Source organism: Pantoea sp. 1B4, assembly GCF_016925765.1.
Classification (GTDB): Bacteria; Pseudomonadota; Gammaproteobacteria; order Enterobacterales; family Enterobacteriaceae; genus Pantoea; species Pantoea agglomerans.
Map to the genome: position 1 here is coordinate 3,978,482 of NZ_JAEUWZ010000001.1, position 115,343 is coordinate 4,093,824.

At 56.2% G+C, this 115,343-nt stretch carries 87 protein-coding genes, 1 tRNA gene and 18 pseudogenes (2 of these 106 running past the window's edge); 34 read left to right on the plus strand and 72 right to left on the minus strand.

Translation table 11 applies throughout. The features are described 5' to 3' along the window. From bcsB to JNO11_RS19085, 13 genes and pseudogenes are all read right to left on the minus strand, one after another. Positions 1–1,238, minus strand: partial view of a cellulose biosynthesis cyclic di-GMP-binding regulatory protein BcsB gene (gene bcsB / locus JNO11_RS19025; protein WP_325177597.1) — the beginning only. 1,777 nt of this gene lie to the left of the window's left edge; the window shows 1,238 of its 3,015 coding nt (coding positions 1–1,238); its start codon is at positions 1,236–1,238; its stop codon lies beyond the left edge, outside the window. Then, a pseudogene (gene bcsA, locus JNO11_RS19030) lies at positions 1,235–3,347 on the minus strand (UDP-forming cellulose synthase catalytic subunit). Before bcsA ends, bcsB begins: the two are co-directional and overlap by 4 nt. A gap of 49 nt (positions 3,348–3,396) precedes the next feature. After that, a pseudogene (bcsQ, locus tag JNO11_RS19035) lies at positions 3,397–4,201 on the minus strand (cellulose biosynthesis protein BcsQ). Continuing rightward, positions 4,192–4,782: a cellulose biosynthesis protein BcsO gene (gene bcsO, locus JNO11_RS19040; protein WP_187494912.1), complete on the minus strand. Its 591-nt coding sequence runs from the start codon at positions 4,780–4,782 to the stop codon at positions 4,192–4,194. The pseudogene bcsQ and the gene bcsO overlap by 10 nt, the downstream one beginning before the upstream one ends. Positions 4,783–5,701: 919 nt before the next feature. Then, on the minus strand, positions 5,702–6,724 hold the full coding sequence (dppF, locus tag JNO11_RS19045) for a dipeptide ABC transporter ATP-binding subunit DppF (RefSeq protein ID WP_022624835.1): 1,023 nt from the start codon (positions 6,722–6,724) through the stop codon (positions 5,702–5,704). Next, positions 6,714–7,700, minus strand: a complete 987-nt coding sequence (gene dppD / locus JNO11_RS19050; protein ID WP_010257423.1) for a dipeptide ABC transporter ATP-binding protein — start codon at positions 7,698–7,700, stop codon at positions 6,714–6,716. The genes dppF and dppD overlap by 11 nt, the downstream gene beginning before the upstream one ends. A gap of 12 nt (positions 7,701–7,712) precedes the next feature. Beyond that, complete coding sequence (dppC, locus tag JNO11_RS19055; protein ID WP_010671643.1) at positions 7,713–8,615, minus strand: dipeptide ABC transporter permease DppC; 903 nt, start codon at positions 8,613–8,615, stop codon at positions 7,713–7,715. Positions 8,616–8,625: 10 nt separating this feature from the next. Beyond that, positions 8,626–9,647: pseudogene (dppB, locus tag JNO11_RS19060) on the minus strand (dipeptide ABC transporter permease DppB). Positions 9,648–9,818: 171 nt separating this feature from the next. Continuing rightward, complete coding sequence (gene dppA / locus JNO11_RS19065; RefSeq protein ID WP_010671642.1) at positions 9,819–11,429, minus strand: dipeptide ABC transporter periplasmic-binding protein DppA; 1,611 nt, start codon at positions 11,427–11,429, stop codon at positions 9,819–9,821. Positions 11,430–12,416: 987 nt separating this feature from the next. Next, positions 12,417–12,493 (minus strand) — tRNA-Pro (locus JNO11_RS19070). A gap of 125 nt (positions 12,494–12,618) precedes the next feature. Continuing rightward, positions 12,619–14,310 carry a kdo(2)-lipid A phosphoethanolamine 7''-transferase gene (gene eptB, locus JNO11_RS19075; RefSeq protein WP_010257429.1) on the minus strand — a complete coding sequence of 564 codons (1,692 nt, stop codon included), beginning with the start codon at positions 14,308–14,310 and terminating at the stop codon, positions 12,619–12,621. 321 nt (positions 14,311–14,631) lie between these two features. Then, a complete protein-coding gene (locus JNO11_RS19080; protein WP_010257431.1) occupies positions 14,632–15,060 on the minus strand; it encodes an organic hydroperoxide resistance protein in 429 nt (142 codons plus the stop codon). A 95-nt stretch (positions 15,061–15,155) separates the two neighbouring features. Continuing rightward, positions 15,156–15,620 carry a MarR family transcriptional regulator gene (locus JNO11_RS19085; RefSeq protein ID WP_010671641.1) on the minus strand — a complete coding sequence of 155 codons (465 nt, stop codon included), beginning with the start codon at positions 15,618–15,620 and terminating at the stop codon, positions 15,156–15,158. A 62-nt stretch (positions 15,621–15,682) separates the two neighbouring features. Here JNO11_RS19085 and JNO11_RS19090 point away from each other — a divergent pair, with 62 nt between their 5' ends. Then, on the plus strand, positions 15,683–16,276 hold the full coding sequence (locus JNO11_RS19090; protein ID WP_010257434.1) for an HD domain-containing protein: 594 nt from the start codon (positions 15,683–15,685) through the stop codon (positions 16,274–16,276). A gap of 41 nt (positions 16,277–16,317) precedes the next feature. Here JNO11_RS19090 and JNO11_RS19095 read toward each other — a convergent pair whose 3' ends face one another. Further along, entirely contained in the window at positions 16,318–16,614 is a 297-nt protein-coding gene (locus JNO11_RS19095; protein ID WP_010257438.1) for an HTH-type transcriptional regulator, read from the minus strand. A gap of 734 nt (positions 16,615–17,348) precedes the next feature. Here JNO11_RS19095 and JNO11_RS19100 point away from each other — a divergent pair. From JNO11_RS19100 to JNO11_RS19125, 6 genes and pseudogenes are all read left to right on the plus strand, one after another. After that, a pseudogene (locus JNO11_RS19100) lies at positions 17,349–18,948 on the plus strand (gamma-glutamyltransferase family protein). Positions 18,949–19,185: 237 nt separating this feature from the next. Continuing rightward, on the plus strand, positions 19,186–19,902 hold the full coding sequence (locus JNO11_RS19105; protein WP_010671639.1) for a DUF3053 domain-containing protein: 717 nt from the start codon (positions 19,186–19,188) through the stop codon (positions 19,900–19,902). Between the two features lie 432 nt (positions 19,903–20,334). Beyond that, positions 20,335–22,269: a PTS mannitol transporter subunit IICBA gene (locus tag JNO11_RS19110; protein WP_010257448.1), complete on the plus strand. Its 1,935-nt coding sequence runs from the start codon at positions 20,335–20,337 to the stop codon at positions 22,267–22,269. A 96-nt stretch (positions 22,270–22,365) separates the two neighbouring features. Continuing rightward, entirely contained in the window at positions 22,366–23,514 is a 1,149-nt protein-coding gene (mtlD, locus tag JNO11_RS19115; protein WP_010257450.1) for a mannitol-1-phosphate 5-dehydrogenase, read from the plus strand. Between the two features lie 64 nt (positions 23,515–23,578). Continuing rightward, positions 23,579–24,124, plus strand: coding sequence for a mannitol operon repressor MtlR (mtlR, locus tag JNO11_RS19120; protein WP_171820345.1), 546 nt, complete (start codon positions 23,579–23,581; stop codon positions 24,122–24,124). A 103-nt stretch (positions 24,125–24,227) separates the two neighbouring features. Then, complete coding sequence (locus JNO11_RS19125) at positions 24,228–24,590, plus strand: YibL family ribosome-associated protein (protein ID WP_325177598.1); 363 nt, start codon at positions 24,228–24,230, stop codon at positions 24,588–24,590. 8 nt (positions 24,591–24,598) lie between these two features. On the opposite strand, the pseudogene JNO11_RS24855 reads toward JNO11_RS19125, so the two are convergent. The 3 genes and pseudogenes from JNO11_RS24855 to JNO11_RS19145 all read right to left on the minus strand — a co-directional run bounded on the left by JNO11_RS24855 (position 24,599) and on the right by JNO11_RS19145 (position 28,021). Then, positions 24,599–25,567 (minus strand): annotated as a pseudogene (locus JNO11_RS24855) (VirK/YbjX family protein). 212 nt (positions 25,568–25,779) lie between these two features. Further along, complete coding sequence (sodA, locus tag JNO11_RS19140) at positions 25,780–26,397, minus strand: superoxide dismutase [Mn] (protein WP_008926407.1); 618 nt, start codon at positions 26,395–26,397, stop codon at positions 25,780–25,782. Between the two features lie 282 nt (positions 26,398–26,679). Next, positions 26,680–28,021, minus strand: a pseudogene (locus tag JNO11_RS19145) (aspartate aminotransferase family protein). A 207-nt stretch (positions 28,022–28,228) separates the two neighbouring features. Here JNO11_RS19145 and JNO11_RS19150 point away from each other — a divergent pair. Beyond that, a complete protein-coding gene (locus JNO11_RS19150; protein ID WP_137229742.1) occupies positions 28,229–29,005 on the plus strand; it encodes a DeoR/GlpR family DNA-binding transcription regulator in 777 nt (258 codons plus the stop codon). Here JNO11_RS19150 and fdhD read toward each other — a convergent pair. Beyond that, entirely contained in the window at positions 29,002–29,826 is an 825-nt protein-coding gene (fdhD, locus tag JNO11_RS19155) for a formate dehydrogenase accessory sulfurtransferase FdhD (protein WP_010257467.1), read from the minus strand. The two genes, JNO11_RS19150 and fdhD, sit on opposite strands and share 4 nt — an antisense overlap. 404 nt (positions 29,827–30,230) lie before the next feature. Between fdhD and fdnG the strand changes: the two genes are divergently transcribed. The 5 genes and pseudogenes from fdnG (at position 30,231) to JNO11_RS19180 (ending at position 36,391) form a co-directional block, all read left to right on the plus strand. After that, positions 30,231–33,281 carry a formate dehydrogenase-N subunit alpha gene (gene fdnG, locus JNO11_RS19160; RefSeq protein WP_325177601.1) on the plus strand — a complete coding sequence of 1,017 codons (3,051 nt, stop codon included), beginning with the start codon at positions 30,231–30,233 and terminating at the stop codon, positions 33,279–33,281. 12 nt (positions 33,282–33,293) lie between these two features. Continuing rightward, complete coding sequence (gene fdxH / locus JNO11_RS19165; protein WP_010257476.1) at positions 33,294–34,193, plus strand: formate dehydrogenase subunit beta; 900 nt, start codon at positions 33,294–33,296, stop codon at positions 34,191–34,193. Next, positions 34,193–34,834, plus strand: a complete 642-nt coding sequence (gene fdoI / locus JNO11_RS19170; protein WP_325177602.1) for a formate dehydrogenase cytochrome b556 subunit — start codon at positions 34,193–34,195, stop codon at positions 34,832–34,834. Before fdxH ends, fdoI begins: the two co-directional genes overlap by 1 nt. Next, positions 34,834–35,757 carry a formate dehydrogenase accessory protein FdhE gene (gene fdhE, locus JNO11_RS19175; RefSeq protein ID WP_052270951.1) on the plus strand — a complete coding sequence of 308 codons (924 nt, stop codon included), beginning with the start codon at positions 34,834–34,836 and terminating at the stop codon, positions 35,755–35,757. The genes fdoI and fdhE overlap by 1 nt, the downstream gene beginning before the upstream one ends. A gap of 21 nt (positions 35,758–35,778) precedes the next feature. Further along, positions 35,779–36,391: pseudogene (locus tag JNO11_RS19180) on the plus strand (glutathione S-transferase). Between the two features lie 102 nt (positions 36,392–36,493). On the opposite strand, the gene JNO11_RS19185 reads toward JNO11_RS19180, so the two are convergent. From JNO11_RS19185 to JNO11_RS19195, 3 genes are all read right to left on the minus strand, one after another. Continuing rightward, on the minus strand, positions 36,494–36,808 hold the full coding sequence (locus tag JNO11_RS19185; RefSeq protein ID WP_033773231.1) for a type II toxin-antitoxin system RelE/ParE family toxin: 315 nt from the start codon (positions 36,806–36,808) through the stop codon (positions 36,494–36,496). Next, positions 36,808–37,086 carry a type II toxin-antitoxin system ParD family antitoxin gene (locus JNO11_RS19190; protein WP_033773230.1) on the minus strand — a complete coding sequence of 93 codons (279 nt, stop codon included), beginning with the start codon at positions 37,084–37,086 and terminating at the stop codon, positions 36,808–36,810. The genes JNO11_RS19185 and JNO11_RS19190 overlap by 1 nt, the downstream gene beginning before the upstream one ends. A gap of 593 nt (positions 37,087–37,679) precedes the next feature. Then, positions 37,680–38,942 carry a glycosyltransferase family 9 protein gene (locus tag JNO11_RS19195; RefSeq protein ID WP_325177603.1) on the minus strand — a complete coding sequence of 421 codons (1,263 nt, stop codon included), beginning with the start codon at positions 38,940–38,942 and terminating at the stop codon, positions 37,680–37,682. Between the two features lie 621 nt (positions 38,943–39,563). On the opposite strand from JNO11_RS19195, the gene JNO11_RS19200 reads away from it, so the two are divergent. Beyond that, positions 39,564–39,788 (plus strand): SymE family type I addiction module toxin, encoded by a 225-nt coding sequence (locus JNO11_RS19200; RefSeq protein ID WP_033773229.1) that lies wholly within the window; start codon positions 39,564–39,566, stop codon positions 39,786–39,788. Continuing rightward, entirely contained in the window at positions 39,785–40,105 is a 321-nt protein-coding gene (locus JNO11_RS19205; RefSeq protein ID WP_325177604.1) for a hypothetical protein, read from the plus strand. Before JNO11_RS19200 ends, JNO11_RS19205 begins: the two co-directional genes overlap by 4 nt. A gap of 83 nt (positions 40,106–40,188) precedes the next feature. Here JNO11_RS19205 and imm40 read toward each other — a convergent pair whose 3' ends face one another. From imm40 to glyQ, 8 genes are all read right to left on the minus strand, one after another. Then, positions 40,189–40,458 carry an Imm40 family immunity protein gene (gene imm40, locus JNO11_RS19210; RefSeq protein ID WP_325177605.1) on the minus strand — a complete coding sequence of 90 codons (270 nt, stop codon included), beginning with the start codon at positions 40,456–40,458 and terminating at the stop codon, positions 40,189–40,191. Between the two features lie 64 nt (positions 40,459–40,522). Beyond that, positions 40,523–45,352: a hemagglutinin repeat-containing protein gene (locus JNO11_RS19215; RefSeq protein ID WP_325177606.1), complete on the minus strand. Its 4,830-nt coding sequence runs from the start codon at positions 45,350–45,352 to the stop codon at positions 40,523–40,525. 35 nt (positions 45,353–45,387) lie between these two features. Further along, a complete protein-coding gene (locus JNO11_RS19220) occupies positions 45,388–45,654 on the minus strand; it encodes a hypothetical protein (RefSeq protein WP_052270955.1) in 267 nt (88 codons plus the stop codon). Beyond that, complete coding sequence (locus tag JNO11_RS19225) at positions 45,651–45,809, minus strand: hypothetical protein (protein ID WP_325177607.1); 159 nt, start codon at positions 45,807–45,809, stop codon at positions 45,651–45,653. The genes JNO11_RS19220 and JNO11_RS19225 overlap by 4 nt, the downstream gene beginning before the upstream one ends. 274 nt (positions 45,810–46,083) lie before the next feature. Beyond that, the gene (locus JNO11_RS19230) at positions 46,084–46,602 is read right to left on the minus strand and encodes a hypothetical protein (RefSeq protein WP_325177608.1); all 519 of its coding nucleotides are present in this window, start codon (positions 46,600–46,602) and stop codon (positions 46,084–46,086) included. Continuing rightward, complete coding sequence (locus tag JNO11_RS19235) at positions 46,565–46,798, minus strand: hypothetical protein (protein WP_325177609.1); 234 nt, start codon at positions 46,796–46,798, stop codon at positions 46,565–46,567. Before JNO11_RS19235 ends, JNO11_RS19230 begins: the two co-directional genes overlap by 38 nt. 377 nt (positions 46,799–47,175) lie before the next feature. Then, entirely contained in the window at positions 47,176–49,245 is a 2,070-nt protein-coding gene (gene glyS, locus JNO11_RS19240; RefSeq protein ID WP_010258943.1) for a glycine--tRNA ligase subunit beta, read from the minus strand. 9 nt (positions 49,246–49,254) lie between these two features. Then, positions 49,255–50,166 carry a glycine--tRNA ligase subunit alpha gene (gene glyQ, locus JNO11_RS19245; RefSeq protein ID WP_010258942.1) on the minus strand — a complete coding sequence of 304 codons (912 nt, stop codon included), beginning with the start codon at positions 50,164–50,166 and terminating at the stop codon, positions 49,255–49,257. Between the two features lie 222 nt (positions 50,167–50,388). Here glyQ and JNO11_RS19250 point away from each other — a divergent pair, with 222 nt between their 5' ends. Further along, positions 50,389–51,384, plus strand: a complete 996-nt coding sequence (locus JNO11_RS19250) for an acyltransferase (protein ID WP_187494906.1) — start codon at positions 50,389–50,391, stop codon at positions 51,382–51,384. Here JNO11_RS19250 and JNO11_RS19255 read toward each other — a convergent pair. Beyond that, on the minus strand, positions 51,369–52,301 hold the full coding sequence (locus tag JNO11_RS19255; protein WP_325177610.1) for a helix-turn-helix domain-containing protein: 933 nt from the start codon (positions 52,299–52,301) through the stop codon (positions 51,369–51,371). The genes JNO11_RS19250 and JNO11_RS19255 overlap by 16 nt on opposite strands. Positions 52,302–52,312: 11 nt before the next feature. Next, positions 52,313–52,973 (minus strand): annotated as a pseudogene (gene yieH, locus JNO11_RS19260) (6-phosphogluconate phosphatase). Between the two features lie 152 nt (positions 52,974–53,125). Here yieH and JNO11_RS19265 point away from each other — a divergent pair. Continuing rightward, complete coding sequence (locus JNO11_RS19265) at positions 53,126–54,439, plus strand: NCS2 family permease (RefSeq protein ID WP_010258938.1); 1,314 nt, start codon at positions 53,126–53,128, stop codon at positions 54,437–54,439. A gap of 37 nt (positions 54,440–54,476) precedes the next feature. Here JNO11_RS19265 and JNO11_RS19270 read toward each other — a convergent pair whose 3' ends face one another. Beyond that, entirely contained in the window at positions 54,477–55,226 is a 750-nt protein-coding gene (locus JNO11_RS19270; RefSeq protein ID WP_010258937.1) for a 4'-phosphopantetheinyl transferase superfamily protein, read from the minus strand. A 220-nt stretch (positions 55,227–55,446) separates the two neighbouring features. Between JNO11_RS19270 and JNO11_RS19275 the strand changes: the two genes are divergently transcribed. After that, on the plus strand, positions 55,447–55,806 hold the full coding sequence (locus JNO11_RS19275) for a DUF4440 domain-containing protein (RefSeq protein WP_033773221.1): 360 nt from the start codon (positions 55,447–55,449) through the stop codon (positions 55,804–55,806). Positions 55,807–55,860: 54 nt separating this feature from the next. On the opposite strand, the gene JNO11_RS19280 is transcribed toward JNO11_RS19275, so the two are convergent. The 6 genes from JNO11_RS19280 to rpmH all read right to left on the minus strand — a co-directional run bounded on the left by JNO11_RS19280 (position 55,861) and on the right by rpmH (position 60,558). Next, positions 55,861–56,451 carry a malonic semialdehyde reductase gene (locus JNO11_RS19280; RefSeq protein WP_010258936.1) on the minus strand — a complete coding sequence of 197 codons (591 nt, stop codon included), beginning with the start codon at positions 56,449–56,451 and terminating at the stop codon, positions 55,861–55,863. Between the two features lie 265 nt (positions 56,452–56,716). Next, positions 56,717–58,081 carry a tRNA uridine-5-carboxymethylaminomethyl(34) synthesis GTPase MnmE gene (gene mnmE / locus JNO11_RS19285; RefSeq protein WP_301250135.1) on the minus strand — a complete coding sequence of 455 codons (1,365 nt, stop codon included), beginning with the start codon at positions 58,079–58,081 and terminating at the stop codon, positions 56,717–56,719. A gap of 92 nt (positions 58,082–58,173) precedes the next feature. Continuing rightward, positions 58,174–59,820 (minus strand): membrane protein insertase YidC, encoded by a 1,647-nt coding sequence (gene yidC, locus JNO11_RS19290; RefSeq protein WP_010258933.1) that lies wholly within the window; start codon positions 59,818–59,820, stop codon positions 58,174–58,176. Between the two features lie 2 nt (positions 59,821–59,822). Next, a complete protein-coding gene (gene yidD, locus JNO11_RS19295; protein WP_008926397.1) occupies positions 59,823–60,080 on the minus strand; it encodes a membrane protein insertion efficiency factor YidD in 258 nt (85 codons plus the stop codon). Then, the gene (rnpA, locus tag JNO11_RS19300; protein WP_325177611.1) at positions 60,044–60,403 is read right to left on the minus strand and encodes a ribonuclease P protein component; all 360 of its coding nucleotides are present in this window, start codon (positions 60,401–60,403) and stop codon (positions 60,044–60,046) included. Before rnpA ends, yidD begins: the two co-directional genes overlap by 37 nt. Before the next feature lie 14 nt (positions 60,404–60,417). Then, on the minus strand, positions 60,418–60,558 hold the full coding sequence (rpmH, locus tag JNO11_RS19305) for a 50S ribosomal protein L34 (protein ID WP_003849659.1): 141 nt from the start codon (positions 60,556–60,558) through the stop codon (positions 60,418–60,420). 597 nt (positions 60,559–61,155) lie between these two features. Here rpmH and dnaA point away from each other — a divergent pair. The 7 genes and pseudogenes from dnaA to JNO11_RS19340 all read left to right on the plus strand — a co-directional run bounded on the left by dnaA (position 61,156) and on the right by JNO11_RS19340 (position 70,460). Then, positions 61,156–62,571 carry a chromosomal replication initiator protein DnaA gene (gene dnaA / locus JNO11_RS19310; protein WP_010671615.1) on the plus strand — a complete coding sequence of 472 codons (1,416 nt, stop codon included), beginning with the start codon at positions 61,156–61,158 and terminating at the stop codon, positions 62,569–62,571. 4 nt (positions 62,572–62,575) lie between these two features. Beyond that, positions 62,576–63,676 (plus strand): DNA polymerase III subunit beta, encoded by a 1,101-nt coding sequence (gene dnaN, locus JNO11_RS19315; RefSeq protein ID WP_010258930.1) that lies wholly within the window; start codon positions 62,576–62,578, stop codon positions 63,674–63,676. Positions 63,677–63,990: 314 nt separating this feature from the next. Next, entirely contained in the window at positions 63,991–65,076 is a 1,086-nt protein-coding gene (recF, locus tag JNO11_RS19320) for a DNA replication/repair protein RecF (protein WP_010258927.1), read from the plus strand. An 18-nt stretch (positions 65,077–65,094) separates the two neighbouring features. Continuing rightward, a pseudogene (gyrB, locus tag JNO11_RS19325) lies at positions 65,095–67,504 on the plus strand (DNA topoisomerase (ATP-hydrolyzing) subunit B). Positions 67,505–67,696: 192 nt separating this feature from the next. Then, complete coding sequence (locus JNO11_RS19330) at positions 67,697–68,176, plus strand: YhcH/YjgK/YiaL family protein (protein WP_010258925.1); 480 nt, start codon at positions 67,697–67,699, stop codon at positions 68,174–68,176. 99 nt (positions 68,177–68,275) lie between these two features. Next, on the plus strand, positions 68,276–69,085 hold the full coding sequence (yidA, locus tag JNO11_RS19335; RefSeq protein WP_325177612.1) for a sugar-phosphatase: 810 nt from the start codon (positions 68,276–68,278) through the stop codon (positions 69,083–69,085). 115 nt (positions 69,086–69,200) lie between these two features. Then, complete coding sequence (locus tag JNO11_RS19340) at positions 69,201–70,460, plus strand: DUF3748 domain-containing protein (RefSeq protein ID WP_325177613.1); 1,260 nt, start codon at positions 69,201–69,203, stop codon at positions 70,458–70,460. Here JNO11_RS19340 and JNO11_RS19345 read toward each other — a convergent pair. After that, positions 70,435–70,803: a YceK/YidQ family lipoprotein gene (locus JNO11_RS19345; protein ID WP_223564587.1), complete on the minus strand. Its 369-nt coding sequence runs from the start codon at positions 70,801–70,803 to the stop codon at positions 70,435–70,437. The two genes, JNO11_RS19340 and JNO11_RS19345, sit on opposite strands and share 26 nt — an antisense overlap. A 290-nt stretch (positions 70,804–71,093) precedes the next feature. Between JNO11_RS19345 and ibpA the strand changes: the two genes are divergently transcribed. Then, positions 71,094–71,510: a small heat shock chaperone IbpA gene (ibpA, locus tag JNO11_RS19350; protein ID WP_010258920.1), complete on the plus strand. Its 417-nt coding sequence runs from the start codon at positions 71,094–71,096 to the stop codon at positions 71,508–71,510. Between the two features lie 81 nt (positions 71,511–71,591). Here the strand turns inward: ibpA and JNO11_RS19355 are convergent. From JNO11_RS19355 to JNO11_RS19385, 6 genes and pseudogenes are all read right to left on the minus strand, one after another. Beyond that, positions 71,592–72,504, minus strand: a pseudogene (locus JNO11_RS19355) (EamA family transporter). A 21-nt stretch (positions 72,505–72,525) separates the two neighbouring features. After that, on the minus strand, positions 72,526–73,026 hold the full coding sequence (locus tag JNO11_RS19360; RefSeq protein ID WP_010671610.1) for a YbaK/EbsC family protein: 501 nt from the start codon (positions 73,024–73,026) through the stop codon (positions 72,526–72,528). Between the two features lie 29 nt (positions 73,027–73,055). After that, positions 73,056–73,857, minus strand: a pseudogene (locus JNO11_RS19370) (hypothetical protein). Positions 73,858–73,862: 5 nt separating this feature from the next. Next, on the minus strand, positions 73,863–74,570 hold the full coding sequence (locus tag JNO11_RS19375) for a class II glutamine amidotransferase (RefSeq protein ID WP_022624802.1): 708 nt from the start codon (positions 74,568–74,570) through the stop codon (positions 73,863–73,865). Then, positions 74,558–75,832 carry an ATP-grasp domain-containing protein gene (locus tag JNO11_RS19380; protein ID WP_192033997.1) on the minus strand — a complete coding sequence of 425 codons (1,275 nt, stop codon included), beginning with the start codon at positions 75,830–75,832 and terminating at the stop codon, positions 74,558–74,560. The genes JNO11_RS19375 and JNO11_RS19380 overlap by 13 nt, the downstream gene beginning before the upstream one ends. 17 nt (positions 75,833–75,849) lie before the next feature. Beyond that, a complete protein-coding gene (locus tag JNO11_RS19385; protein WP_325177616.1) occupies positions 75,850–77,316 on the minus strand; it encodes a hypothetical protein in 1,467 nt (488 codons plus the stop codon). Between the two features lie 167 nt (positions 77,317–77,483). On the opposite strand from JNO11_RS19385, the gene JNO11_RS19390 reads away from it, so the two are divergent. Next, a complete protein-coding gene (locus JNO11_RS19390; protein ID WP_325177617.1) occupies positions 77,484–78,935 on the plus strand; it encodes a PLP-dependent aminotransferase family protein in 1,452 nt (483 codons plus the stop codon). Here the strand turns inward: JNO11_RS19390 and JNO11_RS19395 are convergent. The 9 genes and pseudogenes from JNO11_RS19395 to JNO11_RS19435 form a co-directional block, all read right to left on the minus strand. Further along, on the minus strand, positions 78,932–80,182 hold the full coding sequence (locus tag JNO11_RS19395) for a valine--pyruvate transaminase (protein WP_325177618.1): 1,251 nt from the start codon (positions 80,180–80,182) through the stop codon (positions 78,932–78,934). The two genes, JNO11_RS19390 and JNO11_RS19395, sit on opposite strands and share 4 nt — an antisense overlap. 81 nt (positions 80,183–80,263) lie before the next feature. Further along, positions 80,264–81,239, minus strand: a pseudogene (gene ghrB, locus JNO11_RS19400) (glyoxylate/hydroxypyruvate reductase GhrB). Between the two features lie 74 nt (positions 81,240–81,313). Further along, positions 81,314–82,594 (minus strand): MFS transporter, encoded by a 1,281-nt coding sequence (locus JNO11_RS19405; protein ID WP_010258909.1) that lies wholly within the window; start codon positions 82,592–82,594, stop codon positions 81,314–81,316. Between the two features lie 32 nt (positions 82,595–82,626). Next, complete coding sequence (locus tag JNO11_RS19410) at positions 82,627–83,592, minus strand: sugar kinase (RefSeq protein ID WP_325177619.1); 966 nt, start codon at positions 83,590–83,592, stop codon at positions 82,627–82,629. A 9-nt stretch (positions 83,593–83,601) separates the two neighbouring features. Next, on the minus strand, positions 83,602–84,351 hold the full coding sequence (locus JNO11_RS19415) for a sugar phosphate isomerase/epimerase (protein WP_325177620.1): 750 nt from the start codon (positions 84,349–84,351) through the stop codon (positions 83,602–83,604). A 139-nt stretch (positions 84,352–84,490) separates the two neighbouring features. Then, the gene (locus JNO11_RS19420; RefSeq protein ID WP_061703507.1) at positions 84,491–85,516 is read right to left on the minus strand and encodes a LacI family DNA-binding transcriptional regulator; all 1,026 of its coding nucleotides are present in this window, start codon (positions 85,514–85,516) and stop codon (positions 84,491–84,493) included. 65 nt (positions 85,517–85,581) lie between these two features. Continuing rightward, positions 85,582–86,556, minus strand: coding sequence for a LacI family DNA-binding transcriptional regulator (locus JNO11_RS19425; RefSeq protein WP_325177621.1), 975 nt, complete (start codon positions 86,554–86,556; stop codon positions 85,582–85,584). Positions 86,557–86,691: 135 nt separating this feature from the next. Further along, positions 86,692–87,354, minus strand: a complete 663-nt coding sequence (locus JNO11_RS19430) for an OmpA family lipoprotein (protein ID WP_010258904.1) — start codon at positions 87,352–87,354, stop codon at positions 86,692–86,694. Positions 87,355–87,464: 110 nt separating this feature from the next. Beyond that, positions 87,465–88,031, minus strand: a complete 567-nt coding sequence (locus tag JNO11_RS19435; protein WP_122889777.1) for a DNA-3-methyladenine glycosylase I — start codon at positions 88,029–88,031, stop codon at positions 87,465–87,467. 153 nt (positions 88,032–88,184) lie between these two features. Here JNO11_RS19435 and JNO11_RS19440 point away from each other — a divergent pair, with 153 nt between their 5' ends. From JNO11_RS19440 to JNO11_RS19460, 5 genes and pseudogenes are all read left to right on the plus strand, one after another. Further along, positions 88,185–88,871 carry an autotransporter gene (locus tag JNO11_RS19440; protein WP_325177622.1) on the plus strand — a complete coding sequence of 229 codons (687 nt, stop codon included), beginning with the start codon at positions 88,185–88,187 and terminating at the stop codon, positions 88,869–88,871. 75 nt (positions 88,872–88,946) lie between these two features. Next, a pseudogene (locus JNO11_RS19445) lies at positions 88,947–89,628 on the plus strand (hypothetical protein). A gap of 111 nt (positions 89,629–89,739) precedes the next feature. Beyond that, positions 89,740–90,277: pseudogene (gene dnaT, locus JNO11_RS19450) on the plus strand (primosomal protein DnaT). Then, positions 90,277–91,017 (plus strand): DNA replication protein DnaC, encoded by a 741-nt coding sequence (gene dnaC, locus JNO11_RS19455; RefSeq protein WP_010258898.1) that lies wholly within the window; start codon positions 90,277–90,279, stop codon positions 91,015–91,017. Before dnaT ends, dnaC begins: the two are co-directional and overlap by 1 nt. A gap of 305 nt (positions 91,018–91,322) precedes the next feature. Then, a complete protein-coding gene (locus JNO11_RS19460; RefSeq protein WP_182500906.1) occupies positions 91,323–92,456 on the plus strand; it encodes an ROK family transcriptional regulator in 1,134 nt (377 codons plus the stop codon). Positions 92,457–92,514: 58 nt separating this feature from the next. On the opposite strand, the gene xylR is transcribed toward JNO11_RS19460, so the two are convergent. The 4 genes and pseudogenes from xylR to xylF form a co-directional block, all read right to left on the minus strand. Further along, on the minus strand, positions 92,515–93,693 hold the full coding sequence (gene xylR, locus JNO11_RS19465; protein ID WP_010258893.1) for a D-xylose utilization transcriptional activator XylR: 1,179 nt from the start codon (positions 93,691–93,693) through the stop codon (positions 92,515–92,517). 93 nt (positions 93,694–93,786) lie between these two features. Continuing rightward, the gene (gene xylH, locus JNO11_RS19470) at positions 93,787–94,971 is read right to left on the minus strand and encodes a xylose ABC transporter permease XylH (RefSeq protein WP_325177623.1); all 1,185 of its coding nucleotides are present in this window, start codon (positions 94,969–94,971) and stop codon (positions 93,787–93,789) included. Further along, positions 94,964–96,485, minus strand: a pseudogene (locus tag JNO11_RS19475) (xylose ABC transporter ATP-binding protein). The gene xylH and the pseudogene JNO11_RS19475 overlap by 8 nt, the downstream one beginning before the upstream one ends. Before the next feature lie 28 nt (positions 96,486–96,513). Beyond that, positions 96,514–97,507, minus strand: a pseudogene (gene xylF, locus JNO11_RS19480) (D-xylose ABC transporter substrate-binding protein). A 345-nt stretch (positions 97,508–97,852) separates the two neighbouring features. On the opposite strand from xylF, the gene xylA reads away from it, so the two are divergent. Both xylA and xylB read left to right on the plus strand, forming a co-directional pair. Further along, positions 97,853–99,175 carry a xylose isomerase gene (gene xylA, locus JNO11_RS19485; RefSeq protein ID WP_003849568.1) on the plus strand — a complete coding sequence of 441 codons (1,323 nt, stop codon included), beginning with the start codon at positions 97,853–97,855 and terminating at the stop codon, positions 99,173–99,175. A gap of 17 nt (positions 99,176–99,192) precedes the next feature. Beyond that, a pseudogene (xylB, locus tag JNO11_RS19490) lies at positions 99,193–100,636 on the plus strand (xylulokinase). A 167-nt stretch (positions 100,637–100,803) separates the two neighbouring features. Here xylB and JNO11_RS19495 read toward each other — a convergent pair. The 14 genes and pseudogenes from JNO11_RS19495 to atpF all read right to left on the minus strand — a co-directional run. Then, a complete protein-coding gene (locus JNO11_RS19495; RefSeq protein ID WP_010258883.1) occupies positions 100,804–102,042 on the minus strand; it encodes an MFS transporter in 1,239 nt (412 codons plus the stop codon). A 107-nt stretch (positions 102,043–102,149) separates the two neighbouring features. Continuing rightward, a complete protein-coding gene (gene phoU / locus JNO11_RS19500) occupies positions 102,150–102,884 on the minus strand; it encodes a phosphate signaling complex protein PhoU (RefSeq protein WP_010258881.1) in 735 nt (244 codons plus the stop codon). 17 nt (positions 102,885–102,901) lie between these two features. Further along, entirely contained in the window at positions 102,902–103,675 is a 774-nt protein-coding gene (gene pstB / locus JNO11_RS19505) for a phosphate ABC transporter ATP-binding protein PstB (protein WP_010258879.1), read from the minus strand. Positions 103,676–103,719: 44 nt separating this feature from the next. Beyond that, positions 103,720–104,610: a phosphate ABC transporter permease PstA gene (gene pstA / locus JNO11_RS19510; RefSeq protein ID WP_010258878.1), complete on the minus strand. Its 891-nt coding sequence runs from the start codon at positions 104,608–104,610 to the stop codon at positions 103,720–103,722. After that, positions 104,607–105,569: a phosphate ABC transporter permease PstC gene (gene pstC / locus JNO11_RS19515; protein ID WP_010258877.1), complete on the minus strand. Its 963-nt coding sequence runs from the start codon at positions 105,567–105,569 to the stop codon at positions 104,607–104,609. Before pstC ends, pstA begins: the two co-directional genes overlap by 4 nt. An 87-nt stretch (positions 105,570–105,656) precedes the next feature. After that, positions 105,657–106,702 (minus strand): annotated as a pseudogene (pstS, locus tag JNO11_RS19520) (phosphate ABC transporter substrate-binding protein PstS). A gap of 165 nt (positions 106,703–106,867) precedes the next feature. Next, positions 106,868–108,697 carry a glutamine--fructose-6-phosphate transaminase (isomerizing) gene (glmS, locus tag JNO11_RS19525; RefSeq protein ID WP_325177624.1) on the minus strand — a complete coding sequence of 610 codons (1,830 nt, stop codon included), beginning with the start codon at positions 108,695–108,697 and terminating at the stop codon, positions 106,868–106,870. A 154-nt stretch (positions 108,698–108,851) separates the two neighbouring features. Beyond that, the gene (gene glmU / locus JNO11_RS19530) at positions 108,852–110,222 is read right to left on the minus strand and encodes a bifunctional UDP-N-acetylglucosamine diphosphorylase/glucosamine-1-phosphate N-acetyltransferase GlmU (protein WP_325177625.1); all 1,371 of its coding nucleotides are present in this window, start codon (positions 110,220–110,222) and stop codon (positions 108,852–108,854) included. A 140-nt stretch (positions 110,223–110,362) separates the two neighbouring features. Beyond that, positions 110,363–110,803: a F0F1 ATP synthase subunit epsilon gene (locus tag JNO11_RS19535; RefSeq protein ID WP_325177626.1), complete on the minus strand. Its 441-nt coding sequence runs from the start codon at positions 110,801–110,803 to the stop codon at positions 110,363–110,365. 24 nt (positions 110,804–110,827) lie between these two features. Then, complete coding sequence (gene atpD / locus JNO11_RS19540) at positions 110,828–112,225, minus strand: F0F1 ATP synthase subunit beta (protein ID WP_010258870.1); 1,398 nt, start codon at positions 112,223–112,225, stop codon at positions 110,828–110,830. 30 nt (positions 112,226–112,255) lie between these two features. Next, entirely contained in the window at positions 112,256–113,122 is an 867-nt protein-coding gene (gene atpG / locus JNO11_RS19545; protein ID WP_010258869.1) for a F0F1 ATP synthase subunit gamma, read from the minus strand. A gap of 52 nt (positions 113,123–113,174) precedes the next feature. Next, positions 113,175–114,716, minus strand: a complete 1,542-nt coding sequence (atpA, locus tag JNO11_RS19550) for a F0F1 ATP synthase subunit alpha (RefSeq protein WP_010258868.1) — start codon at positions 114,714–114,716, stop codon at positions 113,175–113,177. A 14-nt stretch (positions 114,717–114,730) separates the two neighbouring features. Next, positions 114,731–115,264 (minus strand): F0F1 ATP synthase subunit delta, encoded by a 534-nt coding sequence (gene atpH, locus JNO11_RS19555; RefSeq protein ID WP_003849530.1) that lies wholly within the window; start codon positions 115,262–115,264, stop codon positions 114,731–114,733. 14 nt (positions 115,265–115,278) lie between these two features. Then, positions 115,279–115,343, minus strand: the final stretch of a protein-coding gene (gene atpF, locus JNO11_RS19560; RefSeq protein ID WP_003849528.1) for a F0F1 ATP synthase subunit B. It continues 406 nt past the right edge of the window; the window shows 65 of its 471 coding nt (coding positions 407–471); its start codon lies beyond the right edge, outside the window; it ends in the stop codon at positions 115,279–115,281.

Here is a 115,343-nt window from a genome sequence, read left to right on the forward strand (position 1 = left end):
GTGTTCGGCAGAATGGTGACCTGATACTGCTGTGCGCTCTCTCTTTCACACAGCAACTTGTCCGCATCATTGATTTTAAAACTCAGATTGTTCGCCGACACCACCATCGCCGCCGGAATATCCAGCTCATAGTCGCTGACATCGCTGTCCGTCGCACCCAGCGGCAGCGTGCCGAGCGGCTGACCATTCAGCATCAGTTGCAGCGACGTATTGCGTGCCGCCAGCGCAGCTGAGACGCGCAGCGTCAGATTAAGTCGCGCATTGGTGATGACTTCATCGCCGGGCAGGGTAAAGGTGATGCCCGACTGAAGCTGGCCGCCGGTCAGCGTGATGCCGCGCGACTGGCCCATCTGGGCCACTGAAATAACACTACTGATTGGCTGATTGATGGCAGCCGCGATCGGCGGCTGCGCTTCTGCAACCGGTGCAGCTACCTGACCTGGCGCGTAGGGCAGCGCACTGGCGGCCGCTTCCAGCGCGGGATCGGCACTGCTCAGGCCCTGCGGCAGGGGCACCGCGGACAGCGCGCTGCTGTCCTGGGTCACCGCGCCGGTGGCGGCCATCGGCGCGGTGGTCTGGGCAGAAGCCGCCGCCTCACCGGTCGATGACGCGGTCTGAGGCGTTGAGGCCGCGTCACCGGTCACTGAAGATGGCTGAGTTCGTGATGTCGCCTCGCTACCTGGGGCGTAAGAGGCGTTCACCGGGGGTGCCATGGCATTGGGTGATGCACTCTGAAGCGCCGATGCCGGTGCAGATTCTGCGGACGGTGTCGCAGATGGCGCATTTGCCGCAGGTGACACTGACGGCATTGCAGACTCTCCACCGCTGACCGGGGCGGCTACCTGGTCTGAACCTGCCGTCTGGGTGGAACCATTATTTATGGGTGCCACAGATGCCGCATCGCTGGCCGGAGCCTGATTTGTCGCGGGTGCACTGACGGTGGCATCGGCAGGCTGCGTGGCGGAAACGGCATCAGACGGCATCGGAGCCGGACTGTTTACCGGCGCACTGGCAGGCTGCGTGGTGGAAGCAGCATCAGGCGGCGTCGGAGCCGGACTGTTTACCGGCGCACTGGCAGGCTGTGTGCTGGAAACAGCATCAGGCGGCGTCGGAGCTGAACTGTTTACCGGCGCAGCACTGCTGTTATCAGTAGCAACCGGCGTTTCCGCGCCAGCGGGCGTCAGCCATAACGCTGCGGTCAGTGAACTGGCCAGCAGAATTTGCGTCAGGATCTTCATGCCGCCCCATCCTCTTTCGCCGCCGCAGCAACCGGGTCGACATTTTTACGTTTATCGTGGCGGCCTTTCCAGGTCAGCCAGAACAGCTCAAAGACGGTACGGATAATAGTGCCTAGCGAAATCAGCGGGTTGTCCTGCTTATACTCCGGCTGAATCCAGGCATCAGCACGAGCCAGCACCACACGGACCAGTTCGCGACGACGCGCCAGCGGCATCGCCTCAAAGCGCAGACGGATGCTCTCATCATCGCCGGAAATCTGACTGACCGGGATAGTGATCGCGCCGGATTTCAGCAGCAGATCAATCTCTTCAATCTCATCAGTTTCATGACGTCCATCGGGTGCATCAAGCTGCGCGCCGCCCATCGAAAGGTTGCTGGTCTGGGTGCGCGATGAAATGCCGCTGGCGTAATGAATAATCGCCGGGATTTGCACTTCAACACGGATGGTTTTACGCACCTGCTTGGTTTCGCGCGCCACGGCAATCGCCGCCATCAGAATGATCAGGCTGAAGATCGCCCAGCCGACGTTGAGCGCGATAACGTAAGGATCGACGCCAAAATAGTCATGCATCACGGCGCGCACCACGCCGGCTACAATGCCAATGCCCAGCAGCAGCGCCACAATCACATGCGGACGCACAATGTGGAAATCGAAGAAGCCCTGATCCAGCACGCCGCCTTTATCGGTCACGTTAAACTTGCCATGTTTTGGCGACAGCAGGGTCAGAATGGTCGGGATCACCAGATGGAAGCACATCACCGTCTCATAAATTTCACCCCAGAAGGTGTAACGGAAACGGCCATTCATCCGTGAGTTAACGTAGAGCGACATCACCAGATGGGGCAGCACATAGGCAAAGATCAGCGAGGCCGATGAGTGAATAATATTCAGGTTAAACAGCAGGTAAGCCAGCGGTGCGGTCAGGAAGGCAACGCGTGGCAGGCCAAACTGGAAATGCAGCATGGCGTTGAGATAGCAAAGACGCTGCTGCCACTTCAGGCCACGGCCAAACAGCGGGTTATCGACGCGGAAAATCTGTGTCATGCCACGCGCCCAGCGGGTACGCTGAATGATATGCAGGCCCAGACGTTCTGTTGCCAGACCGGCAGCCAGCGGGATCGACAAAAAAGGCTGAGCCCCAGCCCAGTCGCTGCATTTTCAGGGCGGTGTGTGCATCTTCGGTCACGGTTTCAACGGCAAAACCGCCAATCTCTTCCAGCGCTGAACGACGGATCACCGCACAGGAGCCACAGAAGAAAGTGGCATTCCAGTTATCATTACCCTGCTGCACCGGGCCATAAAACAGCGAGCCTTCGTTTGGAATGCTGCGTGCTGCGCGCAGGTTACGCTCAAAGGGATCGGGAGAATAGAAGTAGTGCGGCGTCTGTAGCAGCGCCAGCTTCGGATCTTTCAGGAACGGTCCGACCGTCGCCTGCAGGAAGGTGCGCGTCGCCACGTGGTCGCAGTCGAAGATGCAAATCAGCTCACCTTTGGTGATTTTCATCGCATGGTTGAGGTTCCCGGCTTTGGCATGTTTATTGTCGTCACGGGTGATATAACCCACGCCGACATCCGCCGCAAAGCGGGCAAACTCGCTGCGCTTGCCATCATCCAGCAGATAGACCCTGATTTTGTCACGCGGGTAGTCGATACACTGCGCTGCGAGTACGGTGTCGCGCACCACATCAAGACTTTCATTGTAGGAAGGCACATAAATATCGACCGTCGGCCACAGGCTGGTGTCGTCCGGTAAGGGTTCGATGGTGCGTTTTAATGGCCAGGTGGTTTGCAGGAAGCCAAGAATTAAGATCAGCCAGACGTACAGCTCCGCCAGATATAAGCCAATGCCTAAGATAGCTTCAACTTCGGAATTAAAGTGCAGCGTCTCGGTGGTCCGCCACCAGATATAGCGGCTGGACATCAGCGCAGAGAGAACCACCATCACCACCGTTATTTTGCGGCTCTTGCTGAAACCCAATAAAAACATCATGCCGATGCTGATCAGACCAAAAATATACTGTTTCTGGCTGTCCATTGGCGTAATGATGATCACCGCCGCAACGGGTGCAAGCACCAGCAGCAGCAGGTAAAACCCGATTTTACTCATGATTCACCCTGAGAAGAGCTGTGTAAGTCAGTCGCCTGGCAGAAGCCGACTAAAAGTGGTTTGTGCGGATGGGAGCCTGAACTTCGCCATTACCCACGGTGATATTCAGAATGCTGCTGACCCTTTTCGCGATCAGTTCAATATCAAATGCCGCTGCCGAGGCGGGACTGAAATCATAAACAGACTGCTGCGAAGCATTGGCTTCACCTACACTTTCATCACGGTGAACCACGCCCAGTAAATTATCGCCCAGGCGCTGCTGCATAAACGCGGTGACATCGCGATTGATATTCCGGCGGTTGTCACACTGGTTAAGGATGAAATAGTGACCCTGCTTATTATTGAGAGGCTTACCGATCATCCGGTTCTCTTCAATCTGCGGTAATAACGATACTGATGCGGTATCGGCTAACATCACCACTAAATGCATATCGGCCAGCGCCGTCATTGCTTTAAGGGCGGGGCCCGGGCCCGGCGGGAAATCAGCCACGATCACCAGACCAGGATAATTGAGCACCGTATCCAGACCGCGCTTAATAAAGTGGGGATCTTTCATCAGGTTCTCTTCGAACCGTTCGCGCTGCGGCTCCGTGACGTCGCCATAGGGCAGCACAAAGATATTGCCGCCAGTGGTAAGAATCGACTGGCTCCAGTCCGCCTGCTCTTCTGAGCGCGCCACAAATCCGCGGCCATCATGAAGCGGCACGCCAAAGTGAAGACGCAGTGCATTCTGCACATCAAAATCAATCGCCAGAACTTTGCTACCGGAACGCGCCAGACTCCAGGCCAGATTCGCCGCCAGCGTGGTTTTCCCCACGCCCCCCCTTCGGCGAGCACACACAAACTAATGGCATAGCGCAATCTTCTCCAGTAACGGTTTGAGTAAGGTTTCTTTCGGCAGATTAATCTCGCGCGAGCGGAACAGCGCACCAAATCGTCCTGGCTCAGAATGGGTGGCGGTAGGTGCGACGACGGGCTGTAGCTCCGCCACGGTGGCAGGCCGGACCGGCTCAGCACGCAGCGGGGTCGCAGGCTCAGCCACGGCCACTTTTTGCAGTGGCGGCGGTGGCGGAAAGAGTGATGAAGGGCCGCGTTCAGTCGTGCTGGTTGCTGGCAGGTTACTGCCTGACAGGCTATCGAGAATCGAGGTGCGAGCTGCCATTGCCGGTTGCGCAGTGAGTGCGGTATGTCGTGCCGGTGCCCCAGGCGGTGGAGCCGTAAACTCATCACCACGCAGCGGCTGAGGTTGCGGCAGGTCAATACGCTCGCCGCCGCCAAACGGTGTCTGATGTTCTTCTTTCGCCAGCTGGCGAATCAATGCCCATTTACTGTGTTCCGCCGCTTCCTGCGTCTGGCCAGACATATCTTTAAAGTCGATGTCGAGCGTTTGCGTTTTCTCTTTAAAACGCTGCAAATCATCGTAATTATTCTTCATTGGCCATGGCCTGCAACAAGGTGGGAATTTTCCTGGAATATAACACATCCCTTTAATATCAGTCAGAAAAACCTGATTACAAAAAAAGCAATTTCAATCAAATTGTTTAATCATAAAGATTCAATAGTGGCGGAATAAAGCCTCTGCTGAGTCATTGCCGCTGATAATTAATAAGTAATACTTAAGTTAAATTCATTAGCACTGTTTTAATAATTTTTCAGAAAATACCGCTCTTACAACCTCTGGCACTGCCAGGCTGACTCCTGTAAACAGCGTTTCAAAGAGCGTTCAGGCTGCCGCAGGCGCAAAAAAAATCGCACTTCTGCCATAAGTGATTGAGGCTATTTATCTTTTTTCACTGCAAATATCGCCAGAAGAAAAACAGGTTAAGACTGATAACGGAAAAAGAGGAGGAATAACCAGAAAGTGCTCGCTGACCTGCCAGCAGTGCGGCTTGCAGCTGAGTTGAGATAAAAAAAAGGCTCCAGAAAGGAGCCTTCGGCTGGGGAGTTAAGATCGCGAACAGGCTCAGGGGGGCATACGCCTTAAGCAAAGACGCAAAAGACGCCATCCCTGGCAGGCTCAGCGCGGGCGATTACGCACCTCATCCCTGAGGGGCGCCCGTAGCCGGGCCAACGCGTTGCGTTGTTCAAAAACGCTCCCGGCGTTTTTAGTACGCACCTCATCCCTGAGGGGCGCCCGTAGCCGGGCCAACGCGTTGCGTTGTTCAAAAACGCTCCCGGTGTTTTTAGTACGCACCTCATCCCTGAGGTGCGCCCGTAGCCGGACCAACGCGTTGCGTTGTTCAAAAACGCTCCCGGCGTTTTTGTCCGGGGAGCGCAATGTTTTGCTACAGGCCTGTGCTCCCATCGCTTTCAATTTTGTGCGGTCTGTAAACACCAGAATGCGCTGCCAATCCTCAGTTGACCTTTTCTGCCACGCCGACCGGTTGATTCTCATCCTGATCAACCGCGAAGCAGGCAATCTCCTGTCCGCCATAGTTTTTCAGCTTCGGCTGCAGCTGCACGCAGGTGCCAAAACGTCGGTGGCAGCGCGCATTAAAGGCGCAGCCCGGCGGCGGATTAAGCGGGCTGGGCAGCTCGCCGGTCAGCTTAATGCGCTCACGACGGTCGTCAGGATTCAGACGCGGCGTCGCTGACAGCAAAGCCTGAGTATAAGGATGGCGCGGGTTGGCAAAAATCGCCTCTTTGCTGCCCTTCTCAACGCACCGGCCGAGATACATCACCATCACCTCATCGGCAATATGTTCCACCACCGACAAATCGTGCGAGATAAAGACATAAGAAAGCCCCATATCCTGCTGCAGATCCATCATCAGGTTAAGCACCTGGGCACGCACCGACACGTCGAGCGCCGAAACCGGCTCATCGGCAATCAGGACGTCCGGATCGAGCATCAGCCCACGTGCGATGGCGATACGCTGACGCTGCCCGCCTGAGAACATGTGCGGGTAGCGGTCGTAGTGCTCGGTTTTCAGGCCGACTTTTGCCATCATCTCCAGCGTCTTCTCGCGGCGTTCCGCGCGGGTCAGCTGGGTATTAATCACCAGCGGCTCTTCCAGAATCTGGCTTACTTTTTTGCGTGGATTGAGTGAGCCGTACGGGTTCTGGAACACGATCTGGATTTTCTGGCGACGCAGCTTCTGCGCCTGGGGATCATGTTTCAGCAGATCCTGACCGTGCCAGTAAAGCTGCCCTTCGGTCGGGGTTTCAATCATCGTCAGCAGGCGGCCCAGCGTGGATTTACCACAGCCTGACTCGCCTACCACCGCCAGCGTTTTGCCGCGTTCCAGATTAAAAGAGACGCCATCCAGCGCTTTGACCAGACGCTCCTGACCAAACAGCCCCTTCTTCACCGGGTAGTGCTTCTTCAGATCAATCGCCTGCAGCAGGAACTGATCTTTAGTGGTTTCATGACTCATAAGTTGGTCTCCCGGCATCGTCCAGCGGATAGTGACACTTGGACTGGCGTCCTGGAATGGTGCGCAGTTCAGGTTCTTCCTGACGACAAAGGTCAGTCGCATAGGGGCAGCGTGGATTAAGCAGACAGCCAATCGGGCGGTCATACTTGCCCGGTACCACGCCAGGCAGCGAGGCCAGGCGTGCTTTATCGGCCGCGAACTCCGGCAGCGCACGCAGCAGCGCCTGCGTATAAGGATGGCGCGGCGCCTTAAAGATATCGGTCGCTTTCCCGCTTTCCACCACCTGACCGGCATACATCACGATAATGTGGTGCGCCGCTTCTGCCACTAACGCCAGATCGTGAGTAATCAGGATCAGCGCCATGTTCTCCTGCCGCTGCAACTCCAGCAGCAGTTCGATGATCTGCGCCTGAATGGTCACGTCGAGCGCCGTGGTCGGCTCATCGGCGATTAACAGCTTAGGCCGACAGGCGATCGCCATGGCAATCATCACACGCTGGCTCATGCCGCCCGACAGCTGGTGCGGATAGACATCGAGCCGTGACGCGGGATCGGGAATACCAACCTGATTCAGCAGGTCGATCGCCCGCTGACGCCGGGTGCGTTTATTGCCACCCTGATGCACCTTGATCGCTTCCATGATCTGGAAACCTACGGTGTAGCAGGGATTCAGGCTGGTCATCGGGTCCTGAAAAATCATCGCCACTTCGGCGCCCACCAGCTGGCGGCGCTCACGTTCGGAGATGTTCTGCAGGTCGCGCTGGTTAAACTCCAGCTTCTCAGCCATCACCTTGCCGGGGAAATCGATCAGCCCCATGATCGCCAGGGAACTCACCGATTTACCGGAGCCGGACTCACCCACGATACCCACGACCTGGCCCTGCTCAACCTGATAACTGATGCGGTCAACCGCACGGAACGGTGCTTTATCGTCGCCGAAATGCACCGATAGTTTGTCTACATTTAATAACGCCATCTCGGTGCCTCTTTACTGCTTGAGTTTCGGGTCGAGTGCATCACGCAAACCATCGCCCATCAGGTTAAATGCCAGCACGGTAAGCAGAATGACCAATCCAGGGAAGGTCACTACCCACCAGGCACTTTGCGCATACTGCAGGACGTCGGAGAGCATCGTGCCCCACTCCGGCGTTGGCGGTTGCGCACCCATACCGAGAAAGCCCAGCGCCGCCATATCGAGAATGGCGTTGGAGAAACCTAATGAAGCCTGCACGATCAATGGTGCAAGGCAGTTAGGCAGAATATTCACAAACATCTGGCGCAGCATACCGGCACCGGCCACGCCGGAGGCGGTCACATAGTCGCGGTTCACTTCCACCAGCACCGCCGCGCGGGTCAGACGGATATAGTGCGGCAGCGCCACAAAGGTCAGCGCGATAGAGGCGTTAACGATCGAAGGGCCAAAGATGGCGACCAGTACCAGCGCCAGCAGCAGGCTGGGCAGCGCCAGCATGATATCGACGACACGCATGATGATGGCATCGACCACGCCGCCGAGATAACCGGCCAGCAGGCCAAATATCACGCCGAAAATCAGTGACAGCACCACCACCAGACAGCCAACCAGCAGCGACAGGCGCGCGCCGTACATCAGACGCGACAGCACATCGCGGCCTACATCGTCGGTGCCCAGAATGTAGCTCCAGCTGCCGCCTTCCTGCCAGACCGGCGGATGCAGCAGCGCATCGCGGAACTGCTCAGCAGGGGCATGCGGGGCCAGCACATCGGCAAAAATGGCGCACAGCAACACAATGATGATGTAGACCAGGCCCACAACGGCGCCCTTGTTACGTTTAAAGTAGTGCCAGAATTCCTGAAACGGGGTCATCGGCTTGGGTGCAACGGTAACGCTGCCGGGATCAACAACAGACATGATGCCCCCCTTATTTCTTATGACGTATGCGCGGGTTAACCACGCCATACAGCAGATCAACCAGCAGGTTGACCACAATAATCAGTACTGCTGTCAGCAGCACCCCGCCCTGCACCACCGGATAGTCACGGCGCTGCAACGCTTCAATTAGCCAGCGACCCAGGCCCGGCCACGAGAAGATGGTTTCGGTCAGAATCGCCCCGGCCAGCAAGGTGCCGACCTGCAGGCCGATTACCGTCACCACCGGCAGCATGGCGTTTCGCAGCGCATGCACCACGATCACGCGCATCCGCGTCAGGCCTTTGGCACGCGCAGTACGGATGTAATCTTCACCCAGCACTTCGAGCATCGCCGATCGCGTCATTCGCACAATCACCGCCAGCGGAATGGTGCCGAGCACGATGGCAGGCAGGATCATGTGCATCACCGCATCGTGGAAGTCGCCCGGCTCCCCCCCAGAAGAAGGTATCGATCAGCATAAAGCCGGTCAGCGGCATGGTGTCATCCAGGAAGACGGTGTCGCCGACCCGCCCGGAAACCGGCGTCAGGTTGAGCTGTACCGAGACCAGCATGATCAGCATGATGCCCCACCAGAAGATCGGCATGGAGTAGCCGGTCAGTGAGATCCCCACGGCGGTGTGATCGAAAATCGACCCCCCGCTTCACGGCAGCCATGACCCCAACCGGGATACCAATGGCCACGGCAAATATCATGGCGCAGATGCCGAGTTCCAGCGTCGCTTTGAAGCGCGGAACAAACTCATCCCAGACCGGGATGCGGCTCTTAAGTGAAATGCCCAGGTCACCATGTAATACGCCGTTAATGTAGTTCAGGTACTGTTTCCACAGCGGCTGATCCAGACCTAACAGCGCCATTAACTGTGCATGGCGTTCAGGAGAAATACCGCGTTCGCCCGCCATGATGAGTACCGGATCGCCGGGGATCATGTGAACAAATGCGAAGGTGAGTAATGTAATACCGATAAACGTTGGGATGACAAGGCCCAGACGTCGGAGTATGAACTGCAGCATAATCCGGGTTCTCTCTTGTCCGCGCGACCGTCGCCGCGAGGGTAGTTATTGCTTACATCTGACGATCGGGTAGGCCCGACCGCGACGCAGACAGGCTGCGCCTCTACCGTTTCCAGTAAAACAGGGAGATAAAGCCGGGGCGACGCGCAGCCGCCCCGGAAAAGGCGACAATTATTCTTTAATGTCTACCTGAGCAAAGTAGTGTCCGCCCAGCGGATCGACTTTGTACCCGGAGACTTTCTTGCTGACCGGTTCGTATACCGTTGAGTGCGCGATCATCAGCGCCGGTACCTGGTCATGCATCACAACCTGTGCCTGCTTGTAGTACTCGATGCGCTTCGCCTGATCGGCGGTGGCGCGAGCTGGCTGAATCTGATCCTCAAAGGATTTATCACACCAGCGCGAGTAGTTAGAGCCATCTTTTGCCGCTGAACAGCTGAACAGGGTGGCCAGGAAGTTATCCGGATCCCCATTGTCGCCGGTCCAGCCCATCATGACGGTCTGGTGCTCGCCTGCTTTGGCGCGCTTCAGATATTCGCCCCACTCGTAGGTGACGATTTTGGCTTTGACGCCAATCTTCGCCCAGTCGCTCTGGATCATCTCAGCCATGCGGCGCGCATTCGGGTTGTAAGGACGCTGAACCGGCATTGCCCACAGGTCAATTGAGAAGCCGTCTGCCATGCCCGCTTCTTTCAGCAACGCTTTGGCTTTCTCAGGATCGTAGGCGTAGTCTTTTACGTCGTCGTTATAGCCCCACATCGTTGGTGGGATCAGGTTTTTAGCAGGCTGACCTGCACCCTGATAAACGGCTTCGATAATCGCCTTTTTGTTGACCGCCATGGTCAGTGCCTGACGCACTTTCAGGTTATCCAGCGGTTTTTTCTCAACGTTGTACGACAGATAGCCGACGTTCAGGCCAGCCTGCTCATACAGGTTGATGTTTTTGTCCTGCTTCATACGCGCGATGTCAGCCGGGTTTGGATAGGGCATGACCTGACACTCGCCCTTCTGCAGCTTGGCGTAACGCACTGAAGCATCCGGGGTAATGGAGAAGACTAAGCGATCGATTTTCGGCTTGGTGCCCCAGTAATCCGGGTTAGCTTTGTAAAGGATGCGCGAATCTTTCTGGTACTGCAGCAGCTGGAACGGACCGGTACCGACCGGATTCAGGTCGACGTTTTGCGGGGTGCCCGCTTTCAGCATGTTGTCAGCGTACTCTTTCGACAGAATCGAGGCGAAGTCCATGCCGAGGTCTGCAAGGAACGGCGATTCAGGACGCGTCAGCACAAAGCGCACGGTGTTCTCGTCCACTTTTTCAATTTTGCTGATCAGCTTCGGCATGTCCATGCCTTCGAAATATTCGTAGCTGCCGCCGGAGACGCCGTGATAGGCGTTGTTTTTATCCAGCTGGCGCTCAAAGGTGAACACCACATCATCCGCATTGAAGTCGCGCGTCGGTTTGAAATCTTTGGTGGTCTGCCACTTCACGCCTTTGCGCAGGTGGAAGGTGTAAGTTTTACCGTCTTCACTGACATCCCACTTCTCTGCCAGCGCAGCGTGCAGTTCGGTGGTGCCGATAGTGAACTCAACCAGTCGGTTGTAGATCTGACGTGAGCTGGCATCGTAGGTGGTGCCCGAGGTGAACAACTGCGGGTTAAAGCCTTCCGGAGAACCTTCAGAACAGTAGACCAGGGTTTTTGCCTGAACACCGGCGGCGACAGTCATAGCAATCAGGCTCAGACCGACCTTCAGCATCCCGGATTTAGCCAGGGAGTTGATCATGCTTTTGCTCCATTGTGATGTGATGTTGTGTGTATTGCCCGACCTCTGATTTTTTTATGCGGTTCAGGCGTACCACCGAACAGGTGGTTAAAGCACGCTACGTTTTTTTTGTTTTTTCTTATGCAGATGGTGCATTCAGAAAATTCCGTAACTGTGCGTTTATTGACGCATCAATTTGTCAACAGTTGCAAAGAACGTCAATACAACGGTTACTTATTTACACAGAGTGTGAGGGATAGCATGCAACGGTAATAAAAACCCTTTCGGCCTAAAAGCCATACAATGCACAGCGCTGCTGGTCTGATTTCCGTGCATTGTGCTGGATGGTTGTTCTATCGCTAGTGATTCTCACCGCTAAAAAACTTAAAACTTTTACCGGCAAATGTTGAATAACTGAACGATTCACCGTGCGTTATGACGTTCATCCAGCGGAATATGCTGGTAAAGAAGCATAAGAAATCAGCATGTTGCCGCTTTCGGTCATAAGAAGAATGTGTCGCGAATTATGATCGCATCTCTTATATGGCAAGGCCTGCCAGCGGGTAAGTGATGATAACAACGGCTGGTAAACGGAATGCGCGGTGGATGGGGTTTACTGGAACTTTCTGGAAAATCATAGCCAGAGGCTGAAAGCGAGGGAAGGTTCAGGGAAGAGGATGTGGCATGAATGGCTGTCAGATCGAGACTGCTTCGGGAACACGGTCAGATCGGAAAGGCGCTTAAACCATCCCTGGACGCTCGGCCCACGCCGTCCATGGCGTGGGACGCTTTCCTCCTCTGCCCCTGTTCCCTTCGCCTTAAGATTGTTGATTGCTGTCAGCGTCACTCTGGTTTGGATCTGTCAGCTGTCTGAGATGCTTCTGTAAGTACCTGATGCGTCTGCCAGACGTATGCTCCCTGAAGCCCGCTCAACGGTAAATCCGTACCTTTCATCCACTTTTCTTCAGACGAAAAAAAACCTGTCTTTTCAGACAGGTTTCTTAAATATGGTCGGCGAGAGAGGATTCGAACCTCCGACCCACTGGTCCCAAACCAGTTGCGCTACCAAGCTGCGCTACTCGCCGATGGGGGCGCATGTTACTGCTACCCCCGATCAGCGTCAACCGCTTTTTATGCTTTTGCCGCCAATCGCCTGGAAAGCACGCGGTTACTGGGAATCAGCCGCCTGCTTTACACTTTTCGACCACTATTACAGCGGTTTAGCCTGACCATTACCCGGTGCCTGACACCAGTTGTTGGCCGGGTTAATGCCGCCATCTGGCGAGGTGTAACCCAGACAGCCCAGGATGGTATCGAACAACTCAACGTGGCGATGGGTCCGGCCCACGCGCTGCTGCGCCTGCAGACGCTCAAAGTTGCTGCGGTTCTGACTATCTTCCAGATACTTATCTGACGCCCAGACCATCATCGGCACACGGAACTGCTCAGGCGGAGCCATCTCACGCGGCGTGCCGTGCAGGTGCATATTCTCGCTAATCGACTCACCATGGTCGGCGGCATAGAAGACGATCGCCTTCTTATCACGCAGCTGATCCAGCACGCTATCCAGCATGCTATCGACATACAGCACCGAGTTGTCATAAGCGTTGATCAACTGCGCTTTGCTGCAGGTCTCATCCACGCCCATACACTCCGGCTGATATTTCGCGAAGCTGCGCGGATAACGCTGTGAATAGAGGTAGTGCGAACCTTTGGTGTGCAACACAATCAGATGCTTACCTTTCGGGAAACGATCCAGTGACGCTTTCATCTCCGGCACCAGCAGCATGTCATCCACCGCTTTGCCCTGATTACGCTTCTCTGAACCAATCTGCTCACGGAAGGCAAAATTGTTGGCATTGATGTTGTCGTAGAACCAGACTTCGCTCTGCATCGCAAACAGCTCAGAGGTGAAGCCCAGCTCTTTCATCACCGCAAACACATTCTGCTCTTTCAGCGTGCGGCCCGGATTATCCATAGTGCCGCCTTCGCGCACGAACATGCAGCGCAGTGACAGCTTGGTCGCGGTATCACAGGACTCGCCCCGGAATGCCACCAGGTTCTTCTCTTTCGACAGCTTCGGCGTAGTGTCACGCTCATAGCCCAGCATCCCCATGTGATCCCAGCGCGTGGTTTCGCCAATCACAAACACCACATAGGTATCATCAAGCCCGGCAGGCGCGACGTAGGTAAACTTCTTCGCCGGATCCAGCAGTTCCTGGCTGTTCAGCGACTCATCCACACGGGTCCAGGCAAACAGGCCCACAGCCGCCAGCCAGTTCGAAGGAAGATAAGAGTGCGCCACCACACCGCCGTAACTCGGCAGATCGATGTTGGTGATCTCTTCGTTATGCTTCTGCAGCTTGTCGAAAAAACGAATCGGCAGCCAGACCAGTGCCACGCAGAGCAGCATGATTAGGGTAGGTTTCAGGCGCTGTCCCGGCGTACGCAGCTGTTCATTCAGCGTCATGCTCAGCTTATTGCGCCAGATCATCAGCAGTGGCAGCGCGCTGACCAGCACCATCCACAGGATGAAATGGTAACCAATCACCTCTTTAGAGAGATCGGTGTCAGTCGTCATCACCGAAGCCACAATGCCGTAGCCAATCACCACGTTAAAAAACGCCATGTAATAGGCGGCGGCAACCGAAATCAGAACAATCAGCGTGGCCAGCACGCGATAAAACCACTTTCCTCCCAGCGACAGCAGACGCATCAGGAAGAAAGTCAGCACCACAATGGCCACTACCTCGGTGACGGCAGTCAGCCAGTTCGTAACCGTAGAGTGCCTGAGAAAACCGTCAAAACGACGATAGAAAATCGGCAAATTCAATAAGATACCGAGATAGAGCGCCAGCAAGAGCGATAACTTCTGCTGAGTCAGGGTTTTAATGTAATTCATGAAAAAAGGTGTTTCTCCGGTGTGAAGCGCTTGACCAAATCTTTTATGTGACTGCCGAAACGCGGCAGAGTTCGCTGAATAAGCGGACCGGACAAGATGAAGGAAAATTCTGAACGGATTTATAGGCTATAACGCGAGGTGGCTCAGTAAAACATGGTCGCGTTTGATAGACCAGAAAATAATCGTTGCCGACCTGATTAGCACATTTTTTGTACACATCGGACAGGAACGGCCGGGTGGGCTGTTGCAGACAGCAGCAGGAGAGAGAAAATGACAGAGGAAGAAAAGTGCGGGCCTGATCATTTCAGGCCCGCAGCACGCTTAGCGAATAATGTTCAGCGTGACATCGATGTTGTTGCGGGTGGCATTTGAGTAAGGACAAACGATGTGTGCCGCATCAACCAGCTTCTGCGCTTCTGCTTCATCCATCTCTGGCAGGTGAATGTTCAGGGTCGCTTCAATACCAAAACCATCAGGGATAGGGCCGATACCCACTTCACCTTCGATCCAGGCGTCTTTTGGCATGGTGATCTTGTCACGGCCCGCCACAAACTTCATCGCGCCCAGGAAGCAGGCAGAATAGCCCGCAGCAAACAGCTGCTCAGGGTTAGTCACTTCGCCGCCTGCACCGCCCATCTCTTTTGGCACGCCCAGTTTCACGTCCAGTACACCGTCAGAAGAGGTTGCACGACCATCACGACCACCGGTTGCTTTGGCTTTGGCGCGGTAAACCACTTGTTCTAAAGACATGACATTTCTCCGTTACGCTATTTAATCGCCCACTACTTATACAGCCGTAATCAGGCGGTGAGGTTTAACGGGTGCCGCGCACCCGTCAGCAATATTTATCGTGACTTATTCAGGTTATCTCGCAACCCATCCAGCTGTAATTTCAGCGCCAGCAGAGCGTCATCATCACAGGCTGTGGCACACTTAACCGCTTCAGGAATGGCTTCAGCCCTGGCCCGTAACGCCTGCCCGGCTTCGGTGAGCGTCACCGCTACCTGGCGTTCATCCTGACGGGTTCGCTGCCGGTTAATCAGGCCTGCACTTTCCAGTCGCTTCAGAAGTGGCGTTAATGTTGCCGAGTCTAAAAAAAGCTGCTCGCCAATCTCTGACACCGTGACATCATCTTTCTGCCACAACACCAGCATGACCAGATATTGAGGATAGGTGATGTCGAGCTGGCTCAGCAACTGACGATAGACTTTATTCATCGCCAGGTTGGCAGAATAAAGCGCAAAGCAGAGGTGCTGATCGACCAACAGTGGCATCGTTTTCACTTTTTTGTCATCTTGATCACAGTTCATGGTTAATAATATAGATAGCGCGCTAGATAATTGCAAGCAAACTTTTTGTCAGGGGGAAAGGCATGCAGGATTCACTGGAAGAACAGGCGCGTCGCTTCGCCACCGAGGCACATGCCAGTGCCGGACAGCGCCGCAAATATACCGATGAGCCTTATATTGTTCATCCGGCAGCGGTGGTGGAACTGGTGCGCAGCGTCAGCCATGACGACGCGTTGTTAGCGGCGGCCTGGCTGCACGATACCGTGGAAGATACCGCAACCACACAGAGCGATATCGAAACCCACTTTGGTACGCGCGTGGCAAGCCTGGTAGAGATGCTGACCAACAGCGCACCCGCTGGGGCAAAAAATCGGACGGCCCGTAAACTGGCGCACTTCCGCCATACAGCCAGCGCCAGTCCTGAGGCACAAACCATCAAACTGGCTGACATCATCGATAACACCCGCGCGATTGTGCGTTTTGATCCCGACTTTGCGCGGGTCTACCTGGTTGAAAAGCAGATACAGATTGAGTTGCTGAAGCAGGGAGATGCGCAGTTATGGCAGCAGGCTTCAATGATTATTGAAAGCGGACTCGCACAGTTGCGGGAGCCGCCCTATAGCGTGCCGGAGAGCTGGTTTGCCAGACAGGCGGCTAAATACAGCGAATTACGCTAATAAAAAACCCGCCAGCGGCGGGTTCTTTTCGTGATATCAGTTTATTCAAGCAACTGCCGTCCCAGATAGGGATTGGCATGTAATAACTTCATCAGTTTCTGCGCCGTCGCGGAAGGACGGGTACGCCGGGCTTCCCAGCTTTTCACGGAAGAAACGCTCACGCCCATTACTTTTGCAAACTCATCAACCTGCATGCCGGTCATTTCACGCAGACGCTGCGGCTCTGGCTGGGCGGGTTGCTGACGCTGAATAAGTAACTCGGCGGCGCGATCATCACGTGTCAAAACAATCTGCTCAAGGCTGCTGAGCAATTCAAACATCGGGTCTTTTAATTCCATAGAGAACTCCTTAAAAACTCGCTATGAAGCACGTGAAAGTAGAGAGGTACGAGCCTGAAGTCAGGACTCTGAAACCGGGCCTGTTTCAGGCTGGATCCCGCAAGGGTTTATTTTTGTTATGAGAGAAACCATTACGGGACACAGCCTGCGGTGCACTGCTTTAAAGATGTCAGGTCAATGCAACAAATGCCGGGAGACTAAGTATGGATAGAGACCTGACTATTTGCCGCGCAATTTATAATTATTTTTTTAACTATGGTTTGCCGGAAAAGTTCCAGCGCCTCTAACCCGCTGAGGCAGTTGAGTTTTGTGCCTTCGGTGTGGGCAGAAAAATCAAATGGTGTTTGCTATTTATGTGGATGCCATCAAGCTTTTTGCTGGCATATTCTCATTTCTGTGAGGCAATACACCTCTTCAGGTAGTGAGTGCAAAATATACGCCAATGGTTTACTTCCTGAACACATATATTCACTGTTCTTATTAAATTAAGAATAGTCCTGGTTTGGGCCTGAGGACTGGCGCGCGGCGGCTCACAGTGCAGAGCGGGTAGATCTTTTATTCTTAACGGCGATCTGTCGCCAGATTAATCAACAGTCATCTTAACGAAACGGCTGACGCCTCATGCCGGTGCAGTTACCCGGCAACTATCGACCTGATGCGCGGTAAAAGTGCAGCCCCGTGATAACGCACTGACGACAGGCCAAACCTATACCTGACCTCTGTAAGGAAAAGCGATGCGTGAAACAGATTTTAACGTCGGATACCCTTCTCATCGTGTACCGATGATGGGTCGTAATGCCGTGGCAACCTCTCAACCGCTGGCGGCGCAGGCGGGTTTACGGATGCTGCAACAGGGTGGAAACGCCGTGGATGCGGCTATCGCCACCGCCATCGCCTTAACCGTGCTGGAGCCAACCGGAAACGGCATCGGCAGCGATGCGTTTGCCATTGTCTGGGATGGCAGCGAGCTGCATGGGTTAAACGCCTCAGGCCGATCGCCAGCCGCGTGGCATCCCGAACGCTTTGCCGATTTTAGTGCGATGCCTGAAACCGGCTGGGAATCCGTCACTGTGCCAGGGGCCGTCTCGGCATGGGTCACACTGGCACAGCGCTTTGGCACCTTACCGCTGACCACCCTGGCACAACCGGCAATTGACTATGCGCGCGACGGTTTTCCGGTTTCACCGCTGATTGGTCAGCTGTGGCAGCGCGGCTATGACAAGCTGCGGGATCAACCTGGCTTTAGCGACTGCTTTGCGCCGCAGGGTCGTCCGCCGCGTGCTGGCGAGCTATTCCGCAACCCGGCTCAGGCCCGCACCTTGCAGGAAATCGCTGAGACTCAGGGCGAAAGCTTTTACCGCGGCGCACTGGCGCAAAAGATGACAGCCTTCGCCCGTGAGCATGGCGCAGCCCTGACGCTGGAGGATTTGAAATACCATCGTGCCGACTGGGTTACTCTGCTGTCGCGTCCGTTTGCCGGAGGATCGGTGCAGGAGCTGCCGCCGAATGGTCAGGGCATTGCGACCTTAATTGCACTTGGCATTCTGGAAGAGTGGGAAATCAACCGCTATGCACCGGATTCGCCGCAGTGGCTGCATCTCTCCATCGAGGCGATGAAACTGGCGCTGGTTGATCTGGACCGTTATGTCACCGATGAAGATCACCTCGAATTTCCGGCGGAACACCTGCTCAGCAACGACTATATTCGCCAGCGGGCAGCGTTAATTGATCCTGACAAGGCGGGAGATTTCCGCTTTGGATCACCGCAGCAGAGCGGCACAGTGTATGTCGCCGCCGGTGATGCCAGCGGCATGATGGTCTCATTCATTCAGTCTAACTACATGGGATTTGGCTCCGGCGTGGTGGTACCCGATACCGGCATCAGCCTGCAGAACCGGGGGGGCGGGCTTTTCACTCGATCCAGACCATCCCAACGTCGTGGCAGGCGGTAAGCGGCCGTTTCATACCATCATTCCAGCCTTTGCGCGGGATCAGCAGGGCCAGCCGCTGATGGCATTTGGCGTGATGGGCGGCCCGATGCAGGCGCAGGGGCACCTCCAGCTGGCGCTGCGCATTATGCTGCACCAGCAGAATCCGCAGGCCGCGATTGATGCGCCGCGCTGGCGCGTGGTGCAGGGACGCGAGGTGGTATTTGAATCAACCCTCGATCGCAATACCCTGAGCACACTGCGCCGTATGGGCCACAACGTGGTACTGGAAGATCCCCTGAGTAATTACAATTTTGGTGGCGCGCAGGCGATAGTGCGCGATCCGCAGGGCTTCTACATTGCGGCCAGTGAGAGTCGCAAAGATGGTCAGGCGGTGGTGTTTTAAGGTCGCGGCAGTGAGCGTCAGGCTGCTCAACCCCTACTTCATCTCTGCGCGCTGAAGCCTGCAATGGCAGGGAACGCAACACGCCCTGAGGCGCAGGCGGCCCCATTCTGTAACCGGCGTTTCAGAAAGCATCTGTTTCACAGGTGGTTTCACGTTGTGCCGTGGCTCGGGTTTGTTCTATTCTTTAGGCCATTCCTACCTGGACATCTGACAGTATCACCGACAGGAGTTGACCCTATGGCTTCAGGACTTACACGCCTTATGGCACGTGGCGGCATTATGCTCGCTGGCGCGCTGATCGTGCTGCAACTCACCGCATGCGGTGATAAAGAAGGCGAGCAGCGCAAAGCATTTATCGATTTTCTCCAGAACACTGTGATGCGCAGCGGCGAGCATCTGCCCAGCCTCAGCGAAAACCAGAAGCAGAGCTTTGGCAACTTCGCCAGCGATTACGCCATTATGTATGGCTTCTCGCAGCAGGCGAACAAAGCGGTTGAACAGGGTATGCGTCCGGTGGTGGATGAGCTTTCTGCCATTCGCGTTCCGCAGGATTATCTCAGCCGTCGTGATTCCCTGCGTCAGGCGACCAGCGCACTGGTGATCGTCACCCAGCAGATTGAAAGCGCCAAAATGCAGGCGGACAGCAGCAAGGCGACCCTGAAGCAGCCGGATGACCTGAAAAAAGTCTACGACACCGCCTATAACAAAGTGGTGACGGTGCCTGCCAATCAGCTGATTCCTCTGCTGCCAAAACTCCAGGCGCTGAGTCAGGGTGCAGTGCAGACCGGCGATTTCCTGCAAACGCAGGGAACCCGTGTCAGCTTCAATGATGGCGGCGTGCAGTTCCCGACTCAGGATCAGGCTTCGCAATATAACGCGCTGATGAGCACTTTATCCGCCAATTCGCAGGCGCTTCCTCAGGCACAGGCTGCCGTCCAGGGTGGTCTGCAGTAAATCCGCTTTACGGGCAGGCGCTAATCGTCTGCCCGTCCCACTCTCTTTTCTCCTCCCACCCAATCACCTGCTGAATGAAGTGTGATCTGGCGCATTTTCGACCAAAAATAGTTTGTGATCTAGGTCACAGATATATAACAAATCAACGTCAAACAAGTGTGATTCACCTCACAGATAACCGGCCACCCCGTCTAAAAATCAGCCAACTGAGCCTGAGCTACGCCTTAAAGTGTGATCAAAATCACGCTAATCACCCCTGCCACCACCCTTAATCAGTGATGTAGATCACACTTACCCCGCACGCTACGCAGCGTCAAATTCGCGTGATAGAGTCCGCGTGCATACAGTAATACCACCGGCTTTGGGTCGGGGTGGCTAAACAAAAACAAGCGCGCTCTCCTATTGCAGCGCGTCTCAATAAGGGGTGGGTTTATGTCCTCATCAGTGAAGGTCAAAGTACAAAGCTTTGGTCGCTTTCTGAGTAATATGGTGATGCCAAACATCGGGGCGTTTATCGCCTGGGGTATCATCACCGCACTGTTTATTCCAACTGGCTGGATCCCTAACGAAACGCTGGCCAAACTGGTTGGCCCGATGATCACCTACCTGCTGCCACTGCTGATCGGTTTCACCGGTGGGCGTCTGGTGGGCGGCGATCGCGGCGGCGTGGTCGGTGCCATTACCACCATGGGTGTGATTGTCGGTGCGGATATGCCGATGTTCCTCGGTGCGATGATTGCCGGTCCGCTGGGCGGCTGGGCAATCAAGTCGTTTGACCGGGCGATTGACGGCAAAATCAAAAGCGGCTTCGAGATGCTGGTCAACAACTTCTCGGCCGGTATTATCGGGATGATACTGGCACTGCTGGCGTTCCTGGCGATCGGTCCGCTGGTAGAAGGTCTGTCACACATTCTCGCCGCGGGCGTGAATCTGATGGTGCAGAACAACCTGCTGCCACTGACCTCGATCTTCGTCGAACCCGCGAAAATCCTGTTCCTGAACAACGCCATTAACCACGGTATCTTCTCGCCGCTCGGTATCCAGCAGGCTAGTGAAGCCGGCAAATCCATTTTCTTCCTGATCGAAGCCAACCCGGGTCCGGGTATGGGCGTGCTGATGGCCTATATGTTCTTTGGTCGTGGCAGTGCTAAACAGTCTGCGGGCGGTGCGGCAATCATCCACTTCCTTGGCGGCATCCATGAGATCTACTTCCCGTATGTGCTGATGGCTCCTCGTCTGCTGCTGGCGGTTATCCTTGGCGGTATGACCGGCGTCTTCACGCTGACGGTGCTGAACGGTGGCCTGGTCTCTCCTGCCTCACCGGGTTCAATCCTGGCGGTGCTGGCAATGACGCCAAAAGGGGCCTACTTCGCGAACATCGCTGCTATCGCTGCCGCCTTCGCCGTCTCCTTCGTGGTGTCCGCTATCCTGCTGAAAACCAGCAAAGTCAAAGAAGATGACGATATCGAAGCCGCGACCCAGCGCATGCATGAGATGAAAGCGCAGTCTAAAGGCCAGAGCGGCGCGGGTGCGCCAGTCGCCAGCGATGCCATGAGCGTTGAACTGCATCACGTGCGTAAAATCATCGTCGCCTGTGATGCCGGTATGGGTTCCAGCGCGATGGGTGCAGGCGTACTGCGCAAGAAAGTGCAGGACGCCGGGCTGAGCAATGTATCGGTGACCAATACCGCGATCAACGCCCTGCCGGGTGATGTCGATCTGGTGATTACCCACCGTGACCTGACTGAACGCGCCATCCGCCAGGCTCCGCATGCGCAGCATATCTCGCTGAACAACTTCCTCGACAGCGCGCTCTACAGCACCCTGACCGAGCGTCTGGTGGCGGCTAACCGCAGCGACGTGCATCGTCAAACGGTAAACACCGCGCTCTCTGACAGCTACGATGAAGGCAACGCACACCTGTTTAAACTGGGTGCGGATAACGTTTTCCTCGGCCTGACCGCCAGTAACAAAGAGCAGGCGATTCGCTTTGCGGGCGAACAGCTGGTGAAAGGCGGTTACGTTGAGCCTGAATACGTTGAGGCGATGCTGGCGCGTGAAAAACTGACACCGACCTATCTCGGTGAGTCGATTGCCGTGCCGCACGGTACGGTCGAAGCGAAAGATCGCGTGCTGAAAACCGGCGTGGTGTTCTGTCAGTATCCGGCAGGCGTCCTGTTCGGTGAAGAGCCCGACGATGTGGCGCGCCTGGTGATTGGTATTGCTGCCCGTAACAACGAGCACATCCAGGTGATCACCAGTCTGACCAATGCGCTGGATGATGACAGCGTGATTGAGAAGCTGGCGAACACCACCAGCGTGCAGGAAGTGCTGGATCTGCTGTCAGGTAAGCCTGCAATCGCGTAATTTATAGCAATTATTTTCCCTGGGGCGGTCATGCCCGCCCCGATTTCCTGGGGCGGGTTTGCCCGCCCCATCGTCATTTGATATGGGTCAAAAATTATGAAAGCGTTACATTTCGGAGCAGGAAACATTGGTCGCGGCTTTATCGGCAAGTTACTGGCTGATGCAGGTATCGAACTGGTTTTTGCTGATGTGAATCAGACGGTGCTGGATGCACTGAACGCGCGTCATGAGTATCCCGTTCATGTAGTTGGCGAGCAGGCCAAAACAGAAACCGTTAAAGGCGTCAGTGCGGTAAACAGCACCAGCGATGAGATCATCACCCTGGTTTCTGAAGTCGATCTCGTTACCACCGCCGTGGGCCCGCAGATTCTGGAGCGTATTGCCGGCAGTGTGGCTAAAGGCCTGGCAAAACGCAGCGATAACGGCAATACCCGCCCGCTAAATATTATCGCCTGTGAGAATATGGTGCGCGGCACCAGCCAGCTGAAACAGCATGTGCTGAAGGCGCTGCCGGAGCAGTATCACGCCTGGCTTGAGCAGCATGTCGGCTTTGTGGATTCCGCTGTCGATCGCATCGTGCCACCGTCTGAAGCGGGCAGCACCGATCCGCTGGAAGTGACCGTTGAAACCTTCAGCGAATGGATCGTCGATAAAACTCAGTTTAAAGGCGACCTGCCTGCGATTCCGGGTATGGAACTGACCGATAACCTGATGGCATTTGTTGAGCGTAAACTCTTCACACTGAACACCGGTCACGCGATTACCGCCTATCTCGGCCAGCTGGCCGGTCACCAGACCATTCGTGACGCCATCCTCGATGAAAAAATCCGGGCCGTGGTGAAAGGGGCGATGGAAGAGAGCGGCGCGGTGCTGATTAAGCGCTACGGTTTTGAGGCGGATAAACATGCGGCCTACATCCAGAAAATTCTTGGCCGTTTTGAGAACCCTTATCTGAAAGATGATGTTGAGCGTGTGGGTCGTCAGCCGCTGCGTAAACTCAGCGCGGGCGATCGCCTGATCAAGCCGACGCTGGGCACGCTGGAGTATGGTTTACCGCACGCCAGCCTGGTGCAGGGCATTGCCGCTGCGATGCACTATCGCAGCGACCAGGACCCACAGGCGCAGGAGCTGGCCACGCTGCTGGCAGAAAAAGGCCCACAGGCGACGCTGGCTGAGGTTTCAGGTCTGGATGCTGACAGCGAAGTGGTGGCTTCGGTGGTGAGCGCCTGGCACGCTATGGCATAATGCGCGCGTGTTAGTGACGCAAGCCGGGCGCAGTTCGCCTGCGCCCAACGGCGGTATTGAACCCATGCAGGCAATAATGGAAGAGAAGCAGGCTTTTGAAAACCGGGTGCTTGAGCGCCTGAACGCCGGTCGTTCGGTGAGAAGCTTTCTGATCGCCGCCGTTGAGCTATTGGCTGAAGCCGTCAATCTGCTGGTGCTGCAGGTCTTCCGTAAAGATGACTACGCGGTGAAATATGCCGTAGAACCGCTGCTGCTGGGCGATGGTCCTTTGGGCGAACTCTCGGTTCGTCTGAAGCTGATTTACGGTCTTGGCGTTATCAGCCGGCACGAATATGAAGATGGTGAACTGCTGCTGGCGCTGCGCGAAGAGCTGAATCACGACAGCGGTGATTATCGTTTTACCGACGATGAGATCCTTGGTCCGTTTGGTGAACTGCACTGCGTCACCGCCTGGCCACCCGCGCCGGTGTTTCACACCGAAGATGCAGAGCTGCGCAGCATGCAGCAGCAGCGCTATCTGCAGATGGTGCGATCCACCATGGTCCTGTCGCTAACCGAGCTGATCGCCCGCATCAGTATGAAGCAGGCGTTTAAAAAGTCCGGCAGCTAATCCTGTCAGGCGCCATCACGGCGCCTTTTTCGTCTTAACCTGAGCGGGAATATGCGCCAGATTTGGTGTATCCTTGGCCTGTTTTCCTCAACGAGTTGTTGTCATGAAAGAGCAAGAAAAGAACGAAATCAAACTTCTCAGCGATAAGCTGGACGCATTGAACCGCAAAGAGCCGCAGTTACTGGAATCGGGTGATGTCGAGAAACTGGGCGCGTTGCTGAAAGAGAAAGAAGCGCTGGTCATTGAGATTGAGCGTCTGCGCGGTCAGCGGGTTGAAAAACTCAGTGCCGAGGCGCAGAAGCTGCAAAAAATGGGCTTCAGCCGCGAAATTACTAAGAAAGAGCAGGCAAATCTGGGCGCGCTGAAGAAACGCGTGCGCGGCCTGGTCGTGGTGCATCCAATGACCGCGCTGGGACGTGAGATGGGGCTGACAGCAATGACCGGCTTCGCCAAAACCGCATTCTGACGGGTCGATCAGGCAGCAGCCTGATCGACATCGGCTTTGCGTTCGCCGGCGGCGGCATAGACCTGCTCCGCCAGCGCATCCAGCAATTCATAGCGGCGACGATATTCAGCCCGCTTCTTACTGGCAATCTCCTCCAGCGTTTTGCGCGGCAGGCTCAGCGGCAGGATAAACATCCCATCCCTGCGCGCCTCGCCACTCAGCGACAACCAGAATTCACTGTAGCTGGCAAAGAACTTATCCCCTTTGCTGTGGCGATAGCGCAGGCTGCGGAAGACATGAGTCTCATCGCCAACCGCCAGAATATTCTCCACACCGCACTGCTTCGCCACAATAAATACCGCTTCCATTAACAGGCGTTTCGGAAAGAGACCCTGCGCCGCTTTGGTCGCCTCGCGGATCACCTCATTATTGATATGTTTCCGCGGACCCTGTAATCCGCCAATTAATAATGTGCGCTGGTTATTTTCATTGAGAATTGAAAATGAAAGTGAAGCAATAACTTCGTCGTTATAACGTAATACCAGCGTCACTTCCCCTTCCCGATCGAAATAACCGGAACTGCAGGAAAGTAAAAAAGGATTCGCCATTTTTACCGGTCAGCGTAGCCAGCGGATTATCCGTGGCGCTTTGCAGCAGCTGACGCAGCGCAGGGTTTTCCAGATTATTCATCAGGCTGTAATGATCAAGTATCGCCTGCGCGCGCGCAGCAATGCTCAACCCTGAGCGCAGATAGGGCCGGTGCAGCTTGGCTGGCAGCAATCCCTGGGTACTCATCAACAGAGGAAGTTGCGGTAAATGCGACAGCTCATCCAGATAACGCAGCGTAGTCAGTGGCGATATTAAGGTTCTTAACACAAATTTCAGCCGGAAACGTTTACTTATCCAGAGTTTATTCGGAACGTATTTTCCGCTAATTAACTGAAAAAAAGCGATGCAGAAGAATCGGTCGTGGTTTCGTGAGTAGTTATAATTGACATAGTCATCGACACACAGTGAGCAGGAATGTCACTGAGCATAAAACAACGAGTATCAACGGCGTGTTAATGTGGCAGAAGGTTAAAAGCGCGGCGGTTAAAAAGCGAGATCCGTTTATTTTTGGTTTAATCTGGGACGACAGAATTTAAAGATAAAAAAAACCGGCGAAATAAATTCCACCGGTTTATCGTTATCACGTTAACACTGGGTTAACTTACTGGGCAGCTGCGAAGCGGGCTGCTGCTTCGTCCCAGTTGACCACGTTCCAGAATGCTTTGATGTAGTCAGGACGTTTGTTCTGATACTTCAGGTAGTAGGCGTGTTCCCACACGTCCAGACCGATGATTGGGAAGCCAGAAACGCCAGCAACCGCTTCACCCATCAGCGGGTTGTCCTGGTTTGCGGTAGATACCACAGCCAGTTTGTCGCCTTTTTTAACCAGCCACGCCCAGCCTGAGCCGAAACGGGTCGCAGCCGCTTTCTCGAACTCTTCCTGGAATTTTTCCACGCTACCGAAATCTTTCTCGATAGCCGCTTTCAGGTCGCCCTGCAGCGTGGTGCCGGTTTTCAGGCCTTTCCAGAACAGGCTGTGGTTAGCGTGGCCGCCTGCGTTATTACGCAGTGGGCCTTTTTTGTCTGCTGGCAGCTGATCCAGTTTGGTGATCAGCTCTTCTACCGGCAGATTGGCAAATTCAGTGCCTTCCAGCGCCGCGTTAGCGTTGTTCACGTAGGTCTGGTGATGTTTGGTGTGATGGATTTCCATCGTCTGCTTGTCGAAATGCGGTTCCAGTGCGTCGTATGCGTAAGGCAGGGATGGCAGTGAATAACTCATGTTCTTCCTCTCCATTTAGTTTGAGCAGCACGACGAATTCGGGACGTGCCGCGTAAGCAGTCGAATCATTATAGTTAAATTCATGTAGCGTAAAAGGGTAATCAATGCCCTATTAACCATAAGGATTTGAGAAATCTGGCAAAAGCAACCCGTTGTTTTTACAGCATGCTGCTGCTGACTCCGCCTTTTCAGCTTTATCAGACAGGGAGAGCGAAGCACTCTGCCAGCACCACCAGCAGGCACTCATCCCGCCCGAACGCCGCATCTGCCCTGCCCTGCGCGTTACCTGCCCAGTTCGCGCAGCCCGCTGTCGAGCGCGCCGACCAGCCAGTCGATATCCCCTTCCTGGAACGCCAGTGGCGGACGCAGTTTCAGCACATTCCCATACGGGCCGGCGACCGAGGTCAGCACGCGATGTTCACGCAGCTTCTCGATTAAATCCAGCGCCAGCGTTTTGTCCGGCGTTTTGCTGTGACGATCGGTGACCAGCTCAAAACCGATAAACAGTCCGGCACCGCGCACATCCCCCCACGCACTCATAGCGATCCATCAGGGTTCGCAGCTCCGCCAGCAGCTTCGCGCCGACCACGCGGCTGTGTTCCTGTAACCCCTCTTCGGTGATCACTTTCAGTACCGCCTGCGCCGCCGCCATCGCGACCGGATTACCACCAAAGGTATTGAAGTAGGGAATTGAGTCGCTGAAGGCGGCCAGCACTTCACTTTTTGCCAGCAGGCCGGAAACCGGAATGCCGTTGCCCATTGGCTTGCCGGTGGTAATGATGTCAGGCACCACATCGTGGCGGCCAAAGCCCCAGAACGCGTCGCCGGTACGGCCAAAACCAGGCTGCACTTCATCGGCAATAAAGATGCCGCCGTTGGCATGCACCACCTCGACCGCTTTTTTCAGGAAGCCGCGCGGATCGGGCAACACGCCGTCCGAGGAGAAGATTGAGTCCGCCAGGAAGCCGGCAAATTTAATGCCGTGCGCCGCCATATCATCAATCTGCTGCTGAATCTGGCCAGCGAACCAGTCACCCAGGTCAGGCGCGTCCACACGATACGCATCCGGTGGCATCACCAGCCGCGTGGTGGGCGCCAGCGGCTGTCCACTGCCCAGCGCCGGAGAAGCGCCGGATGTCAGCTCACTGGTGCCATGATAGGCCTCTTTACTGACAATAATCCCGCTGCCGCCGCTAAAGGCGCGCGCCACGCGAATCGCCAGGTCGTTAGCTTCCGATCCGGTGCACATATACATCGCGCGATCGATCGCCGTGGGCGTGGTCGCCAGCAGCGCTTCGCTGTAGTCCAGAATATTTTCATGCAGGTAACGGGTGTGGGTATTCAGCATTTTCATCTGCTGCGTCACCGCCTCAGTCACGGCCGGATGGCAGTGCCCGATGCTCGCCACGTTGTTGTAGACGTCGAGATATTTATCGCCCGCCGCATCCCACAGATATTGCCCTTCACCCCGCACCAGATGCACCGGTTTGCGATAGAACAGGCGATAAGATTCGCCAAGCACTTTGCTGCGTTTATCGGTCAGTTTGCGCGTATCGCTGTCGAGCGCATCGGCATGTTCGGCACGGAAACTGTTGGTATCCATAATGGTGGAACGCGTGGCCATAATGACTCCCGTTACAAGGATGAAGGAGGAAGAGCTGACGCCTTTATCATGCCTGCCTGAATCTAAAATGCAACCAAATACACAAATACAATAAAATACACATGACGCAGGCAGATCGCCGCGCTAAGCTTGCTCACTGATTCAGACGGAATCTTTCGCTTCACTGGCGTATCATCCGTGATCTTCGCGCTTTAAAAGGAAACCTCTATGCTGCAGGAAACGCGCCTTCATCGCATCCGTGCCTTACTGACCCGGCTTAACCAGGTGAGTACCGAGCGCATTATCAGGGAGCTGGGGGTCTCACGCGAAACCGCGCGCCGCGATATCATTGAGCTGGAAGCGCTGGGTCTGGCGCGCCGCGTTCACGGCGGGCTGGTGGCGATTGAAACGCGGGCTGAACCCCCGCTGACGGAACGCCGCAGTACCCAGACCCGGGAGAAGCGCGCCATCGCCCGCGCCGCTGCGCAGTTGCTGCAGCCCGGACAAACGCTGTTTCTGGATGCGGGCAGCACCACCACGCTGCTGGCAGAGGAGTTGCACGCCCTTTCCGGCCTGACGATTGTGACCAACAGCCTGCAGGCCGCGCTGGCGCTGAGCGCCGGAGAAGAAGATCAGCCGCTGAATAATCAGATCATTTTGCTGGGCGGGATGATGTCGGCGGGTGCGCAACAGACGCGTGGCGAAATCACTGTAGGTGAGATTATCCGCTATCGCGCCGATGTGGCGCTGCTGTCACCGGTCGGCATTGAGGCGGGTTGCGGTGCCAGCAGTTTTCATCCGCACGAAGCGGCCATCGCCAGGGCGATGGTGCAGCAATCCACTTCCTGCTATCTGCTGGCCGATCACACCAAACTGGGGGTAGTCAGCCGCACGGTTTACGCGCCGTCACCGGCGATCAACCTGCTGATTACGGATAGTGGCGGCGACAACAGTGCCGCCCTTGAGGCGTTGCAGCAGACGCTGCCAGAGGTGATGGTGGTTTAACGCAGCCGCTGAGGATGGCTGTAAACCGTAGCGCGTCCAGGTTTACTGAACCCGACCAGCGTCAGATTGCAGCGCTCAGCCACCTCAACCGCCAGGCGGGTCGCTGCCGAGACTGCGAACAGGATCTCAACCCCGCACATGGCGGACTTCTGCACCATTTCATAGCTGGCGCGGCTGGAGACCAGCACCGCGCCTGGCCCCCACTCAGCCTGGCTGCGATAGCCCAGCAGCTTATCCAGTGCCACATGGCGACCCACATCTTCACAGCCACCGGCCAGCTGACCATCAGGCTGGATCCACGCGGCAGCATGGGTGCAGCCGGTTTTCTGTCCGACCGGCTGATACGCTTTCAGCTGGCCCAGCGCCCGATCCAGCTGATCCAGCGCAAAGGTCTGGGTAAACGGCAGCGGAGAGAGCGGCTTGCCAATCTGGTCCAGCTGTTCAACGCCACACACGCCGCAGCCGGTACGGCCTGCCAGCGCACGACGCTGCTCTTTCAGCGCCATAAAACGACGGCTGGAAAGCTCAATCTGAACCTCAATGCCGTGACAGCCCGGCACGATGTCCATGCCGAAAATGTCGCCTGGCGCGTCGATAATGCCCTCTGACAGCGAAAAACCCAGCGCAAACGCCTCCAGATCTTTGGGCGTGGTCATCATCACCACGTGAGAGATGCCGTTGTAAACCAGCGCCACCGGCACCTCGTCCGCCAGCCAGTCAGACTCTGCTGCGGTCAAATCGGCACGCTGCCATACCTGCGTTCTGCTGACGCCGGCCTGAATTGTTAAATCTTCGCCTGAGTCAGGCTGGATAGCTTTCAAAAAGTACGACCTGTTGTTAATAAATAATGAAATGCGACAGTCAGTGCGGCTGCACAACGGCTATCAGACGCAGACTAATTTTGCCTTCTGGCCCGGTGCGGCGCAAATAAACAGCGGGGCAATTCATGCGGTTTTCTCACCGGGAAAGGCGCAGCCACGCCTGCTGGCGGGCAGAATGAGAATGGGTATCTTTCAGGCTTTAACATCGGTAAGCATAAAACAACAGTAATTATCTGCCGCTACGTGAAATCTGCTTGCGCCGGGGATTGGTTGCCGAGGATTTTTAACAAAATTTAGAAAAAGAATTACTAATGACTAACCTGTTGACCCTGGTCAACTTACAGGCAGATAGGGCTGCTATTTTGCAAGGCTTCGCAATGGAGCCAATAAAGTAGAACGATAAAATGCAAATTAACAGACGGAGTTTTTTCAAAATCTGTGCTGGCGGGTTGGCGGGCACCAGCGCGGCGTTACTCGGTTTTGCCCCCACCACAGCCTTAGCCAGCGTCAGAGAGTTCAAACTCATTCGCGCCAGAGAGACACGTAATAACTGCACCTACTGCTCAGTCGGCTGCGGCATGCTGATTTACAGCCTGGGTGATGGCGCTAAAAATGCCCGCGCCTCGATTTACCATATTGAAGGCGATCCTGACCATCCTGTCAGTCGTGGATCGCTCTGCCCCAAAGGCGCGGGCGTGCTCGACTTTATTCACAGTGAACAGCGCCTGAAATACCCGGAATACCGCGCGCCAGGCTCGGATAAATGGCAGCGCATCAGCTGGGATGAGGCATTTGACCGCATAGCCCGCCTGATGAAGCAGGATCGCGATGCCAATTTCCAGGCCACCAACGCCGCTGGCGTGACGGTAAACCGCTGGCCGACCACCGCCATGCTCTGCTCTTCCGCCGCCAGTAATGAAACCGGCCTGCTCGATCAGAAATTTGCCCGCTCGCTGGGTATTCTGGCGCTGGAAAACCAGGCGCGCCTGTGTCACGGCCCGACCGTGGCCGCGCTGGCCCCCAGCTTTGGTCGCGGTGCGATGACCAATAACTGGAACGACATCAAAAATGCCAATGTGGTGATGATCATGGGCGGCAACCCCGCCGAGGCGCATCCGGTTGGCTTTAAATGGGTGATTGAAGCCAAAACCCATAACAATGCGCAGGTCATCGTGGTCGATCCACGCTTTAACCGCTCTGCGGCGGTCGCCGATCTCTACGCGCCACTGCGTGCCGGCAGCGACGTGGTTTTCCTGATGGGAGTGATCAACTATCTGCTGCAACACAATCAGATTCAGCAGGAGTATGTTCGCGCCTTCACCAATGCCGCACTGATTGTCAGCGAAGGTTTCAGCTTCAGCGACGGGTTGTTCAGCGGTTACGATGCTGAAACCCGTCAGTACGATCGTCAGAGCTGGCACTATGAGCTGGATGAAAACGGCCATGCGAAACGCGATGAGAGCTTCACTCACCCGCGTTGCGTGCTGAACCTGCTGAAAACCCATGCCAGCCGTTACACCCCGGAAATGGTGACGCGCCTGTGCGGCACTTCGCAGGAATCCTTTATTGCGGTGTGCAGGCAGCTGGCCTCCACCTGTGTGCCGAATCGCACCGCGACTATTCTCTATGCGCTGGGCTGGACTCACCACACCAACGGTTCGCAGATTATCCGCACGGCGGCGATGATTCAGCTGCTGCTGGGTAATATCGGGATGCCAGGCGGCGGTATTAACGCGCTGCGCGGCCACTCCAATGTGCAGGGCTATACCGATCTCGGCCTGCTGGCGCAGAGTCTGCCGGGCTATCTGCCACTGCCCTCAGAGAAGATGACCACGCTGGCAACCTACCTGCAGCAGGCCACGCCGGTCGCGACACTGCCGGATCAGGTCAACTACTGGCAGAACACCGACAAATTTTTCGTCAGCCTGATGAAGAGTTTCTACGGCGATAAGGCCACAGCGGAAAACCAGTGGGGCTACGACTGGCTGCCGAAGTGGGATAAGAGCTACGACTGCATGGCGCAGGCGGAGATGATGGAACAGGGCGCGCTCAATGGTTGCCTGATTCAGGGCTTCAACCTGCTGGCCGCCTTCCCGGACAAAAATAAAGCGGTCCGGGCACTGTCCCGCCTCAAATATATGGTGGTGATCGATCCGCTTCGCACCGAAACCGCCAGCTTCTGGCAGCATCACGACGAGTTCAACGATGTCGATCCGTCGAAAATCCAGACCGAAGTATTCCGTCTGCCCTCTTCCTGCTTCGCTGAAGAGTCGGGATCGGTGGCGAACTCGTCGCGCTGGCTGCAGTGGCACTGGGCGGCCGCGGAGCCGCCCGCTGAAGCGCTGCACGACGGTAAAATCCTCGGCAATCTGTTCATGCGTCTGCGCGCGCGCTATCGCCTGGAAGGCGGAGCAAACCCTGAACCGCTGATGGCAATGCGCTGGGACTACCGCGATCCGTCTAATCCTGAGCCGGAAGAGGTGGCGCAGGAGAACAACGGTCAGGCGCTTGCCGACATTTACGACGCCAGCGGCAAGCTGTTGCTGAAAAAAGGCCAGCAGCTCAACGGCTTCTCAGAGCTGCGTAACGACGGCACCACCGCCAGCGCCTGCTGGATCTACAGCGGCAGCTGGACGCCGGAAGGCAACCAGATGGCACGACGCGACAACGCCGACCCATCGGGGCTGGGCGCGGTCTCCGGTTGGGCCTGGGCGTGGCCGGCTAACCGCCGCATTCTTTATAACCGCGCCTCCGCCGATGCGCAGGGTAAAGCCTGGGATCCGAATCGCCGCCTGATTGAGTGGGATGGCACTCGCTGGCACGGCATCGACGTGCCGGATTATCCGGTAACGCTGTCGCCGCAGCAGCAGGCCGGTCCGTTTATCATGCAGCCCGATGGTCTTGGCCATCTGTTTGCGCTCGATAAGATGGCCGACGGCCCCTTCCCGGAACATTACGAACCGATGGAAAGCCCGCTCGCCAACAATCCTATGAATCCGCAGCAGCGTCATAGTCCGGTCGTTCGACTGTTCAGCAGCGACGCCGCGCAACTGGGCGAGGCCGCTGACTATCCCTGCGTCGCCACCACCTATTCCATCACCGAACTGTTCCGGCACTGGACCAAACATGCCCTGCTGAACGCGATTGCGCAGCCGGAGCAGTTTGTTGAAATCGGCACCGAACTGGCAGAGGAGAAAGGCATCAAGGCCGGAGACAGCGTCAAAGTCTCGTCGCGCCGTGGCTATATCAAAGCCAAAGCGGTGGTAACACGTCGTCTGCAGCGTCTGATGATTGACGGCAAGCCGGTTGATACCGTGGGTATTCCCTGTCACTGGGGCTTTGAAGGCACCACGCGCAAAGGCTTCCTCGCCAATACGCTGACGCCGTCGGTTGGCGATGCCAACTCGCAGACCCCGGAATACAAGGGATTTTTAGTAAAAGTGGAAAAAGCGTAACGGTAGATGACAATGGCTTATCAATCACAAGATATTATCCGTCGCTCAGCGACCAACGGCTTCACCCCACCGCCACAGGCGCGCGATCACCAGCGTGAAGTCGCGAAGCTCATTGACGTCACCACCTGTATTGGCTGCAAAGGCTGTCAGGTCGCCTGCTCCGAATGGAACGACATCCGCGATGAAGTCGGTCATAACATCGGGGTCTATGACAACCCTACCGATTTGACCGCCAAATCCTGGACGGTGATGCGCTTCTCGGAAGTTGAAGAGAATGGCAAGCTGGCCTGGCTGATTCGCAAAGATGGCTGCATGCACTGCGCCGATCCCGGCTGCCTGAAAGCCTGTCCGTCGGCAGGTGCCATTATTCAGTACGCCAACGGCATCGTCGATTTCCAGTCTGAGCAGTGTATCGGCTGCGGATACTGCATTGCGGGTTGCCCGTTCAACGTGCCGCGGCTCAACAAAGAGGATAACCGCGCCTACAAATGCACCCTGTGCGTGGATCGCGTCAGCGTCGGCCAGGAGCCTGCCTGTGTGAAGACCTGTCCGACCGGTGCCATTCATTTCGGCAGCAAAAGCGACATGCTGACGCTGGCGGAGGAACGTGTAGCGGAGCTGAAGTCGCGCGGCTTTGCGCAGGCTGGCCTCTACAACCCGGAAGGCGTGGGCGGCACCCATGTAATGTATGTGCTGCATCATGCCGACAAGCCTCAGCTCTACCACGGTCTGCCTGCTAACCCGGGCATCAGCCCGACGGTGACCTTCTGGAAGGGGATCTGGAAACCGCTGGCGGCGGTGGGTTTTGCCGCTACGTTCGCCGCCTCTATTTTTCACTATGTTGGCGTTGGCCCGAATCGCGTCACTGAAGAGCACGACGACAACGACGATCATCCTGAGGAGCGCAAATAATGAAAAAACCCGATCATCTGGTGCGTTACCGCGCACCCGAACGCATCAATCACTGGATTGTCGCGATTTGCTTTGTCATGGCCGCGTTAAGCGGATTAGGGTTTTTCTTTACGTCGTTCAACTGGCTGATGCAGATATTTGGCACACCACAGCTGGCGCGTATTCTGCATCCTTTTGTCGGCGTGGTGATGTTCGTTGCTTTTATGCTGATGTTTTTGCGTTACTGGAAACACAACCTGATTAATCGCGATGACCTTTACTGGGCCAGAAACATTCACCTGATTGCGCTGAATGAAGAGGTAGGTGATACCGGTAAATATAACTTTGGTCAGAAGTGTGTGTTCTGGGCTGCTATTATCAGCTTAGTGTTGCTGCTTGCCAGTGGCATCGTGATCTGGCGACCTTACTTTGCCGATGCCTTCGCCATTCCGCTGATTCGTCTGGCGTTGGTGGTACATTCGGTGTCAGCGGTGGCGCTGATCATCGTCATTATGGTGCACATTTATGCTGCGTTGTGGGTCAAAGGCACACTGACCGCGATGGTAGAAGGCTGGGTCAGCGCCGAATGGGCCAGGCAGCACCATCCTCGCTGGTATCGCGAGCAGCGTAATCCGCCAATAAAACAGGAAAAACGCCCCTGATGAGTATTCGCATAATCCCGCAAGATCAGCTGGAGAAAGGCGAAAAGACAACGGCGGAGATGATTCCGCCGTTACTTTTTCCACGGCTGAAAAATTTATACAGCCGTCGTGCTGCGCGACTGCGTGACCTGGCGGCGAAAAACCCACTCGGCGACTACCTGCGCTTTGCGGCGGTGATCGCTGAAGCGCAGGAGATTGTGCTGTATGACCATCCGCTGCACATCGACCTGCATGCCCGCCTGACGCAGAGCGCCAGCGAGGGCAAGCCGCCGCTGAATATTCATACCCTGCCGCGCGATCCCCACTGGCAGCGACTGCTGCATTCACTGATTGCCGAGCTGAAGCCAGAGATGAGCGGTCAGGCACTGGCGGTGCTGGAGAATCTGGAGAAGGCGTCCGCTACCGAGCTGGAAACGCTGGCCAGCGCGCTGTTTACCGGCGAGTATGCGCTGGTCAGCAGCGACAAAGCACCCTTTATCTGGGCGGCGCTTTCGCTCTACTGGGCGCAGATGGCGGCCCTGATCCCAGGCAAAGCACGCGCTGAGATGGGCGATCAGCGCCAGTTCTGTCCGGTCTGCGCCAGTATGCCAGTCGCCAGCGTGGTGCATATGGGCAGTCATGAAGGCGCGCGCTATCTGCACTGTAATCTATGCGAAAGTGAATGGCATGTGGTGCGCAGCAAATGTACCCAGTGCGAACAGTCCCGTGATCTGCACTACTGGTCGATCGACAGCGAACGGGCGGCGGTGAAAGCAGAGAGCTGTGGCGACTGCGGCACTTACCTGAAGATGCTCTATCAGGAGAAAGATCCGGCCATTGAACCGGTGGCAGATGACCTGGCATCGCTGATACTGGATGCCAAAATGGAGCAGGAAGGCTTCGCACGCAGCAGTCTCAATCCCTTTATGTTTCCTGGCGAATAGTCACTGACTCTGGAGAACCCGATGAAACTGATTGGCAGCTATACCAGCCCGTTTGTGCGTAAGATTTCGATTATCATGCTGGAAAAAGGCATTACTTTTGAATTCGTTAACGCATCGCCTTACAGCGATGACAGCCATGTGCCGCACTACAATCCGCTGGGCAAAGTTCCGGCGCTGGTCGCTGACGATAAGCAAATCTGGTTCGATTCCAGCATCATTGCGGAGTTTCTGGAACTGCGTGGCGTGGAGCCTGCTCTGCTGCCTGCCGATCCGCTTGAATCGCTTAACATCCGTCAGCTGGAGAAGCTGGCGGATGGCGTCAGCGATGCCGCGCTGGTGATCGTGCGCGAGCAGATGCGTCCGGGAAATTTACAGTCGGAAGAGGTGCTGCTGCGCAATCGTGAAAAGATTCAGCGCAGCCTCGACATGCTGGAAGCGAAGGCGGCAGAGGGGAAATGGCTTAACAACGGCCAGCTCAATCTGGCGGATATCGCCACCGGTTGCATGATCGGCTACCTCAATTTCCGTCGCGTAGTGCCGAACTGGTGTGTTGAACGACCGGCGCTGGTGAAACTGGCGGAAACACTGTTTCAGCGTGAGAGCTTTTGCGCGGACGACGCCGCCTGCGGCGTGATGGGTCAGGCGAAATAACTATCAAAGCGCCCCGGGCAGGCATGGAAGCGACATTTTGTTACGCTGCACAGGAAAAATATAATCGGCCTGCTGGTCTGACAACTCAGTCAATTTCGTCTCCAGACAGGTCATTTTCATAATCCTGCCCGCCATGCCATATGCCTAAAACACTCACTGTTTTCTCAGACAGCATGAAAGCAATTATTGTCCGTCTGCGGTAATTGGTGATTCTCAGTCCTGGCAGAAGATCATCACGACAGTTCCCTCTATGTGGGAACTGTGCAAGAGACTCACAATAATCGATGACGTTTTCCGTAAAGTTTAAAGCGGTATAGGGTGTCGCTGCTTGCGCGATATAACGGTAAAGTTCTGCCAGTTGTTCCTGCGCCTCTGGTGCGAACACCACCCTGTAAACCATTACTCCTCCCCGGTCGCCTTCCTGTGTTCCGCTTTCAGTCTGTTCCTGAGGTCGTTAGCGCTCAGGCTTTGTGTTTCGCCACTTTGAAGTGCTTCCCAGGCGGGCACTACCTTTTCATGCAGCCATTGTTCCACGGCATGATCCCGTGCCATCAGCGCACGCAATCCTTCACGGATCACTTCGCTTTCCGATGCATATTCGCCGCTGGCAACACGTGCCTTAACCTGTGCTGCCATTTCATTGGGCAGCGTGATACTCATCTGCTGTGTTGTTCTCATGGGTAACCTCTTTCTTCTGCCTGATAGGATTTAATCATACTCACCTTTCTGGCAGCTGTCAGTTTCACACTCTGTTGTGTCGCTCTCTCCTGAGAATTGGGGACTTACAGATGTCGTCGAGGGTATCCGGTTTTCAACAGCGCGATAGCACATCTTATCAGCGATTCAGGCACTGTCATTATCGGACAGTGTAAAAACCATACAGATTATAATGTGCATAACCTGGACTTAAAGATTGAATAGCTGGCTGTTTAAAGGAGCTGAAGAGGGATTCAGGAATAGAAAACCACACAAAATCTGCCGGAAAAACAATGGGTTTTTCAGAGGCGCCTCTCAGTTTATTACCTGGCTTTTTGGGATTAAAGGTTATTGTTTTCAGGCAAATTTTTACCTACGAGCATACCCACCACCGCATGCACAATCAGGTTTGCTTCAGTATTTCACCACATCTTTTCTGTCAGCCCCTTTCGTGATAGTCAGCGTATGTATCTGCTCTGCAAGATATGGTGCCGTTGCGGCGTGAGAGCTTTTTCTAAGCCAGCCACTTAAGAAGGACAATGGTGTATGGCACGGCAGGACGATTTATCTGCTGGTCAGCAGCAGAGCTGATCAGAGGAGGCGATACAGCAGTCGGGAGCATGATAACCGTGCGTACGAACAGGTTCTTTCAACTCGATCACCGATACGGATTCCTGAAATTTCATCTCACGCTTGCCCAATAAATTCCTTCGGATTATCTCTTTAAAAATACGCTCAGGGATATTCTCAGCATCGGATGTTTTATCATCATGAACAATGATGTGGCTTGCGTTTTCATAGCCTGGCGCCCACATATCATTATTAGGCGCATTTTTGTAAACGGCGATAAGAGGTTTTTTCCACGCAGCAGAGATATGTACAATTGATGTATCTGGCGTTATCACCATATCCGATTCTTTAATTAATGCCATCACATGATGCAAAGTATAAAAGGGATTTTTCACAACATTTTCAGGAAGCGGCACCGCTATTTCATTACGATGATCCAGAGTGATGATTTTCACCTCCCTGCTGTTATTACTAATCATATTAATGATTTCCAGCAATTGCTGTTGTGAGAAGTTCCTTTCCGGCGTGCCAGCAAAAGCATTAATAAGAATTTTTTTCTTATTTTCCCAGGGACTAAGAAAGTGCCTCACCTCATCAAGCACAACATCAGGAAAATGAAGACTGTAAGTGAAATTGCCTGTCGCTTTAACGCCAATGCTTTTACTTATCAAAGAAAGTAACTCTGTAACATGCTGCTTTTCATTTTTATAGGGAACCGAAACTGTGTAATGGCTGATATCAGATTGCTTATTTAGGCCAATAACGAATCTGGCATTGATATCCCGAAATAACTTCATTCGATGCACCGGCGTTTCGGATAAGCAAGGATCGATAATCAGATCATACTTATTTCTATTTAGCATTTTCATCGTTGCTTGTGAAACGGTATGATAAAAAGACTTCAGGTAATGGTTATAACTGCAATTTCCTGCCTTATAAATATGCCTGATAAAAGGGCTGTATTTTATTATGTCGTAACAGGCTTCAGTTACCAGCAAATCTACTGCATAGCCAGCCTGATGAAGGGACCTGATGAGTGGCATCGAAACGATGATATCACCCACTTTTCCTTCATTGCGAACAAGCAGTACAGTTTTCACGGAGTCAGGTTCAAAGGAGACTTTTTTCCGTTTATCCCACAGAAGCTTTGCAATAGAGATTCTTGCCTCGAGTTTCACCTCTTTAAGATAGTAGTTTTTTCTTCGATTCCATTCGCGTATTTTTTTGAATGGTCCCTTTGATACGGTGATCCTCACATCCTTATTCATTTCACCCTTCCTGCTTCCTGATAAGATCTTTTATTTGATACAAAAATCACTTAAATCAATCGTCTTTTATTTATATTAACCTTTTAATAATCATGTAATTCTACAACATCCTGAAACGCTTACGCTATACAATAATATTTAATCGTTCTGCAGGATCATCATTCAATTAACATCACTGATTGGATTTTTGCTAAAAACACCCAGCCATTATCGTTCCCATTAACCTTACTGCATCATGCGCCGTGATATGACAACTCAGGTTGCTAAATATAAGTTACTCACTGAAATTTCACTAATGGCAAGCTCTGATAAATAACCCACTCAAAGGTAATCATTGAATAGAATCAGCTATTTTTAACATTACTTCCCGAATACTTATTACGGACATAGCGCCAGGGTAAACGCTTTCAGAGGTAATGGTGACAGACCGGAAAAAAACCTTTTTTCAGAGACGCTTCGCAGTTTATTACCTGGCTTTCAGCGAGTTTACAAAGCGGGCGGTGTATATTTGAACAGGAGAAAACAGAAAAGGAAGAACGTAACGAGAGATTTTTAGCGCGGCTGAAGCGAGCGCCAACCCGCAACAGCCGCTGACCACAACTAACTGGATTGGAGTTAATTATGGCTAGAGATGATTCTACGTCAGAAGCCGCTGTACCCCAAGCACGCAAAAGCATCGTTGGTTACCGCCCCAACGGCGGCAGACCAAATCCCTTGCCTCGACTCACCATCAAAGGACGATGGCTGGAACAGTGGGGATTTATTAAAGGCCAGCCCGTCAGCATCATCGCCGAACAGGGCCAGCTGATTATCCGCATCGTGCACGTCACGGAGGAGAATGTATGAAGATCATTTTTACCCCGGAACCCATCCCGGAGCTGACTATCACAGGCGGCCAGCTAGCCGCGCTCGGATTTACCACCGACGCGCCGATCCGGCTGATGCTGCGGGATAACACGCTGTCGGTGACAACCGTGACTGATGAAGCAGGCTGGAAAGAACTCTGCGAAGCCAGCCAGCAGTGCCAGGATCTGGGCGCGGACTGGGTGCGGGAGAACGGCGAGGTAATTATCGGCGGCAGCTGGCTGACCGAGTTTGGTATCACGGATGCGGGACAGATCGAAATTGCCGCAGCAGATGTGTTGCGGCTGCAGCGGCGGTAAGAGGAGATTCAGGGCTTAAAGCAATAATCCCGGCCAGTTGGCCGGGATTATTTCAGCTTTTTATTGTGAAAGAGATATAGATGTTATCCCCCCTTTAATTTACTTAAATGTTCTTTAGCGTAATCGCAGCTATCAGAGGAATCAGTTAGATTACAGTACCAGTCAGCATAAAAATTCTTCATTTTATTATCTTCATACTGATAAACGTCCCCTCCCAGTACCGTCCATTTAGCCTCTAAAAATAACTCCAAAGCCTGATTAGCTACAGACATTGGTAGGACGGCATCATTAAGTCCGTTATCTAAAAGGCTTTTTCCACAACGCGAATACAATTCCAATATTTTATTTAGCATTTTTCAAACCATTTCCATTTATTATTTAGGTACAAAGAGGCGATGATTTATGGCACCACTTGGTTCACGGATATATTCGAACACACCTTCCTTCCCGCGATAACTGCCAGATATCTCTAACTTCAGACGCTCCACACCATAACCCCCCTGTAATTACTGATATTTTTCCCAGATCAGCATGACCATCTACTGATTCTGGGAACGAATGGAAGTCCCCAGAAGAAGCTTGTTGTTTGACTTTATCTGTGTACGCCGTGCCCTTGAAAAAATCACTTGCACTAATAGGACTGTTTTTATCAGATGACTCAGATATATAACCAGTACTAGTATTCTCTGTCGGTTTAGGATTGATGAATATTCCATCATTTTTTCCTGGCTGGGTTTCAGGAGATATAGTTATAAGGGGACTATTCTTAACTGTCTGATTTGGCGTAACTAGCGCAGTTCCCTTATTCACGTCCTGCACAGGATTTTCCAGCTTACCTAAACTCTCTGTACCCGCCTGTTGATTGCCACCGGTATGCGAAGGAGCATATTTATCCTGAAGCGAACTGAGATACTTCCCGGTGATCTCGTCGTTACCCATCATTTGCAGGGTAACAAGATGCTCCAGTTCGTCGGAGGTCATTTTATCAGCTACATCTTTAATGGCCAGTCCGGCAAGCCCTGTGATTCCGGCTTTCGCACCAATCTCCAGCAACTGCTCTGCAACCTTATTCCGGCACGGTGAAAGTGCGGCACAACCACGCGCAACCAGTGCAAGATTATTGTTTTCAAACGCGTTCTTACCCGCCTGCGCGCCCGCCACAACATCCGCCGTGCTGTCACCCACTACGCCGCCCGCCAGACCCGCCGCCAGCGTCCCCAGCGCACTTATCGTCTGCCGCTGCTCCTCAGACAGGTCTTCACGTTTAACGCCCGGATACAGCTGCTGCGCGATGTACTCGCCCATCACCGCCCCCGAGGCGCCGGCCAGCGCAGCATTGCCCGCCGCGTACGAGGTTACCGCACCCAGCACCGCGTGCGCCATCAGGTTCGCTTCGGTATTAACCTTACCGTTCGCATCCGTCGTCAGCTCGTGTATCTTTTCCGCCAGGTACGGTGCCGACGCGCCGCTTATCGCCTGCGCCACGTTCCCGCCCGACAGGCCCTGCACCGCCGCCGTCACCGCGCTGATGCCCTGCTGCAGCGACGAACCCGTGCCGAACGGCTTCATCGCGTTGTCATACGCCCGCTGCGATATATCGGCTTCCGTATAAGGCTTACCGCTTGCCGCCAGCTGCTCACGCGCCGCCTGAAGAGCCGCCGGGTCGTCCTTCGCCTTCAGGCCCGCTATCTGGCCCTGCGTCCGCGCGATATCTCCCGCCTGAGCCCCGATTTCCCCGATAAGCTGCGCCGCCTTCAGCCGGTTCTGCTCCTTCTCCTTATCAAAGATGACGTCCAGCCCCGGGTTCGCGTTCGCCACGTCGCGGCTGAGGTCCGCCACGTCCTGCTTCTGCTTTTCCTTATCGCGGATAACGATAGTGCCTTCGCTCACCGCCGCCTTCGTGGTGGAGTTCGCGCTGCCGCTGTCGTTCAGCCCCGCCAGCATGCCGTTCGCCATGTTCCCGGCGAACTGACCGCCGATGCTGCCGCCGGTGCTCATGCCCGCGCTCTGATGCTCCACCTCATATTCCGCGTGGTTCTCTATGTCGCCGAAGCCCAGCGTGCCGGTGTCGAGCCGGTTCTTATCGGCGTTAGCGGTGGAACCGATAACCGCGCCGTTCAGCTGCGTATGCTCACCTACCGTGACGTCAAAGCCGCCCTTCCCGGCAAAAATCCCCGTCTGCTCCGCCACGCTCTGCCAGGTGCTGTGCATCTTATCCCGGCTCACGTTCACGTTCGCCGACCCGGTCATTGAGCCGAAGGTGAAGCTGCCGCCCGCGCTGGCGCTCTGCTGCTTGCTGTCGTAGCGGTCGCTGTCCTGCTCTGAGGTCAGCGTCAGGTTGCGGCCCGCGTCCACCTTCACGCTCTCACCGCTGGCCTGCGCGCCCGTGAGCGTGATGTCGCGCCCGCTGGTCAGGCTGAGCCGGTTGCCCGCGTCCAGCGTGGTCTCGCTGTGCGTCAGCCCGTTGCCTTTTTCGCTGCCCTTCGCCGCATTGACGCTCGCCGATACCGTGATGCCGTACCCGCCCGACCCCACGCCGATACCGACCCCGACGCTGCCGCCCTTGCTGCTGTTCTTACTGTCGGTGCTCTGCGTGTTCTGCGCCGACTGCAGCAGGATGTCCCGCGACGCATCCAGGCTCAGGTCGCCGCCCGCCTTCAGCTGGCTGCCGGCGATGCTGATGTCGCCGCTCTGCGCCGTACCGTTTTTGCCGGTTGCCGTGACGGTCAGATTCCGGCCCACCGTCAGCGTACTGCCCTTCGACTGACTGCTCTCGGTACGCGTTTCGCTTTTCGACGACTGACTGCCGTACGAGGCGCTGACGCCGATGGTGTTGGTCGAGCCCGCCTGATAGCCGTCCTGCCCCGGCTTCAGGTCGCCGGCGGCATTGTGTGCGTTTGCGGCGGCAGTATTCAGCCCGTCCATCTGAGCCGCCTGCGCCGCCTGCACCCCGTTCAGCGCCGCCTGGGTGTTCTGCAGCGCGCTGACCCGCCCGTCGCCCGACTTCCTCGCCTGCTGCGCGCTGCTCACCGCCGTGTTGAGCGCGCTGCCTGCCGTACCCGACAACGCCAGCGTCAATCCGCTCTGCTTCGACTCGGTCTTCTCGGTGCGGGTCCGCTGGTCAACACCCGGATCGATGCTCACGCTGTCGCCCGTCAGGTTCATGTCTTTACCCGCCACCAGGTCTGCGCCGCCGACGTGCAGCCGGTTGCCCGCCGTGACGTTCACGCTGCCCTGGCTGCTGCCGACGGTGCTGACGCTCTGACTCTGGGTGGTACCCTTCTCATCGATTTCATGGCGGGTCGACTGCTTGCCGACCGTGAAGCCGATGCCGCCGCTGCCCAGCAGGCCGCTCTTTTTGTTCTCCTGCAGCTGGTAGTGACTGTCGGTCTCGGTCGCCGCGCCGATCTCCACGTCGCGCCCGGCCCGCAGACTGACGTCCTGGTCGGCAGCCACCGCCGATCCGGTCACCGTCAGGTCGCGTCCGGCGATGACCGTGACGCTTTCGCCGCTCAGCAGGCTAGCGTTCTCACGCGTGGTGACGTCCCGCGTCACGCTGTGACCGCTGCTTTTGTTCAGCAGACCTTTATTCTCTGAGCGTTCTTCACTGTAGAGCGACTCACGTTCGGTGGCGGTGTTCAGTACCACGTCCTGTTTTGCCTGCAACCCGACCGCGCCCTGTTCGCTGTGCAGCGTACTGCCGGTAACGGTGACGTCGCCCTCGCGCCCGATCACCGTCACGCCCAGCTGCCCGCTGAAGGTGCTGCCGGTGCTGCTCTCACGTGCAGTTTCCTCTTCACGGTGGGTGCGGGTATTACCCTCGCGCTTGTTTTCGCTGTCCTGAGCTACCAGGCTGGCGCGTGCGTCTTTAATGGTAACGTTCTGCGCGCTGACGCCAATGCGGCCCTCTGTACTGTCAACCTGCGCGCCTTCGGCCAGCAGGTTATTACCCGCCACCAGCGTCACACCCTGAGCGCCGCTCAGGGTGCTGAGCAACAGACGATCTTCCTGGCGACTATTGCTGACCGACGAGGTCCGGCTGTCGGCCTCAAGATGGGTGGTATTGGTGGTGGTTTCAGCACCGATGCGAATGTCTCCGCCAGCCTGAACCCGGGCGGAGCCGGAGGCGCTGGCCTGACTACCGGTCAGCGTCAGATCACGACCGGCCGAGAGCAGAAGATTGCCACCGGCGTTAAGCTCGCTGCCCTGCGCCTGCTGCCACTCACCGCTGACCTGCGCCATGCGCTTACCCGCCTCTTCCAGGCCGTCTCTGGTGCGGTTGCCCATTGCCCCGGAGATAACCTCCAGGCTGCCGCTGTGGCTGCTTTTTGCGGTACCGATCTCAAGGTTATTGCGTGCGCTCAGGCTGAGATTATCGGTGGCATCCAGCTTCGCGCCCTGCAGCCGGATATCAGCCCCGCTGAGGCTGATATCGTCAGCACTCATCGTTGCCTGACGAAGGGCATTCTGCAGATCGGTGCTGATCGTGAGGCTTTCCGCCTGCACGTCGATGCTGCCCGCCTTAATATCGCCGCCCAGGTGCTGAAACTGCCCGCTGTCTATAGAGAGCGCCTGGTCTGCAAACAGATTACCGGCATTGGTCACGCTGTCCGCCGAGAGCTGCAGGTTACCGCCGCCAATCACCGCGCCCGCGCCGGTCAGGCGCAGCGTGTTCTGGGCCAGATAAACCTTCGGCACCCACACCGTCTGAGGTCCATCTGCCGTATCAACCGTTTCGCTGACCAGCCAGACGATATCCTGCTGCAGCGCCGCGATTTGTTGCGGCGTCAACGCCATGCCCGGCACCAGATGGAAATCCTCCGCCACTCTGGTGCCGTTGTTCATTAAATCCTGATACTGCTCCATCACATCCCCTCCATTAATAGAGGGCCTGCCGGTCAGTTTCAGAACCTGCTCGCGCACCAGCCGCTGCTCGTAGAACCCATCGCCCAGGCGTTTATGCACCTGTGACGGATCGTAACCCACCCGTTCAAGCAGATAGTCGCTGCTGATAAATTTGCTCTTGCTGGTAAAACGCTCGTCAGTCACGATCAGATACGGGCTGCCCGCCGCGGTATGCTGGCTGAACAGACCATTATTGGGGATGGTTGTGGCGACTTTCTCCAGCTGTTGTAGCGCCGTCAGGGCCAGTTCAGCCGGTAACAGTGGGCGACCCGATGTGTTATCACCCGTCGTAAGTTCTGTGTCGCCGTCATGGCGGGCAACGCCGTCCACGGTAAAGGCCAAGCCACACGGTATTAGCTGGTCAATGATTGAGGATATTAAATACCCTTGTTAAAACCCCTATTACCAAACTGATGCCCAAAACATTTTCCAGTTTTCATATCGACGTAAATATTCACGGGAGTAGAGGTCTCAATCTCCATCCATGACTTGTTTTCTACATCTTCGCTAGAAGTCTCAACGATATAGCATTCAACACCATCATAAAAAGCCGTTTTAATGAAAGTAAATTTCTCACTCCATCCCACTTTATGTCGGGATGCATAGTCACGAGCGGCGTTCTTAGCGTCTTCTAGGTTTATCATTGCTGAAGTCCATAATAGACATTGTACATAGCACCGCCTACAACAACCGGCCCAAGAAGCACGCCAGCTGCTTCATGTCGAAGTGCGGTAAAGGTAATCTCATAGTTATTGGTTAACGGAAATTTGAAACCATCAATAACATAACGTGTTGACATCCCTTTCGCTCTCATTAGCCCAACCATCTCGGCAAATGCTTCTTCCAGATACCGTAAAAGATATGACCTGTTGTAGGAGCTAATATGCATAAAGGCTCTAAGCTCCCGAAGCAGATAAAACTTTGGCGCAATGGAGGAATGTACCCGCTCATGATATATGGCCGCCAGAACATCCTCAGCCGCTTGTTCCGCTGTTTTTAATGTGCGGTCGTAGGCTCTGCCAATAGTAATGTCACCCCATAAATTAGTTGAACCTAACCCGGCATTTTGCTTATCAGTAAAGCGGATTTTTGGGCGATACCGCCAGGATGAAGAAGTGTTTCGGGGGGCAATTCATTGCGCGGCCCACTGATGCGCTGTATTTAGGCATACGTATATTTCTGTATGAATGCCTGAAGGCGTCGCGAGGGTTCTTTTTCAGTAAAATCGCCATCACAGTATCTACGCCAATCATGGTAATGGCTGCAGCTAAAAAGGCAGCCGCATCATCAAGATCACTTTCGGTTCTGGCTTTGTATGTTGTCTTACCGAATTCGTAGAGCTTTTTTGAAGCCTCAACAGCCACACCACCTACGGCAACCCAACCCGCCACAATCAGAATGAGGTCAGCTAACTCACCAATACCCAAAAAGTGTGCACCAGCCCATAAACCAGTTATTGCAGCCATTGTGGCCAACGCTTGAGGGGTAAGCATTGCCAACAACTGTTGACCGACATCACCAGGCAGAATTTTTGCAGCCTTAGTGATGGAAACTTCAAGTTTTTGCTGCATATCCATATTTGAGACATTCATCTAAACACCTTTTAGGATTATTTTCACGCGTCTGCTGACGCAGTTGTTCGCGGGCATCAATCGCCTGGCCTTCTTCACGGAGGTTATCGGCTGGCGGAGCTGCCATCACCGGGAAAGCAGAGCAGATCAGCGCGCCTGCCACCATGGCGAGCAGACGCACTGGCGGATGACAGAGCGATAAACAAATCCTTTTCATGAAAATTCCATTTCACTAAATGTAACCGGGTGTAAATTCTGGCGAATTATCCATCAGGAAAGGGGAAAAACAAGAGGGCTGGCTATTTTTAGGGCGGTTTCTTAACCACCGGATTGATGAAAAACTTTAGAGTATGACCGAAGAAAAATTAACAAGTAACCATTTGATATATATGAAACATTTATAATCTTGCGCATCACAACAGCCGATTCCTGATGACCGGCAATGGCAGTTTAAGCACTTTAGCGTATTCATTTGCACCCTAAAAAATGGCCGCTATAGCGGTCACACTCAGGTATGAGTCGAAGACATCAGGCCAAAAAATCCCATAAAAAAAAGGGACGATTGCTCGTCCCTTTTTCGCACAACAAATAGCATTACTGCAGCAGCGAGATATCCGCGACCTGCAGGAACAGCTCACGCAGTTTTGACAGCAGCGTCAGGCGATTAACCCGCACCGCCTGATCGTCGGCGTTAACCATCACTTTATCGAAGAAGTTGTCTACCGCAGTACGCAGCTGTGCCAGTTCGACCAGCGCATCCTGATAGCGGCCTTCAGCAAAGTAAGGCTGCAGCTTGCTGCTCAGCGCAGTGACGAAGGTCGCCAGCTGGATCTCTTCGTTCTCTTTCAGCAGCGACGCCTGCACACTTTCATTCAGCGTTTCGGTCGATTTCGCCAGAATGTTAGAGACGCGCTTGTTCGCCGCCGCCAGTGCTGCGGCTGCTTCCAGCGTACGGAAGTGCGACACCGCTTTCATGCGTGCATCAAAGTCAGCCGGACGGGTCGGACGACGCGCCAGAACCGCCTGCAGCGTGTCGATGCTGTGACCCTCTTCCTGATACCAGGCGCGGAAGCGACCCAGCATAAAGTCGATCACATCATCCACCACGCGGGCGTTGCTCAGCTTGCTGCCATACAGGCGCACCGCTTCTTCGGTCAGAGTCTGCAGATCGAGCGGCAGGTTCTTCTCAACGATGATACGCAGTACGCCCAGCGCCGCACGACGCAGTGCGAACGGATCTTTGTCGCCTTTTGGATGCTGACCAATGCCGAAAATACCGGCCAGCGTATCCATTTTATCGGCAATCGCCAGCGCACAGGCGACCGGGCTGGACGGCAGATCGTCACCGGCAAAGCGCGGCTGATACTGCTCATTCAGCGCCACCGCCACATCTTCGGCTTCGCCGTCGTGACGCGCGTAGTGCATGCCCATCACGCCCTGGGTGTCGGTGAACTCGAAGACCATGTTGGTCATCAGGTCACACTTCGACAGCAGGCCCGCGCGGGTGGCGTGATTCACATCTGCGCCAATTTCACCGGCAATCCAGCCCGCGAGGGCCTGAATGCGATCGGTTTTATCACGCAGCGTGCCCAGCTCTTTCTGGAACAGCACCGTCTCCAGACGCGGCAGGTGATCTTCCAGACGCTTTTTGCGGTCGGTATTAAAGAAGAACTCCGCATCGGCCAGGCGTGGACGTACCACCTTCTCGTTGCCGGAGATAATCTGACGCGGATCGCTGGATTCGATGTTGGTGACGAAAATGAAGTTCGGCATCAGGTTGCCGTCATTGTCATACACCGGGAAATACTTCTGATCGCCTTTCATGGTGTAGACCAGCGCTTCCGCAGGCACCTTGAGGAATTTCTCTTCAAAGGTCGCGGTCAGGACCACCGGCCACTCCACCAGCGATGTTACCTCTTCCAGCAGGCTGTCGCTGATATCAGCGTTGCCGCCTAAACGGCGTGCTGCCGCTTCAGCATCGGCTTTGATCATCGCTTTGCGGACCTGATAGTCGGCAATGACCTGGCCACGTTTTTCCAGCACATCAGGGTACTGATCGGCGTTGTCGAGCGTGATTTCGCTTTCACCCATAAAGCGGTGACCACGAATAACCCGATCTGACTTAATGCCCAGAATGGTGCCAGGGATCAGCTCATCGCCCAGCAGCATCGTCACGGTGTGAACCGGACGAACGAACTGCACATCGCTGTTGCCCCAGCGCATCAGTTTTGGCACCGGCAGCTTGCTGAGCGCGGTAGCGATCATTGCGGGCAGCAGCGCCTGGGCCGCTTCGCCTTTGACCTGAGCGCGATAAACCAGCCATTCGCCTTTATCGGTGGCGAGACGTTCAGCCTGATCGACGGTAATGCCGTTGCCACGCGCCCAGCCTTCAGCGGCTTTGGTCGCATTGCCGTCAGCGTCAAACGCAGCAGAGATCGCCGGTCCACGCTTCTCTACTTCCCGATCGGGTTGTGAGGCGCTCAGGTTTGCGACTTTCAGCGCCAGACGACGCGGCGCAGCAAACCAGCTGACCTCGCCGTGGCTCAGGTTAGCGGCATCCAGTTCAGCAGTGACCTGCGCGGCAAAGGCTTCTGCCAGGCTGCGCAGGGCTTTTGGTGGCAGCTCTTCGGTGCCGATCTCCACCAGGAAGGTTTGTTCAGTCATGGCTGCCTCTTACTTTTTGTTATTGCACATCGGGAAGCCCATTGCCTCGCGAGAGGCGTAGTAAGCTTCAGCCACGGCTTTGGTCAGGGTACGAATGCGCAGAATATAGCGCTGACGCTCTGTTACCGAGATCGCTTTGCGGGCATCCAGCAGGTTGAAGCTGTGTGCCGCTTTAAGAATGCGTTCGTAGGCGGGCAGTGGCAGCGGTTTTTCCAGCGCCAGCAGATGCTGCGCCTCTTTCTCATACTGCTCGAAGCAGGTAAAGAGGAAATCAACGTCGGCGTATTCGAAGTTATAGGTGGATTGCTCCACTTCGTTCTGATGGAACACGTCGCCGTAGGTGGTTTTGCCCAGCGGACCGTCGCTCCACACCAGATCGTAAACGCTGTCGACGCCCTGGATGTACATCGCCAGACGCTCCAGACCGTAGGTGATCTCGCCGGTCACCGGCTTACACTCCATGCCGCCAACCTGCTGGAAGTAGGTGAACTGCGTCACTTCCATGCCGTTGAGCCACACTTCCCAGCCGAGTCCCCAGGCACCCAGCGTCGGGTTTTCCCAGTTATCTTCCACGAAGCGAATGTCATGCACCGTCGGGTCCATACCCAGCTCTTTCAGCGAGCCAAGATAGAGCTCCTGAATGTTGTCCGGTGAGGGTTTGATGATCACCTGGAACTGGTAATAGTGTTGCAGGCGGTTCGGGTTTTCACCGTAGCGGCCATCGGTAGGACGGCGTGATGGCTGCACGTAAGCGGCGGCGATCGGCTCCGGGCCGAGTGCGCGCAGGCAGGTCATCGGGTGTGAAGTGCCAGCGCCCACTTCCATGTCCAGCGGTTGGACAATGGTGCAGCCCTGACGCGCCCAGTAATCCTGCAAGGTCAGGATCAGCCCCTGAAAGGTTTTGGTATCAAACTTTTGCATGTTGAGTGTGCACGCGCTTCGGTTAGATTAAAAAAAAGAGGCCGACAGTATACCCTTTGACCGCGCGATGTGCAGCCGTAAATCCCAGGCGCTACCGGCGCGTTTTCGCGGTGATTCAGGGCGCTGGCATACAGATGGCTCCGAATCCTGCTGGCAGCAGTTGTTGCTCTGGTCGCATTTGGCTACCCTTTTGCGCACGGACGCGATGCGCAAGAGGATGCCATGCCGCATAAGATTTACTGGATCGATAATTTACGCGCGGTTGCCTGCCTGATGGTGATCGTGATTCACACCACCACCTGGTATATCACCGGGCCGATGGCGGTGACTGGCATCACCTGGGATGCGGCTAATCTGCTGAACTCAGCATCACGCGTCTGTGTTCCGCTGTTCTTTATGATCTCCGGCTATCTGTTTTTCGGCGAACGCAGCGCCCAGCCGCGCCATATGCTCCGGCTGGTGCTCTGTCTGCTGTTCTACAGCGCGGTATCGCTGGCCTATATCACCTGGCTGACCCCCATCAGCGAAGGGCGATCAATCCTGAAGATGCTGCAGAAGCCGGTGTTTTATCACCTGTGGTTCTTCTTTGCGCTGATCGGCATCTATCTGCTGTCGCCCCTGATCCAGGTAAAAACCGTGCAGGCGCGCTACGTGGCGCTGCTGGTGCTGGTGCTGGCGGTGCTCGCCAACCCCAATACGGTCAGCCAGTCGCTGGGGCCGTTTCACTTTCTGCCGGTTAATCTCTATGTCAGCGGTGACAGTATCTACTACCTGCTCTATGCGCTGCTGGGACGGGCTATCGGCACCATGGAGACGACCCGGCGCGGCCTGACGCCGCTGGCTGCCGGGCTGTTTATCGCCTGTGTGATTGGCATTACGTTAGGGACGAAACAGGCGCTGATCGTCAACGGGGCGTTTAATGACACCTGGTATCTCTACTGCGGACCGCTGGTGTTTATCGCCGCGATCAGCCTGCTCATCGTGTTTAAAAACAGCCTGAACCAGCGCACGCTGCCCGGTTTAACGGTGATTGCGCGCTATTCACTGCCGATCTACGGCTTTCATGCGCTGTTCATTCACTACCTGCGAACGCATCATTACGATGATATGTCGCGTCCGTGGCTCGACCTGCCCTGGGTATTCGGGCTGACGCTGGGCGGCAGCCTGCTGCTGGGTATGGCATTGAAACGCGTCGATACCCGTCACTTTGTCAGCTGATTGGCTTCACGCTGGCGGGCGCGCCGTAGCTGGCGCGCCGATGAAAACCCCGCCGCCAGCGCCGCTTTTTCGGCAGATTCACCCTGCTGCTGACGCTGGCGTGCCACGCCAACCCGCAGCTGCTCATGGTATTCACGCACGCTAATCCCCAGATGCTGGCGAAACAGCCGCGCCAGATGGCGGCTGCTGACATGCGTGCGTCCGGCCAGCTCGGTCAGGGTCCAGCCGTGCTCAGGATGGGCAATCATCAGATCCTGCGCCCGATGAATGGCCGGATGCATGTGGTTGCGGTAACGCAGCCACGGCGAAAGTTGCGGATCGTCACCGGCACGGCGGAACCAGACCACCATCTCCCGCGCTACCGCCAGCGCGGTTTGCGTATCACAGAGCTGATTAATCAGATGCAGCGCCAGATCAATTCCCGCCGTGATGCCTGCGCTGGTCCAGATATTCTCATGCCCGACAAACACCCGGTTCTCCTGCACCCGTGCGCGCGGGGCCGCGGCTTTCAGGCGGGCAATCACATCATGATGGGTGGTGCAGAGCACGTCATCCAGCATGCCTGCCTGCGCCGCCAGCAGCGCTCCCGAGCAGACGCAGACCAGCATAAAGGTCTGCGCGCGCAGCGCGGCGTGCTGGCGCATCAGCCAGTCGCGAGCCTCTCCGGCTTGCGGCGTGGCGTAACAGACCTGCGAGTCATAGACGCCTGGCACCACCAGCAGACTCCCGGCGGGCAACTGTTCAGGTAACGGTTCGATGCCGCCAATGGTCATGCCGGTGGAGCAGACCACCTCCGGCTGCGGGCCGATGTAGCGCAGCGTAAAGTGATCGCCCGCCAGCTTCAGCGTCTCGGCCGGTCCGGTGAGATCCAGCGCCATCACGCCGGGCAGGGTTAAAAACCAGACGGTGTGTGTCATGCTGGCCCGCGCTACACCAGATCCCAGCCACGGGCGCGCCACAGCGCAGGCAGTTGCGCCATATCGTCGAAGCGCGTCACCAGCGGGTGATCCAGTTCAGGGTTGTGCGGATCAGCGCAGTAGTAGTAGACCGGAATGCCAGCGGCGATACCGGCGCGGGCGCCCGCTTCGGAGTCATCCACCAGAATGCAGCGCTCAATCGGCACCTGCATCTGTTCCGCCGCGTGGTACATCAGTTCCGGATCAGGCTTCCAGTGCAGAATGTCATAGCCGCTGTAGAGGTGCTCCGCAAACAGCGGCAGCATGCCGGTTAAGCCCAGCGAGTGCTGCATCTTTTTTTACCGTCCCGTTTGAAACCACGCACATCGGTACCTTGATCTGCTCAACCAGCGCTTTCGCGCCCGGGATGGGCTGCAGTTGCTGATCAAACAGCCGCGCGACCTCTGCGCGATAGGCGGTCTCCACCTCTTCCATCGGCAGCGTCACCTGATGCGCGTCGCCGACGTCACGAATAATGTCGTAGAGTTTGACGCCCTTATACTTTTCAAACATCTGCTGCAGCGACAGTTCCAGGCCGTAACGGGCAAAGGTGTTGACGTAGGCCTGGGTACAGAGCAACTCACTGTCCACCAGCGTGCCATCACAATCAAAAAAGACGCATTCTACTGACATCAGACTCTATCCTTCGATTCAGGGGTGTGCTCCACACTCTACCGCACTCAGCGCAGATTGCGAGACTGGCAATCGGTTGCGAAAAATCATTGTATTGCCCCGGTAAAATCGCCAGGATACGCGCCGATGATTTTTTCTTCTGGATGGATGGCATGAGCAAGCAAGGCGTTTTGCAGCGCATCTTCAGGCTGCAGGAACATGGCACCACGGTGCGCACCGAAGTGATCGCGGGTATCACCACCTTTCTGACGATGGTCTACATCGTCTTCGTCAATCCGCAGATCCTCGGCGTCGCCGGCATGGATACCCAGGCGGTGTTTGTGACCACCTGTCTGATTGCCGCTTTCGGCAGCATTCTGATGGGACTGTTTGCCAATCTGCCGGTGGCGCTGGCGCCCGCAATGGGGCTGAACGCCTTTTTCGCCTTTGTGGTGGTTGGCGCGATGGGCTATTCGTGGCAGGTGGGTATGGGCGCGATCTTCTGGGGTGCGGTCGGCCTGCTGATCCTGACGCTGCTGCGGGTTCGCTACTGGATGATTGCCAATATCCCGCTGAGTCTGCGCGTCGGCATTACCGCCGGTATCGGCCTGTTTATCGCCATGATGGGGCTGAAGAATGCCGGCATTATCGTGCCGAATCCCGATACTCTGGTGGCCGTGGGGAACCTGACCTCGCACAGCGTACTACTGGGCGCGCTGGGCTTCTTTATCATCGCCATTCTGGCATCACGCAATATCCACGCGGCAGTGCTGATCTCGATGGTGGTTACTACCGCTATCGGCTGGATGCTGGGTGACGTGAAGTTTGTCGGCCTGTTTTCTGCGCCGCCTTCCATTACTTCTGTGGTCGGCCAGGTGGATATTAAAGGCGCGTTCAACATCGGCATGGCGGGCGTGATCTTCTCCTTTATGCTGGTCAATCTGTTCGACTCCTCCGGCACGCTGATCGGCGTCACCGATAAAGCGGGACTGACTGATGAAACCGGCACTTTCCCGCGGATGCAGCAGGCGCTCTATGTCGACAGCATCAGTTCAGTGAGTGGCGCGCTGGCGGGCACTTCATCCGTGACCGCCTATATCGAAAGCACCTCGGGCGTGGCGATTGGTGGCCGTACCGGCCTGATGGCCGTGGTCACCGGCCTGCTGTTCCTGCTGGTGACCTTCCTGTCACCGCTGGCCGCGATGGTGCCGTCCTACGCCGCTGCGGGCGCGCTGATTTACGTTGGGGTGTTAATGACCGCCAGCCTGTCGCGCGTTCGCTGGGATGATTTGACCGAAGCCGTTCCGGCGTTTGTGACCGCCGCCATGATGCCCTTCAGCTTTTCCATCACCGAAGGCATTGCGCTGGGATTCATCGCTTACTGCGTCATGAAGCTGGGTACTGGCCGCTGGCGTGAAATCAGCCCCTGCGTAGTGATTGTTGCTCTGCTGTTTGTGCTGAAGATTGTCTTTGTAGACGCGCACTAAGCGCATTCAGGGCCGCAACCTCCGGGTTGCGGCTTTTTTACATTTCAGGATGCAGGCTGCGCTCGCTGGGCAGGCTGGTCAGCCGCAGAGCATGAGGCCCGATGTTGGGCTTACCCATCTCTATTTCGCGTAATGCGTGCCACTGAAAGGCGTTATCCATCTCCCACAGATGCAGACGCTGAGTCGCAGACGACAGCGCACACGACCAGACCAGCATGGGCTCCGCATCACACACCACCTGAATATCGGGATAGAGTGAAGATCGCAGCCGACCCGCACCGGGCAACAGGCGCAGCGAATCCAGTCCCCGATCGCCCTCTCCCGTCAGCTTGAGAATGCTCTGGCGTAATGTCCAGATCTGCGTCACCGCCTCCATGGCATCCTGCTGGGCATTGATCCAGGCGATCTCGCCCGAGGTTAATCCCTGAATCAGCTGCTCCTGAGTCTGACGGCTTCTGGCATGCACAATCTCCATATCCAGACCGGCACGTCCACCCTCTTCGGCCAGCAGCACACCCACCGTATTACCCGCATAGGCGATGCTGAAATCGGGCAGATCGCTGTCAGCAAAAACGGGGCGTCCGTTGCTCTGGATAAGCAGGCGCGGCAGCTCACCAATGCCATAAACCCGTAGCATCAGTTGTGCCAGCAGGGTACGGGCGGCAAGAAATCGCCCACGGCGTTTGTCAGCAAACTGCTGTGCCGTGTCGGTGATAGCCTGGGGAATGCGTAAATCATTAGCCGGGAAGCCGGGATCGCCCGTCCAGCGTACAAAATGACCAGCCATCTGTCGCTCCGTGAAAATGGTCAGATAATCATCAGAAGCATTGTAGGAATTTTCTTACCTTAATGCACCTGGCAACGCACAGATTGGGGTAAATTCGGATTAGGATGAGCAGAGTCGCGAGGGAGAGCTAACCGGACAGAAGCGTCACGATGCCCATCTTCAACAGCTTAAAGGAATTATTGCCGCTGCCTGTCAGCACAGAATAACAGGAGGGTCAGCCATGTTGCTGGACGAAATGGTGAAACGAGAGCGCAGCCTGCACAGTGCCAGGCGACGGGAACTGGCGTGGCTGGAGCAGATACTCCATCCTGACTTTTGTGAGATAACCCGTTCAGGACGCTTTGTGACTCGCGCGCAGACCATCGCGGCGCTGATAAAAGAAGATGCGATGCCCGATATGCTTAGTAGTAACTTTCAGCTGGTGAGCACGGGCGAGAGGAGTCTGATACTGCACTACCAGAGCTGTGATGCCGATGGCAGTCGGGCCGCACTGCGCGCCTCACACTGGCTGTGCGAGGGTCAGAACTGGCGAATGGTGTTTCATCAGGGGACGCCTGCAGAAAATGCTGCGCCGCTGTGACACGCTGTTTATAAGGTCATCCGCATCGCGATTCGAATCGCGACGCGGGCAGCATCAGGCGAAACGGCTCGCCTGCTCAAAGCTCAGTCGCGGCAGGCGCGGATGCAGTTTTGATGCGTCACCATAGCCAAGGTTAATCAGCAGGTTAACCTGATACTGACCGTCGGGGAAAAAGGCGTCATTGACTTTGGCCGGATCAAAACCGGACATCGGACCGGCATCCAGACCCAGCGAACGCGCCGCCAGAATCAGGTAGCCCGCCTGCAGGCTGCTGTTACGGAAAGCGGTCTCTTTTGCCGCTTCTGGGCTGCCGGTAAACCAGCTGCGCGCATCAGCATGGGGGAACAGGGCGGGCAGCTGCTCATAGAACTCGCGGTCCCAGGCCACAATCACCGTGACCGGCGCGCTCATGGTTTTTTCCAGATTGCCGGAAGAGAGTGCCGGTTTCAGCTTCTCTTTGCCTTCCGCCGAGGTCACGAAAACAAATCGCGCAGGCGAGCAGTTCGCCGAGGTCGGGCCCAGTGCCGTTAAAGCATAGAGCTGCTCCAGCAGGGCGTTATCGACGGGCTTAGCCTGCCAGTAACTGTGGGTGCGGGCGTCATTAAACAGCGTGTCCAGTGCGGCAGTGTCGAGCGGTGTACTCATGCAACTCTCCTGTTTCAGGCGAAAAAGTTCGCCCAACGGTGTTCACGTAGTGGGTTTGCGTCCGGTCCGGCGCGGCGGGATGAGGCGGGGATCACTCACCGCAATCCGTCGCCGCACGTCAGATCGGCGCTTCAACCGTTATACGGCAATGCCGTGCCGCCGCAAAATAACATATCAGCAAGAATCAACGCAGAGGCGGGAATAACAGGGAGGCAGCGTGGCAGGAAATCTGGCCTGACAGCAGGTCGCTATCAGGCCAGCACGGTTATTTACCGATACAGAAGCTGGAGAAGATGCGACCCAGCAAATCATCAGAAGTGAACTCGCCGGTGATCTCGCTTAACGCCTGCTGGGCAAGACGTAACTCTTCCGCCAGTAGCTCACCGGCCCAGGCACCGAGCAGCTGCGCTTTACCCTGCTGTAAGTGCGTTGCCGCCAGCTCCAGCGCCTGCAGATGACGGCGACGCGCCAGGAAGCCGCCTTCCATATCGCCGGCGAAGCCCATGCTCTGCTTCAGGTGATCGCGCAGCTCGTCCACGCCCGCGCTGGTGCGTGCCGACAGGCGAATCAGTGAGTGACCATTTACTTCTGTCAGACCGAGAGACTCCCCGGTGACATCCGCCTTGTTGCGGACCACGGTAATCGGCAGTTCGGGCGGCAGACGGGAGACGAAATCGGGCCAGATAGCCGCCGCTTCGGTGGCATCGGTCGTCGTGCCGTCCACCATAAACAGCACGCGATCAGCCTGTTCGATCTCCTGCCAGGCGCGCTCAATCCCGATGCGCTCCACTTCGTCGCTGGCTTCACGCAGACCGGCGGTGTCGATGATATGCAGCGGCATGCCATCAATATGAATATGCTCACGCAGCACGTCACGGGTGGTGCCTGCGATATCCGTGACGATGGCGGCGTCACGGCCCGCCAGCGCATTCAGCAGGCTCGATTTGCCCGCATTAGGCCGGCCCGCAATCACCACTTTCATCCCTTCACGCAGCAGGCTGCCCTGACGTGCTTCGGCACGGACGGCATCCAGGTCGCCGATCACCGTATTCAGCTGCGCTTCGATTCTGCCGTCAGAGAGGAAATCGATCTCCTCATCCGGGAAGTCGATAGCGGCTTCGACATAGATCCGCAGGTGAGTGAGTGCTTCCACAAGATGATTGATACGGGTGGAGAAGACGCCCTGCAGGGAGTTCACTGCCGAACGCGCCGCCTGCTCAGAGCTGGCATCAATCAGGTCAGCAATCGCTTCGGCCTGCGCCAGATCGAGCTTGTCATTCAGAAACGCACGCTCTGAAAACTCACCCGGCTGAGCGATACGCACGCCAGGCAGCGCCACGATGCGCTTCAGCAGCAGGTCCAGGATCACCGGGCCGCCGTGGCCCTGCAGCTCCAGCACATCTTCACCAGTAAAGGAGTTAGGACCAGGAAACCACAGCGCAATGCCCTGATCCAGCACGCGGCCATCGCTATCGGTGAACGGCAGATAATCGGCGTAACGCGGCTTAGGCAGTTTGCCCAGCAGCTGGCGGGCGACCTCTGCCGCCTGGGCGCCAGAGACGCGCAGAATGCCTACGCCGCCGCGTCCGGGCGGCGTCGCCTGGGCAACAATGGTATCGCTGTGGCTCATAAATTTTCTCTCGCTACAAAAAACACAGGCGGTCGCTTTGACCGCCTGAGAATAGACTATTTTAGGGCGGGATTACTCCCGCTCTGGATCGCTTACGCTTTCTTCTTGTCGCGGCTATGCAGACCACGTTTTTCCAGGCCGCGATAAATCAGCTGCTGCTGGAGAATGGTGACCAGGTTGCTGACGATGTAGTACAGCACCAGACCTGACGGGAACCACAGGAAGAACACGGTGAAAATCACCGGCATGTACGTCATGATCTTCTGCTGCATCGGATCGGTCACGGTGGTCGGTGACATCTTCTGAATGAAGAACATGGTGATGCCCATCAGAATCGGCAGGATGTAGTACGGGTCCTGCGCTGACAGGTCATGGATCCACAGAATAAATGGCGCATGACGCAGTTCAACCGAGCCTGACAGCATGTAGTAGAGCGCCAGGAAGATTGGCATCTGAATCACCAGCGGCAGACAGCCACCCAGCGGATTCACTTTCTCTGCTTTATACAGCGCCATCATTTCCTGGCTCTGCTTCTGCTTGTCATCACCCAGACGCTCACGCATCGCCTGAATTTTTGGCTGCAGCATGCGCATCTTCGCCATCGAGGTGTACTGCGCTTTGGTCAGCGGGTACATAATGCCGCGCACGATGAAGGTGATCACGATAATGGAGAAGCCCCAGTTACCGATGAAGCTGTGGATAAATTTCAGCAGTTTGAACAGCGGCTGAGAGATAAACCACAACCAGCCGTAATCTACGGTCAGATCAAGGTGCGGCGCAATCGCTGCCATCTTGTCCTGAATTTCCGGGCCGACCCACAGCGTTGCACCCAGATTCTGCTGTGCGCCCGCGGCAATGGTGACCGGTGCAGATTTATAGCCAATCGCCGCCACGCCATTACCCAGGTTGCTGGTGTAAAGGGTGTTGGTGCCTTCAGTACGCGGAACCCATGCTGTTGCAAAGTACTGCTGCAGCATCGCAACCCAGCCATTGCTGGTGGTGGCGTTCAGGTTCTCGTTATCCGCGATGGTGTCGAATTTATACTTCTCATATTTCGACTCGCTGGTGGAGTAGGCCGCGCCACGGAAGGTGTGCAGAGCAAAGTTGTTGCTGCCGGTATCACGATGCTTAGGCAGATCGATGGTCTGCTTCAGCTGGCCAAACAGCGACACTTCCAGCGGCTGCTGGGTGGTGTTGTTGACATGATAATCGACATTAACGGCATATTCTCCACGCTTGAAGATGAAGGTTTTGGTGTAAACCACGCCATTTTCAGCGGTGTAGGTCATCGGCACACGCAGTTCGGACTGGCCATCAGCCATCTCGAAGTGATCCTGCGCAGCGTTGAACAGCGGACGCGCGCCGTTGTTCGGGTTATCCGGGCCATTACGACCGGTCAAACCACTCTGAGCCTGATAAAGGAACGCTGGCGTTGTTTCAAGCAGCTGGAACGGCTGGTTAGAACCCAGTTTGTCCGGGAAAGTCAGCAGCTGTGCTTGTTCAACATCACCGCCTCGGGTGTTGATATTCAATGACAGGACATCAGTCTTAACGGTGATCGTCTGGCCCTGACCGCTGGCCGGTACACCCTGACTGGCGGTATCACCCGCTACGCTGTTTGTGCCTTGTGTGGTCTGCGTCTGCTGTGGCTGCGGAGCGTGGTCCGTCTGCCAGGCTTGCCAGATCATAAAGGTCACGAACAGAAAAGCGATGAGAAAGAGATTGCGTTGCGAATCCATCGTTAATGTTCTCTGGTATCAAAGGTTTTTGGCGGCACAGGATCGTCACCACCCGGGTTCAAGGGGTGGCATTTTAATACGCGTTTTAATGTCAACCAACTGCCTTTTATCAGGCCGAACCTGCGTAATGCCTCAATTCCGTAATGAGAGCAGGTCGGGTGAAACCGACAGTGTGGTCCCAGTAATGGACTGATGCCGCGTTGATAGACGCGTATCAGGACGATCAGGAGCCGCGCGCCAGGCGACAGTGACGACGCCATAATTTCTCCAACGCTTCCGCCAGCATACGGTTATCCAGATCGGCAACCCCCTTCTTCGCGACCACCACGAAGTCCATCGACGGCAGTTCATGTTGACGCAGACGAAAGCTTTCGCGGGTCAATCGCTTGATCCGGTTGCGTTCATGAGCGCGTTTCACATGTTTTTTAGCGACGGTGAGACCGATGCGGGGATGCCCCAGCGCGTTAAGGCGGCCGAGAATAGTAATTTGCGGCGTGCCAGCCCGTTGTGGCTGCTGGAAGACGAAAGTGAAATGAATGGGAGTTAACAAACGTAACTCCCTGGGAAATGCGAGCTTACCCATCAGGGCTTGCTTTATTACTTAGAAACGGTCAGACGAGAACGGCCTTTAGCACGACGACGTGCCAGAACCTGACGACCATTTTTTGTTGCCATACGAGCACGGAAACCGTGTGAACGGTTGCGCTTCAGTACGGACGGTTGAAAAGTGCGTTTCATGGCGGTTTCTACCTAAACTTGAAAATTTTCACTGGGTGACGCGTTTCGGGCCAGAAAATCGACCTACGCCTCAATGTGTCTTTAATAAAGAGGCGGGATTGTAATAATTGTACAGTCCCGAGTCAATTTACTTCGCGTGTCATAGTGCCTGAAAACCCGCATACAGCCCGCAGAGTCCCGACTTTGCGCCTGATGGCTCAATGTCGGGTGGAGAATTATACGGGCTCCGCACTAAAGCGCAAGGATCGCACGGGATCTTATTGCGATCGGCTTGCCGGATCCTGGGGATAAAATGAGATGTCGCCCGAAATTTTAATGGATTGCGCCAGATCCCTGCTGGTTTTTCCCGCAACTGGCGTAAACTTCTTTGCGCGCCTCTGGCCTGTGGATAAAAAGGATCAAAACTGTGTAGAAAGGGAAGATCTCTGCCTCGCTTTGCGCTATGATCCGCCCTTCCGCTGACGATCCTCCGGTGATTGCAGGACGGAAAACCGCTGATAGCGGTCGCAGGCGCTTTCTTAGCGTCTGTGTCAAAAATGAACGTTTCTTAGAGTAACGCCTACTATTCTTTTCGAATTTGTACGAGTGGAGTCCGCCGTGTCACTTACGCTTTGGCAACAGTGTCTTGCCCGTTTGCAGGATGAGCTTCCTGCCACCGAATTCAGCATGTGGATCCGTCCACTGCAGGCTGAGTTAAACGACAATACGCTTGCCTTGTATGCTCCAAATCGCTTCGTACTCGACTGGGTTCGGGACAAATACCTTAATAGTATCAATGCACTGCTGAATGAATTCTGCGGTCCAAACGTGCCCACGCTGCGTTTTGAAGTGGGAACGCGCCCGGTTCAGCAGCAGGCGGCAGCGGTCAGCCAGCCTGTAATGGCCAGCGTCAGCGCGCCCGTGATGCCCGTACAGAGCCATATTCGTCCGGCCCCGACGCAGATCATGCGTCCCAGCTGGGATAATGTCCCGGCTCCGGCCGACGTCACCTATCGCTCAAATGTGAACAACCGTCATAACTTCGATAACTTCGTCGAGGGTAAATCTAACCAGCTGGCGCGCGCGGCGGCACGTCAGGTGGCGGATAATCCAGGCGGCGCTTACAACCCGCTGTTTCTGTATGGCGGCACCGGTCTCGGTAAAACGCACCTGTTGCATGCGGTGGGCAACGGCATCATTGCCCGAAAACCCAATGCAAAAGTGGTTTATATGCACTCCGAGCGCTTCGTGCAGGACATGGTTAAAGCACTACAGAACAATGCGATTGAAGAGTTCAAACGCTACTACCGTTCGGTAGATGCGCTGCTGATCGATGACATTCAGTTCTTTGCTAATAAAGAGCGATCGCAGGAAGAGTTCTTCCACACCTTTAATGCCTTATTAGAGGGCAATCAGCAGATCATCCTCACCTCGGATCGCTATCCAAAAGAGATCAACGGGGTGGAAGATCGTCTTAAATCACGTTTCGGCTGGGGTTTAACGGTGGCGATCGAGCCGCCTGAGCTGGAAACGCGTGTGGCGATCCTGATGAAAAAAGCGGATGAGAACGACATCCGTCTGCCTGGTGAAGTCGCCTTCTTTATTGCCAAGCGGTTACGCTCTAACGTGCGTGAGCTGGAAGGCGCGCTGAATCGCGTGATCGCCAATGCCAACTTTACTGGCCGGGCGATTACCATCGACTTCGTGCGCGAAGCGCTGCGCGATCTGCTGGCGCTGCAGGAAAAGCTGGTCACCATCGATAATATTCAGAAGACCGTGGCTGAGTACTACAAAATTAAGGTGGCGGATCTGCTTTCCAAGCGCCGTTCGCGCTCGGTGGCACGTCCGCGCCAGATGGCGATGGCGATGGCGAAAGAGTTAACCAACCATAGCTTGCCAGAAATTGGCGATGCTTTTGGGGGTCGCGACCATACAACGGTGCTTCATGCCTGCCGCAAGATTGAGCAGCTGCGTGAAGAGAGCCACGATATCAAAGAAGATTTCTCTAATCTCATCAGAACATTATCTTCCTGACGCTATGAAATTTATTGTTGAACGTGAGCAGTTGCTGAAGCCGCTGCAACAAGTAAGTGGTCCCCTGGGTGGTCGTCCGACGCTGCCGATCCTTGGAAACCTGCTGCTGCAGGTAACTGAAGGTTCGCTGTTGCTGACCGGTACCGATCTGGAAATGGAGATGGTCGCACGCGTGGCGCTGACTCAGGCACATGAGCCTGGATCCACCACCGTTCCGGCGCGCAAATTCCTCGATATCTGCCGCGGATTGCCGGATGGCGCAGAAATTACTCTGGCACTGGAAGGCGATCGCATGCTGGTGCGCTCTGGCCGCAGCCGTTTTTCGCTGTCGACCCTGCCCGCCAGTGACTTCCCGAATCTTGACGACTGGCAGAGTGAAGTTGAATTTACCCTGCCGCAGGCGACGCTGAAACGGCTGATTGAAGCGACCCAGTTTTCGATGGCGCATCAGGATGTGCGTTACTACCTCAACGGCATGATGTTTGAAACCGAAGGGGAAGAGCTGCGCACCGTAGCCACTGACGGTCACCGTCTGGCCGTCTGCTCCATGCCGATTGGTCAGGCGCTGCCGAGTCATTCGGTGATTGTGCCGCGTAAAGGCGTGATTGAACTGCTGCGTCTGCTGGATGGCGGCGATACACCTCTGCAGGTTCAGATTGGCGGCAGCAATATCCGTGCGCATGTCGGCGACTACATCTTTACCTCTAAGCTGGTTGATGGCCGTTTCCCCGATTATCGTCGCGTATTGCCGAAGAATCCCGACAAAGCGCTGGAAGCGGGCTGCGATCTGCTCAAACAGGCCTTTGCCCGCGCCGCTATCCTCTCTAACGAGAAGTTCCGCGGTGTTCGGCTCTATATCACCGAAAATCAGCTGAAGATCACCGCCAATAACCCTGAACAGGAAGAAGCGGAAGAGATGCTGGATGTCAGCTACAACGGCACGGAACTGGAGATTGGCTTCAACGTCAGTTACGTGCTGGATGTGCTGAACGCGCTGAAGTGCGAAAACGTCCGTCTGCTGCTGACCGATTCAGTGTCGAGCGTGCAGATTGAGGATGTGGCGAGTCCGGCAGCGGCCTATGTCGTCATGCCCATGCGCTTGTAGAATATATCGGCCTGGCTTACTTGCCATTCTGATTCCGGGCAGTGCTCGCCCCTGGTCACATATTTCAGTATGCTCCCAGGGCCTGCGCGCTTCTTGTAGAATATATCGGCCTGGCTTACTTGCTACGTTGTGCCCCGGCAGTGCTCGCCATCCTCACGTACTTCAGTACGCTCCGGTGGTTGTGCGCTGGCGGGGCACAACGTAGCTGCGACGCCGACGGCCTGGTGACTGAGGTATCGGGCAAACCTGCTTTGCCGTTGACGCCCTGGATCGCCAGGCCCAAAACTTTATTGCCCTTCACGCTGGACTGATTCATGGCTTTAACCCGCCTTCTTATCAAAGATTTTCGTAATATTGAGCAGGCTGACCTGCAGCTGGCACCCGGCTTTAATTTCCTGGTCGGCGCCAACGGCAGTGGTAAAACCAGCGTTTTAGAAGCGATTCATACTCTGGGGCATGGCCGTTCGTTTCGCAGCCTGCAGGCGGGACGCGTGATTCGTCACGACGAGGCGGCGTTTGTGCTGCATGGGCGTCTGGAAAACAAAGAGCGGGAAATTTCAGTCGGGCTGACCAAAAACCGTGCCGGTGACAGCAAAGTGCGCATTGATGGCAGCGATGGTCACAAGGTCGCGGAGCTGGCGCAGCTGTTGCCGATGCAGTTAATCACCCCTGAAGGCTTTAGTTTGCTGAATGGCGGCCCCAAATATCGCAGAGCCTATGTCGACTGGGGCTGCTTTCATAACACCCCCGGCTTTTTTAACGCCTGGAACAACATGCGCCGCCTGCTTAAACAGCGGAACGCGGCGCTGCGCCAGGTCTCACGTTACAGCCAGATTCGTCCCTGGGATCAGGAGCTGGTTCCGCTGGCTGAACAGATCAGCCAGTGGCGGGCGGAATACAGTGCGGCGATTTCAGCGGAGATCACCGCCACCTGTGGCCAGTTTCTGCCGGAATTTGAGCTGCGCTTCTCATTCCAGCGTGGCTGGGACAAAGAGAGCGATTACGCCGAACTGCTGGAACGTAACTTCGAGCGCGATCGCGCACTGACCTATACCGCCAGCGGCCCCCATAAAGCGGATTTTCGTATTCGGGCTGAAGGGACGCCGGTAGAAGATTTACTCTCACGCGGGCAGTTAAAACTGCTGATGTGTGCATTGCGTCTGGCACAGGGCGAGTTCCTGACAAGCCAGAGCGGACGCCGCTGTATTTACCTCATTGATGACTTTGCTTCTGAGCTGGATGAGAGCCGCCGACGCCTGTTGGCGGAACGGTTAAAAGCCACTCAGGCTCAGGTATTTGTCAGCGCAATTTCTGCCGGACATGTAATCGACATGACCGACGAAAAGGGCAAGATGTTCCGCGTGGAACAGGGTAAAATAGCGGTTCAACCTGAAGATTAAAATGAGCGAGAAACGTTGATGTCGAATTCTTATGACTCCTCAAGTATTAAAGTCCTGAAAGGACTTGATGCGGTACGCAAACGCCCGGGCATGTATATCGGCGATACCGATGACGGTACCGGTCTGCATCACATGGTATTCGAGGTCGTGGATAACGCAATCGACGAAGCGCTCGCTGGTCACTGTAGTGACATTGTGGTCACCATCCATGCCGATAACTCCGTATCGGTGCAGGATGATGGACGCGGCATTCCTACCGGTATTCACGAAGAAGAGGGCATCTCTGCCGCTGAAGTGATCATGACCGTGCTGCATGCTGGCGGTAAGTTCGATGATAACTCCTATAAAGTCTCCGGCGGCCTGCACGGCGTGGGCGTCTCCGTGGTTAACGCCCTGTCGCAGAAGCTGGAGCTGACCATTCGTCGCGAAGGCAAAGTGCATCAGCAGATTTACGTCCATGGCGTACCGCAGGCACCGCTGGCGGTGACGGGTGAGACCGATATTACCGGGACCCGTGTGCGTTTCTGGCCGAGCCACGAAACCTTTACCAACGTGCGCGATTTTGAGTATGACATCCTGGCGAAACGCCTGCGTGAACTCTCATTCCTGAACTCCGGCGTGTCGATTCGTCTGGATGATAAGCGTGATGGTAAAAGTGATCACTTCCACTATGAAGGCGGCATCCGGGCGTTTGTTGAGTACCTCAACAAAAACAAAACCCCGATTCATCCTACCGTGTTCTATTTCTCTACCGAGAAAGATGGCATTGGTGTGGAAGTGGCGCTGCAGTGGAACGACGGCTTCCAGGAAAATATCTACTGCTTTACCAACAACATCCCACAGCGCGACGGCGGTACACACCTCGCCGGTTTCCGTTCAGCGATGACCCGTACCCTGAATGCCTACATGGAAAAAGAGGGTTACAGCAAGAAGGCCAAAGTCAGCGCCACCGGTGATGATGCCCGTGAAGGTCTGATCGCTGTGGTTTCGGTGAAAGTGCCGGATCCTAAATTCTCATCGCAGACCAAAGATAAACTGGTCTCCTCCGAGGTGAAAACAGCGGTTGAGCAGCAGATGAATGAACTGCTGGCTGAATACCTGCTGGAAAACCCTTCAGACGCCAAAATTGTAGTCGGCAAAATCATCGACGCCGCCCGTGCCCGTGAAGCGGCACGCCGCGCCCGTGAAATGACCCGCCGTAAAGGCGCGCTGGACCTGGCCGGTCTGCCAGGCAAACTGGCGGATTGCCAGGAGCGCGACCCGGCGCTGTCTGAAATCTACCTGGTGGAGGGTGACTCCGCAGGCGGCTCGGCCAAACAGGGCCGTAACCGTAAAAACCAGGCGATTCTGCCGCTGAAAGGTAAGATTCTTAACGTTGAAAAAGCGCGTTTCGATAAGATGCTCGCCTCCCAGGAAGTGGCCACGCTGATCACCGCGCTGGGCTGCGGTATTGGTCGCGACGAGTACAACCCGGACAAAGCTGCGCTATCACAGCATCATCATCATGACCGATGCCGACGTCGATGGTTCGCACATCCGTACCCTGCTGCTGACCTTCTTCTATCGTCAGATGCCTGAAATCATTGAGCGCGGCCACGTTTATATCGCCCAGCCGCCACTCTACAAAGTGAAGAAAGGCAAGCAGGAGCAGTACATCAAAGATGACGAGGCGATGGATCAATACCAGATCGCTATCGCGCTTGATGGCGCGACGCTGCACACCAATGCCAGCGCGCCGGCGCTGGGCGGTGAGCCGCTGGAGACGCTGGTCACTGACTTCAACAGCACCCAGAAGATGATCAAGCGTATGGAGCGCCGTTATCCGATGGCCATGCTGCGTGCGATGATTTATCACGACACGCTGAGCGACCTGACCAGCGAAGCAGAGGTTACAACCTGGCTGAATGGTCTGGTGAGCTATCTGACTGAACGCGAAGCGCACGGCAGCACCTATCTGGCACAGGTGCGTGAAAACCGCGAATCAAACCTGTTCGAGCCGGTACTGCGCGTCCGTACCCACGGTGTAGATACTGACTATCCGCTGGATGCTGATTTCATTCAGGGTCCTGAGTATCGCAAAATCTGCGCCCTGGGCAGCAAACTGCGTGGTCTGCTGGAAGAGGATGCTTACATCGAGCGTGGCGAGCGTCGTCAGCCAGTGGCAAGCTTCGAACAGGCGATTGAGTGGCTGATTAAAGAGTCGCGTCGCGGCCTCTCGGTCCAGCGCTACAAAGGTCTGGGCGAGATGAACCCGGAGCAGCTGTGGGAAACCACCATGGATCCAGACAGCCGTCGTATGCTGCGCGTTACCATTAAAGATGCGATTGGCGCTGATCAGTTGTTCACAACCCTGATGGGCGATGCGGTTGAACCGCGCCGCGCCTTCATCGAAGAAAATGCGCTGAAAGCCGCCAATATCGATATTTAACCGGCATCAGAGATGAAAGGCCATCACCCAGGTGATGGCCTTTTTTTTGTGCCGTCCGGGCGGAAAACACGCCAGGGCGTGCCTTCCTGCCCGCATGCTGCGATCCCGATCACGTTTTAACCCGGTCAGCTCCCTTACTCTTGCCCCTCTTTGCGCATTTACCGCGCACTATTCCACACAGGGAGTTACACCATGATTGTTTGCGATCGTCACGACTGGGACAGAGAACGTCACGCCTTTCATCCGGTAGTCGATCAGGCGATAAGCTGGATTGCCAGCACAGATTTCAGCCAGCTGGAAACCGGCAAATATGAGATCCTGCCCGACAACAAAATGTTCTGTCTGGTGCAGGAGATGATGACCGAACCGGCCAGCGCACGCAAAGCGGAGTCCCACTTCAACTACATCGATATTCAGTATCTGCTGGCAGGCACCGAAAATATTGGCGTGGCCCGCGCCCATCCCGACCAGCACATCACCGAAGATTTTGCCCAGCAGCGAGACGTCGTTTTTTATCAGAAGATATTGAATGAGTCAGTGATTACGCTGATGCCCGGCATGTTCGCGCTCTTTTTCCCGCACGATATCCATCGTCCCTGCTGCGCCCCTGGCGAACCCGCAACAATCCGAAAAGCCGTGATTAAAATCCACCGCGATCTCTTTACCGCCTGAAGCTGGCGGTCAGCTGGCCGTTCTCGCCTGCCATGAAACTGGTCAATGTGCGCTGAATCGCGCTAGCATTGAACAAAACCCAGACGCTACGAGGACTCTATGGCTATTAAATTGATCGCTATCGACATGGATGGCACCCTGCTCAACCCGCAACATGAGATCACACCGGCGGTGAAATCCGCCCTGGATCGCGCCCGTCAGCAAGGGGTGTCGATTGTTCTGACCACCGGCCGGCCGTTTGTGGGTATCCAGCGCTATCTCATGGAACTGGATATGCAGACGCCCGGCCAGTACGCGATCAGCAACAACGGTGCGCTGGTTCATCAGGCCGAAGATGGTGAGTGCGTGGCGGAAGTGACGCTGACCTTTGACGACTACCTCTACATTGAGAACCTGGCACGTGAGCTTGGCGTACATTTCCAGGCATTCGACAAAACCCATCTCTATACCCCTAACAAAGACATCAGCGAATACACCATCCATGAAGCGAGCCTGACCGGCATTCCGGTGCGCTACCGCGCGGTGGAGGAGATGGATCGTGCCATGCGCTTCCCGAAACTGATGATGATCGACCGGCCCGCTCTGCTCGACGCAGCGATTGCCCGCCTGCCCGGGCATGCTCAGCAGACTTACACCATCCTGAAGAGCGCGCCTTATTACCTCGAAATCCTCGATCGTCGGGTGAATAAAGGCCAGGGCGTCAAAATGCTGGCTGAGAAGCTCGGCCTGAAGCAGGAAGAAGTGATGGCGATTGGCGATCAGGAGAATGACCTGGCGATGATCGAATACGCAGGAACGGGAGTCGCAATGGGGAATGCCATTGACTCTGTTAAGAAAATTGTTCAGTTCATCACCAAAACCAATATGGAAGATGGCGTCGCGCATGCCATCGAAGAGTTAGTGCTGTAACGGCCTGTTCTCTGCCGGGCCGCTTCGGCCCGGATCCCCTAACCCGGCAAAAATGCTGCACCGCAAAACAGAATCGCGTAATTTGTCGGGCAACTCTTTCTCCGTGGGTTTCATCATGTCAGAAAAACAGATCACCTTTGCTGCCCGTCAGCATCAGCTCACCAATATTAATGTCTGGACTGCCGACAGCCAGTGGCTGGCGTTTGACGTTCGTCCATCGGGCGCGTCGTTTACCAGTCAGACCATTGAGCGGGTCAATGTGATGACCGGTGAGGTGGAGGCGCTCTATCAGGCCCGGCATGGTGCCCATGTTGGCGTCGTCACGGTCAGTCCCGATCTGCCACCGCGCTACGTCTGCATTCATGGCCCGGAACATCCCGATGCCAGCTGGCAGTATGACTTCCACCACCGGCGCGGGGTGATCGTTCAGAACGGTGCGGCGGTGAATCTGGATGCCTGCGATATCACGCCACCGTTTACCCCTGGCGCGCTGCGTGGCGGCTCGCATGTACATATCTTCAGTCCCGACGGTTCTCGCCTGAGCTTTACCTACAATGACCACGTAATGCACGAACTGGATAGCCGGCTCGATCTGCGCAACATCGGCATCGCGGTGCCCCTTTGCGCTGTAACGCCCGAAAAGCAGCATCCGCGCGAATATGACGGCACCTTTTTTTGCCTGCTGGTGAGCCAGACGCATGCGGAACCGCTGCCAGGCAGTGACCAGATTAATCGTGCCTGTGAGGAGTGCTGGGTCGGTGAGCGTGGCTACCAGAAGCCGGACGGCAGCTGGCAGCGCTGGGCGATCGCCTTTATTGGCGACACGCTGACGGCGCAGGGCGAAAAACGGCCTGAAGTTTTTATTGTTGATCTGCCTGATGCGCTGGAGGATTACGCCCGCGCCGGAGAGATGCCGCTGGAGGGCAGCAGCCAGCAGTTACCTGCGCCACCGGCTGGCGTGCAGCAGCGTCGCCTGACGCACAGCCGTGGTGTGGCTCTGCAACCTCGCCATTGGCTGCGCGCCGCACCGGATGGCAGCCAGATAGCGTTTCTGATGGCGGATGCCGCAGAGGTGATCCAGCTCTGGACGGTCTCCCCCAACGGCGGCGAACCGCGTCAGATCACCCGACTCAGCCACAGCATTCAGTCCGCCTTTAGCTGGCATCCTGACGGCCAGGCGATCGCTTTTGTCTGCGATAACAGCGTGATGCGATGTGACGTTGAGAGCGGCGCGTGTCAGCGTCTGACCCGCAGAACGGAAGAGGCGCCATCAGGTGACGCGGTGGTCTGGTCACCTGATGGTACACAGATTGCTTATATGCGTGAGGTGAATGGCTGGCGGCAACTCTTTACGGTTGCGGCAGTGACCGCATAGGAGGCATAGGCTGCGCCTGCGCCAGGCTTTCCTGCGTATGCGCCAGTCTTTCGCTCTGCAGGATGCGTTCACGTGGAGAGTCGAGAGATTTATCTTTGTCGCTGCGGTAGTAGTCCCACGGCAGCAGCAGCGTATCCAGCACAGCAGAGAAAGGAAGATCGATTAACGCCAGCGGCTTCAGCGCCCAGCTGGTATCACCATCGGACAGCATATCAGCGCTGGCACGGGTGCCTGGATAGTAGCCCTGACTCGCACCTGTGTGAGACATCACGCTGGAACAGCCGGTTGTTGCCATTGCGCAGCACACCACTCCAGCCAGAGGTAAGGTCTTCATCAATTTCATCATCATCATCCCTTCAGTCATGGCATAAGCCTGGCTGAGTTTGCTTGCCAGACAACGTCAACACTCTGGGGCGAAGTCCGTCTGGGTCTGGCAAATGTAGTCCTGAGTGTATGTCATTTCCTCAAATTGGCGAAAAAAATTGCATTTCACCCTCTTGAAAATGGTCTTGTGGCACCCATTTTTAGTTTACGGACGCACTCACCGTTGCCGCAAGGGACAGTGGGGTGCCGTATCCAGCCTGTCCAGTAGTGGAAGGTTGCCAAAACTTGCTGAAATTCAGGAGTCTTAATATGCGTAATTTTGATCTCACCCCACTTTATCGCTCTGCTATCGGTTTTGATCGCCTGTTTAACCTGCTCGAATCTAATCAGAATCAGAGCAATGGCGGCTATCCTCCCTATAACGTTGAACTGGTCGATGAAAATCACTATCGCATTACTATTGCGGTGGCCGGTTTTGCTCAGAGCGAACTGGATATCACGGCGCACGATAACGTGCTGATCGTGCGGGGTGCCCATCCTGAAGAGCAGACCGAGCGTAAATACCTGTATCAGGGTATCGCCGAGCGTAACTTCGAGCGTAAATTCCAGCTCGCCGACCACATTGTGGTGCGCGATGCCCGTCTCGAGAATGGTCTGCTGAGCATCGATCTTGAACGACTGGTGCCGGAAGAGGCGAAACCACGCCGTATTGAGATTCTGAAGTAATATTGAGGTTCTGAAACAGTCATTAAAAACGCCGCGTTAGCGGCGTTTTTTTTGCCCTTATATCTGAAGGCGGACTTGTCCTTACGGCTGCGTTCGCATCGCTAAGCGCTGACCCAGCACGCCACCAAATACGTTGACCAGCAGCCCCAGTATAATCACCACCGCACCCAGCATCTGCTGCCCGGAGAGATGCTCATCCAGCACCAGCGCGGCGGTAATAATCCCCACCACCGGCACCAGCAGCGACAGCGGCGCGACGCGCCAGGTTTCGTAGCGACTCAGCAGATTCCCCCCAGATAGCGTAACCCACAATGGTGGCGACAAATGCCAGATAGAATAGCGCCAGCACGGTCTGCAGGCCGATATGCAGCAGGCTGTTAACGATGGCGGCCTGACCATCAAACAGCAGCGAACAGGCAAAGAAAGGAACGATCGGCACCAGCGCACTCCAGACCACCAGTGACATGATCGGCACGCTGCGGTTCCGCATAATAATCTTATTGGTGATATTACCCAGTCCCCAGGAGAGCGCCGCCGACAGCGTCAGCATCATGGTGGTCAGCGTAATACCGGCGCTGGTCTGCCCTTCCATGCCTGCCGTCGCCAGCAAAAACATCCCCAGCGTAGCGATGATAATCCCGACAATATGATTCCAGCGCAGCCTCTCCGCCAGCAACAGCGCGCCCAGCAACAGGGTAAAGAATGCCTGCGCCTGCAGCACCAGCGAGGCCAGACCGGCAGGCATGCCGAGCTTGATCGCCAGGAACAGAAAGGCGAACTGACCAAAACTGATGGTCATGCCATAAACCACCAGCCAGCGCAGCGGAATCGGCGGGCGACGCACAAAGAAAATGGCGGGAAAGGCGACCAGGGTAAAACGCAGCCCGGCGAGCAAAAAAGGCGGCATACCCTGCAGCCCCAGCTTGATCACCACAAAATTGACGCCCCACGCCACCACCACGCACAGCGCTAACAGCATATCTTTTACCGACATCAGAAACTCCTTGTCCTGCCGTCAGGCGGTAACCGCAATCGGGGTCGCGATATCGGCACAGCAGCCTTCACCCACGATCCGAAAATAATCATCTGCAGCCAGCGCGATCGACTTATCCAGCTCGCCCGCGTTAAACCATAATGTTCCGACCTGTTGCAGCCGGGTATCCACCCGCAGCGCCAGCCGGTCATCAAAACTAAACGGCGGTACCGCGCCCATCACACAGCCCGTCAACGCCTGCGCCAGCTCCGGAGCGGCGAAAGAGGATTTTTTGCCGCCGATGGCGCGCGCCGCACTTTTGAAATTGATCCGGCAGTCGCCCGGCACTATCGCCAGCAGCTGACGCGATGGCGCACCGTCCGGCATGCTGACCTCCAGCACCATCGCTTTGGCCGCCTGACCCAGCAGGTTACCGCGTATCTGGCTGATCTGTTCGGTCTGCCCTATCGCCTCATGTTCCACCACGCGGTAGCTGGCCTGCTGCTGATCCAGCAGCGCAGTAATTTTTTCAAACGTCGTCATTCCCTTCTCCTGTTCTGGCACAGCCCGGCTTAGCTCCAGGCGATAGCGTGTTTCATTTTTTTATCGGTCAGCCCGAAAAAGAAACCCATGGTGATACGGGTATCGCCTTCGACCCGATCGATCTCATGATAAAACGCAGGATTAAACAGATAGATATCGCCACTGCGTGGTGAAAATTCGCAGATCTCACTGTTTTCAATCACCCCACTGCGATAACCCAGCTCCCCGGCGGTTTTGAACTGCTCATCCTCTGGCGACCACTTTTTTGTTGTAGATGCGCAGTGCCCCACCCGCGTTGCACTCCTGCAGGCAGACCACGCAGCTGAGCTGATGCAGGATTTGCGTCACCACCAGCGAAGTCTCTGCGGCGTCGCGCACGATATTGTCGTTATGCAGCGGGTTCGCGACGCCATTGGCATGAAAGCGCACGATAGAACCGGCGTAGTCTCCACAACCCGGTTCGTGGGCGATGCGTAAGCTTTCCAGCCGCAGCGCATGCTGAACCCAGCGGTAAATCTGTTCGCGCAGCGTATTCAGCGAGGGCGGCAACGCCGGCTGGATATCGCGCAGCTCGGTAAAGTAGTTATCGGGAGCCGCAGTATGACGCGCCAGATAGGGGCCGAGCGTGGTCAGCGCGCCATTGGGATAGTGGGAGACACGGATCTTTTCCCGGCAGCTCTGCAGGTCAGTCACCACCGCTTCCCGCACCTCTGGCGTCAGGAAATTACGCAGCACCAGCAGCGGCACCCGTGCGGTGACGATGTCATCCAGCCAGGTCGATTCCACAAACATGTTGGGATTAATCACGCGGAACTGATTGAAAATTGCCATGTTTATCACTCCCTAAACGGTATTTCATAGAGTTCATGATTGTTCATTCGCCGCCAGTTGCCAGCGCTGCCTGGTATTGCCACGGGTTCAGAGGCGATCAGCGTGCAACCATCCTGTTGCTGAAAATGCATCGTAAAATAGTCGGGCCAGGGCGTGTCGTGCGGATACCACTGCCACGCCCAGGCTTTGTCACGGGTGACGAAAATGGCATTCCCTGCGCTGCCGCCCGGCTCTACCTGCGCCATCTTTGCGCGCAGATAGTCGCGGGTGAAATCGGCAGGCGTGGTCTGATCTACCAGATAACGCAGATACTCTTCTGAATCGAAGCGCGATTCGGCCAGACCGAGCTGACGGTAAATCGTCGGCAGAAAGCCGTTATGCATCATGTACCACTGATGTCCGGCGCTGTTGCGCCACAGCGGATGAGAAAACGCCAGTCCCTGATTTTTACTCAGCGTGGCGTGCCGCACATGCACCGCCAGAAACCGGCTGCGCAGGCGATCCACATCGATACCCGGCAGCGCTTCTGCGAACGCGCCGGTGCCGTGCAGGGTACGAATCTCGCCCTCTTCGAGCCACAGACAGCCCCAGCCGTTAGGGTGTGATTTGATCGGGCCATCGTGTTCGGCGCTTTCACCGCAGCTCATGGCGCGCGCCGCCTCCAGAATTTCTGCGCTGTCGAACCGGCCATGCGCCAGAATCATCCTGCACATACTTTATCTCTCCCGGCCGCCACCGGCTGCGCGGCAATCACCTGCTGAAAAGTGGTCATAATCGGCTCACGCGCTGTGGCCGTCAGGCTGAAAGTGGCCAGAATGCCCGCGTGACGCGTCAGGTCGGCATAGAGCGATGAGCGTGACGAAACCTGTAACGCAGGCAATCTGAGTGGCGGTAACAACGCGCCCTGCTGATGCTGATCGATCCAGCGTTCGGCAGCCTGCAGCTGCGCCGGTTGCCGCAACCGCAGCTGGCCGACCGCACCGGGTGTGGTGAAGGCAAACGCGGGCAATGCGCCACCCGCTTCCAGCCGGAAGGTGACTTCCGCCCAGTTGATGCCGGTCGCCTCCTGCACCAGCGTCGCCACACCCATGCCGGAGAGCCGGAACCCCATCTCCAGGAAATGCGGCACGCCGTTGACCACAATAAAATCGATATGAAATGCACCCTGACGGTAGCCAAAGGTTTCGCAACAGAATGTCATCAGGCTGCTGAACGAGACCGGCAGGGCCACTGCCGCCATCGCCACATGCCCCGACTCATAAAAGCTGACGCAGCCCTCAGCATCCCGGTGCTGCTCAATCACCTTCTGGCAGCAGGTCAGCGCCTGGGGATGTCCCTGATGCACCACGCCCTGTAATGAAAACTCATCGCCGATCAGCGCGCTTTCCACAATAAAGCCGCTGAAGCCGCGTCCGCCGTAGTTCATGGTTTGCACCAGCTGTTTCACTACGCTATGCAGCTGATCGGCATGCTCAATCAGCCAGATGCCCAGGCCGCCGCCGCCATCCACCGGTTTTACGACGCAGGGATAGATCAGCGCCTGTCCGGCATCCAGAATGCTGAGCGGCGAGGCGAAAAAGCGGAACTCCGGCTGCGGGAAGCGCGGCCACGCTTTTTTCAGCGCCATGCGCTGCGCATATTTATCCAGCGGAATAAAGGCGGCGGGCGCATCCGGCCCGGCCAGCATCTCGCGCAGTCGTCCGGCGCTGGCGTTGTAGGCTTCAAAGCCCGCCAGCACCACCAGCGGATGCGCCAGTAAACCGGCGTGCAGATAGGCCTGCATCACCTCCCAGGGATTCTCAGGGCGATCGAGGCGAATGATCAGATCAAACGGCAGAGCCAGGCTTAACGACTGGTAATCGACGAAATCACCCATTTCAGCCAGCACGGTAAAATAGCCGTCGCGCTTCGCCACCGCGCAGTAAGGATTTTGCCCGTCGCGGGTGGCGCCAATTTGCAGAAAAATCTTTTTCATCGCCTCGCCTTACCGGGTTATCGCCCGGAAATGATTTCTGTCACGATGTCATTGAGCACACCGTTATTGACCTGAATCACCGCTTTGTGGGGATCAAAACGCAGCACGCGCGACAGCGGATCGGCGCTTTTGCCCTCCAGCAGCGAACTGACCGGCTTGCTCTGCCAACAGTGCCGCATCTGCGTCAGCGTCATGCCGGAGAGCCGGGTTAACTGCTGTGCCAGCGCGCGATCTTCACTGCGTTGCTCAAGCAGGTCGCGGATGGCCGCCTCATCCAGCGTAATCTGCTGCTGCATCAGCCAGTGTCCGAGCTGCTCTCCCTGCGCCAGGAACGGGGAGTAGATCATGCAGATCAGCTGATCTTCGCTGAGGTCAAACGCCTGTATGGCGAAGTCCGCCGCGCGCTGCCGCTGCCGCTGGATCGCGGCGTCATCCTGATAGCGCGCCGCCATCTCATCGATTAGCGCGGGCGGAAAATCTTTCTTCACCATCAGTCCCAGCGCAAAGCGCACATATTCGCGGATCCCTTCGGCATAGTGGCGCTGCAGCAGCGTTTCTGCCCGCAATCCGCGCAGGTGCGCCATCAGCGTCGGATTACCGCAGTCGGATTCGGAAAAACTGAACATCAGCGCATCAAAACGGAAGCGCATAAATTCGCTGAGCAGTGCCCAGTGCGCGCCCGCTTCATAGGCGGTGTCCTGATAGATGTTGAAGAACAGTGGATTGCGCGCCAGCTGGTGGGTGATGCGGTGCGCAGGCGTCAGCTGCTCGGCGCCATAAACATCGCTGAAGTAGCGCTCTGCCACGCCATCCAGCGTCTGCAGAAACCCGCTGAAGCCCCGGGTTTTGTCCGCCACTGGCGCATCAAACAGCCGTGAGAGGTGCCGCGCCCAGGCGACATAGGCGGCCTGCTCCTGTGGCGAATCGCCGGTAACAATCAGATCCACGCCACCGTTGTAGTCTGCCGCCAGGCCAAAGGAGTTCACCATGCTGAGATTACAGGCGTTGCAGAAGGTCGAGCGCGCGTCGGCGCGAAACCGGTGGCCATTCATCAGCACATCATTACGGTTCTGCTGCCGCACGCTCTCCGGCATCGGCAGGTCGCGGTCAAACGGCCGGATAAGCAGGCCATCCACCACCAGGCACTCCACCCGTTCATCGTCATGCATCGCCAGCGACTGATAAACGCGGTGGATATTCTCCATTACGCTCTGATTCATCGCCGCATGGCGATTGGTGCTGATCCGCAGATGAAAGGTGCTGCCCTGCTGCTGCCAGATCAGTCCCTGAATGTAACGCACGTAAGCCACCATGTAGCTGCTGTCTTTTCCCCCGCCATAGGCGAGCAGCACACGGTTATTCTCCAGCAGCTGCTGATCCGGCAACGCTGCCAGCAGGCGAAGAGAACAGCGCTGAGCGGACTCAATGATGGCGGGTGACAGATACGCTTCCATCTCCTTCATCATGGCGGACAGATTATTCATTTCTCACGTTTTCCTCAGGTGAAAAGAATCACTTTATGGTCTGAAGCCCGGGGCTGACGGGGTCGCCGGGCCGTTTAGCGTTATGAATAATTAAGAGATGCAGCCTAAAGTACTTTGAATGTACTCTGTTGAATATGCACAGATCAGCGCGATATGGGGTGGAACAGATGGCCGATATTATCGGGGAACAGGAGAGTCAGAGCAGTCGTTACCGCCAGATCGCAGAACAGATCAAGCAGGCCATTCATGCCGGTTCGCTGGCACCTGACAGCCGTCTGCCGTCGGTGCGCACGCTGGCGACGCAGTACAATGTCAGCCTTACCACCGCCCTGAAGACACTGCGCACGCTGGAAGATGAGCGCTACGCCGTTGCCCGCCCCAAATCGGGCTTTTTTGTTGCCCCGCAGCGGCCCTCTTCGCGTCAGCTGCCCGCCGTCAGTGAACAGCCGCGCGCCATCGCGCCGCTTGATGAGCAGACAGAGCTCCATCTGGCGATGCTTGGCTCAGACTGCCGGGTGCGTCTCGATCTGGCCAACGGCGACAGTGCGCTCTATCCGGTCAAGCGCATCGGCCTGCTGATGCGTCAGATGGGCTACAGCAAACCGGCCCTGCTCGGGAATACGGTGAAGGGCACCGGCTATGCGCCGCTGAAAACAGAGATTGCCCGCCGGGCAGTGGGTTACGGCTGTAATATCAGCGCTGACGATATTCTGATCACCAACGGCTGCATTGAGGCGATCTCGCTGTCGCTGCGCGCCACGACCCAGCCGGGCGATGTGGTCGCCGTGGAATCACCCTGCTATTTCGTGCTGCTGCAGATGCTGCATAACCTCAATTTACGGGTGATTGAAGTGGAAGCCGGGCCGGAAGGGTATGTCGATGTCGCGAAGCTCACCGGGCTGTTTCAGCGCAAGGCGGTGCGGGTCTTTCTCACCCTGTGCAACGTCAACAATCCGCTGGGAAAAAGCATTCCCAACGAGCATAAGGCCTATATTGCGCGGCAGGCGGATGAAAACGACGTGGTGATTATTGAGGATGATATTTTTGGCGATACTGCCTTTGGTGAACGCCGCCCTTTCCCGATGCGCGCCTTCAGCCCCAACGCCATTCTCTGCAGCGGCTTCTCTAAAACCGTGGCGCCAGGCATTCGTATCGGCTGGGTTCACAGCGTCAACTACATGCGCAAAATCGCCTCACTGAAATATACCTCAACCATGGGCACCTCGGTGCTGTCGCAGGCGGCGGTGGCGGAACTGCTGCGCAGCGGCGGCTATGATGCTCATCTGCGTAAGCTGCGGCGTGAGCTGGCACGACAAATCCGTGAAATGCGTCAGTCGGTGCTGCGGGAATTTCCGGCGGGAACCCGGGTGTCCGATCCGGAAGGAGGCTATGTGCTGTGGGTTGAGATGCCCCGACAGGGGCTGAACGTGCGCGAGCTGTTTCTGAAAGCGCGCAACGCGGGCATCGGCATTGCGCCGGGCCACATTTTTGCCACCGACCAGCGCTACGATCACTGTTTCCGGCTGAATGCCGGTTTTGGCTGGAATGCAGAGGTGGAACAGGCGATTCAGCAGCTGGCACAGTGGTGCCAGCTGTCGTTAACCGATTCGCAGGATTAGCTGTCGCGCCAGGCGTTCTCAACCTCTTCCGCCAGAATCTGCACCGCCCGCTCAATGTTCTCTGCATCCGGCACGTAATTCATCCGCATACATTGATGGGTGTGCGGCCACGCCTGTTCCAGTCCCGGGAAGAAGAAGTGGCCCGGCACCATCAACACGCCGCGCGCTTTCAGCCGCTGATAAAGCAATTCGGTGGTGATCGGCAGATCGCGGAACCAGAGCCAGAGGAAAATAGCCCCTTCCGGCTTGTGGATCAGGCAACGGTCTTCCGGCAGATAGCGCCGCAGGATCGCAATGGTCTGCTGCACCTTCTGCTGATAGAACGGCTTAATCACCTCTTCGGAGAGCCGCAACAGATCGCCGCGACGGATCATCTCATTGGCAATGGCCGGACCGATACTGCCGGGCGCCAGACTGATGATGCCGTTCATATTGCTCAGCGCGGTGATGGTCTTCTCGTCAGCGATAATGATGCCGCAACGCGCACCCGGCAGGCCGAGCTTCGACAGACTCATGCAGAGAATGATGTTGGGGTTCCACAGCGGGCGCACCTCGCTGAAGATGATGCCGGGGAACGGCACGCCATAGGCATTGTCGATCAGCAGCGGCACGTCATGCTGCTGTGCCAGCGCATCGAGTTGCATCAGCTCATCATCGGTGATCACGTTGCCGGTGGGGTTGGTCGGGCGCGATACGCAGATCAGCCCGACCTCTTCATTCATCGGCAGATGCTCAAAATCGACATGATATTTAAACTGGCCTTTCGGCAGCAGCTCAATGTTCGGCTTCGCCGACACAAACAGCCCCTCTTCCAGGCCGGCATCCGCATAGCCAAGATACTCAGGCGCCAGCGGGAACAGCACCCGCTTTTTGCTGCCATCGGCCCGACGACCGGCGAACAGATTGAACAGATAGAAGAAGGCGCTCTGGCTGCCGTTAGTCAGCGCAATGTTCTGTGCGGTGATAGGCCAGCCAAGCTCATCGCTCAGCAGCCCGGCCAGCGACGCCAGCAGCGTCGCTTTACCGCGCGGGCCATCGTAATTGCACAGCGCCTCGCTGAGTTTGCCTTCCTCATGCATCTGCTGCAGCAGTTGCTGAAAGTAGTCGTTCATGGCCGGGATCTGCGCCGGATTACCGCCGCCCAGCATGATGGTGCCGGGCGTTCGCAGGCCCGCGCCCATATCTTCCATCAGACGTGAGATGCCGGAATGTTGGGTAAATTTGTCGCCGAACTGAGAAAAAGACATAGCGGTTAAATATTTGTGATAGCGAATCGGGGGTCCACCATAACGCCCGCCATGGGCGGGCGCAATGGAAAGGCGAGGGGATTACTTCAGCGCCTGCGGGTTCACGCAGTTTTTCTCGACGCTTCCACCGAGTGCAGCGAGGAGATTCTCTACCGCATCCTGCATCATGCCGTAGCGGGTTTCGTGGGTGGCAGAACCGATATGCGGCAGCGTCACCACATTGGGCAGCGACAGCAGCGGAGAGTCGGCAGAGACCGGCTCCTGCTCAAACACATCCAGCCCGGCGGCATGCAGTTTGCCCGCCTGCAACGCGGCGATCAGCGCATTCTCATCCACCACCGGCCCGCGACCGGCGTTGATCAGCACCGCATCCGGCTTCATCAGTTCAAGCTCGGCGGCACCGATCAGATGGTGCGTCTCTTCAGTCAGCGGCAAACTGATGCAGACGAAATCACTCTGCTTCAGCAGCGCCTCCAGCTCACAACGCTGTGCGCCAAAGCGCGACTGCGCCTCTTCATGCTCGCGGCGGGCGTTGTAGAGGATTTTCATACCGAAGCCAAAGTGGGCGCGCTGCGCCAGCGCCATCCCGATACGTCCCATGCCGAGAATACCCAGCGTTTTATGGTGCACGTCGATGCCGAACTGTGCCGGACCGATGCTCTTCTGCCAGTTGCCCGCTTTGACCCAGGCATCCAGTTCCGGCACCCGACGCGCGGTACTCAGTACCAGCGCCATCATGGTGTCCGCCACGGTTTCGGTCAGCACGGTCGGCGTGTGCATCAGCACCACGTGACGCTGATTCAGCGCATCCACATCAAAATTGTCATAGCCTACAGAGACGCTGGAGCAGACGCGCAGATTGGGCATCTTCGCCAGCAGCTCACCATTCACTTTACCGCCCGATCCCAGCAGACCTTCTGCCTGTTGGAACGCCGCAGCATGTTCCTGCTGGCTTTCCGGCGAGAGATCGCTGATTTCCGTCACGTCACACTGTTCAGCCAGGCGAGCATAAAGATCGTCGGGCAGTTTTTTTATAGAGAATTACAGCGGGTTTCATTCGGTGGCTCCCGGTCAATAAGTAGCGGGCGGCTTGCAGGCCGCCCGGAGAAATAGAGGCTAACGTTTACGCTTTCAGGCGGGTTTCGCACCCTGCAGCGGCGGCGCTTTGTTCTGCGCCGGTTTCACAATCAGCGTCAGCCACACCGAAACCAGCAGGGCCGATCCCATAAAGATGTAGGACGCGGACGGGCTGCCGGTGGCTCCATTAAGATAGCCGACAATCCATGAACCGATAAACGACCCCAGCGCACCCATACTGTTGATCAGCGCCATTGCGCCACCGGCGACATTGCGTGGCAGCATCTCAGGAATAATGGCGAAGAACGGTCCGTAAGGCGCATACATCGCGGCACCGGCAATCACTAACAGGGTGTAGGACATCCAGAAATTGTTCGATCCCACCAGATAAGAGCCGAGGAACGCCAGCGCGCCCACCAGCAGCAGCGGCCAGACGAACAGCTTACGGTTCTGGGTTTTATCCGACGCCCAGGAGACCACCACCATCGCAATGGTCGCCGCCAGATAAGGCACCGCAGAGAGCCAGCCCGCCTCTACCATACCCATCTGCGTGCCGTTACGCAGAATCGACGGCAGCCACAGCACAAAGCCATAGACGCCGATGCTCCAGGCAAAATATTGCAGGCAGAGAATGATCACGTTGCGGTTGCGGAACGCTTCGCTGTAGTTGCGCACCGCTTTAATATTTTCCTGCTCTTTCTGCAGTTCAGCCTGCAATGCCGCTTTCTCGGCATCGCTCATCCAGCGCGCCTGCGCCGGCTTATCCTGCACCAGGAACCACCAGGCGATCGCCCAGACCACCGCCGGAATCCCTTCGAAGATAAACATCTCACGCCAGCCAAACGATTCGATCAGATAGCCTGACACGACCGACATCCACAACACCGTGACCGGATTACCCAGGATCAGGAAGGTATTGGCGCGTGAACGTTCCGACTTGGTAAACCAGTTGCTGATGTAGATCAGCATCGCGGGCATCACCGCGGCTTCCACCACGCCCAGAATAAAGCGAATGGCCGCCAGCATCGGAATGTTGCTGACCACGCCGGTCAGTGAGGCACAGCCGCCCCACAGGATCAGGCACCAGAAGATCAGTTTCTTGACGCTGCGGCGTTCGGCGTAAATTGCACCCGGGATCTGGAAAAAGAAGTAACCCAGGAAGAACAGCGCACCCAGCAGCGAGGACATACCTTTGGTGATGCCGAGATCGTCATTAATCCCGGCAGCAGAAGCGAAGCTAAAATTTGCACGATCGAGATACGCCAGGCTGTAGGTGATAAACACGATGGGCATGATGAACCACCAGCGTTTTGGCGCGATTGTCTGCTTTTTCATCGGGAACTCCTGTGACTGTAGAGGGGCGCGAACTACACGTCGCCCAGTTGCTGACGCGTCGGCAGACCTTCGCTGTCACCAATGACCTGAATCGCCATCGAACCAATTTTGTTGCCGCGACGAATCGCCTGCGGCAGCGACTGACCTTCCAGCAGGGCGCTGATGACGCCAACGGCAAAGCCGTCTCCGGCGCCTACGGTATCCACCACGTTGTCGACTTTTATCGCCTCAACCTGGCCCTGCTCGCCCTGCGCCGTTTTATACCAGGCACCGTCACAACCGGTTTTAATCACGACCGCTTTCACGCCCTTATCGAGATAGAAATCCGCGATCGCTTCTGGCTGACGATAGCCGGTCAGAATCAGCCCCTCTTTTTCGCCCGGCAGTACCCAGTCGGCATACTCCGCCAGCAGATTGAGCTGCTTACGCATCTCCTCTTCGCTGCGCCACAGCACCGGCCGCAGGTTAGGGTCAAACGAGATAGTTTTACCGCGCGCACGCATCTCTTTGGCGGTGTGCTTCAGCATCTCCAGCGAACTCTCTGAAAGCGCCGCCGCCACACCGCTCAGGTGCAGATGACGCGCCGAACCAAAATAGTCCGCGTCAAAATCGTCGACCGACAGATGGCTGGCCGCCGAGCCTTTACGAAAATATTCCACCAGCGGATCAGAGCCGTCATCAACTTTGGACTTGAGCTGAAAACCGGTGGGATAGCGCTTATCGACCGTCACCCGGGCGTGGTCGATACCCTCTTTTTCCAGCTGCTGGCAGATAAACCGGCCAAAAGCGTCATCGCCAATACGACTGACCCAGCCCACTTTCAGGCCAAGACGAGCCAGGCCGGTCGCCACATTGAGTTCAGCGCCCGCCGCGCGTTTAACAAAGGTCTCTGCTGCGGCCAGGTCGCCGGTTTCACGCGCGATGAACATCGCCATCGCTTCACCGATAGTGACAACATCAAGCGGACCGTTGTGATGCATAGTGTGATGCGTGGTCATCTTCACTCCTTACACGTTACGCAGCAGCGACACGTAGTGGCGTGTCACCGCAGTCAGATCGTCGCCTTCCAGCGGAAATTCAATACCGCGCGGTGCCTGTGCGGGCAACTGTTGCAGCAGTGTGCGCCAGTGGTCATCAGCCTCATCCAGCGCAATCGCGCGGTAGCTATCCTGGTGCGCCACGGCGGCTTTGACATGCACATAGCCCACCTGCGCAGCCAGCTGTTGCGCCGCCTGATCGGCATCCTCACCGGTCCAGCACCAGTTACCCATATCAAAGGTCATGCTGATCGGCAGATCCGCTTCCCTGACCGCCGTGAAAAAGGCGACTGACGGAGCCAGTCGGCCATGCTCAGTCTGGTCGTTTTCTACCGTCAGCTGAAATGGCAGATCCGCCAGCAGCGCCTGCAACGCTTCGCGAGGCAGCGCACCGGTGAACTCTCCCAGCGCCACTTTTAGCCGCTGAGCGTTTAACTGGCGTGCTTCTTCAACGTAGTGGGTTATACGGGGATTGATTTCGCCGCCGTCACAAAACAGCGTATCGGGCACCGAATAGCTGCTGTGCAGCTGATGCTGCGCCACCGCCCGGGCCAGTGCCGGCAGATCGGCCAGTGCCGCGTCATCAAGCAGTTCGCGGCGGATTTCGACCCCTTCTGCGCCCGCCTGCTGGATAATCGGCAGCAGCGCACGCTGACCGCCGAGAGCGGCGATCTGTGCGTGGCCATATGCGGCGGTCACCACGATGATGTCAGGTTTCATGTTCTACTCCATGGCAGGGTTCTGCTCATAACGAATACAAAAACCCTAAATGGAACCGGTTCCAAAGCAAAGCAGCAAACTGTGAAATTATGATCGTGCTCACGAAGCGAGCACGTAAACGGAAGGTTAAATCTGAAATTCAGTTAAGAGGCTGGCTGGAGCCGCGAACGATAAGTTCGCCAGAGAAGACCTGCTCGGCAACCGGCAATCCGCTGCCTTCGATGCGCGCAATCAGGCGTTCCAGCGCACTGTAGCCAATCTGCCAGGTGGGCTGTTTCAGCGTGGTGATACCGACACCGGCCAGCGCCGCCCACTCCAGTTCGTCAAAACCGAGCAGGCCGATATCGCGGCCCCAGTGCAGATTGAGTCGCTGTAGCGATCGCGCTACCTGCAGGGTCAGCGCCCCGTTGGCGACCATCACTGCGCAACGTTTGCCGGTGTGACGCTGATGAAAGGCCAGCAGCGCCTGATCCAGCGCGGCGGGCTGATGCAGCGCCACCTCGGTATTCTCATGCTCAACCTGCGGATGCTCTGCCAGTAGCTGGCGGAAGGCCTGCAGGCGCTCACGGCGCGTGTTGACGCTGCCCAGCGGCTCGCTAAGAAACAGCAGCGCATCATAGCCATTGTCGACCAGATGCCGCGTTGCCGTTTCAGCTGCCTCGGCGTTATTCAGGCCTACCACATCGCAGGGAAAATCGGGGATTTTACGGTCAATCAGCACCATCGGCAGCAGGGATTGTTGCAGATGGTTCAGCACCTCTTCGCGCATCCCGACGGCGTTAACCACAATGCCCTCAACCTGATAGCTGCTCAGCAATTGCAGATAGTGCTGCTCCAGATCCACTTCGTTATTGGTATTACACATCAGCAGCGTGAAGCCCTGCTCGCGGCAGGCGGCTTCAATACCGCTCATGACATCAACAGAATAGGGATTGGTAATATCGGCGATAATCAGCCCGATCAGGCGGGTACGTCCGCGCTTCAGGCCACGCGCCATCTGACTCGGGCGATAGCTGAGATCAGCAATAGCCTGTTCGATCCGCGCTTTCAGACCGGCAGAGAGCAGATGCAGTTCACCATTGAGATAGCGTGAAACGCTGGTTTTACCGGTTCGTGCCGCGTGAGCAACATCGCTGATGGTGGCGCGAGGCGGCCTGATTTTCATGAGATATCCTGCGTAATAAGAAACCCGGCAGAGACTAGCACAAGCAAAGCCCGGCGCAAAAAGCGCTACGCCGGTAATTGCAGCCAGGGTTGCCACAGGGTCTGTAACGTTTCCGGCGGTGCACCATCAATCAGCCGGATGACCATTTCAGCCACCTGTTCACCGGCCTGATGCGGCGTCGCCTGACGAATGGCGACAATGGGATGATCGAGAATCGCATCTCGCGGCAATCCTTCCCAGCCCGCCAGCAGAATGGCACCCTCGCCCGCTGCACGCCCGGCCAGTTGCAGCGCCAGAGCCGCGCCTTCAGCCAGCGCAGCGCAGTCGGTGATGATCACTTCCGGTGCTGGCCCCTCTGCCAGCCACTCCCGGGTTTGCTGATAGCCGGCGCGACGCGACGGTGCCGCCATCGCGTAAGGCGTAACTTCCCCCAGCGCCGTCAGATAACCCTGACGCCGGTCACGCACCCGCGTACTGTTTTCATTGCTGCCAAGCCAGGCTATCCGCTGCCGTCCCTGCGCCAGCGACCAGCCCACCGCCAGCTGTGAACCGGCAAGGTGATCAACATCAAACCACGCATAGGTCGATGGCAGATCGCTGCGGCCCAGCGCCAGAAAACGAAAATTGGTCTGGAGCAGAGCATGAAGCCGACTGTCTTCTGGCGTGGTGTGGCCGACGATCAGGGCATCAACGGCACCACTGCGCAGCAGGCGTGTCAGCGTCGCCTGACTCTGCTGCTTATCCGCCAGCAACAGCAGGTTAATGTCATAACGGGCAAGGTGATGCTCCAGCGCCAGCAGCATGTCGCTGAAGTCGCTGCCATTCAGGGGAGAGGCACCGATCGGGTAGACGAACCCCACCGCGTTAGCACGGCCGGTTTTCAGACGCCGGGCCGCCGCATTAGGCCGGTAGCCACGCCGCTGCGCTTCCTCTTCGATGCGTTTACGCGTCTCCTGAGCGACATCCTGATAACCGTTGAGGGCGCGGCTGACGGTCGTTACGGAAAGACCTAAAACCGCAGCGATGGCTTTAAGAGACATGGGAAGGCGTCCATTGATCAATTTTTGATCAGACTACCATAAAGCCTCTGCTGGCTCTATTCGCAGAAACATTACTGATACTTTTAACGCGATGCTTTACAGAAAAAAGGCGCCCCCGGGCGGGGGCGACCGCGTTTATCCCAGCGGGCTGAGCGTGATCTCAACACGACGATTTTGCGCTTTGCCTGCTTCGGTGCTGTTGCTGGCAACCGGGTTATCCGGGCCTGCACCTTGGGTGCGCAGGCGATCGCTGGCAACACCCTGCACGATCAACGCGCTGGCGACGCTTTCAGCACGCTGCTGTGACAGACGCATGTTCAGCGCGCGGGTGCCGGTGCTGTCGGTATAACCCACTACGTTTACCGCGGTTTTCGGATACTCTTTCAGCACCATTGAAACACCTGTCAGGGTGTTCGCGCCGGCAGGTTTCAGATTGCTGCTGCTGGAGTCGAAGGTGACATTGTTTGGCATATTCAGGACGATGTTATCGCCATTACGGGTCACGCTGACGCCCGTTCCGCGCATCTTGTCGCGCAGTTTCGCTTCCTGCACATCCATGTAGTAGCCCACGCCACCGCCCAGTGCGGCTCCGCCAGCAGCACCAATCAGCGCACCTTTACGGCGATCTTTCTTTGACGAGGAGAGTACACCGACACCGGCACCCACTAACGCACCCAGGCCTGCGCCCACACCTGACTTACCCGCCTGAGATTCGCCGGTGTAAGGATTGGTGGTACAACCTGGCAGGGCCAGACTGCCGCTTAATAACAAGGTGATGGCGATTAATTTCTTCTGCATTTTTGTTCCCTTACATTCGACACACAGGGGAAAACCTTTCCCATAAGTGGCACGATTATGCCGCCTGGTGGCCGGGAATGTAGTGAGGAAAAATCCTGATTTAGCGGGAATTACGCCTTTTGGTTGTCAGGATGGCAAAAACAGTTGCTCTGATGATCGTTTATCAGCCCGCAGGCCTGCATAAAGGAGTAGCAGATTGTGGGGCCGATGAATTTGAAACCACGCTGCTTTAGCGCCTTCGAGAGCGCAATGGCCTGCTCTGAGGTAGTAGGAGCCTGGCTATAGTCAGGATAATGGTGAACGATTTGCACGTTATCGACAAATTGCCAGACGAAGTGGCTGAAATCCTCTCCTTTTGCTTCCATCTGAAGACAAGCACGGGCGTTGGCGATAATCGCCGCGATTTTACCGGCGTGGCGGATAATACCGCTGTTGAGCATCAGCGTGTCGATCTCTGCCGCATCCATCAACGCTATGGCCTGCGGATCAAACTGGTGAAACGCCGCCCGATAGTTTTCCCGCTTTTTCAGCACGGTAATCCAGGATAACCCCGCCTGCTGTCCTTCCAGACAGAGCATCTCAAACAGCGCACGCTTGTCTCTCTGTGCCACACCCCACTCCCTGTCGTGATAAGCCAGATAGAGGGGATCCTGCGTTACCCAACCACATCGTTGCATCGCTTTGTTCCTTTATAACAAGAATATTTTAGCGGTCCGCTTGATCTTAGAATTAATCGGTTGATAGTTAAACGATCACCGGTTAAATAACAGAGACGGGCCGAAATTTAATTTAAACGCCGGATAATAACTTCAGCCTTGCCTGGAGAAGCGATGTTGCCGAGAAGCGGTTGGAAAGGTCTGCGGATCTGCTGTGCTGTATGGCTGTTAATCTTAACGCAACCGACTTTTGCGCGCGGCGGCATCTCTGCGCCTCAACATCCCGACTTTCTGCCCGACTACGATACGATTCTGGCGGAGAAGATCGCCCTGACGCCACTCGCCTTCAGCGATGAGAGCCGCGCCCTGTTTGAAGCCGCCATCAACTCTCCCACCGCGCCCCCCATCGCCGTCCACAGTGAAACCGGCAGCGTAGGCACTACCCCGCTGGGAAAACGCTATCGGGCTGGGGTTGACCTGCCCATTGCCCCGTCATTTACCACCGGGCCGGTGGCGCAGTATGCCGTTGATCCGCAGCAGATGAACTGTCTGCAATGTGACTACAGCGATCAACAGAGTCGTGAGCAGAGCGCCAGCGTCGGCTGGCGCATCGATTCACAGCAGGGATGGATATCGCCCTGGGCGCAGCTGAGTTATCACTATCTGCTGGCAGACACGCCGCAGAATTCCCGGCGTGAGGCGACGAACGGCACCGATCAGTCCGAAGGCATCGATCTGAGCATCGGTGCACAAGTGCCTCTGAACGATAATCTGGCGGCTTTCGCCGCGTTTTCACAAAGCGAAGCGCTGAATAACCAGGAGCAGCAACTTTATACCTTTGGCTTCAGCGCCAGCTTCTGACCGGGGCATGAAAAGAGAAAGGGAATCGGGCGTTTAAAATATAATGAGTCCGCTAATCATTATACTGGTAACACTATGCGCAACGATTTGACAATTATTGGCCGTGAAATGACGGTCTTCATACTGGCAGCACTCTTTCTCGCTCTGATGATATTGCCCATCTATATTGATGTGGCCTGGATGAATGATGCGCTGCACGAAACTTCTTTTACTGAAACCACCCAGGAAATCATGCTGGCGGTGATTGCCGCCCTGTTCTTTATTGCGGCCCAGCGCCGTCCGGCTCAGCGCGGCGCGCTGACCTTAGTGGCGGGCTTCTATAGCTGTATGCTGATCCGTGAGCTCGACTTTGTGTTTGATGCCATCCAGCATGGCAGCTGGATCTGGTTCGCCCTGGCGGTGACGGCCGGTTGTCTGGCCGTCGCGCTGCGGACGCCGAAAAAAACCCTGCATGCGCTGGCCAGGCTGCTGCAACACCGCAGCTGGCCGGTGATGGCCTCCGGCTTTTTAGTGGTGCTGGTCTTCTCACGACTGTTTGGTATTCATGCGTTGTGGCAGCACCTGATGCTGGGGGGATTACAACCGCGTGGTGAAAAACATGGCCGAAGAGGGTACCGAACTGCTGGGTTACGGCCTGTGCTGGCTGGCCTCGGTTCGCTATCTATGGCAGACCCGTCCGGCCGCTGTCGCCGTCAGCGTGCACGCCACCGAATCTGCACCGGCCCGTCACGCCACTTCTCCGGTCACCTCGCACTGATCCGCACTCTTGCTTTTTAAGCGATCCGCATCATTAAAAAAGGTACAATAAACACTTCTGCGTCGGCGACGGGTTCCCGGCGCAAGGTGTTCGTTAACCTCAGGTCTTTTCATGTCAGCTAAAATCTTAACTTCAACGCTCATTGGCCTGGATGCCTTCCGACAGGATCCGCTGACTGCCCTGCAGCAGGCGGAAAAGGGCACGCTGGCGGTGTTAGATAATTATGCGCCGGTGATGTACGCCATCACACCTAAGCGTCTGGCTGAGCTGCTGGCGCTGGAAGCCGCCGCCCGGCAGCCGAATGATGTGGCGCTGGATGACAGCCTGTATGACGATTCCCCCCGCCGCGATCCATACGCCGGCAGGTAAGTTCGCCATGTATCAGGGCTGGCAGCCGGATGCCGACTTTACGCGCCAGGCCGCGATCTGGGGTGTGTCGCTGGGCGAACCGGTGACCCCCAGCGAGCTGGCGGCCTTTGTGGCTTACTGGCAGGCGGAAGGCCGGATGTTCCATCATGTACAGTGGCAACAGAAACTGGCACGCAGCATTCAGATGAACCGTGCCGCAAACGGCGGGCAACCGAAGCGTGATATCACGCAGTTGCCCGATCCTGACCGTACCATTCCCGATGGTTTCCGAGGTGAATGATGAAAACGCCAAACGATCTCTTTAACCGTCTGAAAAAAATGATGCCCGCAGGCACCCGTCCTAAATTTGCCAATGGCGAAGAGCTACTGGCGTGGAATCAGGAGCAGGGTCGTCTGCGATCAGAGGCGATTGTGCGTGAGAATCGCGCAATGAAAATGCAGCGCGTAATGGGCCGTTCCGGCATTCGAGAGCTGCATATGAACTGCTCATTTGATAATTACCGGGTAGAGAATGAGGGACAGCGCAAGGCGCTGGAACTGGCGCGTCAGTATGCCGCTGAATTTGATGGCAGCATCGCCAGTTTTGTCTTTTCAGGCCGTCCCGGCACCGGTAAAAACCATCTGGCCGCCGCGATTGGCAACGACCTGATCCTGCGCGGTAAAAGCGTGCTGATCGTGACAGTTGCCGATCTGATGTCGAGCATGAAGGGCACCTTCAGCGGCAGCAGCGGCATTACCGAAGAGCGGCTGATTCAGGATCTCAGCAGTGTTGATCTGCTGGTGATTGATGAGATCGGTATGCAGAGTGAATCGCGCTACGAAAAAGTGATTATTAACCAGATTGTCGATCGCCGATCCTCCTCGAAACGCCCGACCGGCATGTTATCTAACCTCGACCATGCGGGCATGAATACGCTGCTGGGCGAACGTGTCATGGACCGTATGCGCCTCGGCAACAGCCTGTGGGTGCGCTTCGACTGGGAAAGCTATCGCAGTCGGGTACGCGGCGACGAATATTAAACAGTGACCCGGCAGCGCCGGGTCACTGCGCTCATCGGGCCTGAAGCCCCTCGTCATAACGACGAGCTATACCGCCTTTGCCTTTCCGCCCATGCCCGGCGCAGCCGGACGCGCTGAGTCAGGATCATTCCGACGTCCGGCCACTGGTGCAGCAGAAAACCCGGCATTAATCCCACGATCTGATCGCGGTCACGATCTTAGCCACAGGCGATCGGGTTGTGTGAAACCGCCCGCAAAAGTGTGGGATGTGGAATACGTATGGGCTGATACACTCAATTCTTACTCCTCTGTTGAGTGAACCCGTAATGAAAACGAACGGCAAAGGCCCGGCACTACTGCGACTGAATAACCAGAAACGGGTGATGACTCAGCTGCGTAAGCTGCGCGTGACGTCGCGTCAGGATCTGGCGGAGGCGCTGACACTAAGCAAAAACACCGTCTCATTAATCATTGATGACCTGCTGGAGCAGGGCCTGATAGAGGAGCTGGGGCCGGTCAGCGTCGCGTCCGCCGGACGGCCTAAAATCGGGATTACCCTGCGACCGGAAAAGCTCAAGAGCGCAGGCATCATGGTGGAACGCAACGTTATCCACTGGCGGGTCTGCGACTATTTTTCACAGGTGCTGGCTGAAAAGACGCTGCGCACCGATACCAGTAACCCGACCCGACTGCTGGCTGAGCTGGCGATGCTGTGCCGGGAACTGGTGAAAAGCTATCCTGATTTGCTCGGCATTGGCCTGGGTTTTCCCGGTATCGTCGATCCCCGGCGCGGCTGGATGCATATTTCATTGCCCCTCGAATGGCAGGATGTTGACCTGCTGGGCGCGCTGAGTAAGCACGTCAGTCTCCCCATCCGCATTATGAATAATGTCAAAGCCGCTGCGCTGCTGGCGGTACAGCTGCGTGGATTATCAGTGGAGAGCGGTCACTTTTATCTGCGTATTTCCGAGGGAATTGGCGGCGCACTGGTACAGCATGGTGAAGTATTTACCGGGCACAGCTGGACGGCGGGCGAGGCGGGACATCTGGTTGTCCAGCCCGACGGCCCGCGTTGCAGCTGTGGCCGCCGCGGTTGCCTGGAAGCGCTGGTCAGCCAGCCTGCGGTTAAACAGCAGCTGGCGCAGCGTCAGCCTGGCCTGAGCTGGCAGAACCGCGACAGCGCGCCACGGGTGGTGGATGAGGTGATGGCGCAGGCGGGTGGCTATCTGGGTGCGGCGCTGAGTCAGATTATGCTGCTGCTCAATCCCGCCACCATCATCATTGATTGTCCGTGGAACGCCAGTGAAGTCTTCTGCAAGGCGGTGCGCACTACCGCACACGGCAACGCGCTGGCCTTTACCGCCGCACATACCCTGCTGCACTTTCCTGAGCAGCGGATCGATCCGGCCAACGGGCTGGCGCTGGCGGTGCTGGAGCAGAGTGAGCAGCGGATGATCTAGTGGCTCAAGCCGCCCTGATTCATCCGGTATCCATCCACCTCAGACTGAACGCTTCCTGCTACAACACATTCTCCCCAAAATGCTGGCGATACTCTTTTGGCGTGGTGTCGTAGCTTTTGCGGAAGACTGAGTAGAAATACTGCAACGAAGGATAGCCGCACATCTGCGAGATCTCGTTGATGTTGAGCGATGAAGAGGCCAGCAGTTCGCGCGCTTTTTCCAGTTTTTCACGGTGGATCATCGCATGGAGGGTGTCGCCGGTCTCATCCCGAAAGCGTTTTTCCAGATTAGAGCGCGACAGCCCGACTGCATCCAGCACCTGCTCCACTTTGATCCCCTTACAGGCGTTGAAGCGGATGTAGTGCATCGCCTGAATCACCGCCGGATCGCGCAGCGAGCGGAAGTCGGTAGAGCGCCGGGCGATGACTTTCACCGGCGGCACCAGGATACGCTGAAGCGGTAAGGGCTGCTTATCCAGCAGCCGATGCAGCAGTTTGGCCGCCTGATAGCCCATCTGCCGTGAGCCCTGCGCCACGGACGAGAGCGCCACGCGTGACAGATAGCGGGTCAGCTCCTCATTATCAATCCCGATCACCGTAAGCTTCTCCGGCACCGGTATTTTCAGGTGTTCGCACGCCTGCAGCAGGTGTCGCGCCCGTGAATCCGTGACGGCGATAATGCCGGTTTGCGGCGGCAGCGTCTGCAGCCAGTCGGCGAGACGGTTCTGGGCGTGTTGCCAGTTTTCCGGCGCGGTTTCCATGCCCTGATAGACCACGCCCTGATAGCGCTCACGTCCCACCAGCTGGCGAAACGCCTGTTCACGCTCCTGTGCCCAGCGCTTGCCGCTGGAGGCCGGTAAACCATAAAAGGCAAAGCGATTAATGCCCTTCTCTTTCAGATGCAGAAAGGCTTTCTCCACCAGCGCGGCGTTGTCAGTCGCGATGTAGTGCACCGGCGGATAATCCTCCTGCCGATGATAAGAGCCGCCAACGCCGACAATCGGCACGGAAACATTCGACAGCAGGGTTTCGATGGAGCGATCGTCGTAATCGGCGATCACCCCATCGCCCAGCCACTCCCGGATGTTGTCGATGCGGCAGCGGAAATCTTCTTCGATGAAGATATCCCAGTCAGTCTGCGACGCCTGCAGATACTCACCGACGCCCTCCACAACCTGACGGTCATACACTTTGTTGGCGTTAAACAGCAGGGTAATGCGATAGCGTTTCTCATGCATGATGGCGCGTTCCCTTAAATCCTCAGCGCATTGCATAACACGGCTGAAAGGGGCAAAAAAATTGTTTGCGCCACAATGTGATCGCCCGCGCGATTACACCCGACGCCGCGTTGCCGTATCCATCCACACCGCCAGCAGCAGAATCGCGCCTTTAACGATGTACTGCCAGAAAGTCGGCACATCCATCATGCTCATGCCGTTATCCAGCGAGGCCATAATAAACGCCCCCATTACCGCGCCCGCAACCGAACCCACACCACCCGCCAGGCTGGTGCCGCCGATCACACAGGCGGCGATAGCGTCGAGTTCCGCAATATTACCCGCCGACGGCGAGCCTGCGCCCAGTCGTGAACTGAGGATCAGCCCGGCAATCGCCACCATCACACCGTTGATGGCAAACACCGCCAGCTTGGTGCGCGCCACGTTAATGCCAGACAGGCGCGCAGCATCAATGTTGCCGCCGATGGCGTAGATACGACGGCCAAACGCGGTGCGGGTTGCCATAAACATGCCCGCCAGCAACAGCACGGCCAGCAGTAACACCGGGGTCGGCACGCCGCGATAGTCGTTGAGCAACCAGATGGCACCCAGCACTAAGATGGCGATGATCGCCTGACGCCCGACGGTGCCGCTGGCTGCGCCCTGCGCCAGTCCGAGCTGCTGACGACGCAGCCGCAGCCGCCACTGCCACAACATAAACAACGCCAGACCGGCAAAGCCAAAGCCGAAACCGACGCCGCCCGGCAGATAACTCTGACCAATCTGCGACATGCCTGGCGTGATCGGCGCAACCGTAGTGCCATCGGTAATTCCGACCAGAACACCGCGGAAAGCCAGCATTCCCGCCAGCGTCACGATAAACGAAGGCACTTTACGGTAGGCCACCCACCAGCCATTCCACGTGCCAAGCAGCAATCCCATCACCAGCGTCACCACGATGGTCAGCGGCAACGGCCAGCCGAGCCAGACGTCGAATATCGCCGCCGCGCCACCCAGCAGGCCCATCATGGAACCTACTGACAGGTCGATCTCCGCCGAGATAATTACGAACACCATACCCACGGCCAGAATGCCGGTAATGGCGGTCTGACGCAGCAGGTTGGAGACGTTACGCGCACTGAGCCACGAGCCGTCTGTGGTCCAGGTAAAGAACAGGGCAATCAGCACAATTGCGCCCAGCATCACCAGAACCTGCAGATTAGGCAGTGTGAACCTGCCCGGTGACGGTTTGCCCGGCGTGACGGAGAGGCGGCTTTGGGTACTTTCACTTTTAAGCATAATGTTCACTCCGCAGGGCAGCTTCCATCACCTGCTCCTGAGTCAGGTTATCGTTAATCAAATCGGCTTTGATCTGCCCTTCATGCATCACCAGCACCCGATCGCTCAGGCCCAGCACTTCCGGCAGCTCAGAGGAAATCACAATCACCGCGATACCCTGCTGAACCAGTGCATTGATCAGCAGGTAGATCTCCTGACGTGCGCCCACATCAATGCCGCGCGTCGGTTCATCAAGGATCAGGATTTTTGGATTGAGCAGCAGACATTTCGCCAGAATCGCTTTCTGCTGGTTGCCGCCGCTTAAACGGCCAATCGGCAGTTCTGATGAGGAGGTTTTCACCCGCAGCCGACCGATCGCGTCATTGATCGCCTGCTGCTCCTGCGCTTCATCCAGCGTTGAGAGCCGGTGGCTGAACTGGTCCAGCGCCGCCAGGGTAATATTTTTGCCCACCGCCATCAGCGGCACGATGCCATCTTTTTTTACGATCTTCCGGCACCATCGCGATGCCGTGCGCAATGGCGGCGCGGCAATCGGTGATGTTGACCTGTTTGCCATTGATCCAGATATCGCCCTGCCAGCGCCCCGGCCAGACGCCAAACAGACATTGGACTGTCTCAGTCCTGCCCGCGCCCACCAGCCCGGCGATGCCGAGGATTTCACCGCGTCTGAGCGAGAACGAGACATTGTTAACGCGGCGGATGTGGCGGTTAACCGGATGCCAGGCGGTGAGGTTTTCAACTTTCAGTATCACGTCGCCAATCTGATGCGGCGCGTGGGGATAGAGCGCGGTCAGCTCACGCCCCACCATCATGGTGATGATGTCATCTTCGCTCAGGCCCGCTGCCGGACGGGTAGCAATATGCTGACCGTCACGAATCACGCAGATGGTGTCGGAGATCGCCTTAACCTCATTCAGCTTGTGCGAGATGTAGATGCAGGCGATGCCGTGTTCACGCAGATTACGGATGATGCCGAGCAGCACGTCCGTTTCCTGCTCCGTCAGGGAAGAGGTCGGCTCATCCAGAATCAGCAGCCGGACCTGTTTGTTAAGTGCGCGGGCAATCTCCACCAGTTGCTGCTGCCCAAGGCCTAACTCACCGACCCGGGTGGCGGGAGAGACGTTCAGCCCGACCCGCGCCAGCAGTTGCTGGCAGCGCAGGGTCATGGTTTCATCATCCACCATGCCGAAACGGCTCAGTTCGGCACCGAGGAAAATGTTCTCCATCACCGTCAGTTGCCGCACCAGCGCCAGCTCCTGATGAATAATCACAATGCCTTTACGCTCGGTATCGCGAATGGTCTGCGCCTGAATGTCGTCGCCAGAGAAGTGAATCTGCCCTTCAAAATCGCCGTGCGGATAGAGTCCGCACAGGATTTTCATCAGCGTCGATTTGCCTGATCCATTCTCACCACACAGCGACATCACTTCGCCCGCCTCAAGTTGCAGGCTGACATCATTCAGCGCCTTCACGGCACCGAAACGCTTGGTGATATTTTTCATTTCCAGCAGCATCGACTGTTCTCCCTCACACTATGCGCAGTCAGAGTTCGCTCTGTTTGTGGAAACCGTCTTTCACCACGGTGCTTTCAATATTGTCTTTGTTGACCGGAATCGGCTTCAGCAGCCGTGATGGAACCTCTTTCAGACCATTATTCAGCGTGCTGTTGCTGGCAGGTGTTTTGCCCTCGCCCAGCTCGACGGCAATTTTCGCCGCTTCGGTGGCGAGCTCAGTGATCGGTTTGTAAACCGTCATGGTCTGGGTGCCCGCTTTGATACGCTTAATGGCTGCCAGATCGGCATCCTGACCGGAGATCGCCACTTTTCCTGCCAGCCCCTGCGCGCTCAGCGCCTGAATCGCGCCGCCTGCGGTGGCATCGTTAGAGGCCACCACCGCATCGATATGGTTGCCGTTGGCGGTCAGGGCATTTTCCATAATTTTCAAGGCATTTTCCGGCAGCCAGGCATCGACCCACTGGTCGCCAACAATTTTAATGCTGCCGTTATCAATATAGGGTTTTAACACCTTCATCTGTCCGGCACGGAACAGGCGTGCGTTATTATCCACAGGCGATCCGCCCATTAAAAAATAGTTGCCCTTAGGCACCTGTTTCACAATGCTCTCGGCCTGCAGTTCGCCCACTTTTTTCATTATCGAAAGAGATATAAAAGTCGATATCGGCATTATTTATCATTCGGTCATACGCCAGCACTTTAATGCCTTCCCGTTTCGCTTCAGCGACAACATTACTCAATACCTGACCGTTGTAAGGAATAATCACCAGCACATCGACACCGCGATTGATCATATTTTCAATCTGCGACATCTGTGTCTCTTCGTTGCCGTTGGCTGACTGAACAAACACCTTCGCGCCCAGCGTCTCAGCCTGTTTTACGAAAATGTCGCGGTCTTTCTGCCAGCGTTCGAGTCGCAAATCGTCAATCGCCATGCCGATCTTCACTTCTTTTGCCACGCTGGTCTGGCTGAACAGCGCCAGCGCCGCACAGGCGGCGAGCAGTGCATGTTTCATCTTCATTGTGATCATCCTGTAGGTTGAGGCTATTGTCGTTTCAGGCCTATAAACCAGGCGGATGAATTGTTGCCCTTATTTTCCTGTTACAGCAATTACTGATTTTTATCCGGCTATTACGTTTTTTGGTTTATTTCATTTTTTTATGAGCGCGATCGAGGTTTCATCTTTTTCGGACAAGAGAGCGATAATGATAAACCATCCCGTAAATAACATTATTTTGCGAGCCAGCGCACAAATAATAATTATCTGACACCCGTAGTGAAATATCGTAATTGAGCTAAGGCAGCAGCCAATATCAAATATTGCTTCAACGCAGGCCATTCGGGTACTGATGCTAAGGAGCAAACCATGCACGCTTATTTCGATCAGATCGATCGGGTTCGTTATGAAGGCACCCAGTCGACTCATCCTCTCGCTTTCCGCCACTACAATCCCGATGAGGTGATCCTCGGCAAGACCATGGCGGAGCATCTGCGCTTTGCCGCCTGTTACTGGCACACCTTCTGCTGGAATGGCGCGGATATGTTTGGTGTCGGCGCTTTTGATCGTCCGTGGCAGAAAAGCGGAGATGCGCTGCAGCAGGCAAAACTGAAAGCGGATGTGGCCTTTGAGTTTTTCCACAAGCTGAATGTGCCGTGGTACTGCTTCCATGACGTTGATGTGTCACCAGAAGGCGATTCGCTGCACAGCTACAAAGAGAATTTTGCCGCCATGACCGATAAACTGCTGGAGAAACAGCAGGAGACCGGCGTGAAACTGCTGTGGGGCACGGCCAACTGCTTTACCCATCCGCGCTACGGAGCCGGGGCTGCCACCAATCCCGATCCTGAAGTTTTTGCCTGGGCAGCGACGCAGGTCTGCAGCGCCATGCAGGCGACCAAAACCCTGGGCGGTGAAAACTATGTGTTGTGGGGCGGACGCGAAGGGTACGAAACTCTGCTGAATACCGATCTGCGCCAGGAGCGCGAGCAGATTGGCCGCTTTATGCAGATGGTGGTCGAGCACAAACACAAAATTGGCTTCCAGGGAACGCTGCTGATCGAACCGAAACCGCAGGAGCCGACCAAACATCAGTATGACTATGATGTCGCGACGGTTTATGGCTTCCTGAAACAGTTCGGACTGGAGAAAGAGATCAAGGTTAACGTTGAGGCGAACCACGCCACGCTGGCGGGTCACTCTTTCCATCATGAAATTGCGACGGCCATTGCGCTGGGCATTTTTGGTTCAGTGGATGCCAACCGCGGCGATCCGCAGTGCGGCTGGGATACCGATCAGTTCCCGGTCAGCGTGGAAGAGAATGCGCTGGTGATGTACGAAATTCTCAAAGCGGGCGGCTTTACCACAGGCGGCTTAAACTTTGATGCCAAAGTGCGTCGTCAGAGCACTGATAAATACGATCTGTTCTACGGTCATATTGGCGCGATGGATACCATGGCGCTGGCGCTGAAAGTCGCCGCTCGCATGATCAGCGACGGTGAACTCGATAAGCGTGTGGCACAGCGCTACAGCGGCTGGAATGGTGAGTTCGGCCAGCAAATTTTGAAAGGTGAGTTTTCACTGGAGGCACTGGCGGCGCATGCTCAGCAGCAGCAGCTCAATCCGCAGCATCAGAGCGGACGTCAGGAGCAGCTGGAAAATCTGGTGAATCACTACCTGTTTGATTTCTAACCCTTCAGGAGCAGAGCATGTTTATCGGGATCGATTTAGGCACCTCTGGCGTCAAAGTGGTGCTGATGGATGCACAAGGCAACGTGGTGGCGACGGAAACAGCGCCGCTGCAGGTTTCGCGTCCGCAGCCATTGTGGAGCGAGCAGGATCCCGAAAGCTGGTGGCAGGCGCTGGATTTGGCCATGCAGGCGCTGAGCGCGCAGCAGGATCTGCGCGCGGTGCAGGCCATCGGGCTGAGCGGACAGATGCATGGTGCAACGCTGCTCGACAGTGCAAACCAGGTATTACGACCGGCCATGCTCTGGAATGATGGGCGCAGCGAGGCGCAGTGCCGTGAGCTGGAACAAAAGGTGCCGGATTCGCGGGCGATCACCGGCAACCTGATGATGCCCGGCTTCACGGCTCCCAAGCTGCTGTGGGTTCAGCAACATGAACCGGCAATATTCAGTCAGATCGCTCACGTGCTGTTGCCCAAAGATTACCTGCGCTGGCGATTGAGTGGCGACTTCGCCACTGATATGTCAGATGCAGCAGGCACGATGTGGCTGGATGTGGCGCGGCGTGACTGGAGCGATGCGATGCTGCGCGCCTGCGACCTCAGCCGCTATCAGATGCCGCAACTCTATGAGGGCAATGCCCTGACCGGCCGCTTACATGCCGAACTGGCCACACGCTGGAGGATGAACGCCGTGCCGCTGGCGGCGGGCGGTGGCGACAATGCTGCGGGTGCGATTGGTGTCGGCATGACCGAACCGGGCCAGGGCATGCTGTCGCTGGGTACGTCGGGTGTCTACTTCGTGGTGAGCGACGGCTATCTCAGCAATCCACAGCGCGCGGTACACAGCTTCTGTCATGCGTTACCCCAGCGCTGGCATCTGATGTCGGTGATGCTCAGCGCAGCCTCCTGTCTGGACTGGGCAGCGACGCTGACCGGTTGCAGAGATGTTCCTGAGCTGCTGGCTGAGGCTGAACGCGCGCGCGATGACGTGCCCGGCCTGTGGTTTCTGCCCTATCTTTCCGGTGAGCGCACGCCGCACAATAACCCGAATGCCCGGGGTGCTTTCTTTGGTTTTACCCACCAGCATGGCCGTCCCGAGCTGGCGAGAGCGGTGCTGGAAGGCGTCGGGTTTGCGCTGGCGGAGGGCATGGACGCGCTGCACGACTGTGGCGTTCAGCCAAAGAGCATTATGTTGATCGGCGGCGGCGCACGCAGTGCACTGTGGCGTCAGATGCTGGCAGACATCAGCGGCCAGACGCTGGATTACTGCCATGGCGGGGGAGGTTGGCCCGGCGCTGGGGGCCGCCAGGCTGGCGCAGCAGGCGCTGGATGCAGAGGTCACCGTGCCGACCCCGGTTCTGGTGCAGCGACACCAGCCGGATCCGGCCCGGGTAGCGCACTACCAGCCGCGTCGGGAGACCTTTGCGACGCTTTATCAACAGCTCCTGCCGCTGATGAAGTAAACCTGCGAGAACGCTCTGCCTGTTATGAATTTAAATCGCCTGTTAACGGATCCCCCCTGCCATGTAATGCCAGGGGGTAATGAAGGCAGAACAGGTGATCGTGAGCCATATTACTGACCCGGAATGGCCGGAATGATACTTACTCCAGCCATACCATCACGGCAGCATCAGCCAATCGCGCCCAGCGTATCTTCCTGACCCTGTTTCTTCGGCAGCAGGAACAGCGTCGCCGCAATATCCAGCAGATAAATCAGCGCCAGCAGGGTAATCGCCGCCGTAAACGAGAACTGGCTCGCCAGCAGACCAATTACCACCGGGCCGAAGCCGCCCACACCGCGACCAAGGTTGAACAGGACGTTTTGCGCGGTGGCACGCACCTGCGGCGGAAAGGTATCGGAAATCAGCGCGCCATAACCGCCAATCATGCCGTTAACAAACATCCCCATGATCGCGCCGGTAAATAGCATGATGTTCGGGTCGCGCAGCTGAGCATAAACCACCACCATCACTACTGCGCCAAACTGATAGAGCAGGAAGATTTTCCAGCGAGCGAAGCGGTCGGCCAGTACACCAAACAGCCAGATGCCAAAGGTCATCCCGACCACGGTCACCGCGGTCCAGAGGCCCGACTTCGTCAGGCTGAAGCCAAAGCTGGAGGAGAGGTAACTCGGCATCCAGATCATCAGCCCGTAGTAACCAAAGTTCTGTACTGAACAGAGAATAAAAATGCCCAGGCTGGCTTTGGCGGTGGCGCGATCGCGCACCAGCAGTTTCAGGCGCGCCGGAAAAGAGAGTGACGGCACATGTTTAACCTGCCGTTGATACGCCTCCGGTTCACCCATGCCGCGACGAATGGCAAACGAGACCAGCGCAGGCAACAAGCCGACCAGAAACATGCCGCGCCAGCCGATGATAGTCAGCAGCGGCGGTGTGATAAAGGCCGCCATCAGCACCCCGAGTTGCCAGCCGATACCGACCCACGCTGATGCGCGATTGCGCTTCTCCGCCGGCCAGGCTTCGGCAATCAGCGCCATGCCGATACCAAATTCGCCACCCAGACCGACACCCGCCAGCGTTCGCCAGGCGAGCAGATCCCAGTAGCCCTGCGCCACCGCGCACAGCCCGGTAAAGACCGAGAAGACCAGAATCGTGACGGTGAGCATGCGGATGCGACCATAGCGGTCGCTGAGATGACCAAATACGATGCCACCGATAACCGCGCCAATCAGCGTCCAGGTCACCAGCGATCCCGCCTGTGATGGATTGAGCGCCAGCGAAACACTGATAGCCGGCAGCATAAAGCCGAGTATCAGCAGGTCAAATCCATCCATGGCATAACCGCTGACCGCAGCCAGCATCGCTTTGCCTGGCGTTACGCCGGGCTTAGATTGGGGAGAAGGGGACATCGTTGCGCACCTCATAAAGAAAAGTGCCGCAATTATAGAGAGAGTTCAGGATGTGACCAATTGAAAAGGCTTATCCCTGCGCCGATCAGGCGCAGGAAGAAGATTTATCAGGAAGGTCTGTTGCTGCCGTCATCGCCCGACAGTAATTCATCGAGCCGGTCACCGCCAACGTGACGGAAATCCTGACCTTTGACGAAATAGAAGATGATTTCGCAGATATTCTGGCAACGATCGCCGATACGCTCAATGGCGCGGGCACAGAACAGCGCCGTCAGCACGCTGGGAATGGTGCGCGGATCTTCCATCATGTAGGTCATCAGCTGGCGCACAATGCCTTCGTACTCTTTATCCACCTTTTTATCTTCACGGTAGATAGTGATCGCTTCATTTAGATCCATGCGTGCAAAAGCGTCCAGCACATCATGCAGCATCTGCACGGTGTGACGACCCAGTGACTCAAGGCTGACCAGCAGCGGCAAATGCTGCTGACCAAACTTCTCCAGCGCCGTGCGGCTGATCTTCTCCGCCACGTCGCCAATGCGCTCCAGCTCAGAAATGGCTTTGATGATCGCCATCACCAGTCGCAAATCGATCGCGGTTGGCTGACGTTTGGCGATGATGCGCACACAGGCTTCATCAATCTCCACTTCCATCATATTGACCTTCTGGTCGCCGTCGATCACCCGCTGCGCCAGTTCGCCATCCAGATTATGCATGGCGGTAATTGCATCGGTCAGCTGCTGCTCGACCATACCGCCCATGATCATCACCTGGGTACGGATATGCTCCAGCTCGGCATTGAACTGACCGGAGATGTGCTTATTCAGATTAAGATTATCCATGTCGATCTCCTGTCAGATCAGCCGTAGCGGCCAGTTATATAATCTTCGGTTTGCTTCTGGGCGGGTTTAGTGAACAGCGTGTCGGTATCGCTGAACTCAATCAGTTCGCCCAGATACATGAAAGCCGTATGGTCAGAGCAGCGTGCAGCCTGTTGCATGTTGTGCGTCACGATCACCACGGTGTAATCCTGTTTCAGCTCGGTGATCAGCTCCTCAATACGGCCAGTAGAGATGGGATCAAGCGCGGAGCAGGGCTCATCCAGCAACAAGACTTCCGGGCGAATCGCGATACCGCGGGCAATGCACAGACGCTGCTGCTGGCCGCCGGAGAGACTGTAACCGCTCTGATGCAGCTTGTCTTTGGTTTCATTCCACAGCGCGGCTTTGGTCAGCGCCCACTGTACGCGCGCATCCATATCGGCACGCGACAGCTTTTCAAACAGGCGAACGCCAAAGGCGATGTTGTCATAGATCGACATCGGGAACGGCGTAGGCTTCTGAAACACCATGCCGACCCGGGCGCGCAGCAGCGCGATATCCTGCTGAGTCGCCAGAATGTTTTCGCCATCCAGCAGAATGTCCCCTTCAGCCCGCTGATCCGGATAGAGCGAGTACATTTTGTTGAAGGTCCGCAGCAGGGTCGACTTACCACAGCCCGATGGCCCGATAAACGCAGTCACCTGATTCTTAGCGATATCCAGATTGATGTTCTTCAGCGCATGATATTTGCCGTAATAGAAGTTCAGATTACGGACCTGAATTTTATCGGCTGATGCTGTCGCGATACTCATAATTCATCTCTCTTATACGGCGCCGCACAGGGCCGCGCCGGAAATTAACCGTGTTTACCTTTGGCGAAAATCACCCGCGCCACGATGTTCAGCACCAGCACGCACAGGGTGATAATCAGCACGCCCGCCCAGGCCAGGCTCTGCCATTCGGCGAACGGGCTCATGGCGAACTTAAAGATGGTGACCGGCAGGTTCGCCAGCGGCTGCATCATGTCGGTGCTCCAGAACTGGTTCGAGAGCGCCGTGAACAGCAGCGGTGCCGTTTCACCTGCAATGCGGGCAATCGCCAGCAGCACACCCGTGATGATGCCGGAGACCGACGCTTTCAGGGTGATAGACGCGATCATCTTCCACTTGGGCGTACCCAGCGCGTAAGCCGCTTCACGCATGCTGTCTGGCACCAGTCGCATCATGTTTTCGGTGGTACGAATCACAATCGGCACCTGCAGCAGCGCCAGCGCAATCACCCCGGCCCAGCCGGAGAAGTGCTGCATCTGCGATACCACAAGGGTGTAGACGAACAGGCCGACCACAATCGAGGGGGCCGAAAGCAGAATGTCGTTAATAAAGCGGATCACTTCTGCCAGTGGCGACTTGCGCCCATATTCCGCCAGATAGATACCCGCCATGATGCCCAGCGGTGTGCCGAAGAAGGTAGACCAGAAAATCAGTAATCCGCTGCCCGCCAGGGCGTTAGCCAGCCCGCCGCCCGCGGTATTGGGTGGTGGCGTTGATTCGGTGAACAGGGACCAGGAGAGCCCATCCACGCCGCGCGATACGGTGGTGAACAGGATCCACACCAGCCAGAACAGGCCAAAAGCCATGGTCAGCAGCGACAGCGTCAGCGCAATTTTATTTTTAGTGCTGCGCCAGGACTGCATTTTACGGCGTGATGCGTCCAGTTCAGCGCGCGCCTGAATTTCAATTGTGGTCATGAGCGCGCTCCTTCACTTTTCGCCAGCCGCATAATCATCAGCTTTGAAATCGCCAGCACGATAAAGGTAATCACAAACAGGATCAGTCCCAGCTCCATCAGCGCGGCGACGTGCACGCCCGATTCCGCTTCAGCGAACTCGTTGGCCAGCGCCGAGGTGATGCTGTTACCCGGCATAAACAGTGACGGGCTGTCGAGCTGGTAGGTGTTGCCGATAATAAAAGTCACCGCCATGGTTTCACCCAGCGCACGACCCAGTCCGAGCATCACACCGCCAATCACGCCATTTTTGGTAAAGGGCAGTACGATGCGCCAGATCACTTCCCAGGTGGTGCAGCCGATGCCGTAGGCTGACTCTTTCATCATCACCGGGGTCTGCTCAAAGACGTCGCGCATGACCGAGGCGATGTAAGGGATGATCATGATCGCCAGAATCACACCCGCCGCGAGGATGCCGATACCGAAAGCGGGGCCGGAGAAAAGCTCGCCGACAATCGGAATGCCCGATATCACGTCATTGACCGGTGTCTGGAAGTATTCGGCAAACAGCGGCGCGAAAACAAACAGACCCCACATGCCATAAACAATACTGGGAATGGCCGCCAGCAGCTCAATGGCGGTGCCCAGCGGGCGACGCAGCCAGCCTGGCGCGAGTTCGGTCAGGAACAGCGCGATACCAAAACTCACCGGTACTGCGATAATCAGGGCAATAATGGAGGTCACAAGGGTGCCGTAGATCGGTACCAGTGCACCAAATTGTTCGTTGGGCGCATCCCAGGTTTTGGTCCACAAAAAGGCGAAACCAAACTTCTGGATGCTGGGCCACGAGGAGATGATCAGGGAGACAATAATGCCGCCCATCAGTAACAGGACAATCAGCGCAGCCAGCCTGACCAGCGCGCCAAAAATTCTGTCACCTTGTTTGCCTGGGGCTTTGAATGCCGGCTTCGTTGCAGCCATAGAAGTCTCAGTCTTCAGAAGTTATCAGGACGGCATGACGCCGCCCGTTGAGTCTGACCGGACTGCTATCCGGTCAGGGTCGGTCAATTACTGATAAAGCGCTTTACCAGAACTGTCTTTGATGTTGGCTTTCCAGGCGGCGCGAATCTGTTCAGTCACGCTCTCTGGCAGCGCAGCATAGTCCAGCGCTGTGGCGGTTTTGCTGCCGCTTTTGTAAGCCCAGTCGAAGAATTTCAGTACTTCAGCGCCTTTGGCCGCATTAGCCTGATCCTTGTAGATCAGAATAAAGGTGGTTGACGAGATTGGCCAGGCATCAGCGCCCTTCTGGAAGGTCAGATCCTGCGCGAACGATTTGCTCCAGTCAGCGCCTTTCGCGGCATTACTGAAGCTGGTTTCGCTTGGGGCGACCGCTTTGCCATCGGCATCGATCAGTTTGGTGTAGGTCAGGTTGTTCTGTTTGGCATAGGCATACTCCACGTAGCCGATTGAACCCGGCAGACGCTGAACAAACGCGGCGACGCCGTCATTGCCTTTGCCGCCCAGACCGACCGGCCAGTTGACGGTGTTACCTTTACCAATTTTGCTGTTCCAGTCCGGGTTCACTTTCGCCAGATAGCTGGTGAAGACGAACGAGGTGCCTGAACCGTCAGCGCGACGTACCACGTTGATGTTGGTCTCTGGCAGTTTCACGCCTGGGTTAAGTTTGGCAATCGCCGGGTCGTTCCACTTTTTTGATGGTGCCGAGGTAGATATCACCGACGGTTTTGCCATCCAGCGTCAGCTGACCTGACTTGATACCCGGCAGGTTAACCGCCAGTACTACGCCACCGATCACGGTAGGGAACTGGAACAGGCCATTTTTCTGCAGATCTTCATCTTTCATTGGCGCATCGGACGCACCGAAATCGACGGTTTTGGCGATGATCTGTTTCACGCCGCCAGATGAACCGATACCCTGGTAGTTAACTTTGCTACCGGTGGCTTTTTTGATATTCTGCTGCCCACTTGGCATAAACCGGCGCCGGGAACGTCCCGCCTGCGCCAGTGAGATCGGTTGCCGCAAAAGCAGATACCGCGCTTACGGCGAAGGTGGTGGCGAGGATTCGGGCTACGGTGCTACGCATCAGTGTCATATTCCCTCCAGGGGAGAAAAGTCAGGCTTGGGGCCGTTTTAGTAAGAATCTGTGATTGCTGCAGGAGGGAAAATAGGACAGTTTGATGACAGTGAAATGTACGAAATATGACAGTTATATGACAGAGGGCCAGTGCAAAGTGGGCCCGCGACGGGGCCCACCCGGTTATTCCACAGTAACCGATTTTGCCAGGTTACGTGGCTGATCGACGTCGGTCCCTTTGATCAGGGCGACGTGATAGGAGAGTAACTGTAGCGGCACCGTGTAGAAGATGGGCGCAATGACCTCTTCGACATGCGGCAACGGGATAATCTTCATTCCGTCACTGTCGCTGAAGCCCGCATCCTGATCGGCAAAAACATAAAGCAGGCCACCGCGTGCGCGTACCTCTTCGATGTTGGATTTGAGCTTCTCCAGCAGTTCGTTGTTAGGTGCCACCACGATCACCGGCATGTCCGCATCAATCAGCGCCAGCGGGCCATGTTTCAGCTCGCCTGCGGCGTAGGCTTCCGCATGAATGTAGGAGATCTCCTTGAGCTTCAGCGCCCCTTCCATGGCAATCGGATATTGATCGCCACGACCCAGGAACAGTGCGTGATGCTTGTCAGAGAAGCCTTCCGCCAGATTCTCAATCAGCTTATCCTGCGCCAGCATCTGCTCAATCCGGTTCGGCAACGCCTGCAGTGCATGAACGATCTCATGCTCAGTCTCGGCTGACATCCGTTTCAGACGGCCCAGTTTCGCCACCAGCATCAGCAGCACCGCTAACTGGGTGGTGAACGCTTTGGTAGAGGCGACGCCGATTTCGGTGCCCGCTTTGGTCATCAGTGCCAGGTCAGACTCCCGCACCAGTGACGAACCGGCCACGTTGCAGACCGCCAGCGATCCCAGGTAGCCCAGCTCTTTAGAGAGACGCAGCGCCGCCAGGGTATCTGCCGTTTCACCCGACTGCGACAGGGTGATCAGCAGGCTGTTTTTGCGAACAGCTGATTTGCGGTAGCGGAACTCCGAGGCAATCTCGACATCACAGGGCAGGTTTGCCAGCGACTCAAACCAGTAGCGTGACACCATGCCGGAGTTGTAGGAGGTGCCGCAGGCGATAATCTGGATATGCTCAACCTGGCTCAGCAGCGCTTCTGCGCCCGCGCCCAGTTCGCTGAGATCAACCTGACCCTGGCTGAACCGACCGCTCAGGGTGCTTTTCAGCGCCATGGGCTGTTCGTAGATCTCTTTCTGCATGTAGTGACGGTAAATGCCTTTGTCACCGGCATCATATTGCAGGTTCGACTCGATCTCGGCACGGGTCACGGTGTTGCCTTCACGGTCGATCACCGTGACATCGCGACGGCTGATCTCGGCGATATCACCCTCTTCCAGATAGATGAACCGACGGGTCACTGGCAGCAGGGCCAGCTGATCCGAGGCGATAAAGTTTTCGCCCATGCCACGACCAATCACCAGCGGGCTGCCGGAACGGGCCGCCACCAGCAGTGACGGATCGCGGCTGTCCATGATCACCATGCCATAGGCACCGCGCAGCTGCGGAATCACACGCAGTACGACTTCACGCAGCGAACCGCCCTGCTTCTGCTCCCAGTGAACCAGATGCGCCACCACTTCGGTGTCCGTTTCAGAGGCAAAGACATAACCGCGCGCGATCAGTTCAGCACGCAATGGCTCATGATTTTCAATGATGCCGTTGTGCACGATGATGATGTGCTCTGAGACGTGCGGATGCGCGTTCGCTTCCGACGGCTCGCCATGGGTTGCCCAGCGCGTGTGCGCGATGCCGGTGCCACCAATCAGCGGTTGCTGCTCAGCGGCTTCCGCCAGTTTCTGCACTTTCCCTAAACGCCGCAGGCGCGTGACGTGCCCCTGACGATCGACCACGGCCAGACCGGCCGAATCATATCCGCGATATTCAAGACGACGCAGACCTTCCAGCAGAATCTCTGCGATATCACGTTGCGCTACTGCACCAACAATTCCACACATAATGATGTTTTCCTGACTACATGGCTTTTCGCCACTTCTGTTGTCATGCGACCTGATATCCGGCTTTGCCGGTTCCCCGAGCCTTGTAGAGAGTGGGGATTATAGTTTTGGCACTGCACTGCATCGGCCCGCATTAAAGCGGGCCGTTAAAAATTTATTTTTTCTTCTGTGGGCGCTGCCAGTCCGCTTTGTGATTCTGCTCTTTACGGTTATAGACCAGACCGGCCTGGGTCACATCTTTCATGATGGTCGTGCCCGCCGCAATGGTGGTCCCTGCCGCGATGCTGACCGGCGCCACCAGCTGGGTATCTGAGCCCACAAATACGTCATCGCCAATTACGGTTTTGAATTTGTTCGCACCGTCGTAGTTGCAGGTAATGGTGCCTGCACCGATATTTACGTTGTCGCCAATCTCCGCATCACCGAGATAGGAGAGGTGCCCCGCTTTCGATCCTCTGCCCAGACGCGCTTTCTTCATTTCGACGAAGTTGCCCACGTGGGCGGCATCGGCCAGTTCGCTGCCAGGACGCAGACGGGCAAAAGGTCCGACAGTGCAGGCAGTGGCGAGATTCGCATCCTCGATCACCGAATAGGGGCTGATTTCACAGTCATCGCCAATCACACTGTTTTTGATAATGCAGCCCGCGCCGATTCTGACGCGTGCGCCCAGCGTGACCTGGCCTTCAATAATGACGTTGGTGTCAATTTCAACATCCCGCCCGTGCGTCAGCGTCCCGCGCAGGTCAAAACGGGCCGGATCGCGCAGCATCACGCCAGCCAGCAGCAGTTTTTCCGCCTGTTCAGCCTGGTAAGTGCGCTCTAATGTCGCCAGCTGCAGCCGGTTATTGACGCCATCGGTTTCACTGATGCGTGCCGGATGAACCGCGTTGATCACCCGACCTTCCTGATGCGCCAGCGCGATAATATCGGTGATGTAATACTCACTCTGCGCATTATTGTTGGTGAGCTGCGCCAGCCAGCGTTTTAAATCGCCGCCGTTGGCGATCAGAATGCCGGTGTTGATCTCTTTAATGGTGAGCTGCGCCGGACTGGCATCTTTCTGTTCGATAATGCCGGTGATGGTGTCGTTCTCACGCACAATGCGGCCATAGCCGGTTGGGTCGTCCAGTACCACGGTAAGTAAGCCAATGCCGCCCTGCGGTTTGGCTTCGCGCAGCCGCTGTAGTGTCGCCTGAGAGATGAGCGGCACGTCACCGTAAAGCATCATGATATCTTCATCATCAGCGAATGCGGGCGCTGCCTGCTGCATCGCATGGCCAGTGCCGAGCTGCTCGGCCTGCAGCACCCAGTTGAGCGAGCTGTCAGTGAGGGTCGCCTTCAGGCGATCGCCGCCGTGACCATAAACCAGATGGACCTGCTGTGCGCCCAGCCCTTTAGCCGCATCAATCACATGCTGAACCATGGGTTTGCCTGCCAGCGTATGCAGAACTTTAGGCAGATCGGAATACATACGGGTGCCCTTGCCAGCAGCAAGGATCACCACACTCATCGCACTGTTAGACATAACTATCCTGAGTGAATTTTTACGGGTGAAAGTAAAACGGTTTGGGATTGAGATTACTACATTTTTCTCAGGCCGAAATTAGGCGGACAGGCAGATCAGGCGCAGCAGACAAAAAAAATGCCAGCCCGAGGGCTGGCATTTCATGACGCATAAAGCTGGATTACATCGCTTTTTTTGGTCAGTTCGATCACGCGCAGTTTAGCAATGGCTTTCGCCAGCTCGGCAGAGGCCTGAGCATAGTCCACGTCGCCGTGGCTGCTGTTCATATGGTCTTCTGCTTTGCGTTTTGCTTCCAGAGCGCGCGCTTCGTCCAGATCGGTACCGCGGATAGCGGTATCGGCCAGAACGGTGCTGCTGCCCGGTTGCACTTCCAGCACGCCGCCAGAGAGGTAGATAAACTCCTCTTCGCCGTGCTGTTTCACGATACGGATCATTCCAGGCTTAATGGCAGTCAGCAGCGGCGCATGGCCAGGGAAAATCCCCAGTTCACCTTCGCTACCTGACACCTGAATTTTCTGTACCAGACCAGAGAACAACTGCTCCTCTGCGCTGACCACATCCAGGTGATAAGTCATAGCCATAATCTTCCTCCCGGGAAACCGTTATTACAGTTTCTTCGCTTTTTCCACGGCTTCTTCGATGGCGCCAACCATGTAGAAGGCCTGCTCTGGCAGGTGATCAAACTCACCTTCCATGATGCCTTTAAAGCCACGGATAGTGTCTTTCAGCGTCACGTATTTGCCCGGTGAGCCGGTGAATACTTCTGCAACGAAGAACGGCTGAGACAGGAAGCGCTGAATCTTACGCGCACGTGCCACCAGCAGTTTGTCTTCTTCAGACAGCTCATCCATACCGAGGATGGCGATGATGTCTTTCAGTTCCTGATAACGCTGCAGCAGTGACTGAACGCCACGTGCAACATCATAGTGCTCCTGACCGACAACCAGCGGATCCAGCTGACGGCTGGTAGAATCCAGCGGGTCAACGGCCGGGTAGATACCCAGAGAGGCGATCTGACGGCTCAGCGTTACCGTTGAGTCTAAGTGCGCAAAGGTAGTTGCTGGTGATGGGTCAGTCAGGTCATCCGCAGGGACGTAAACGGCCTGTACGGAGGTGATTGAACCGGTCTTGGTGGAGGTAATACGCTCCTGCAATACACCCATCTCTTCTGCCAGCGTTGGCTGGTAACCTACCGCAGATGGCATACGTCCCAGCAGTGCAGAAACTTCTGTACCGGCCAGGGTATAACGGTAGATGTTATCGATGAACAGCAGAACGTCGCGACCTTCATCACGGAATTTTTCCGCCATGGTCAGACCGGTCAGTGCTACGCGCAGACGGTTACCCGGCGGCTCGTTCATCTGGCCATAGACCAGTGCAACTTTATCGATAACGTTAGAGTCAGTCATTTCGTGGTAGAAGTCGTTACCCTCACGAGTACGCTCACCCACACCGGCAAACACTGAGTAACCTGAGTGTTCAGCCGCGATGTTACGGATCAGTTCCATCATGTTGACGGTTTTACCTACACCCGCACCACCGAACAGACCGACTTTACCGCCTTTAGCAAACGGACACATCAGGTCGATAACCTTGATGCCGGTTTCCAGCAGTTCCTGCGAGTTAGACTGATCTTCATAAGAAGGGGCTGCGCGGTGAATAGAGGCGATCTCTACTGCGCTGCCATCTTCTTCTTTCAGCTCGCCTTTCATATCGATTGGCTCGCCGAGAACGTTCATGATACGGCCCAGGGTCGCTTTACCGACGGGTACCTGAATCGGTTTCTGCAGGTCGTTGACGCTCAGACCACGCTTCAGGCCGTCAGACGTACCCATTGCGATGGTACGTACTACGCCGCCGCCGAGCTGCTGCTGAACTTCCAGCACCAGACGCGCATCACCATTCATAACCTCGAGGGCGCTGTACACTTGCGGTACCGCGTCCTGAGGGAATTCGACGTCAACAACGGCGCCGATAATCTGGACAATCTTTCCAGTTGCCATCTTGAATCCTCTACCTAATTCCAAACCTGGTTAAACCGCGGAGGCTCCACCGACAATCTCGGTAAGTTCCTGGGTGATGCTGGCCTGACGAGCTTTGTTGTACACCAACTGCAGCTCTTTGATCAGATTTCCGCCGTTATCGGTTGCGGCTTTCATCGCTACCATACGTGCGGCCTGCTCACTGGCCAGATTTTCCACCACACCCTGATAAACCTGCGATTCGACATAACGACGCAGCAGGGTATCCAGCAGCGCTTTCGGATCGGGCTCATACAGGTAATCCCAGGTCTTCGCCTTCATCTCTTCTTCACCTTCCGCTGGCGGTAACGGCAGCAGTTGGGTGATGGTCGGAGTCTGAGACATGGTGTTATTGAATTTGTTATTGACGATCATCAGCTTGTCGATGCGGCCTTCATCATAAGCCTGCAACATCACTTTTACCGGGCCAATCAGGTCAGACAGGGTAGGTTTATCGCCCATGCCGCTGACTTGCGCCACAATGTTGCCACCCACAGCATTAAAGAATGACGCCCCTTTAGAACCGATAATCGACAGATCGCTCTGCACGCCTTTATCGGACCAGGACTTCATATCCGCCAGTAACTTTTTGAACAGGTTAATGTTCAAACCACCACAAAGCCCGCGGTCAGTTGAAACGACCAGGTAGCCGACGCGCTTCACGTCGCGCTCTTCCAGGTAAGGGTGCTTGTATTCCAGATTACCCAACGCAAGGTGACCAATCACTTTGCGCATGGTTTCTGCATACGGACGGCTGGCCGCCATGCGTTCCTGCGTTTTACGCATCTTGGAGGCGGCGACCATTTCCATCGCTTTGGTGATCTTCTGCGTGTTTTTCACGCTTCCAATCTTGCTTCGTATCTCTTTTGCGCCGGCCATTAGCTTCTCCTCAAAGCCTTGCGGCCTGCCTTTTCAGACAAGCCGCCAGACATTACCAGGACTGGGTTGCTTTAAACGTCTCGACCAGGCCTTTCAGCTTGGCTTCGATATCGTTATTAAAGTTACCCGACTGGTTGATTTCAGCCATCAGCTCAGCGTGGTCGCGATCGGCGAAGGCCAGCAGTGCAGCTTCGAAGCTGCCAATTTTTGCCAGTTCAACGTCGTTCAGATAGCCACGCTCTGCAGCGAACAGAACCAGACCCTGCTGTGCGACAGACATCGGCGCATACTGTTTCTGCTTCAGCAGCTCGGTCACTTTCTGACCGTGGCTCAGCTGTTTGCGGGTTGCATCATCCAGATCAGAGGCGAACTGCGAGAATGCCGCCAGTTCACGATACTGTGCCAGCGCGGTACGGATACCACCGGACAGTTTCTTGATGATCTTGGTCTGTGCAGCACCACCTACGCGGGATACCGAAATACCTGGGTTAACGGCCGGACGAATACCGGAGTTGAACAGGTTCGATTCCAGGAAGATCTGACCATCAGTAATCGAGATTACGTTGGTCGGAACGAACGCAGAAACGTCGCCCGCCTGGGTTTCGATGATCGGCAGCGCGGTCAGTGAACCGGTTTTACCTGTCACTGCGCCATTGGTGAAACGCTCTACATAATCAGCGCTTACGCGTGATGCACGTTCCAGCAGACGGGAGTGGAGATAGAACACGTCGCCAGGGAATGCTTCACGACCTGGTGGACGGCGCAGCAGCAGAGAAATCTGACGGTACGCGACAGCCTGCTTAGAAAGGTCATCGTATACGATCAGCGCATCTTCACCGCGGTCACGGAAGTATTCGCCCATCGCACAGCCTGCGTACGGAGAGAGATACTGCAGTGCAGCAGATTCAGAAGCAGACGCCACAACAACGATGGTGTTCTGCAGTGCGCCATGCTCTTCCAGCTTACGAACCACGTTAGAGATGGTTGAGGCTTTCTGACCAATCGCAACGTAGACACACTTGATGCCTGAGTCGCGCTGGTTGATGATCGCATCGATCGCCATTGCGGTTTTACCGGTCTGACGGTCACCGATGATCAGCTCACGCTGGCCACGGCCGATTGGAATCATCGCATCGACCGACTTATAACCGGTCTGAACCGGCTGGTCGACTGACTGACGGTCGATAACGCCAGGTGCAATGACTTCAACCGGTGAGAAACCGTCGTTGTCGATTGCGCCTTTACCGTCGATAGGAGCACCCAGGGTGTTCACTACGCGGCCCAGCAGGCCACGGCCAACCGGTACTTCAAGAATACGGCCAGTACACTTAACCTTCATGCCTTCGGCGAGGTCAGCGTAAGGGCCCATCACCACTGCACCAACCGAGTCACGCTCGAGGTTCAGGGCGATAGCGTAACGGTTGCCCGGCAGGGCAATCATCTCACCCTGCATGACATCGGCCAGGCCGTGTACGCGGATGATACCGTCACTTACAGAAACAATCGTACCTTCGTTGTGAGCTTCACTCACGACATTGAACTGAGCAATGCGCTGCTTGATCAGTTCGCTGATTTCGGTGGAATTCAGTTGCATATGCTCCAGTCCCCTTAAGACTGCAAGACGTCAGCCAGACGGTCAAGACGGCCGCGTACGCTGCCATCAATAACCAGATCACCCGAACGGATGATCACGCCTGCCATCACAGACTTATCAATTTTGCAATTCAGCTTAACTTTGCGTGACAGACGTTTTTCCATCGCGGCGCTGATTTTATTCAGCTGGTCGTCACTCAGCGTACTGGCGGAGATAACATCAACTTCAGCGGTGGCTTCATGAGCGTCACGCAGTTCGATGTATTGGGCCAGTACAGCCGGAAGCGCTGTCAAACGTCCGTTTTCCGCCATCACCTTAATCAGGTTCTGCGCGGGTTCATCCAGTTGATCACCACAGACTGCGTTAAACGACGCTGCCAGCGCTTCGGGTGCTAATGCACCTGAGAGAAGATCAGCCATCTGTTCATTGCGAGCCACTTCTGCGGCAAACGCCAGCATCTGTTGCCAGCGTTCAATACTTTGATGCTCAACAGCAAAGTCAAAAGCTGCTTTGGCGTAGGGGCGAGCTACAGTAATCAGATCAGACATCAGCCCCTCCCTCCTTACAGTTCAGCGACCAGTTTATCAACGATGTCGCTGTTAGCAGCTTCATCCACGGAGCGTTCGA

Bases quoted from the DNA above. Each gene is read 5' to 3' on its own strand.
- JNO11_RS19200 (WP_033773229.1), top strand. From the start codon at position 39,564: ATGGCTAGAGATGATTCTACGTCAGAAGCCGCTGTACCCCAAGCACGC.
- dppA (WP_010671642.1), bottom strand. From the start codon at position 11,429: ATGATCAACTCCCTGGCTAAATCCGGGATGCTGAAGGTCGGTCTGAGC.
- JNO11_RS19275 (WP_033773221.1), top strand. From the start codon at position 55,447: ATGTTGCTGGACGAAATGGTGAAACGAGAGCGCAGCCTGCACAGTGCC.
- mtlR (WP_171820345.1), top strand. From the start codon at position 23,579: ATGCAGGCAATAATGGAAGAGAAGCAGGCTTTTGAAAACCGGGTGCTT.
- JNO11_RS19330 (WP_010258925.1), top strand. From the start codon at position 67,697: ATGATTGTTTGCGATCGTCACGACTGGGACAGAGAACGTCACGCCTTT.
- glmS (WP_325177624.1), bottom strand. From the start codon at position 108,697: ATGTGTGGAATTGTTGGTGCAGTAGCGCAACGTGATATCGCAGAGATT.
- JNO11_RS19080 (WP_010257431.1), bottom strand. From the start codon at position 15,060: ATGTCTTTAGAACAAGTGGTTTACCGCGCCAAAGCCAAAGCAACCGGT.
- JNO11_RS19405 (WP_010258909.1), bottom strand. From the start codon at position 82,594: ATGAAAAAGCAGACAATCGCGCCAAAACGCTGGTGGTTCATCATGCCC.
- dppD (WP_010257423.1), bottom strand. From the start codon at position 7,700: ATGGCGTTATTAAATGTAGACAAACTATCGGTGCATTTCGGCGACGAT.
- JNO11_RS19250 (WP_187494906.1), top strand. From the start codon at position 50,389: ATGCCGCATAAGATTTACTGGATCGATAATTTACGCGCGGTTGCCTGC.
- dppF (WP_022624835.1), bottom strand. From the start codon at position 6,724: ATGAGTCATGAAACCACTAAAGATCAGTTCCTGCTGCAGGCGATTGAT.
- JNO11_RS19090 (WP_010257434.1), top strand. From the start codon at position 15,683: ATGCAGGATTCACTGGAAGAACAGGCGCGTCGCTTCGCCACCGAGGCA.
- mnmE (WP_301250135.1), bottom strand. From the start codon at position 58,081: ATGAGCCACAGCGATACCATTGTTGCCCAGGCGACGCCGCCCGGACGC.
- yidD (WP_008926397.1), bottom strand. From the start codon at position 60,080: ATGGCGTCGTCACTGTCGCCTGGCGCGCGGCTCCTGATCGTCCTGATA.
- atpD (WP_010258870.1), bottom strand. From the start codon at position 112,225: ATGGCAACTGGAAAGATTGTCCAGATTATCGGCGCCGTTGTTGACGTC.
- JNO11_RS19095 (WP_010257438.1), bottom strand. From the start codon at position 16,614: ATGGAATTAAAAGACCCGATGTTTGAATTGCTCAGCAGCCTTGAGCAG.
- JNO11_RS19225 (WP_325177607.1), bottom strand. From the start codon at position 45,809: ATGTCAACACGTTATGTTATTGATGGTTTCAAATTTCCGTTAACCAAT.
- JNO11_RS19235 (WP_325177609.1), bottom strand. From the start codon at position 46,798: ATGAAAAGGATTTGTTTATCGCTCTGTCATCCGCCAGTGCGTCTGCTC.
- JNO11_RS19435 (WP_122889777.1), bottom strand. From the start codon at position 88,031: ATGCAACGATGTGGTTGGGTAACGCAGGATCCCCTCTATCTGGCTTAT.
- JNO11_RS19440 (WP_325177622.1), top strand. From the start codon at position 88,185: ATGTTGCCGAGAAGCGGTTGGAAAGGTCTGCGGATCTGCTGTGCTGTA.
- fdhE (WP_052270951.1), top strand. From the start codon at position 34,834: ATGAGTATTCGCATAATCCCGCAAGATCAGCTGGAGAAAGGCGAAAAG.
- glyS (WP_010258943.1), bottom strand. From the start codon at position 49,245: ATGACTGAACAAACCTTCCTGGTGGAGATCGGCACCGAAGAGCTGCCA.
- fdnG (WP_325177601.1), top strand. From the start codon at position 30,231: ATGCAAATTAACAGACGGAGTTTTTTCAAAATCTGTGCTGGCGGGTTG.
- imm40 (WP_325177605.1), bottom strand. From the start codon at position 40,458: ATGCTAAATAAAATATTGGAATTGTATTCGCGTTGTGGAAAAAGCCTT.
- JNO11_RS19255 (WP_325177610.1), bottom strand. From the start codon at position 52,301: ATGACACACACCGTCTGGTTTTTAACCCTGCCCGGCGTGATGGCGCTG.
- ibpA (WP_010258920.1), top strand. From the start codon at position 71,094: ATGCGTAATTTTGATCTCACCCCACTTTATCGCTCTGCTATCGGTTTT.
- JNO11_RS19150 (WP_137229742.1), top strand. From the start codon at position 28,229: ATGCTGCAGGAAACGCGCCTTCATCGCATCCGTGCCTTACTGACCCGG.
- atpH (WP_003849530.1), bottom strand. From the start codon at position 115,264: ATGTCTGATCTGATTACTGTAGCTCGCCCCTACGCCAAAGCAGCTTTT.
- JNO11_RS19085 (WP_010671641.1), bottom strand. From the start codon at position 15,620: ATGAACTGTGATCAAGATGACAAAAAAGTGAAAACGATGCCACTGTTG.
- sodA (WP_008926407.1), bottom strand. From the start codon at position 26,397: ATGAGTTATTCACTGCCATCCCTGCCTTACGCATACGACGCACTGGAA.
- JNO11_RS19535 (WP_325177626.1), bottom strand. From the start codon at position 110,803: ATGGCTATGACTTATCACCTGGATGTGGTCAGCGCAGAGGAGCAGTTG.
- JNO11_RS19495 (WP_010258883.1), bottom strand. From the start codon at position 102,042: ATGTCCCCTTCTCCCCAATCTAAGCCCGGCGTAACGCCAGGCAAAGCG.
- bcsO (WP_187494912.1), bottom strand. From the start codon at position 4,782: ATGAAGAATAATTACGATGATTTGCAGCGTTTTAAAGAGAAAACGCAA.
- JNO11_RS19415 (WP_325177620.1), bottom strand. From the start codon at position 84,351: ATGAAACCTGACATCATCGTGGTGACCGCCGCATATGGCCACGCACAG.
- JNO11_RS19375 (WP_022624802.1), bottom strand. From the start codon at position 74,570: ATGTGCAGGATGATTCTGGCGCATGGCCGGTTCGACAGCGCAGAAATT.
- JNO11_RS19420 (WP_061703507.1), bottom strand. From the start codon at position 85,516: ATGAAAATCAGGCCGCCTCGCGCCACCATCAGCGATGTTGCTCACGCG.
- phoU (WP_010258881.1), bottom strand. From the start codon at position 102,884: ATGGATAATCTTAATCTGAATAAGCACATCTCCGGTCAGTTCAATGCC.
- JNO11_RS19410 (WP_325177619.1), bottom strand. From the start codon at position 83,592: ATGACCACGCATCACACTATGCATCACAACGGTCCGCTTGATGTTGTC.
- dnaC (WP_010258898.1), top strand. From the start codon at position 90,277: ATGAAAACGCCAAACGATCTCTTTAACCGTCTGAAAAAAATGATGCCC.
- JNO11_RS19190 (WP_033773230.1), bottom strand. From the start codon at position 37,086: ATGAGAACAACACAGCAGATGAGTATCACGCTGCCCAATGAAATGGCA.
- JNO11_RS19105 (WP_010671639.1), top strand. From the start codon at position 19,186: ATGGCTTCAGGACTTACACGCCTTATGGCACGTGGCGGCATTATGCTC.
- dnaN (WP_010258930.1), top strand. From the start codon at position 62,576: ATGAAATTTATTGTTGAACGTGAGCAGTTGCTGAAGCCGCTGCAACAA.
- yidC (WP_010258933.1), bottom strand. From the start codon at position 59,820: ATGGATTCGCAACGCAATCTCTTTCTCATCGCTTTTCTGTTCGTGACC.
- recF (WP_010258927.1), top strand. From the start codon at position 63,991: ATGGCTTTAACCCGCCTTCTTATCAAAGATTTTCGTAATATTGAGCAG.
- JNO11_RS19220 (WP_052270955.1), bottom strand. From the start codon at position 45,654: ATGATAAACCTAGAAGACGCTAAGAACGCCGCTCGTGACTATGCATCC.
- pstC (WP_010258877.1), bottom strand. From the start codon at position 105,569: ATGGCTGCAACGAAGCCGGCATTCAAAGCCCCAGGCAAACAAGGTGAC.
- JNO11_RS19230 (WP_325177608.1), bottom strand. From the start codon at position 46,602: ATGAATGTCTCAAATATGGATATGCAGCAAAAACTTGAAGTTTCCATC.
- JNO11_RS19195 (WP_325177603.1), bottom strand. From the start codon at position 38,942: ATGAATAAGGATGTGAGGATCACCGTATCAAAGGGACCATTCAAAAAA.
- JNO11_RS19270 (WP_010258937.1), bottom strand. From the start codon at position 55,226: ATGGCTGGTCATTTTGTACGCTGGACGGGCGATCCCGGCTTCCCGGCT.
- JNO11_RS19430 (WP_010258904.1), bottom strand. From the start codon at position 87,354: ATGCAGAAGAAATTAATCGCCATCACCTTGTTATTAAGCGGCAGTCTG.
- xylR (WP_010258893.1), bottom strand. From the start codon at position 93,693: ATGCATGAGAAACGCTATCGCATTACCCTGCTGTTTAACGCCAACAAA.
- xylH (WP_325177623.1), bottom strand. From the start codon at position 94,971: ATGCTTAAAAGTGAAAGTACCCAAAGCCGCCTCTCCGTCACGCCGGGC.
- yidA (WP_325177612.1), top strand. From the start codon at position 68,276: ATGGCTATTAAATTGATCGCTATCGACATGGATGGCACCCTGCTCAAC.
- JNO11_RS19110 (WP_010257448.1), top strand. From the start codon at position 20,335: ATGTCCTCATCAGTGAAGGTCAAAGTACAAAGCTTTGGTCGCTTTCTG.
- JNO11_RS19125 (WP_325177598.1), top strand. From the start codon at position 24,228: ATGAAAGAGCAAGAAAAGAACGAAATCAAACTTCTCAGCGATAAGCTG.
- glmU (WP_325177625.1), bottom strand. From the start codon at position 110,222: ATGTCTAACAGTGCGATGAGTGTGGTGATCCTTGCTGCTGGCAAGGGC.
- atpG (WP_010258869.1), bottom strand. From the start codon at position 113,122: ATGGCCGGCGCAAAAGAGATACGAAGCAAGATTGGAAGCGTGAAAAAC.
- JNO11_RS19345 (WP_223564587.1), bottom strand. From the start codon at position 70,803: ATGAAATTGATGAAGACCTTACCTCTGGCTGGAGTGGTGTGCTGCGCA.
- JNO11_RS19425 (WP_325177621.1), bottom strand. From the start codon at position 86,556: ATGTCTCTTAAAGCCATCGCTGCGGTTTTAGGTCTTTCCGTAACGACC.
- JNO11_RS19460 (WP_182500906.1), top strand. From the start codon at position 91,323: ATGAAAACGAACGGCAAAGGCCCGGCACTACTGCGACTGAATAACCAG.
- JNO11_RS19385 (WP_325177616.1), bottom strand. From the start codon at position 77,316: ATGAATAATCTGTCCGCCATGATGAAGGAGATGGAAGCGTATCTGTCA.
- JNO11_RS19265 (WP_010258938.1), top strand. From the start codon at position 53,126: ATGAGCAAGCAAGGCGTTTTGCAGCGCATCTTCAGGCTGCAGGAACAT.
- eptB (WP_010257429.1), bottom strand. From the start codon at position 14,310: ATGAATTACATTAAAACCCTGACTCAGCAGAAGTTATCGCTCTTGCTG.
- xylA (WP_003849568.1), top strand. From the start codon at position 97,853: ATGCACGCTTATTTCGATCAGATCGATCGGGTTCGTTATGAAGGCACC.
- JNO11_RS19205 (WP_325177604.1), top strand. From the start codon at position 39,785: ATGAAGATCATTTTTACCCCGGAACCCATCCCGGAGCTGACTATCACA.
- pstB (WP_010258879.1), bottom strand. From the start codon at position 103,675: ATGAGTATCGCGACAGCATCAGCCGATAAAATTCAGGTCCGTAATCTG.
- mtlD (WP_010257450.1), top strand. From the start codon at position 22,366: ATGAAAGCGTTACATTTCGGAGCAGGAAACATTGGTCGCGGCTTTATC.
- glyQ (WP_010258942.1), bottom strand. From the start codon at position 50,166: ATGCAAAAGTTTGATACCAAAACCTTTCAGGGGCTGATCCTGACCTTG.
- fdoI (WP_325177602.1), top strand. From the start codon at position 34,193: ATGAAAAAACCCGATCATCTGGTGCGTTACCGCGCACCCGAACGCATC.
- JNO11_RS19395 (WP_325177618.1), bottom strand. From the start codon at position 80,182: ATGTCTTTTTCTCAGTTCGGCGACAAATTTACCCAACATTCCGGCATC.
- JNO11_RS19390 (WP_325177617.1), top strand. From the start codon at position 77,484: ATGGCCGATATTATCGGGGAACAGGAGAGTCAGAGCAGTCGTTACCGC.
- atpA (WP_010258868.1), bottom strand. From the start codon at position 114,716: ATGCAACTGAATTCCACCGAAATCAGCGAACTGATCAAGCAGCGCATT.
- JNO11_RS19360 (WP_010671610.1), bottom strand. From the start codon at position 73,026: ATGACGACGTTTGAAAAAATTACTGCGCTGCTGGATCAGCAGCAGGCC.
- JNO11_RS19380 (WP_192033997.1), bottom strand. From the start codon at position 75,832: ATGAAAAAGATTTTTCTGCAAATTGGCGCCACCCGCGACGGGCAAAAT.
- JNO11_RS19185 (WP_033773231.1), bottom strand. From the start codon at position 36,808: ATGGTTTACAGGGTGGTGTTCGCACCAGAGGCGCAGGAACAACTGGCA.
- dppC (WP_010671643.1), bottom strand. From the start codon at position 8,615: ATGTCTGTTGTTGATCCCGGCAGCGTTACCGTTGCACCCAAGCCGATG.
- rpmH (WP_003849659.1), bottom strand. From the start codon at position 60,558: ATGAAACGCACTTTTCAACCGTCCGTACTGAAGCGCAACCGTTCACAC.
- pstA (WP_010258878.1), bottom strand. From the start codon at position 104,610: ATGACCACAATTGAAATTCAGGCGCGCGCTGAACTGGACGCATCACGC.
- fdxH (WP_010257476.1), top strand. From the start codon at position 33,294: ATGGCTTATCAATCACAAGATATTATCCGTCGCTCAGCGACCAACGGC.
- rnpA (WP_325177611.1), bottom strand. From the start codon at position 60,403: ATGGGTAAGCTCGCATTTCCCAGGGAGTTACGTTTGTTAACTCCCATT.
- JNO11_RS19340 (WP_325177613.1), top strand. From the start codon at position 69,201: ATGTCAGAAAAACAGATCACCTTTGCTGCCCGTCAGCATCAGCTCACC.
- JNO11_RS19280 (WP_010258936.1), bottom strand. From the start codon at position 56,451: ATGAGTACACCGCTCGACACTGCCGCACTGGACACGCTGTTTAATGAC.